Raw genomic sequence first — 111,390 nt, forward strand, 5'->3', positions numbered from 1 at the left:
GTAGACATCGAGCTTGACTCCCTGAGCATTGGCCAACGTCGAGATGGCGTTCTTTTGCGGCGCGGCGAGCGCCGCGTTCAATACGTCGAGCTTCTTCTGGCCCGCGATCAGCAGATACAACTGGCCGACCTGCTTCAGCGCCGACATCGACAGGCTCACGCGCGGGTGCGGCGCGCTCGCCGGATGCACGGCGATGAAGCGGTCGGCGGTCGTGATCGCGATATCCCACTCGGGGGCGTCGGCGAAGATCGAGGCCGTGTGGCCGTCCTCGCCCATGCCCAGCACAGCGGCGTCCGGCAGGCGGCGCTGCGCGTCGCCGTTCAGATCGGCGACGTGCTCTTCCAGCGACTGCGCCGTGTCGACGAGCGGCCAGAAGTACGCCGCGCTCGCCGCGTCCTGCAGGAGCGTCTCGCGCACGAGGCGCGCGTTGCTCGCGGTGTCGGATTCGGGCACCCAGCGGTCATCGACGAGCGTCACGTCGATGTGCGCCCAGTCGAGCGCGTGCGTGGCAAGCGTCTGCAAAAAGGGACGCGGGCTCGTGCCGCCGGACACGGCGAGCGTCGCGTGGGGGGCTTGAGCGCCGCCGGACGCGGCGCCGCGAGCCGCCAGCGACGCCTGTAGCGCGTCGCCCACGGCTTTCGCCAGCGCGTCCGACTGGGCGCGCGGGTCGTCGAAAGTGTGAAGCTCGATCACTGCTCCTCCATCCTGCTTTGTTTTGATTTGATCAGCCCGCCGCTTTGATGCGGGGCGGCGGGTGTCTTCCCCAACTCTTCTGCGCTCTATTGTCGTCTTGTTTTGTAAGCTTCACCGTCTGCCAAAAAGCGCCGCGCCGGGCTCAGTTCTCTTCTTCCAGCCAGCACGTTCCGTGCTGCGCCAGCATCGCACTCGATGCCGCCGGTCCCCACGTGCCCGCCGCGTAAGGCTTCGGCGGCTTGGCGGAGACGGCCCATTCGTTCAGGATCGGTTCGACCCAGCGCCACGCCGCTTCCTGCTCGTCGCGCCGCACGAAGAGCGCAAGGCGCCCGCGAATCACGTCGAGCAACAGGCGCTGGTACGCCTCCATCTGCCCTTCGCGGAAAAACTGGTCGAACGCGAGGTCGAGGTGCACGCTCGCGAGATTCATCCCTTCGCCCGGCTGCTTCGCGAGGCAATAAAGGCGGATGGTTTCGTTCGGCTGCAAGCGGATAACGAGGCGGTTCGCCCCGGCGCGCAAGGCGTTCGCGCCAAGCGCCGAGTGCGGCACCGGGCGGAAATTCACGACGATCTCCGCGACCCGGTCCGCCAGCCGCTTGCCCGTGCGCAGGAAGAACGGCACGCCGGCCCAGCGCCAGTTTTCGATCTCGACCTTCAGCGCGACGAAGGTTTCCGTCCTGCTCTCGGTGCGCACGCCGGGTTCGGTCGCGTAGGCAGGCACCGACTGGCCCTTGATCACGCCCGCGTGATACTGGCCGCGCACGGCGACCTTGCTGATGTCGCGTTCGTCGATGGGCTTGAGCGCGCGCAGCACGCGCAGCTTCTCGTCGCGGACGGAATCGGAATCCATCGAATGCGGCGGCTCCATCGTCACGATCGAGAGCAATTGCAGCAGGTGGTTCTGCACCATGTCGCGCAACGCGCCGGTGTTGTCGTAGAAATCGCCGCGCGCTTCTACCCCCAGTTCTTCCGCGATCGTGATCTGGATGCTCTCCACCCATTCGCGGCGCCAGAGCGGCTCGAACAGCGCATTGCCGAAGCGCAGTGCGAGCAGGTTCTGCACCGGCTCCTTGCCGAGATAGTGGTCGATCCGGTAGATCTGCTCTTCCTGGAAGATCTCGCCGACCGCGTCGTTGATCGCATTCGACGATTCCAGGTCGTAGCCGAGCGGCTTTTCCAGCACGATGCGCGCGTTCTGGTTCAGCCCGACTTCGGCGAGCGCGCGGCAGATCGGCACGAAAAGCGACGGCCCGGTCGCGAGATAGAAGACGCGCGTGCCGTCGTGCTGGGCAACCGCGTCACGCAGGATGCGGAAATCCTCCGGCCGGCCGAGGTCGATATGCACGTATTCGACGCGCGCGAGAAAGCTTGTCCACGCCGTTTCGTCCACGACACCGTTCTTCGCGACGTGTGGCTTCACGTGCTCCTCGACCCAGCCGAGATACGCCTCGCGCGTCTCGACGCCGCGCGCCACCGCGACGATCTTGCCCGCCGCCGCAAGCATGCCCGCACGGTGCGCTTCGAAGAGCGCCGGCAGGATCTTGCGCATCGAGAGATCGCCGGTTCCGCCGAACAGCACGAAGATGAAATTCGAGTCGGTTTGCATGTGTCTCCGTCGTCCTCAGGAGGACCGTAGTCCGATAAAAATATTTTTGACACTGAATTGTAGTTTAACTACAATCCAAATCAAGAGGTAATGTCATCCCGGAATAAAAAGCTTATGTCAATAAGAATATGAGCGTTTTCCCGAGGTTTTGGCGTTTTTTTGCATGTTAACGGACCTCCGGCGCCGGCGCCTTTTGCGCCGGTGATCGGGCGCCAGTTTTCAGCAGCCTCGTGCCTTCGCGCCGTACGAACGCCGTGCAAGCGGCAATCGGCGGGCAAAGGCTCAAGCAAAATCAAAAGAGGAGACAACCGTTGCGATTCGAAACACTCATCTCTTGAGAGCCGTACGGCCGCCTATCGGTCTGCCGGCCTTGGCGCGCGAGTCCCAGAGGTTCTCTGCCGACCCGCCGCACTCTCCCCGCCGACACGCCGAGCCCCGGCCACCCCGTTTTTTTCGTTTTACCCGTGTTTCCAGCCACCGCTTCCTGCTGCATCAGGGGCCAATCGTTTTTTGTTCAGGTGTTTCGGAGGAGATAAACAATGAAAGTCCGTAAGCTCATGGGCGCGCTTTGCGCCGCTGGTCTCATGTGTGGCGCGTCGGCGTCGGTGCAGGCGGCCGAAGCCGTGTCGGTGTTGCACTGGTGGACGTCCGGCGGTGAATCGAAGGCGATTGGCGTGCTCAAGGACGACATGACCAAGCAGGGCTACACGTGGAAGGACTTCGCCGTCGCCGGTGGCGCCGGTGCCGCTGCGATGACCGCGCTGAAGACCCAGGTGATTTCCGGCAACGCGCCGACGGCTGCGCAAATCAAGGGTCCGCTGATCCAGGAATGGGCGGAGCAAGGCGTGCTCGTGCCGATCGATTCGGTCGCCGGCGACTGGAAGAAGAACCTGCCGCCTGAAATCGACAAGATCATGCACGCCGACGGCCACTACGTCGCCGCGCCCTTCTCGGTGCACCGCGTGAACTGGCTGTACATCAACAAGGCCGCCCTCGACAAGGCCGGCGGCAAGGTGCCGACCACCTGGCCCGAATTCTTCGAAGTCGCCGACAAGATGAAGGCCGCGGGCCTGGTCGCGGTCGCGGCCGGCGGCCAGCCGTGGCAGGACCTGACGCTGTGGGAAGACGTCGTGCTGTCGCAAGGCGCGGATTTCTACAAGAAGGCGATCGTCGATCTGGACCAGAAGACGCTGACCTCCGACCAGATGGTCAAGGTGTTCGATACGGTCCGCAAGGTCCAGTCGTATTTCGATAACGGCCGCACCGGCCGCGACTGGAACCTCGCCACGGCGATGGTCATCAACGGCAAGGCCGGCATGCAGTTCATGGGCGACTGGGCGAAGGGCGAATTCGCCGGCGCAAACAAGAAGGCGGGCACCGACTACGTCTGCGCGGCCGTGCCGGGCACGGAGAAGTCGTTCACGTTCAACGTCGACTCGTTCGTGTTCTTCCAGCAGAAGGGCCAGAAGACCGCCACGCCGGGTCAGCTCGCGCTCGCGAAGACCATCATGTCGCCGGAATTCCAGGAGCAGTTCAGCCTGAACAAGGGTTCAGTGCCGGCACGCCTGGGCGTCAAGATGGACAAGTTCGACGACTGCGCGAAAAAAGCGTATTCCGACGAACAGACGTCGCTCAAGTCGGGCGGCTATGTGCCCTCGCTCGCGCACGGCATGGCTCAGGGCGACGCGACCGCTGGCGCGATCACGGACGTCGTGACGAAGTTCATGAACTCGTCGCAGGATTCGAAGAGCGCGGTTCAGGCTCTGGCGAACGCCGCCAAGACGAAGTAATGACGTAGAGCAAGCGGGCGCCGTGCGGTTTGCACCGATGGCGTCCGCTTCGAAAGAAGCACCAAAATCGTCGCATCATGTGCTGGCGTGACACTGGGTAGCGCCGCTCTCTCGCGCTCCCGGCGGCTCGCCGGCACGTTTTCCAGGAGTCGAGTTGTGGCTGCCTCCCTCAGCGGTACCGCGGACAAGAATCCGCAAAACCCGCCCCGCCGCGCATCTCCCGCGGCGGCGCTTGCCGATAAATGGATTCCGAAGCTGGTGCTCGCACCGAGCGTGCTGATTGCGCTGATCTTCGTCTACGGCTTCATCCTGATCACCGGCTATTTGTCGCTCACGAATTCGCGACTGATGCCGCGCTATGAATTCTCCGGCCTCGACCGCTACCGGCAGCTCTTCGCCAACGACGTCTGGTGGACCTCTGCCGCGAATCTCGGCTGGTTCGGCATTCCGTTCATCGCGATCTGCGTCGCGCTCGGGCTATTCCTCGCGATCCTGCTCGACCAGAAGATCCGCAACGAAGGCGCCCTGCGCGCGCTCTTTCTGTATCCGATGGCGCTGTCGTTCATCGTGACGGGCACCGCGTGGCAGTGGATTCTCAATCCGGGCCTCGGCCTCGAAAAAGTGTTCCACGACTGGGGCTGGACGAGCTTCTCGTTCGACTGGCTCGGCAATCCGGACAAAGCCATCTTCTGCGTCGTGATCGCGGCCGTGTGGCAATCGACCGGTTTCGTCATGGCGCTCTTCCTCGCGGGCCTGCGCGGCGTGGACGCGGAAATCTTCAAGGCGGCGCAGATGGACGGCGCGGGCCTGCCGACCATCTACCGCAAGATCGTGATTCCGAGCATGCGGCCGGTGTTCTTCTCCGTGCTGCTGATTCTGTGCCACATCACGATCAAGACCTTCGACCTCGTCGTCGCGCTGACGGCGGGCGGTCCGGGCACGTCGTCCTCGCTGCCGGCGATGTTCATGTACACGTTTTCGTTCAATCGCGGGCAACTGGGCGTCGGCGCTGCGTCGTCGATGATGATGCTCGCGACGGTCGTCGCGGTGCTCGTGCCGCTCATGTATCTCGAATCGAGGAGCACCCGCAATGCAGCCTAAGATGACGATAAGCCGCGCCGTCATTTACGCGGCGCTGATCCTGTTCGCGCTCTACTTCCTGTTCCCGATCTACGTGATGGTGTCGACGTCGTTCAAGGACCTCGACCAGTTGCGCACCGGCAACCTGCTCACGCCGCCCACGCACTGGACGTTCGCGCCGTGGGTGAAGGCGTGGCAGGAAGCGTGCACGGGCGTGCGCTGCGACGGCATGAAGCCGTTCTTCCTGAACTCCGTGATGATGGTGATCCCGGCCGTGCTGCTCTCGTCGATCATCGGCGCGTTCAACGGCTACGTGCTCACGCACTGGCGCTTTCCGGGCGCCGACGCGCTCTTCACGATGCTGCTCGTCGGCTGCTTCATCCCGTTCCAGGCGATTCTCCTGCCGATGGCGCGCCTGCAGGGCATTCTCGGGCTGTCGAACACGATCGGCGGGCTCGTGCTCGTGCACGTGGTCTACGGCATCGCGTTCACGACGATGTTCTTCCGCAATTTCTACGTGAGCATTCCGGCGGAACTCGTGAAGGCGGCGCGTATCGACGGTGCGGGCTTCTTCACGATCTTCACGAAGATTTTGCTGCCGGTTTCGCTGCCGATCTTCATGGTCTGCCTGATCTGGCAATTCACGCAGATCTGGAACGACTTCCTGTTCGGGATCGTGTTCTCCGGCGTCGATTCGATGCCGATCACCGTCGCCCTGAACAACCTCGTGAACACGTCGACGGGCGTGAAGGAATACAACGTCGACATGGCGGGCGCGATCATCGCGGCGCTGCCGACGCTCGTCGTCTACATGGTCGCCGGCCGCTTCTTCGTGCGCGGCCTGACGGCGGGCGCGGTGAAGGGCTGAATTTTTTGGGCGGGCGGCGCCTGTCAAGGCGCGCCCGCTGGCTAAGACAATCGAGCAGCAAGAGACAAAGAGGATTCACAATGGCAAGCCTTTCCATCCGTGACGTGTACAAGACCTACCCGAACGGGGTGCCGGTTTTGAAGGGCGTCAACATCGACATCGACGACGGCCAGTTCCTGATTCTCGTCGGCGGCTCGGGCTGCGGAAAATCGACGCTCCTGAACATGATCGCCGGCCTCGAGACCGTGACCAAGGGCGACATCATGATCGGCGGCCAGACGGTCAACAACCTCTCGCCGAAGGACCGCGACATCGCGATGGTGTTCCAGTCGTACGCGCTCTACCCGTCGATGAGCGTGCGCGACAACATCTCGTTTGGCCTCAACATCCGCAAGGTGCCGAAGGACGAGCAGAAGAAGATCGTCGATCGCGTGTCGGACACGCTGCAGATCCAGCATCTGCTCGACCGCAAGCCGGGGCAGCTCTCCGGCGGCCAGCGCCAGCGCGTCGCGATGGGCCGCGCGCTCGCCCGCGATCCCGTGATGTTCCTGTTCGACGAACCGCTTTCGAACCTCGACGCGAAGCTGCGTATCGAAATGCGTTCGGAGATCAAGCTGCTGCATCAGCGCCTTGGAACTACGATCGTCTACGTGACGCACGATCAGATCGAAGCGATGACGCTCGGCGACCGCATCGCCGTGATGAAGGACGGCGTCGTGCAGCAGTTCGGCGCGCCGCAGGAAATCTACGACTCGCCGGCGAACCTGTTCGTCGCGGGCTTCATCGGCGCGCCGCCGATGAACTTCGTCAGCGGCAAGCTGGTGGAAGCGGGCTCGGGCATCGGGCTGGAGCTTGATACGGGCGTCGCGCGCCAGGTGCTGACGCTGCCGTTCGATGCGCCGAAGCTGCGCAACAAGACCGGCGAGGAAGTGATTCTCGGCCTGCGCCCCGAGCGCATCACCGATGCGCGCAGCGCGCACGACGTCACGAACGCGAGCCTGCAGCCGGTGGATGTGAAAGTCGACGTGATCGAGCCGACCGGCCCCGATACGCTCGTGTTCGCGCAGGTGAACGGCAAGCGGATCGTGAGCCGCGTGCACCCGGCGGCGAACCCGCAGCCGCTTACCAATATGACGCTGTTGTTCGATGTGTCGAAGGCTGTGTTGTTCGATCCGAAGACGGAGGAACGGCTGGCTTGAGTCTTTCCTCATCGCTTGCGACGAAGCCGCGCTTTCATGCGCGGCTTTTTTCATGGCGCGACGCTTTGCCCGCCCGCCCGACGAGCGATGCGCCCATGGCGGGCATAATCGAAGTCTTGCCGCACCCCGCGCGCGACTCTTCACAGGCTTTCCATCGCATGAGTTTTCTCTCCTCGCATCCCGAACTCGCCTTCCCCCCTGCGAGCGACGGCGATCCGTTCATCGCCCTCGAAGCGCTCGATGACGCGCAGGTCGACGCCTGGGTCGGCGCGCAGAACCAGCGCACGATGAACGCGTTCGGCCACACGCCCGACGCCGATGCGCTGACAGCGCGGCTCGCGAAGGCGTACACGTCGAAGGACCGCATCGTCACCTGCTCGCGCTACGGCGACTGGGGCTACAACACCTGGCAGGACGACGAGCATCCGCTCGGCATCACGCGCCGCACCCCGTGGAGCGCGTGGCTCGCGGGCAAGCCGGAGTGGCAAACCGTCCTCGACGTCGATGCGCTCGATCTCAACAACGTCGAAGGCGACGACACCCGCTGGGCGCTTCACGGCTTCGACATGCTCTATCCCACCTGGGACCGCGCGCTCGTGAGCCTGTCGCCGGGCGGCTCGGACGCGTGCATCGTGCGCGAGTTCGATGTCGAAGCGCGCGCGTTCGTCGCGAATGGTTTCGAGTTGCCCGATGTCGGCAAGCACGGCATTTCGTGGATCGATCGCGACACGGTGTATGTCGGCTGGGACGATAGCGCGCATACGAAGAAACCTGCGCTTACCACTTCCGGGTTTCCGCGCGAGGCACGCCGCTGGTCGCGCGGCACGCCGCTCGCTCAAGCGCCCGTCGTGTTCGAGGGCAAGCGGCGCGACGTGTCGGCGGGTGCGGACTACGATCCGCTGGAGAAGCTTCACTTCGCGTCGCGCGCGGTGACGTTCTACGAGACGATGCAATTCTGGCTCGACGAAACGACGGGCGAGTGGCGGCAGTACGACGTGCCGCTGCACGTCGAGATCGAGCACTGGAACGGCTGGTTCTTCGTCACGCCGCGCGAGGACTGGACCGTTGCAGGCACGCGTTACGCGAGCGGGTCGCTGCTCGTGATGCGGCGCGACGCGTTTCTCGACGGCGCGCGCGATTTCACCGTGCTTTTCGAGCCGTCGGGGCGGCGCGTGCTCGCGGACATCGACTTCACGAAGCAGTGGCTGATCGTCTCGCAAATGGACGACGGCGAACCGCGCATTGCGCTGTGGCGCCCGCCTGCGCAAGTCGACGAGTTGTGGCACATGCGTGATTTCGCTCTGCCGACGGCGAGCCAGTCGTATCTCGATTCGATCGATTCGGAGCGCGACGATACGGTGCTGATTCACGTCGAGCATTTTTTGACGCCGCCGTCGCTGTATTTCGCGGATTTGTCTTTGAATGAGCCGTGGCAACTGCTCGCGCAGCTTCCCGCCCAGTTCGACGCGACGGGGCTTTCCGCCGTGCGCCGTCACGCGCGCGCGCCCGATGGCGTCGAGATCCCGTACTGGCTGATCGGCCGCGAGGCGAATCTCGCGGGAAGCGCCGCGCCGTGCCTGCTGTACGGCTACGGCGGCTTCGAAGTCGCGCTCGATCCGCACTACGACGCGACGACCGGCATGGCATGGCTCGAATCCGGCGGCCTGTTCGCGATCGCGAACATCCGCGGCGGCGGCGAATTCGGGCCGCACTGGCATCAGGCGGCGCAGCGCGAGAAGCGACAGGTATCGTTCGACGATTTCCTGGCAGTCGCGCAATCGCTGATCGATTCCGACGTGACGACGCCGAAGCAGCTCGCCATCCGTGGCGGCAGCAACGGCGGCTTGTTGACCGGCGCGTGCATGATCCAGCGGCCCGAGTTGTTCGGCGCGGTGTTGTCGGAGGTGCCGCTGCTCGATATGGCGCGCTTTCACCTGCTGCTACAGGGCGCATCGTGGATCGACGAATATGGCGACCCCGACGATGCCGACGACCTGCGTTTTCTGATGACCTATTCGCCGTATCAGAAGGTGCGGGCGGACGCGGTGTATCCGCCGGCGCTATTCACGTCGTCGACGACCGATGACCGCGTGCATCCCGGCCACGCGCGCAAGATGGCCGCGCGGATGCAGGCGCAGGGGCATGACAGAACCTGGTATCTGGAGAACCGCGACGGCGGTCACGGCGCGGGCGTGGAGCCGGAGGCAGTTGCACGCGTCGAGGCGACGGCGTTTACATTCTTGAAGGCGATGGTGGGGTGAATGCGGGCCGCGCCCCGCCACGCGGGGCTTTGATGAGAAAAGTCTTATGCCCTGGGCGGGAAGCATCTCAAACTGACTCGCCTCCCGCCGCGCCGAACGCGCTTGAACTGCCTGGCGTCCGTCAAACCGCCCTGACCGGCGTCTCATGCCACCGCAACACCAGCGTGCGCCCGGCAAACGTCAGCAACCCGCAGACTCCGATCACGACACCCATCCCGCGCGGCGTGCCATCGTGGAAAAGCCCCACCGCAAGCGACGCCGCCGCCCCGAGCGCCAACTGCACCGCCCCGAAAAGCGCCGCCGCCGCGCCCGCGTTATGCGGATAGCGATGCATCAGATCCGTCGTGCAATTCGCCGACAGGAGTCCCACCACGCCGACCACGAAAAACAGGCACACGACGATCGACCACAACCCGCCCCACCCCGTCAGGCAAACGAGCGCAACCGAAAGCGCCGCGACGACGCTCACGAACGCGGCGCCCGAAATCATCCTGAGCGACCCCACCCGGCCGACAAGCCGCGTATTGAGCACATTCCCCGAAATGATCCCGACGATGTTCAGCCCGAACAGCAGCCCGTAGTGCTGCGGCTTCACGTGAAAATAGTCGATGTAGACGAACGGCGTTGCCGTGATGTACGCGAACATCGACGCGAACGCCATCCCACCGCACAGCATGTGGCCCCATGTGACGGGATCGGTCAGGAGCCGTCCGTAAGCGGCAAACGACGCCCCGAGCGCCGAACTCGCCCGTTTCTCGCGCGGCCAGGTTTCGGGCACGCGCAGGAACGCCGTCACCGCGCAGACGGCGCCGAACAGCGTCAGCGCCATGAACACCACGCGCCAGCCGCCGAGCAGCAGCAACTGCCCGCCGATCAGCGGCGCGAGCAACGGCCCGATCGACGTGACGATGGACAGCATCGAGAGAACGCGGGCGGCATCGGTGGCTTCGTGGGCGTCGCGGGCGATCGCGCGCGCGAGCACCGATGCCGCGCCCGCACCCAGCGCCTGCAGGAAGCGCACGAAGATGAGCGCATCGATCGACAATGCCGCCGCGCACGCGATGCTCGCCACCGTATACAACGCGATGCCGCCGAGCAACACCGGACGACGGCCGTAGGCATCGGAAAGCGGGCCGTACAGCAGCATGCCGACCGAGAAGCCGCACATGAAGCTCGTGAGCGTGCTTTGCGCCGCGGCGGCGCTCGTGCCGAACGCGGCGGCGAGCGCCGGCAGGCTCGGCAGATACATGTCGATCGAGAGCGGCCCGCACGCGGCGAGCGCGCCGAGCAAAAGGATCAGGCGGGCATCGGGACGGCGCCGCGTGGTTTGGGTCATGGGAATCGGCGGGAGGCGGTGGGAATGGAGAGGCGACGGTCATTGTACGCGAGGGCTCCCGGTCATCCGGCCCCTGATCCGGTAAGCTGTTTCGATCCTCAGAGTCACAAAATCCACCCGAATGACCGCCTTTCTTCTCATCTGGAGCCCGAAAAAGTGGCCGTGGCCCGAGTTGCCGGACATCGCGCGCCGGGTCGCCGCGGGCGAAGCCGTCACCGATGCGTGGGGTTGCGGCACCTCGCGCAGCCTCCTGCCCGGCGACCGCGTGTTCGTGCATCGCGTGGCGCAGGCGCCGAAGGGCGTGTTCGCGTCCGGCTACGTGACGCGCGCGCCATACGAAGTGCCCGACGCCACTAGAAAACGCGGCTTCCGGCTGTGCATCGACTTCGTATACGACTGGCTCGTCGATGCGCACGAGGGCGTCGTCGTGACGCGCGACGAATTGCGCGCGCACCCGTTTTCCGTGCAGACGTGGGATGCGCAAAGCTCCGGCACGGTCATCAAGCCGATGGCCGAAGGCGCGCTCGAAAAGCTCTGGACGGCGCGCACCGGCAGGCGCTCGCGGCCGCCGCCATCAGCCGTCACGTCCCCGCCCGTTTCAGGCGACTCCGGTACAATTTCATCTTGATTTGTGCTGTTGCACCGCGCGTCGATCGGACGATTCTCACAGGCGCGCGGTCCTCGGCATCCACTTCCAGCGCAGGCCCCATTCCATGTCCAAGAATCAAGCTCTCTTCGATCGCGCCCAGCAGACCATCCCGGGCGGCGTGAATTCGCCGGTGCGGGCGTTCCGCTCGGTCGGCGGCACGCCGCGCTTCATCGAGCGCGCGCAGGGCCCGTATTTCTGGGACGCCGACGGCAAGCGCTACATCGACTACATCGGCTCCTGGGGCCCGATGATCCTCGGCCACGTCCATCCCGAAGTGCTCGACGCCGTGCAGCGCGTGCTCGGCAACGGCTTTTCGTTCGGCGCGCCGACCGAGGCTGAAATCGAGATCGCCGAGGAAATCTGCAAGCTGGTGCCGTCGATCGAACAGGTGCGCATGGTGTCGAGCGGCACCGAAGCGACGATGAGCGCGCTGCGTCTCGCGCGCGGTTTCACGGGCCGCAGCCGCATCGTCAAATTCGAAGGTTGCTACCACGGCCACGCCGACAGCCTGCTCGTCAAGGCGGGCTCGGGGCTGCTGACGTTCGGCAATCCGACCTCGGCCGGCGTGCCCGCCGACATCGCGAAGCACACCACCGTCCTCGAATACAACAACGTCGAGCAGTTGAACGAGGCGTTCGCGGCGTTCGGCGGCGAAATCGCGTCGGTGATCGTGGAGCCGGTCGCGGGCAACATGAACCTCGTGCGCGCAACTCCCGAGTTCCTGCAGGCGTTGCGCGATCGCTGCAGCGACTACGGCGCGGTGCTGATTTTCGACGAAGTGATGTGCGGATTCCGCGTGGCGCTCGGCGGCGCGCAGGCGCTCTACGGAGTGAAGCCGGACCTGACGTGCCTCGGCAAGGTGATCGGCGGCGGCATGCCGGCAGCCGCGTTCGGCGGACGGCGCGACATCATGGCGCATCTCGCGCCGACTGGCGGCGTCTATCAGGCGGGCACGCTCTCGGGCAATCCGATCGCGGTCGCCGCCGGCCTGAAGACGCTGCAACTGATCCAGAAGCCGGGCTTCCACGACCAGCTCGCGAAGCAGACGAAGCGCCTCACCGACGGCCTCACCGCCGCCGCGCGCGAGGCGAAGGTGCCGTTCGTCGCCGATGCGCTCGGCGGCATGTTCGGCCTCTATTTCGCCGACAAGATCCCCGCGAGCTTCGCCGAAGTCACGCAAGGCGACACGAAACGCTTCAACGCGTTCTTCCACGCGATGCTCGACGCGGGCGTGTACTTCGCGCCGTCGGCGTACGAGGCGGGTTTCGTCTCGATCACCCACGACGATGCCGTGATCGACGCGACGCTCGACGCCGCGCGTGGCGTTTTCGCGCAACTCGCGGCGTAAGCGCGAGCCGCCCGCACGATGTTCTCCCAGACTGATTTCACCTACATGGAACGCGCGCTGGCGCTCGCCGCGCGCGGCATGTACACGACGACGCCGAATCCGCGCGTCGGCTGCGTGCTGGTCAAGAACGGCGAGGTGATCGGCACGGGGTTCACGCAGCCGGCCGGCCACGATCACGCCGAAGTCCGCGCGCTGAAGGACGCCCGCGCGCGCGGCAAGGACCCGCGCGGCGCGACCGCCTACGTCACGCTCGAGCCTTGCAGCCACTTCGGCCGCACGCCGCCGTGCGCGTCCGCGCTGATCGACGCGCGCGTCGAGAAAGTGATCGCGGCGATGGAAGATCCAAATCCGTCCGTCTCGGGACGCGGCCTCGCGATGCTGCGCGACGCCGGCATCGACGTGCGCTGCGGCCTGCTCGCGAACGAGGCGTATGAGATGAACATCGGATTCGTCTCACGCATGACGCGTCACCGGCCGTGGGTGCGCATGAAAGTCGCGGCGACGCTCGACGGGCGCACCGGCCTGCCGACGGGCGAAAGCCAGTGGATCACGGGCGCGGATGCGCGGGCCGACGGCCACGCATGGCGCGCCCGCGCGTGCGCGATCCTGACGGGCATCGGAACGGTGCGCGAAGACGATCCGCAACTGACCGTGCGCGCTGTCGATACGCCGCGCCAGCCGCAACGCATCCTGATCGACAGCCGGCTCGACGTGCCGCTCACCGCGAAGATCCTCGACGGCGCGCCGCCGTGGGTGTTTTGCGGCAAGGACGTCGAGCCGTCGCGCGCGGCGGCGCTGCGCGAACGCGGTGCCGATCTCATCGAGCTCGCGAACGAGCACGGCAAGGTCGACCTGCCCGCGATGCTCGGCGTGCTCGCCGATCGCGGCATCAACGAGTTGCATGTCGAGGCGGGGCACAAGCTGAACGGGTCGCTGCTGCGCGAGGGCTGCGTCGACGAGCTGCTCGTCTATCTCGCGCCGAGCCTGCTCGGCAACGCGCCCGGCATGTTCGACTTCGCGCCGCCCACGACGCTCGATCCCAGGCCGCATCTCAAATTTCACCGCATCGATCGTCTCGGCGACGATCTGCGCATCCTGGCGCGCTTCGTCGAAACGCACGGCGCGGCGAGCCCGGATATCAATTAGACAATCAGAAGAGGAAGCGCGATGTTTACCGGAATTGTCGCGGCGGTCGGCCGCATCGAAAAAGTGACGCCGCTCGGGGCGGACGAAGCGGGCGTGCGCCTGACGGTGGCGGCGGGCGGCCTCGATCTCGCCGACGTCGAGCTCGGCGACAGCATCTCGATCCAGGGCGCGTGCATGACGGTGATCGAAAAGTCGGCGGATTCCTTCGACGTCGACGTATCTCGCGAAAGCCTGAACAAGACGGCTGGCTTGGGCGCGGTGGGCGAGGTCAATCTCGAAAAAGCGCTGCGCGCGCATGACCGGCTGGGCGGGCATCTGGTGTCAGGACACGTCGACGGATTGGGCGAAGTGACACGCTTCGAGCGCGTCGGTGAATCGCACGAATTGCGGATTCTCGCTTCACGCGATATCGGCAAGTATCTGGCTTACAAGGGATCGGTGACGGTCAACGGCGTGAGCCTCACGGTCAACACGGTGAACGATCGCCCCGACGGTTGCGAATTCTCGATCAACCTGATCCCGCACACGGTCGAAGTGACAACGCTCAAGGCGCTCGCGGCAGGCACGAAGGTCAATCTGGAGATCGACCTGATCGCGCGCTATGTCGAGCGGATTCTGAGCGTGTCGGGGACTGGGAATGACGGCAACGCTTGAGGACGTCAACGGCCGCTCAGCCAGAGGTGCTCGAAGTCCTCGGAAGTCTGCTTGAAATGGCGGATCGATAGGAGCGAGACGACGTCGGCGGTTTGCACATAAAGGATGATGTAGTCCTTGAGCATGTACTCGCGCACGACGCCGTCTTCCAGTGCTCGCCCGGCCAGCAGTTCGCATCTCACAAGAGCGTCGAACGTGTCGGGTTTCGCGTCGAGGAATGGCCGCCCCATCGACGGGAAACGCTCGAGCCGCGCGATCGCGACCGTTTCGATCTCTTCGTGCAGGCGATCGTAGCCAGCACGAAACTGGACCTCGTCCCAGTACGCTTCGATAGCCGACAACTTGGCCCTGAAGTTCGCCGTGAGGTGCACGCTTACTGCTCTTCCGATTTTTTCCGAGCCTCCGCGCGACGCTGCCGGATGTCCGCCATCGCAGTCCTCGCGTCCTCCACGCGGCCTGCCTTGATATCCGCCAGGCCCGCTTCGACGTCGGCCAGCAATTCCAGATGGATACGCGCTCGCTCCATTCGATAGTACCTGTCGAGCTTGTCGATGCCGATCATCGCGACGTAGCTTTCGCCGTTTTTCGTGATGATCTTCTCGGCGCCCGCACTCACTTCGTCGGCAAGTTCCGAGAGGTTCGCGCGCGCCTGCGAGAGCGGGATGATGTCTTTTGCTGTGAAAGCCATGGCTGGCTCCGCGATCTGAATAGTACATAGCATTGTACAGAATTCGCGCTGTAGAGTTGAAGAGCCGCCAGTATGACGATTGCCCTTCACTCCCGCCACTCGTCCGAATGGCATACGTCTCAGAAAAGCGGCTTGTCTATGGGCGGTGGCGTAAAATACGGCCTTTCCCGTTCCGGACGTCATCATGTCGCTTGCTTCCACCCTCGAGATCATCGCTGAACTCAAAGCCGGCCGAATGGTGATTCTCGTCGACGAAGAAGACCGCGAGAACGAGGGCGACCTCGTCATCGCCGCCGAATTCGTCACACCCGAGGCGATCAACTTCATGGCGCGCTACGGCCGCGGCCTGATCTGCCTCACGCTCACGCAGGAACGCTGCCGCCAGTTGAACCTCCCGCCGATGACTCACCGCAACGGCACGCAGTACGGCACGGCGTTCACGGTCAGCATCGAGGCGGCCGAAGGCGTCACGACCGGCATCTCCGCCAGCGACCGCGCCCGCACGATCGCGGCGGCCGTCGCGCACGACGCGCGTGCCGAGCACATCGTCCAGCCGGGCCACGTGTTCCCGATCCAGGCGCAGCCGGGCGGCGTGCTCGTGCGCGCGGGCCACACGGAAGCCGGTTGCGACTTCACCGCGCTCGCGGGCCTGACGCCCGCCGCCGTGATCTGCGAAATCATCAAGGACGACGGCGAGATGGCGCGCCTGCCCGACCTGATCGAATTCGGCCAGCAGCACGGCCTTAAGATCGGCACGATCGCCGATCTGATCCACTACCGCAGCCGCACGGAATCGATCGTCGAGCGGGTAGCCGAGCGCACGATGCAGACCGCGCACGGCGCATTCCGCGCGGTGCTGTATCGCGACCAGCCGAGCGGCTCGCCGCATATCGCGCTGGTGCGCGGCACGCCGTCGCCCGATCTGGAGACGCCGGTGCGCGTACACGAGCCGCTCTCCGTGCTCGATCTGCTGGAAATCGACTCGTCCACGCACTCCTGGACGCTCGACGCCGCGATGAAGGAAATCGCGTCGCGCGATCTGGGCGCGATCGTGCTGCTGAATTGCCACGACTCGAAGGAACATCTGGTCGACGTGTTCCAGGCCTTCGACCGGAAAGACAAGGCCGATCAGCTGAAGCGTCGTCCGGTCGACTTCAAGACCTACGGCATCGGCGCGCAAATCCTGCGCGAACTGGGCGTCGGCAAGATGCAGGTGCTGTCGAATCCGCGCAAGCTTGGCAGCATGTCCGGCTACGGCCTCGAAGTGACGGGTTTCATCCCGATGCCGGGCTGCCCCGCCACGTCGCCCGATGCCGCCATCGCTCATCTGCGCTCGGTCTGAAACCCGCGCGCGATCACACAAACACCCAAAAAACGGACTCAAATCAATGGAAATCGGACAATATCAGCCGAACCTCGACGGTGACGGACTGCGCATCGGCATCGTGCAATCGCGCTTCAACGAACCGGTCTGCAACGGCCTCGCCGATGCGTGCATCGAAGAGCTCGAGCGCCTCGGCGTGATCGGCCAGGACGTGCTGCTCGTCACCGTGCCGGGCGCGCTGGAAATCCCGCTTGCGCTGCAAAAACTCGCGGAATCGGGCCAGTTCGACGCGCTGATCGCGCTCGGCGCCGTCGTGCGCGGCGAGACTTATCACTTCGAACTCGTGTCGAACGAGAGCGGCGCGGGCATTTCGCGTATCGCGCTCGACTTCGGCACGCCGGTCGCGAACGCCGTGCTCACGACCGAAAACGACGAGCAGGCCGTCGCCCGCATGACGGAAAAAGGCCGTGACGCGGCGCGCGTGGCGGTGGAAATGGCCAACCTGTCGGTGGCGCTGGAGCAACTCGGCGGCGACGACGAAGAAGACGAAGACGAGGACCGCGCATGAAGAGCGCTCGACGCCGCTCGCGTGAACTCGCGACGCAAGGGCTTTATCAGTGGCTGCTGTCGGGCGCGCCCGGCGGCGAGATCGACGCGCAACTGCGCAACGCACAAGGCTTCGACAAGGCCGATCACGGTCACCTCGACGCGATCCTGCACGGCGTGATCAAGGAAGCCGACGCGCTCTCCGCCGACCTGCAGCCGTGTCTCGACCGTCCGGTCGAGCAGTTGTCGCCGGTGGAGCGCGCGGTTTTGCTCGTCGCCGCGTTCGAATTCAAGCATCACGTCGATATTCCGTATCGCGTGGTCATCAACGAGGCGGTCGAACTGACGAAGACGTTCGGCGGCTCGGACGGCTACAAGTACGTGAACGGCGTGCTCGACAAGCTGGCCGTGCAACTGCGCCCGGCCGAAGCGCAAGGCCGCGGCCGCGGCTAATTTCAAGACGATCCTCCCCTCACTGGACCTGCAACGATGAACACCCTTGCCGAACCGCTCGTGCGGCTGGCCGCCCGCGTGGACGCCATCGAGCCGTTCTACGTGATGGAACTGATGAAGGAAGCGCAACTGCTGGAAAGCCTCGGGCGCGACATCATCCACATGGGTATCGGCGAGCCGGATTTCACCGCGCCGGAGCCGGTGATCCGCGCCGCGTCCGATGCGCTTGCGCGCGGCGTTACGCAGTACACCAACGCGCTCGGCATCGCGCCGCTGCGCGAGGCGATCGCGCGGCATTATCGGGATGCGTTCGGGCTCGATATCGATCCGGAGCGCGTCGTGGTGACGGCGGGGGCATCGGCGGCGTTGCTGCTCGCGTGCATGGCGCTCGTCGATCACGGTGACGAGGTCCTGATGCCCGATCCGTGCTATCCGTGCAACCGCCACTTCGTCTCAGCCGCCGACGGCAAGCCCGTCCTGATCCCGAGCGGCCCGGCCGAGCGGTTCCAGTTGACCGCCGAACGCGTGGATGCCCACTGGGGCGAGAAGACGCGCGGCGTGCTGCTCGCGTCGCCGTCGAATCCGACCGGCACGTCGATCGAACCGGCTGAACTGCGACGCATCGTCGAAACGGTGCGGGCGAAGGGCGGCTTTACGATCGTCGACGAGATTTATCAGGGCCTGAGCTACGACGCGAAGCCGGTCTCGGCGCTCTCCTACGGCGACGACGTCGTGACAGTGAACAGCTTTTCGAAGTACTTCAGCATGACCGGCTGGCGGCTCGGCTGGCTCGTCGTGCCGCCCGCGATGGTCGGCGCGATGGAAAAGCTGTCGCAGAACCTGTTCATTTGCCCTTCGGCGCTGGCGCAGCATGCCGCCCTCGCCTGCTTCGAGCCAGAAACGCTCGCGATCTACGAGGCGCGCCGGCTGGAACTCAAGCGGCGTCGCGATTTCATCGTGCCGGCGCTGCGTTCGCTCGGCTTCGGCGTGCCGGTCGTGCCGGACGGCGCGTTCTACGTCTACGCCGACACGCGCACGGTCGCCCACCCGGCTGCGGGCGACAGCGACGCGCTCACCCGCTCGATGCTGCACGACGCGGGCGTCGTGCTCGTGCCGGGCGCCGATTTCGGGTTTCATCAGCCGAAGGAGTACATCCGGCTGTCGTACGCGACGGCTTATTCGAAGCTGGAAGAAGCGGTCGATCGGCTCGCAAAACTTTTCCACCGCTGATTTTTCAGGCCCCAAATGCAAAAAAGGCACCCGCCGGTGCCTTTTTTTCATCTTTCAGAAAGTTCAAGCGCCCAATTCCGCCGACGCCACATGCTTCGGGGCGCTGTCGCTGACCGCGTCATTCTGATCCTGCGACGGAACGTCCGACTTCGGCGCCGTAATCGGCTTCGCGCCGTCGAGCGTCGCGTGGACGCGCTTGCCGCCATCCGACGACGCCGACGTTGCCGAGGCGAGCACCTGCTTCGGAGCCGGTTGCGCCGGCGCTTGCGGCGCGTTGATCGGCACGTTGCGGCCGCGCGCGACATCGCGCAGACGCGTACGCTCGGCCAGCACCTTCGCGCCGTAGCCGCCGTCGTCCTGCGTGCTCGACCCCACGTAATAGCGCAAACCGCCCGCCACCGAACCGCCGCGCGCGATGCAATCCTTCAGCACGAGCGCGCCAACCTTGATGTTCGCGAGCGGATCAAGCGCCGCGTGCGAGCCGCCGAAGTACTCGAATTTGTCCGAATGAACCTTCGACATCACCTGCATCAGCCCTTGCGCGCCGACGCCGCTTTCCGCATACGGATTGAAGCCCGATTCGATCGCCATCACCGAAAGCAGCAGGAGCGGATCGAGGCCGACTTCGCGGCCGGTGTCGAACGCCGCGCGCACGAGTTCGCTGACCGGGTCCTGCGCCACGCGATACCGCCGCGCAATGAACGTCGCCACGAGTTTCTGTTCGCGCGTCGAGATGAGCACGCGATCGTCGCGCGCATCGGCGACGACGCGCTGCGACGGAATCGCGTTCGCAAGCGCCGTGACGGTCGGCAGCGTGCGCGGGTCGAGTCCGTTCGGCGACACGGCGAGGCTGATGCCGCCCGTGAGCTGGCGCGTGCTGTCGTCATCGGTCGACGCGGCGCCGAGCGACGGCGGCGTGGCAGCAGCCAGGGCCGTTGCGCTGGACGTCGACTGCGCGGCCTTCGCCTGCGCGACTTCGAGCTCGAGCCGGCGGCCGGCCGCGAACGGCGGCAGCGGCTGGCCCGCGAGCAGACGCGCGGGACCGGCTTGCACGGCGGCCGAAACCATCGGCATGATCCGTGCTGCAAACGTACCGCGCCATGAAGGAAGCAGCCAGAGTACGAGCGCGGTCAACACGGCCGCGCAACCGACCAGACTGAAGAGATAGTGACTCATGCGCGTACCGCGACGCAGAGCGACGCGCAATCTCTGCGCGATGCGTGTGTCGGGACGCAACGACAACCAAGCGTTCATTGGTGCTCCCATGTTGCATTGGTTTTCAGCTGATTAATACCAATAGACCGGCATCGAAAAAGCAAAAACCAGACACCGCTCGCCTCTTGGCAAGCGTTGAGCGGCATCGGGAAAACGGCATGCGCCGTCTGGGAAGCCGGTCCGGAACTTTCCGTTTCCGGGAGCGTTCGGCACGAACCGCATGCCGGGGCGCTGGAGGCTTCCACGCGAAAAACCGGCGGAAAAGAGCGCCGGCAAGAAATTACGGCAACGCAACCGAACGGCCCATCCCCGGGTTTCGTCGGCTCATCGCAACCTCAAAGTTCTGAGGAAAAGTAAAAAGTTGCAAAGACAACTTATGATGTTGACCGATTCTAGGCGACGGTTTAATGATCCGTCAATGCTATAGACCGGTGTTTCAATTACTTACAGTTATAATGAACGGTGTTTAGGCGGTCGAACGCACCTGTTTGTGCGGTTTCCTATAAGAATGCACTGAATGTCTGTGATCGCACGGACATCGATACAGGTAAAATCGACAATCGTCTTGCGCGCCGCGCATCTCTTGAATTCGATGAAATATAAAGACCTGCGCGACTTCTCAGCCCGCCTTGAATCGCTCGGCGAATTGCGCCGCATCCGCCAGAGCGTCTCCCCCGCCCTCGAAATGACCGAACTCTCCGACCGCGTTTTGCGCTCGGGCGGCCCGGCGCTGCTTTTCGAAGCGCCAACCGGACACTCGATTCCCGTGCTCGCCAATTTGTTCGGCACGCCGCGACGCGTCGCGCTCGGCATGGGGATCGAAGCGGAGGCGAACGGATCGGACGATCCCAGCCTTCTGTCGGACACCGCTGCACTCGAATCGCTGCGCAACGTCGGACGGCTCTTATCGGCGCTGAAGGAACCCGAGCCGCCGAAGGGCCTGAAGGACGCCGGCAAGCTCCTGTCGCTCGCGAAGGCGGTCTGGGACATGGCGCCGAAAACGGTCAGTTCGCCGCCGTGCCAGGAAGTCGTATGGGAAGGCAGCGACGTCGATCTGGCGAAGCTGCCTGTCCAGACGTGCTGGCCGGGCGATGCCGGTCCGCTCGTCACCTGGGGGCTGACCGTCACGCGCGGGCCGAACAAGCCGCGCCAGAACCTCGGGATCTACCGGCAGCAGTTGATCGGCCGAAACAAGCTGATCATGCGATGGCTTGCGCATCGCGGCGGCGCGCTCGATTTTCGCGAGTTCGCGCTCGCCAATCCGGGCAAGCCGTATCCGGTCGCGGTCGTCCTCGGCGCCGATCCCGCGACGATTCTCGGCGCCGTCACACCGGTGCCGGACACGCTCTCCGAATACCAGTTCGCCGGGCTTCTGCGTGGCGCCAGGACCGAACTCGCGAAGTGCCTGACACCGGGCGTCGATACGTTGCAGGTGCCCGCGCGCGCAGAAATCGTCCTCGAAGGGTTCATCTACCCGCACGACGGCCAGCCGGAGCCGGCGCCCACTGGCGCGCCGCCGCGGCCGTCGAAGGGTGCGTCGGCGACCTACGAGCACGCGCTCGAAGGCCCGTACGGCGACCACACCGGCTACTACAACGAACAGGAGTGGTTTCCGGTATTCACCGTCGAGAAGATCACGATGCGCCGCGACGCGATCTACCACTCGACCTACACCGGCAAGCCGCCCGACGAACCCGCCGTGCTCGGCGTCGCGCTGAACGAAGTGTTCGTGCCGCTGTTGCAGAAGCAGTTCACCGAGATCACCGATTTCTACCTGCCGCCCGAAGGCTGCAGCTACCGCATGGCGATCGTCCAGATCAAGAAGAGCTATCCGGGCCACGCGAAGCGCGTGATGTTCGGCGTCTGGAGCTTCTTGCGGCAGTTCATGTATACGAAGTTCATTGTCGTGGTCGACGAGGACGTGAACATCCGCGACTGGAAGGAAGTCATCTGGGCGATCACGACGCGCATCGATCCGTCGCGCGATACGGTGCTCGTCGACAACACGCCGATCGACTATCTCGATTTTGCGTCGCCGGTGGCGGGGCTCGGCTCAAAGATGGGGCTCGATGCCACGAACAAGTGGCCCGGCGAGACGGATCGCGAATGGGGCCGCCCGATCGTGATGGACGACGCGGTGAAGCGGCGCGTCGATACGCTCTGGGACGAAATCGGACTGGGGAAGCGCAAATGAAGGCGGCGACGGTTTATCGCGGCGACGCGGTCGAAAACACGCATGCGGCGCACGTCGCAGTGGTCGATGGCGCGGGCCGTTTGCTGCATTCGTTCGGCGATCCATATCGCATGACGCTCGCGCGTTCGGCGGCAAAGCCCGCACAGGCGCTCGCCGTGCTCGAAACCGGCGCACTGGAGCGCTTCGGCTTCGACGACGCCGATCTCGCGCTCATGTGCGCGTCGCACAGCAGCGAGGCGCGCCACATCGAGCGGACGCGCGCGATGCTCGCGAAAGCGCGCGTCACCGAAGCCGACATGCGCTGCGGCGGCCATCCGCCGATATCGGATGCCGTCTGGAAGGACTGGATCAGGCGCGATTTCACGCCGACGCCCGCCTGCAGCAACTGCTCGGGCAAGCACGCGGGGATGCTCGCGGGCGCGCAGGCGATCGGCGCGGCGCTCGCCGACTACCACCTGCCGGAGCATCCGCTGCAGGTGCGCGTGAAGCACACGATGGCACAAGCGCTCGATCTCGCCGACGACGAAGTCCAATGGGCCATCGACGGCTGCAACCTGCCGACGCCTGCCTTCCCGCTCGATCGCCTCGCGCGGCTCTACATGAAGCTCGCCGCCGCCGAAGCGGAGACGCCGCTCGCGCGCATCTACCGCGCGATGACGACGTATCCCGAACTCGTCGCGGGCGAAGGACGATTCTGCACGCAACTGATGCAGGCGTTCGGCGGCGCGCTCGTCGGCAAGCTCGGCGCCGATGCGAGCTATGCGATCGGCGTGCGGCGGCCGGAAGGCGCGCTCGGCATCGCGGTGAAGGTCGAGGACGGCAACGTCACCGTGCTTTACGCGATCGTCGCGCAGGTGCTGGAACAGCTCGGCATTGGTACGTCCGCGCAGCGCGAGCGGCTTGCAGCGTTCCGCCATCCGCCGATGAAAAACACGATGGGCGTCGAAACCGGACGGCTCGACGTATCGCTGAAACTCGAACGCCACTAGTCACCAATAAGAAAGGAAGTACCCGCGATGCATTCGTGGTCGTTGTTGTCGGATGGATTTTTTCTGTCGCTTTCGCTGTGTCTCGATATTGGCATCGCCAACGTCGCGATCATTTCGCTCTCGCTCTCGCACGGCTTCAGGCCGGGTTTCGTGCTCGGCCTCGGAACGTGCGCCGGCGATTTGTTCTACGCGACGCTCGCGCTCGCCGGGATGTCGGCGCTGTTGCAGTTCAGCGCGGTGCGCTGGGTCGTGTGGATCGGCGGGGCGATCGTGCTGCTCTTTTTGACGTGGAAAATGGCGCGCGAGGCGCTTTATCCGGCGTCGGCGCCGCCTGTCGAAGGTGAAGCGGACTTCGCCATGCCGCGCCCGAGCCACGCGAAGAGCTTTTTGCGCGGCGCGCTGCTCGCCGTTTCATCGCCGAGCGGGATTTTGTGGTTTGCGGCCGTCGGCGGCGCGCTGATCGCGAAGGCCGGCGCGACGAGCCCGGCGAACGCTTCTGTTTTTCTTACAGGCTTTTTCATCGGCGGGCTCGGCTGGACGCTCCTCATCTGCCTCCTCGCGAGCCACGGCCGCAAGCGCGCGGGCACGACGCTCCTGCGCGCGTGCCACGTGATGTCGGCGATGCTATTCGCGTACTTCTCATACAGCGTGATCGTGGACGGCTATCGCGATTTGATCGTGCACGCCGTCACCTAAAGCCTCAGGCGAGAAACTGTGCGAGCCGCGCCAGATCGACGTTACCGCCGCTCACGATCACACCGACGCGTTTTCCTTCCACCGGCACGACCTTGTTCAGCACGGCCGCGGCCGCGAGACACCCGGTCGGCTCGACGACCATCTTCATCCGCTGCGCGAAGAACCGCATCGTCTCGATGAGTTGCGCATCGCTCACGGTGACGATCTGCTCGACATGCCGCTGGATGATCGGAAAATTGTATTCGCCGACGTGCGTCGACGCGGCGCCATCGGCGATCGTGCGCGGTACGTCGATATGCACGATCTCGCCGCGCGCGAGCGACTGCTGCGCGTCGTTGCCTGCTTCCGGCTCGACGCCGATCACCTTGCACGACGGACTCAGCGCCGCCGCCGCGAGCGCAGAGCCGCCGATCAGCCCGCCGCCGCCGAGACACACGAACAGGTAATCGAGCGGCCCCGTCTCTTCGATCAATTCCTTAGCCGACGTGCCCTGCCCCGCGATCACGTGCGGATGGTCGTACGGCGGGATCAGCGTCATGCCGCGCTCCTCGGCGAGCTTGCGGCCGAGTTCCTCGCGGTTCTGCGTGTAGCGGTCGTAGGTGATCACTTCGCCGCCGTAACCGCGCGTCGCTTCGATCTTCGCGGCGGGCGCGTCTTCCGGCATCACGATCGTCGCGCGGATGCCCGCGAGTTTCGCCGACAGCGCGATAGCCTGCGCATGATTGCCCGACGAGTACGTGATGACGCCGGCCGCGCGCTGGCGTGCGTCGAAATGCGAGAGCGCGTTGAAGGCGCCGCGGAATTTGAAGGCGCCCATGCGCTGGAAGTTCTCGCACTTGAAGAAGAGCGAGGCGCCGGCGCGTTCGTCGGCGGTGCGCGAAGTCAGGACGGGCGTGCGATGCGCGGCGCCAGCGATGCGCTCGGCGGCATCGGCGACGTCTGCGTAAGTCGGGGCGGGAAGCGTGGACATCGGAGGGAATGGGCGGACGTTGGGGAATCGTCATTGTCCCAGTTTCGTACCACAAATGAAAAGACGCCGTGCGGCGTCTGAAATGCGAAGCGGCGCAACTCGGTGTCGCGCCGCCTTAGAGGAAAAGCGCTGACGCCGCTCAGCGCCTGTAGCCGTGTCCGTAATAGCCGTGGCCGTGGCCGCCGCCGTAGTAACCGCGGCCGTAACCGCCGTAATACCCGCGATTCCAGTACGGGCGGCCCCAATAACCATTCACGACGACCGGCGGCGGGGCATAAACCACCGGCGGCGAATAAACGACGGGCGGCGGCGGCGCGACATACACGGGTGCGGGCGGCGCGGCATACACCGGATACGCCGGCACGCCGATGCCGATACCCACGGAAACATGCGCCTGTGCAACGCCTGCGGCCCCGACGCCGAGCGCTGCTGCAACCATCAACGGGACGATATTTTTCACTTTCTTTCTCCTCGCCGCGCGCTCAATCACCCGACTGAGCCTGTGCGGCTGTATGAAAGAAATTTAGCGAAAAAGCCGTGCCTCCGCAGTTTCTATTTGTACCAAATTGCAATTCGTATTACGTCGATGGAACATTGCAAAAATCGATGCCAGGCGCGGCGCCCGCGCCGGTGAACGGTCGTGCCAGGCGACGCAATCGGAGGGACTTACAGCGGTCGTCAGCCTTGAAAGCTGCGGTAATTTTTGATTACAAATGAATTGGAAAAGCCCCGCGGAACAGGCGTTCCGCGAGGCTTTTGGACGGCCGTTCGCCGATGTATCAACCCACTTTGACGTAAGCGAACTCCCGCGTCACGTTAGGCGGCACATAAGCACCGCCAATGACGACGCGCGGCGTCAGCCGTTTTTTCTGATCCCACCAGCGGCGCCGCTGGGCCTGACTCAGGAACCGCAAATGTTTTCGGTAAGAAAAAATGCTCATGGCGACCTCCGAACGTAGCGAATGACAACCACAAAGGAAAGACAGCGACCTGAAGAAAAGCACTTGAAAGACGCAATCCCAATGCACTGCAAAACCGGTTTCGTTGTTCTCATACTGCCGGCCGAAGCGCTGCGAGCCGCGTGGGCGAGCGATCCTCGGGTTGCGCGATACTTTCTGCTGACGCTCGGTTCCCGCCTGACCTATTCCTCATATCTGGAGCACAAAACATGCCATATTCAGCGACGCCGCGTCTCGGTTTCGTCGGCGCCGGACGGCTTGCACGCTGCGTCGCCCGTGCGTGGTCGCGCGCGGGCTACCCCGTTGCCGCCATCGCGAGCCGCTCGGCGGGTCCGGCGCGCGAACTCGTGGACCAACTGCCCGGCTGCATCGTCGCCGATGACCCGCAACAGGTCGCCGCGTGCTCCGATATCGTCTTTTTGACAGTTCCCGACGACGAAATCGGTGCGGCGGCGAACGCTCTGCAAATCGATCCTTCCGGGAGCGGCGCTCGCGCCGTCGTGCACTGCAGCGGCGCCACTCCCGTCGATGTTCTCGCGTCGGTGCGCGCCCAGGGCGGCGACATTGGCGGCTTCCATCCACTGTATCTTTTTGGCGGCATCGACGGCGATCTCACGCGCATCCAGGGCTGCTCGGTGACGATCGAAGCGCCGCCGCAGCTCGCTGAAACGCTTACGGGGCTTGCCCGTGCGCTCGGTTGCCACCCACTTTCGATCCCGCCCGGCAGCCGCATGCTGTACCACGCCGCTGCTCACTATGCTGCCAGTTTTGCGCTCTCAGCGCTTTCTGAGACCGTCTCACTTTGGCAACAGTTAGGGTTTTCCGAGGACGACGCCCTACGCGCCGTCCTGCCGATGCTCGCCGGCACGATTGAGACGGCGCGCGACAAGGGCTTGGCGGGCGCCCTCGCCGGGCCGGTGTCGCGGGGCGATGCGGGGATCGTCGAGAAGCAGTTGGCCCTACTCGACGGACTCGGCGGAGATCACGCGCTGCTCTACGCGCTGATGACCCGGCGCGCGGTGGAACTGGCGCGACGGCGTCCGGTGCCGCCGTCGACGGGTGCGCTCGCGGCGATCGAACGAGCGGTCGAAAACGTCGTCGCGCGGCAAGGTGACGTGCCGCGCCCGACGCCCGGTTCGGAGGCTGGCGAGTGACACTTTCAATCCGTCAGACAACGCGCACAAGCGGCGCTGAAGCCATGATATGGTGACGACCGGCGCCCCACCGTCGATCGACGGTGGGCGGGGAACGAAGCCGCCGCGCACCAGAAGCGCCTGCAGCCTTGCCCAGCAGTATCAGCCGCGACGCATGAGATCCAGCAAAGAGAACGAACAATGATCAAGGTCAGCTTCCTGTATCCGTATCGCGAGAACGGCCATTTCGACGTCGACTATTACTGCAACCGCCACATGCCGCTCGTGGCCGCGCGTCTGGGCGACGCCGTGAAAGGCTGGTCCGTCGACGCAGGTCTCGCAGGCGCCGCGCCCGGCTCGCCGCCGCCGCACGTGGCCGTCGGGCATCTGCTGTGCGATTCCGTCGAGGCGTTTCAAACGGCGGTCGTGCCCGCCGCGCGCGAGCTTCAGTCCGACCTCGCGAATTACTCGGATGGCCCCGCCCCGACGATCCAGATCAGTGAAGTACGCGCGGCCGTCTGAGCCGCTTCGCCATCCAGCCGTTTTCCCAATGACCCGTCGCGGCCCGCACGCCGCGCACGCATAAAAAAGGACCAAAGATGTTCGGCGATATCGCCCGTTTTCTGCTCAATACCCTGTTCACGCTGTTCGGCGCCGCGCTTTTGCTGCGCGCCTGGATGCAGGTCGTCCGCTTGCCGCCTTACAACCCCGTCTCCAATGCCGTGATGCAGGCGACCAACTGGATCGTCCTGCCGCTGCGCAAGATCCTGCCGGGCGGCAAGATCGACTGGGCGAGCATCGTCGCGGCGATCATCGCGGCGCTGGTGTACGTGGTGCTGATGGTCGTGCTCGCGGGCGTCGACCCGATGCTCATGGCGCCGACGCTCCTCCTCGTCGCCGTGCTCACCGTGGTGAAATGGGCGCTGAACCTGGTCATCTGGGTGACGATCCTGATGGCGCTCTTGTCGTGGCTCAATCCGCAGTCGCCCGCGATGCCGATCCTCTATCAGATCACCGCGCCCTTCCTCGATCCGCTGCGCCGCATCCTGCCACGCCTCGGCGGCATCGATCTCTCGCCGATTCTGCTCTTCGTCATCGTGCAGGTGCTGCTGATGGTGGTGACGCGGGTCGCGGTATCGATGACGCTGTTTGGTATCTGAGAGCCGTGCGCCGGGCTGCCGATTGCGTTTTTCGGCGGCCAGCGCTTACAATAGCCGGCTAACGCGGGCGTCGTATAATGGCTATTACCGTAGCTTCCCAAGCTACAGACGTGGGTTCGATTCCCATCGCCCGCTCCAGGCATCGAACAAAAAGCCGCCTCCTCAAAGGCGGCTTTTTGATTTTCAGCGGCGCGGTTTTGTCCGTCCGCCCGAGCATCGAATCACACACGCAGCGCCCACCGATGAACCACGATCCCCAAGACGAAGCCACCGACAACGCCGCCCAGACCGACATTTCCGACGACACCCCGCCCCGCCGCCGCATCCGCAGCTTCGTGACGCGCGCGGGCCGCGTATCGACCGGACAACGCCGCGCGCTCGACGAATTCGGTCCGCGCTTCGTGGTCGGCTATTCGGACGCGCAACCGGACTGGGGTGCGGTGTTCGGTCGCGAGAAGCCGCGCGTGCTGGAGATCGGCTTCGGAATGGGCGGGACGACGGCGGAAATCGCGGCCGCGCGTCCCGCCGACGACTTCATCGGCGTCGAAGTGCACGAGCCGGGCGTCGGTGCGCTGCTGAAGCTGATCGGCGAGCAGTCGCTAGGCAATATCCGCATCATCCAGCACGACGCCGTCGAGGTGATCGAGCACATGATCGCGCCCGAAAGCCTCGACGGCGTGCACATCTATTTCCCCGATCCGTGGCATAAGGCGCGACATCACAAGCGCCGGCTGATCCAGCCGAAGTTCGTCGCGCTGCTGGTGTCGCGGCTGAAGCCGGGCGGCTATATCCATCTGGCGACCGATTGGCAGAACTACGCCGAGCAGATGCTGGAAGTGCTGTCGGCGGAACCGGCGCTTGAAAATACCGCCGACGGCTACGCGCCCCGCCCCGACTACCGCCCCGTCACGAAATTCGAACGGCGGGGGATCAAGCTCGGGCACGGCGTGTGGGATCTGGTCTTCCGACGCGTTTAAAGCGCTCCGCAAAGCAAAACGCCACGGCATGCCGTGGCGTTTTTTTCTTTACGACAGCGCGGATCGGCTTATTCCGCCCAGCTCAACCCACCGCTATACCCAACGATCAGAATTAGCAGCCCGAACCCGATCCGATACCACGCAAACGCCGTGAAATCGTGCGTCGCGACGTAGCGCAGCAGCCAGCGGATGCAGATGAACGCGCTCACAAACGCGGAGACGAGACCGATTGCGAAGAGCCCGGCATCGTCGACAGAGAGCGTCTTGTAGACCTTCGCCAGTTCATAAAGGGTCGCGCCGAAGATGATCGGAATAGCGAGGAAGAACGAGAACTCGGTCGCGACGCGGCGCTCCAGCCCGAACAGCATCCCGCCGATGATCGTCGCCCCCGAGCGCGACGTTCCCGGGATCAGCGCGAAACATTGCGCAAGGCCGACTTTGAACGCGTCCATATAGGAGAGATCGTCGACGGAGGTCACCTTGGGCGCCGCGCTCCGGTCGCGATTGCGCGCTTCGGCCCACAAGATCACGATCCCCCCGACGATCAGCGCCACCGAAACCGGCACCGGCGAAAACAGCACCGATTTGATCGATTTCTCGAACATGAGGCCGAGAATGATGGCCGGAATCGTCGCGATGATGACGTTGAGCGTGAAGCGGCGCGCTTCGGGCCGCGTCGGCAGACCAGCGACAACGGCGCCGATCTTGCGGCGATATTCCCAGCAAATGGCGAGGATGGCGCCGAACTGGATCACGACGTCGAACGTTTTGGCTTGCGCGTTGCTGTAGTTGAGCAGGCTGCCCGCGACGATCAGATGTCCCGTGCTCGATACCGGCAGGAATTCCGTCAAGCCTTCCACGACGCCGAGAACCAGCGCCTTGCACATAAGAATCCAGTCCATCCGTCAGCCCTTTCGCTTTTTTTTCGCTGGTTTGGCGCAGCCGGCGCAGGTTTCACTCACTTTTCGAGAATCTGCACACGTATACCGTTTGTAAGGACCGTGATTGTACCGGGTTCATAATTCACCCCGGCGAATTGCAGTTGTTCGGGCTTGAACGTGTAGACCGGATAGCGGTCGAGCAACTGCGTCGCGAGGAGCGCGCCCGCCGCGTTGATCTGCTGGTTGTACTGGGCGGCGTCGCCTGTGACTTGCGAATCGTCGACGCTCGGCGACATCAGGATGACTGAATGGCTAGGCGCATCGTAGGCGAGCCGGCTCGACAGCGTGAACACGCCGTTCACCGGATTCGGCATGAAGGGCGTCGATAGCCGCGCCTGAAGGCGCACCGTCACGCGATTGCGATCGGGCGACAAACCGACAGTCGGATTGCTCAGGACGACGTCGAAAATTTGAGATGCGGTACGTTGCAGCGGGAACTTGCGCGCGACCGCTTCCTGCACCTGCTGCTGCGAGAAGTCGTAGTGATCGGGGATGAACGGAAAAATCGATGCTGCACCCGCCGGGGTGGCGAGCGCGAGCGCGGCGGCGCTCGCGAGGCCGGCGAGCAGGAACCGGCGCCGTTCGAGCGCGACGGTTTGAGTCATGCGAAATCCTCCAGTTTTATATCGCGCCGGATCGGCGTGCGGATGTTCGACCGCGTGCGATCAATCCGGTTGCGTTTCTATTTCGAGACGGGCGAGCCAGGTGAGGGCGTAGTCGCGCCCGTCACCGCACATTTGAGATGAAGGTTGCAGGCCGGAGCAGCAAGCAGGCCGGCGCGGATCGCCGAAGATCATACAGCGCAGATCGTCGCCCAACTGGATGCACGCGACGCCCGCAGGCTTGCCGTCCGGCATGCCCGGAATCGCGCTCGAAATCGACGGCGCGATACAGCACGCGCCGCAGCCTTCGCGGCACGCATGAGAGTTCGATGACACAGCCCGCGACATAGCGATCCAGAACAAGCGGTTAATTCAGCATTCTCCCATGGCGTGCCGCTGCGGCGTTATCACGCAACGAGCGCGAGACGCGCGCCGCTACACTCGGCTGATCCGTCAAAGGCCCCGCCATGCTCACCGCCGACACCCTCTTTCGCCCCGATCTCCTCGACAAATACAGCGCGCACGGACCGCGCTACACGTCGTACCCGACCGCCCTTCAGTTCACCGAGCCGTTCGATGCCGGGCACTACCGGCGCGCGGCATCGGCGGGATCGGGTGACTTGTCGCTCTACTTCCACATCCCGTTCTGCGACACGGTCTGCTTCTACTGCGGCTGCAACAAGGTCGCGACGAAGAACCGCGCGCACGCTCGCCCGTATCTCGACCGGTTGAAACGCGAACTGTCGATGCAGGCCGCTCTTTTCGACACGACGCGCCCTGTCTCGCAATTGCACTGGGGCGGCGGCACGCCGACGTTCCTCTCGCACGACGAGATGGCGGAGCTGATGGCCGCGACGCGCGATCAATTCAATCTCCTTCCCGACGATCAGGCCGAAAACTCGATCGAAGTCGATCCGCGCGAGGCGTCCGCGCGCACGATCCGCTTGCTGCGCGACGCCGGCTTCAATCGGCTGAGCCTCGGCGTGCAGGATTTCGATCCGCGCGTCCAGCACGCGATCAACCGTATCCAGCCGCGCGAGATGACCGAAACCGTGCTCGACGCCGCGCGCGATTCGGGCTTCAAGTCGGTGAGCGTCGATTTGATCTACGGGCTGCCGCATCAGAGCGTCGAGAGCTTCAGCCGCACGCTCGATGCGATCGTCGAACTCGCGCCCGATCGTCTGTCGGTATTCGGCTATGCGCACATGCCGTCGATTTTCAAGATGCAGCGCCAGATGGATGAAGCCGCGCTGCCCTCGCCTGCCGTGCGTCTCGCCATACTCGAACGTGTAATCGAGACACTGACGAGGGCAGGCTACGTGTACATCGGCATGGATCACTTCGCGCTGCCCGGCGACGAACTTGCGTTCGCGCAGACGGCAGGCACGTTGCAGCGCAATTTCCAGGGCTACAGCACGCGCGCGGATTGCGACCTGATCGGCTTCGGGGCGTCGTCGATCGGCAAGGTCGGCGATGTCTACGCGCAGAACGCGCGCGATCTCGCCGGCTACGCGGCGGCGATCGAAAGCGGGCAACTCGCGATCACGCGCGGCGTGCGCCTCACCGCCGACGACCGCCTGCGGCGCGACGTCATCACGCGTCTGATGTGCGGCGCGGAATTGCGCTTCGACACGATCGAAAAGGCGCACGGCGTCGACTTCGTTGCGACTTTCGCCGATGAACTGGAGCGCCTGAAGCCGCTCGCCGACGACGGCCTCGTCGCGATCGGCGGTGACGCGATCCGCATTCTGCCCGCCGGACGCATGCTGGTGCGCAATGTCGCGATGATCTTCGACCGGTATCTCGGGCAGCAGAGCCCGCAGCGGTATTCGCGGACAATTTGAGGACCTGGGCCGACGCGCCATCGCCCTAGTACGCCGCGCACGGGCAAAGCTATTGATCTCGCGAAAGAACGCGCCTCTCGCACAGCGCGAGCACGCGGCAACCGCCGCTACCGCCACTACCTCCGCCACCAGCACCGCTGCCGCTGCTGCCGCCTCCGCCCCAAACAGTATTTATTACTTCAGTGGCATAGAATGACAGCCACCCGCGCCGACCGCTCCAATCTCGAGACCATGCCGACTCAATCGCCCCAGTTTGCCCCGCTTGCCCAGCTTGCCGCCGACCTCCGCGCGAACCGCACGACGAGCCGCGCCCTCGTCGAGCACGCGCTGGAACGCATCGAAGACGCTGCCGGCCAAGGTTCCACCGTATTCCTGCAAGTCGATGCCGCCGCCGCCCGCGCCGCCGCCGATGCCCACGACGCCCTGCGCCGCGCCGGCACCCTGCTCTCGCCGCTCGCGGGCATCCCGGTGTCGATCAAGGATCTCTTCGACATCGAAGGCCAGGTCACGCGCGCAGGCTCCCGCGTGCTGGACGACGCCCCGCCCGCGAAGGCCGACGCGCTCGCCGTCGCCCGGTTGCGCCGTGCGGGCGCGGTGATCGTCGGCCGCACGAACATGAGCGAGTTCGCGTTCTCCGGGCTCGGCCTGAACCCGCACTACGGCACGCCGCGCTCGCCGTACCACGCCGACGTGCCAGGCGACGAGCGGATTGCGGGCGGATCGTCGTCGGGGGCGGCGGCATCGGTCGCCGACGGCATGGCCGCCGTCGCGCTCGGCACCGACACAGGCGGCTCGATCCGCATTCCATCGGCCCTTTGCGGCCTCACCGGTTTCAAGCCGACCGCGAGCCGCATCCCGATGCAAGGCGGCCTGCCGCTCTCCACGTCGCTCGACTCGTTCGGGCCTATCGGATTGTCGGTGGCGTGCTGCGCGCTCGTCGACCGGATTCTCGCCGCGCGCGAGCCCGAGGTGCCCGCAACGCGCCCGCTCGACGGCGTCCGTCTCGGCGTGCTGACCAACTACGTGACCGACGGCGTCGACGAGACCGTCGCGAGCGCGGTCTCGACGGCGATCAAGCATCTGTCGGCGGCGGGCGCGCTCGTGGAAGACGTGCGCTTCGCCCCGCTCGACCGCCTGCCGGAGATCAACCGCTTCGGCTTCGCGCCGATCGAGGCGTACGCGTGGCACCGGCCGCTGCTCGCCGCCCACTCGGCCGGGTACGACCCGCGCGTGCTCGTGCGCATCATGAAGGGCCAGCCCGCGAGCGCCGCCGACTATATCGACTTGCTGCAGGCGCGCGCCGCGATGATCCAAGCCGCGCGCACGACGCTCTGGCAGCGCTTCGACGCAATCCTCTGCCCGACGGTGCCGGTCGTGCCGCCGCGCATCGCCGATCTCGAACACGACGACGACGCCTTCGGCCGCGCCAACGCGCTGATCCTGCGCAACCCGAGCGCGTTCAATTTCCTTGATAGCTGCGGCTTGTCGCTGCCCTGCCATCCGCGCGGCGGGGCGCCGGTGGGCCTGATGCTGTCCGGCGCGCCCCACGCGGACGATGCGCTGCTGTCGATCGGACGCGCCGTTGAAGCCGTCCTCGCCCCCACGCGCTGAATTTGTCAGGACGGGGTTCGCGCTAGAATCCCGTTGAACCGCGCGCAGTTTCAGGTGCTTTCTACTCGAATCGTTTGCAATACATGAACAACTCTCTACACCATTTCACGATGCATGAAGAAGACCGCGGCCTGCGTCGTGAACGGCGGCTCCTGCTTCTGCTCGCATTTGTGTGCCTCGCGCTCGTCGGCGGCGCGTTGTATCTGCAGTTCTATCGCGGCGAGGATCCTTGCCCGCTTTGCATCATTCAGCGTTATTTCTTCGTGCTGATCGCCGTGTTTGCGTTCCTCGGCGCCGGGCTCAGAAGCTGGCGAGGCGTGGCCGTGCTCGAGGCGATGGTCGTGCTGTCGGCGATTGGCGGGATCGTGACGGCGGTGCGGCACGTCTATGTGCAGGCGCGGCCGGGCTTCAGTTGCGGGTTCGATAGCTTGCAGCCGATAGTGGACGGCTTGCCGCCCGCGCGCTGGCTGCCGCAGGTGTTCAAAGTTGCGGGGCTTTGCGAGACGCCGTATCCGCCGATTTTGGGGCTTTCGCTGCCGCAGTGGTCGTTGATCGCGTTTGCGGTGGTGCTGCTGGCGGTCGGCGGGAGTTTGTGGAGCCGGCGTCGCGTTCGGGATTCCGGGATTTGATCCGCTCGCCGCGCGATAGAAAACAATCGAATGCGGTCGGGAAAAACCCCGGTGGGTGAAATCGGCCAACTTCGCTCACATAAAAACGAATCGCGCCCGCTAGCCGCTGGCGAAATCGCCCTCGCGCGATTGATTTTCGGCGATTCACTCGACTACGCCCATGTAAAAATCCACCGGCGCGGGTATCTATGGCTCGGCATGCAGCGCGCCGACGTCGCGATGGCGCCCAACGGCGAAATCTATTTCGGCCGAAAGTGCTTCAAAAACGACTTTTCGCGCGAAAACGCGTCGTCGCGGCACTGGTTCATCCATGAAATGACGCATGTCTGGCAGCATCAACTGGGCTATCCGGTGAAATGGCGGGGCGCGATTCGCATCGGCTTGAACTATCGATACATCCTCGAGCCGAACAGAAAACTGGGCAGTTTCAATATGGAAGCCCAAGGCGATTTACTGGCCGATTATTTCGCGCTGAGGTTTTTGCGTGAACCGCGCGTCATGGCACGGCCCGAATATCGCGACGACATCGCTCTCTACGAACAGGTGCTCCGTGATTTCCTCGAAAATCCGGCAAGCAAGGCCAATCTCCCGCGCAGGCGGCTATTTACCGTCTGATCGCAGCGATCAGCAGCGCCGCGCGGCAAGGCTCCCCGCGCGGCAAATCTTTCCCCTATCAGCGCATCCGCATAATCTTGATATGCGGGCCGCAATATTTTTGGGATATTGCGGTGTTACCTTCGGGTATGGATGGCGATCTACGTGCGCCGTGTCCGGCTTGCCTGCGCGCAGCCTGGCATGCGTAACGCGCGCCCGATCCGCAATGTCTCGGATTTTTTTATGACAACGCAAACCATCCGTTTTCTCCAGCACGGCGCCGTCTGCGAAATCGGCGATGCGCCCGCCACGCGCACTGTCCTCCAGCATTTGCGCGAGGCGCAGCAATGCACCGGCACGAAGGAAGGCTGCGCCGAGGGCGATTGCGGCGCGTGCACGGTCGTGATCGGCGAGCTCGATGTGCACGGCGCGGTGGTGCTGAAGGCCGTCAACGCGTGCATCCAGTTCCTGCCGACGCTCGACGGCCGCGCGCTCTTCACCGTCGAAGACCTGCGCGCCGCCGATGGCGCGCTGCATCCGGTGCAACAGGCGCTCGTCGATTGCCACGGCTCGCAGTGCGGCTTCTGCACGCCGGGCTTCGTGATGTCGCTGTGGGCGCTCTACGAGAACCAGCCCGCCGACGCCGGGCTGCCGACCCGCGACGAAATCAGCACCGCCCTCTCCGGCAATTTGTGCCGCTGCACGGGCTATCGTCCGATCGTCGATGCCGCGCAGAAGATGTTCGACTATCCGCGCGTGCCGTTCGATCGCGCGGCGCTCAAGGCGTCGCTCGAAGCGATCCGACGCGCCGGCACCTTCGAATACACCGCGCCCGACGCGCGCGGCGCCGCGTTCGGCTCGCCCACTCTCCACGCCCCGGCGACGCTCGCCGAATTCGCCCGCCTGCGCGCGGCGCATCCGAACGCGCGCATTCTGGCGGGCAGCACGGACGTCGGCTTGTGGGTCACGAAACAGTTCCGCGATCTCGGCGACATCCTCTACATCGGCAATGTCGCCGAGCTGAAGGCGATCTCGCGCGATGCGCAGAGCCTCACGATCGGCGCGGCGGCATCGCTCGAGGATGCGTACGCCGCGCTCGCCGCCGACTACCCCGAACTCGCCGAATTATGGACACGCTTCGCCTCGCTGCCGATCCGCAACGCCGGCACGCTCGGCGGCAACGTCGCGAACGGCTCGCCGATCGGCGATTCGATGCCCGCGCTGATCGCGCTCGACGCCCAGGTCGTGCTGCAAAAAGCCGATAAAACCCGCACGCTGCCGCTCGACGCGTTCTATCTCGGCTATCAGAAGACCGCGCTCGATGCCGGCGAATTCGTCGCGGCGATCCGCGTGCCGCGGCCGTCGACGGATATGCGTTTTCGCACTTACAAGATTGCGAAGCGCTACGACCAGGACATCTCGGCCGTCTGCGCAGCGTTCGCCGTGAAGCTCACCGGCACGCGCGTGACGGGCGCGCGCATCGCGTTCGGCGGCATGGCCGCGACCCCGAAGCGCGCCGCGCGGGCCGAAGCGGCGCTCGTCGGCGAAGAGTGGGCGGAATCGGCCGTGCGTAAAGCAATGACCGCGCTCGACGCCGATTTCCAGCCGCTCACGGACATGCGCGCGTCGAGCGCGTACCGCAGCAAAATCGCGCGCAACGTGCTGTGGCGCTTCTATCTCGAAACGCGCGGCGACGCCCCGCTCGCCCTCTTCGACGTCAGCGCGTTCGCGTTCGAGGCGCAAGCGAACGGCGCACTCAAGGAACTGCCATGAACAACGTCAGCGAACCGCTCGCCGCAGCCGCGGCGCTGGAGCCGCAGGCGATCGGCGTCGGCCTGCCGCACGAATCCGCGACGCTGCACGTAAGCGGCGAAGCGACCTACATCGACGACATCCCCGAGTTGCGCGGCACGCTTCACGCCGCGCTCGGGCTCTCGCGGCATGCGCACGCGCGCATCGTCGCGCTCGATCTCGACGCGGTGCGCGCGGCGCCGGGCGTGATCGCCGTGCTGACCGCCGCCGATATCCCCGGCGAGAACAACTGCGGCCCGGTGCTTCACGACGACCCGATTCTCGCCGACGGCCTCGTGCAGTATCTCGGCCAGCCGGTGTTCGCGGTGATCGCGGAGAGCCACGATCTCGCGCGGCGCGCGGCGGCGCTCGCAAAAAGCGAGGACGTGGTGCGTTACGACCTGCTCGAAGCCGTGCTCACGCCGCGCGAGGCGAAGGAGAAAAAGCAGTTCGTGCTGCCGCCGCTGCATCTGCGGCGCGGCGATCCCGATGCGAAGATCGCGGCGGCGAAGCACCGTATCGAAGGGGAATTCGAGGTCGGCGGGCAGGAGCAGTTCTATCTCGAAGGCCAGGTCGCCTATGCGATCCCGAAGGAACTCGACGGCATGTTCGTCCACAGCTCGACGCAGCATCCGAGCGAGATGCAGCACGTCGTCGCGCACATGCTCGGCTGGCCGACGCACAACGTGACCTGCGAATGCCGGCGCATGGGCGGCGGCTTCGGCGGGAAGGAATCGCAGTCGGCGGTGTTCGCGTGCGTCGCGGCGCTGGCGGCGCAGAAGCTGCACCGGCCGGTGAAGCTGCGCGCCGACCGCGACGACGACTTCATGATCACCGGCAAGCGTCACGACGCGGTCTACACGTACTCAGCCGGCTTCGACGACGACGGGCGGCTGCTGGGCGCACGCGTCGAGATCGCGTTGCGGGCGGGGTATTCGGCGGATCTGTCGGGCGCGGTCGCGACGCGCGCCGTCTGCCACTTCGACAACGCGTACTACCTGAACGACGTCGATATCCTCGCGATGGCGTGCAAGACGAACACGCAGTCGAACACGGCGTTTCGCGGCTTCGGCGGGCCGCAGGGCGCGCTCGTGATGGAAGTGCTGCTCGACGAGGTCGCACATCGGCTGAAGCTCGATCCGCTCGACGTTCGGCGCGCGAACTACTACGGCATAGGCGAGCGCGACACGACGCCGTATGGCCAGAAAGTCGCTGACAACGTGATCGCGCCGCTCACCGACGAGCTGATCGCATCGAGCGGTTATCACGCGCGGCGCGCCGAGGTCGCAGCGTTCAACGCGACTAGCCCGGTGCTCAGGCGCGGCATCGCGTTCACGCCGGTGAAATTCGGCATCTCGTTCAACGTGCCGTTTTTGAACCAGGCAGGCGCGCTCGTGCACGTCTACAAGGACGGCTCCGTGCTCGTGAATCACGGCGGCACGGAGATGGGCCAGGGCCTCAACACGAAGGTCGCGCAGGTCGTGGCGAACGCGCTGGGCGTCGCGCTCTCGCGCGTGCGCGTGACCGCGACCGATACGTCGAAAGTCGCGAACACATCGGCGACGGCGGCGTCGACGGGAAGCGATCTCAACGGCAAAGCCGCCGAAGCCGCCGCGCTCACGATCCGCGCGCGCCTCGCGGAGCTCGCGGCGACGCAGCTCGGCGGCGCGGCGGATGACGTGCGCTTTCACAACGGCGTCGTCGATTCGAACGGCGGCGAGATGCCGTTCAGCCAGCTCGTCGCGGCGGCGTATCTGGCGCGCGTGCAGTTGTGGTCAGACGGCTTTTACGCGACGCCTAAGGTCCACTGGGACGCGAAGACGCTGCAAGGACACCCGTTTTACTACTTCGCGTATTGCGCGGCGGTGTCGGAAGTGGTCGTCGATACGCTCACCGGCGAGTGGAAACTCGTGCGCACCGATCTGCTGTACGACGCCGGTCAGTCGATCAATCCGGCTATCGACATCGGACAGGTGGAAGGCGGCTTCATCCAGGGCATGGGGTGGCTGACGACCGAGGAACTCTGGTGGAATCGCGACGGGCGCCTGATGACGCACGCGCCTTCGACCTACAAGATTCCCGCGATCAACGATACGCCCGCCGCGTTCAACGTCGCGCTCTTTCGCAACGACAACGCCGAGCCGACCGTGTTCCGCTCGAAGGCGGTCGGCGAGCCGCCGCTTTTGCTGTCGTTTTCGGTGCTGCTCGCGATTCGCGCGGCGATCGCATCGGTTACGCCCGATGCCACCGATGCGCCACGACTGCGCGCGCCCGCGACGCCCGAAGCGATCCTCGACGCGCTCGACGCCTACACGCTGTCCCAGCACCAGCCAAGCTCGAACGATGTGGCTCAACCAGCGCCAGTAAACTAGCGCTTTCCCAATCACCAGTAAGGAGCGCAATCGATGCAAGCATGGCTGCACGACCTGCAACAACTGCTCGCGCACGGCGACGCGCTCGTGCTCGTGACGGTCGCGCGCGTCGAAGGTTCCGCACCGCGCGAGCCGGGCACGAAGATGATCGTCACGCGCGAGGACGCGCGCTATACGATCGGCGGCGGCCATCTCGAATGGAAGGCGATCGAGACCGCGCGGCAGGTGCTGAAGGACGGCATGCGCAGCCCACGCATGCGGCGGCTCGAACGATTCGCGCTCGGCCCGAGTCTCGGGCAATGCTGCGGCGGCGCGGTCGTGCTCGCGTTCGAACGGCTCGACGTCTCCGATCTCGGCTGGGTCACGTCGCTCGGCAAGCGCACGGCGCAAGGTCTCTCGACGGTGCGCAGCGTGTCCTTCAGCGCCGCGCCCGATGCCGTGATGATCTCGGACCCGGAGCCGGGCGTGCAAGGCTCGGACTGCCTGCTCTGGGACGGCGCCGGTTTCGACGACAGCGGCGCGCTGCTCACCGAAACCATCGCGCCGCACGAGTTCCCGGTCGTGCTGTTCGGCGCGGGGCACGTGGGCGCGGCGCTCGTGCGCGTGCTCGCCACGCTGCCATGCCACGTCACCTGGGTCGACGAGCGCGACGCCGCGTTTCCGCCGCCGCAATACCTGCCGCAAAACGTCACGATCGAGCCGAACGACGCGCCCGATTCCGCCGTCGATGCCGCGCCGCCGAACACGTATTTCATCGTGATGACGCACAACCACACCGTCGATCTCGTGCTCGCGGAGCGCATCCTGCAGCGCGGCGACTTCGCGTTCTTCGGCATGATCGGCTCGCATACGAAGCGCAAGCAGTTCGAACACCGGCTCGCCGCGCGCGGCATCGACCCGGCGCGCATCGCCCGCATGATCTGCCCGATCGGCGTCTATGGCATTGTCGATAAAGCGCCGGAAGTCATTGCCGTTGCAGCGGCAGCCCAACTGCTGCAGGCGGTCGAAGCGAATGCCCACGCGCCGTCGCAGCAGATGGCGTGAATCACAACTTAGCCCTATACATAAAACCAAGCATGAACCCCACACTCGCTGACAAAATCGCCCGGGCGCCCAAGGCCGAGCTGCACATTCATATCGAAGGCTCGCTCGAACCCGAGCTGATCTTCCAGCTCGCGCAACGCAACGGCGTGAAGCTCGCGTACGAGTCGATCGACGCGCTGCGCGCCGCCTACGCGTTCACCGACCTGCAATCGTTCCTCGACATCTACTACGCGGGCGCGAGCGTGCTCCTGCACGAAGCGGACTTCTACGACATGACGATGGCGTACGTCGAACGCGCGCTCGCCGATCACGTCACGCATACGGAAATCTTCTTCGATCCGCAGACGCACACCGAACGCGGCGTGCCGATCGAAACGGTGGTCGCGGGCATCGAGCGCGCATTGGCCGATGGGGAAAAGCTCGGCCTGACGAGCAAGATGATTCTCTGCTTCCTGCGCCATCTCTCCGAGGAAGACGCGCTCGCCACGTTCGACGCCGCGTTGCCGCTCTTCGACCAGTACAAGCATCGGCTGATCGGCGTGGGGCTGGATTCGTCGGAGCAAGGACATCCGCCTTCGAAGTTCCAGAACGTGTTCGCCAAGGCGCGCGCCAAGGGCCTGAAACTCGTCGCGCACGCGGGCGAGGAAGGTCCGCCCGCGTATGTCTATGAAGCGCTCGACCTGCTCAAAGTGGATCGCGTCGATCACGGCGTGCGCAGCATCGAAGACCCGGCGCTCGTCGCGCGTCTCGCGGATGCGCGCATCGCGCTGACCGTGTGTCCGCTGTCGAACCTGAAGCTCTGCGTCTTCGACGACATGGCAAAGCACACGCTCAAGGACCTGCTCGACAAGGGCGTCGCGGTGATGGTCAATTCCGACGACCCCGCGTACTTCGGGGGCTACGTGAACGCCAACTACTTCGCGATCGTCGATGCGCTCAAGCTCTCGGACGACGAGGTCTACACGCTCCTGAAGAACAGCCTCGAAGCGTCGTTCGTGACGCCAGCCGAGCGCGACGCGATGGTCGCGAAGCTCGACGCGTACTGGCACGCAGCCGCATAAAGCACGTAGGCAAGTCAAGAAATGAAGATGGAAACCACAGCACCGATCGAACGCGACACCACGACACTCGAACGCTACTTCGGCATCCGCGCGGCCGGCTCGCGGGTGGAGACGGAAGTCGTCGCGGGCATCACGACGTTCCTCACGGCGATGTACATCATCGTCGTCAATCCGGGCATTCTTTCGCAAGCGGGCGTTCCCTTCCCCGCCGCGCTCACGGCGACCGTCATCGTCAGCTTCCTCGGCAGTTGCGCGATGGGCCTCTATGCGCGCAACCCCGTGCTCGTCGCGCCCGGCATGGGCATGAACGCGCTGTTCGCGTTCGTGATGGTCCACGGCGGCAAGATGCCGTGGCAGACCGCGCTCGGCTGCGTGTTCTGGTCCGGCGTGATCTTCGCGCTGCTCGCGGCGTTCAACGCGCGCAAGCTCGTCGTCGATGCGATCCCGGCGAATCTGCGGCACGCGGTGTCGTGCGGCATCGGCTTGTTCATCAGCCTGATCGGGCTCGTGAACGCGAAGTTCGTCGTCGGCGATCCGGTCACCATCGTGCATTCGGCGTCGCTCAATCCGGTCGTGGTGACTTTCCTGATCGGGCTGGCCTTGACCACCGTGCTCGTCGCGCGCCGCGTGACGGGCGCGCTGATGCTCGGCATCGTTTTCACGACGATCATCGCGATCCCCATCGGCCGCTTCTGGGGCGACGGCACCGCGTACTGGCCCGCCGCGGTCGCGACCAAGACGCTCGTCAACTGGAACGGCCTGTTCTCGGCGCCGGACTTCTCGGGCATCGGCCAGCTCGATCTGATCGGCTCGCTGAAGGTGATCTACTGGCCGTTCATCTTCGTAATGCTCTTCACGTCGTTCTTCGATGCGCTCTCCACCTTCATGGCGATTTCCGAAGCCGGCAAGCTCTACGACAAGGATGGCAACCCGCGCAACATCCGCCAGTCGATGATCGTCGATGCATTCTCGGCGTTGGTATCGGCGCCGCTCGGGACGAGCCCGGCGAACGCGTATATCGAATCGGCGGCGGGCATTTCGGCGGGTGGGCGCACGGGGCTCGTCGCGGTGGTCGCGGGGCTGTGCTTCCTGCCGTTCCTGTTCCTCTCGCCGCTGCTCTCGCTCGTGCCGGCAATCGCGACCGCGCCCGCGCTCGTGCTGGTCGGCGTGTTCATGATGGAATCGATCACGCAGATCGAATGGCATCGTTTCGACGAAGCGATCCCCGCCTTCCTCGCGATGATCCTGATCCCGCTGACCTACTCGATCACCGACGGCATCGCGTACGGTTTTCTCGCGTTCGTCGTGATCAAGGCCTTCACCGGCCAGGTCAAGGCGATCAAGCCGGCGATGTGGGTGGTCGCCGCCCTTTCCCTGCTGTTGCTGACCCAGCTTTGAACAATGACTACAGTTTCCGGAGACGTTGCACCATGACTCAAACCGCCTACCGCGCCCAGCTTCTCACTTTCCGCGACGACCCTGCGCACGCGTCCGACGGCGCGATCTTCGAGGAAGACGGCCTGCTGATCGTCGAGGACGGCCGCGTCGTTGCGGCGGGCGCCTACACGGCGTTGCGCTCGCGCCTCGCGCCGGATGCGATCGTCAAAACCATGCGCGACAAGCTCATCGTGCCGGGCTTCATCGACTCGCACATTCACTACCCGCAAACGGACATGATCGCGTCGCCGGCGCCGGGTCTCTTGCCGTGGCTCAACACGTACACGTTCCCGACCGAGCGCGCGTTCAGCGACCCGGCGCACGCACGCGAGACCGCGAGCTTCTTCCTCGACGAACTGCTCGCCTGCGGCACGACGACCGCGCTCGTGTACTGCACGGTGCACAAGGAATCCGCCGACGCGTTCTTCGGCGAGAGCGAGTCGCGCAATTTGCGGATGGTCGCGGGCAAGGTGCTGATGGACCGCAATTGCCCGGATTTCCTGCAGGACACAGCGCAGTCCGGCTACGACGACAGCGCCGAGCTGATCGCGCGCTGGCACAACCGCGGCCGTCAGCAGTACGCGCTGACGCCGCGTTTTGCGCCGACCTCGACGGAAGCGCAGCTCGAAGCCTGCGGCGTGCTCGCGCGTGCGCACGAGGACGTGTTCATCCAGACGCACGTCGCGGAGAACACCGACGAGATCAGATGGGTCGAGAGCCTGTTCCCGGGCCATCGCAGCTATCTCGACATCTACGATCACTACAGCTTGCTGCGCCGTCGCGCGGTGTATGGCCACTGCATCCATCTCGACGATACCGACCGCCAGCGCATGGCGGAGACGGGCGCGGTGGCGTCGCACTGTCCGACGTCGAACCTGTTCCTCGGCAGCGGCCTCTTCGACTTCGAAAAGGCGGGCGCGGCAAACATGCCGGTGGCGCTGGCGACGGACGTCGGCGGCGGCACGTCGTTCTCGATGCTGCAGACGATGAACGAAGCGCACAAGATCGCGCGTCTCACGGGCCATCATCTGACGGCGACGCGCATGTTCTGGCTCTCGACGACGGGCGCCGCGAAAGTGCTCGATCTCGACGACAAGGTCGGCACGCTCGCGCCGGGAAGCGAAGCCGATTTTGCGGTGCTCGATCCGGCCGGCACGCCGTTACTCGCGCGGCGCACGTCGCGGGCGGAATCGCTTGAGGAACTGCTGTTCGCGTTCGCCCTGCTCGGCGACGATCGCGCCGTGTTCGAGACTTATGCGGCGGGTAATTGCGTGCATCGGCGGGATGTGCGGAAGGCGGCGGCGCTGGAGTTGGCGGCCTGACGTGTAGCGGCATGCAGGCAAACGCCCTGAGCAATCAGGGCGTTTTTATTCATACGTACGCTCTTTTCAGCACGCTTCGCAGCTTGCAGCTACAGTCTGATTTTCACACTGCATCGAACGATGAAGCATCCCGTTCACATCGCGTGGGCGCTGGCCCTCCTTCCCGCGCTTTCCCAAGCCTATGCGCTCGACGACCAGCTCGACTGCAAATCGACCGGGCACGCGTTCGTCGCGCCGCTCCTGCAACAGAACCTGATCGAAGCCAAGCCGATGCGCGTCGAGCCGAACTCGGTCAACGCATTTCGTCCGGCGAAGGACAGCCATCTGACAGCGTTCGGCTTCAGCGTGTATGCGGTCGTCGCTTATCAAAAGGACGATCCGATTTTCCGTAAGGGAACCGGTGAGCCGATTGCGGACTCGGCGTACGGCGCGGTCGTGATCGGACGCGATAGCGCCGTCGAACCGAAAGTGCGCGCGACGGGCAGCGACGCGACCGTGCATCACGTCGCGCCCTTTATTACCGCTATCTTTTGTAAGCAGGATTAGCGATGTGCGCCTGCAACCGCACGCGCACGTCCTCGGGCGTGATAGACGGACGCGGCAAGTCGCCGGGTGTGCCCGTCCTGATCGACAGCCGCGCGAAGCGCACGCCATCGACATCTTTCGCGTCCAAAAGACGATCGATCACGCCGATATCATCGCCATCGAGCGCAAGCGCGTAGCCGCACGCCGACGCGATCGCCGCAAAATCGACGCCGCGCGAGACCGTCGCCTGGCCGCCGGTCGATTCGTGCGCGCCGTTGTCGAGCAGCAGGTGCACGAGATTCGCAGGACCATACGCGCCGAGCGTCGCGAAGACACCCATGCGCATGAGCGCGGCGCCGTCGCCGTCGAGCGCGACCACGCGCAGGTCCGGGCGCGACAGCGCGAGACCGAGCGCCATCGGCGTGACGCAGCCCATCGAGCCGACGAGATACAACTGGTTCTCGCGATCGTCGGCGGCGTAAAGTTCGCGGCCGCAAAAGCCCGTCGATGCGAGAACAACCGTCGATTCTTTCGGCGTCAGCGCGATCACGCGATCCAACGCTTCCCTGCGCGTGACGCGCTCGCCTTCGAAGCGCTCAGCCGGCGCACGAGCCGCACGCTCATGGACGCCGCTCAACCCCGTCTTCTTCAGAGCGTATGGCGCGACGCTGCCCTTCTGCATCACGAGCGCGTACGGCCGGCCCGTGCTATCCATATGCGCGGTCGCGCGATCGAGCGCGGGACCGATCGCATCGGCTTCGGTGGGAAACAGCTCCCACGGAATCTCCATCGTGTCGAGCATCGCGGGCGTGACGGGTCCCATCAGCGCGTGCTGCGGTTCGTCGGCGACGCCCGGCTGCCCGCGCCACGTCACGATCAGAAGCTGCGGCAAACGAAACGTCCACGTGAGTGAGGTCAGCGGACTCACGGCATTGCCGAGGCCCGAGTTCTGCATCATCGCGATGCCGCGCCGGCCGTTCCGCGCGCCGAGCGTGACGCCCGCGATCAGCGCGACGGCATCGCCTTCGTTCGCCGCCGACACGTAATGGAGCGACTCGTCCTGCAGCACGTAGTTGATGAACGGCGTGAGGTAGGAGCACGGCACGCCGGCGTACCAGTCGAAACCGCGCTCGCGCGCGGCCTCGACGAACTGGGCGGCCTCAATCACGCGCGCCCTCCGCCGATCCGAACGGCGTCTGCTCGTGCGCGAAGTCGGCGGCGCGGCGGAAGTCGTCGAGATCGTTGACGCCGCGCCAGTGGCCGTGCACGTACTGCACGTCGATGCGCTCGCCCGCTTCCACCAGCGCGTTGAGAAGCGCGGCCATGTCGAGCTTCGCGAAGTCGTCGCGTTGCTGGAGCCGTGCAAGCGTGGCGAGCAGGCGCTCGCGCGCGTCGCCGCGCACGTTGAGCAGGCCCATCCAGCGGCCCTGCGGCGTGTCGGCCCTGCGAGTTTCCGACGCTGCGCTCACAACACCTTCGAGCCACACTTTCTGCCCGAAGAGCGCGCGATCGTCGGCCGTGGAGCAATAGGCGAAATCGGTTGCGGCGACGCCTGCTTGCGGCGCCTGCGACGAATCCACGACGACGCAGAAGTCGCTATCCGATTCCACGAGATCGCGCAGGATGTAGCTGCGGAAAAGCAGATCGCCGTAGGAAATCACGGTATCGCCCGGGAACGACTTCGCCGCGCACGCGAGCGACGCCAGTTCGCCCGTCGCCTCGTGCTTTTCGTTGACGACGAGCCGGATGCCCGACGTATCGATCGCGTCCGCCCGATAGCCCCCGACGACCGTGATGTCGTTGATGCCTTCCTTCTTGAACGCCTCGACCAGATGCCGCAACAGCGGCTTGCCCGCGACCGGCAGCATGACCTTCGGACGATCGGCGGTGACGGCTTCGAGCCCCGCGCCACGGCTCGCCGCGAGCACGACCGCGCTCCTCGCCGAATTCGACGCCGACAGATACACGCTCTCGGCCGCCGAATATTCGTCGGCGTCCTGCAGGCGGAAAATCTCGTTCACCGCCGCGATCCGGTCTTCCACGTTCACGAGCGTCTCGCTTTCGTGGATTTCCTTCGCGATCGCCTGCATCGCGGAAGTCGCGCCGCGGATCAGGTGATTGGCCCAGATCACCGTGCTGATGCCCGCCTGGCGGAAGACGTCGGTCGGCGTGCTGTAGTACTTCGTCGGCACGATGACGAGCGGCCCGCGCCCGGCCCACTCGCGCGCGAAGGTCAGGATCTCGTCGGGCTTCGAGAGCTTGCTGTGGATCAGGATCGCGTCGGCGCCGGCCTGCCGGTACGCTTCCGCGCGGCGCAGCGCCTCCTCCATGCCCCAGCCGGCGATCAGCGCCTCGACGCGCGCGACGATCGAAAAATTCGGATCGCTCTGCGAGTCCTTGCCGGCCTTGATCTTGCCGCAGAATTCGTCGATGTCGGCGAGCGGCTGCGCCTCGCCGTTGATGAAGCTGTTGGTCTTCGGAAACTGCTTGTCCTCGATACACACGCCCGCAATACCGCGCTGCTCCAGCTTCCGCACGAGCCGCCGCACGTTGTTGAAGTTGCCGTAGCCGGTGTCGCCGTCGAGCAGGATCGGCAGGTCGCTCGCGTCGGCCATGAATTCGAGCATGTCGACGACCTGCGTCCAGCTCGCTTCGTTGTTGTCGCGCACGCCGAACTGCGCGGAAATCGCGAGGCCCGAGCCCCAGATCGCCTTGAAGCCCGCTTCCTTCACGATGCGCGCCGACAAGCCGTTGTGCGCTTCCATCATGAATTCGAGACGGTTGCTTTGCAGCATCTCGCGCAGGCGCATCGTGCGCGAAAATCCGGCGGGGAGGTGTCCTGGTGCGTTCATCGCAGTGCTCCGGCAAGCTGGTTCAATTGCGGCAGCACTTCGTCGGCTGCGCGCGTTACGTCGTTTTGAAAGTCGATCTCGATCCACGGTGCGCCGGTCACGTCGGCGATGTCGAATACGTGGCTGCGTTCCTGAAGGAGGTCGCGCACCGCTTCTTCGTGCGGCAAGTTCGCGCGGCCCGTCGCGACGTAATTCGCGACGATCTCCGCGAGGCGCTTTGCCGCGTGCTCGTCGAAGCGGAAAAAGCCCACCGATTCACCGATCGTGTCGAATTTCAGGCCCGCCGCCACTTGCTTCCTCAGTTCGACCGGCACGCCGTTGTCGATGCACAGCTTCACGGGCTCGTCGCCGGCTTCGAAATCGCGGTCGATCAACAGGCGGTTCACGTGCGCGTGGGCGTTCGCCACGAGCGGTTCGAGGATGCGTTCGTCGTAGAGCACGTCGGCGTCCATCAGCAGCACGTCGCCGCCGCGCGTGAGCGCTTCGGCCGCGGTGTGCACGGACAGCACGCTGCCGAGCGAAAACTCGCTGTTCACGACGACCTCGGTCGCCGGCTTCCAGTCGATCGACGCGAGTTCCGCCTCGACCTGCTCGTGCTTGAACCCGAGCACGAACACGATTTCATCGACACCGACGGTTTTGAGCAATTGCAGATGGCGTTCGAGCAGCGAGGCATCGCCGAAGCGCAACAGACACTTCGGCTTTTGCTGCCCTTCCGGCTGGACGAGGCGCAAGCCCATCCCGGCCGCAAGAATTATTGCGCGCATTCTTATCCCTTCGAGGATGAATCAGTCGATCTCCGGCACGCGCGCGAGACGGCGGCGCTGCCAGCCCTTTTCAACGAAATGCAGATAGACGATGCCCGGCAGCCCGAGCAGGAGTTCGCGCGCCCGCTTGGCGAGCGACAGCGCGAGCGCGACTTCCGGCGGCAGGCCGACGAGCCGCGCGAGCAGCAGATAGCCGCCCTCCTGCACGCCGAGCGAGCCGGGAATCGCGAAGGCCGCACCGCGGATCGCCTGGCCGAGGCTTTCGAGGATCAGCGCATCGGTCCAGTCAACCGGATGGCCGAGCAGACGCAGCACGAGCCAAACTTCGCCCGTGCCGACGAACCAGCCGACGAGGCTCAACAGAAAGCTCGCCGCGACCTTGCCGCGCTCGCGATACATCTCGTGGACAGCGGCATCGACGGCTTCGGCACGCGTCACCAGCGACGACCAGTCGCGCTTCGCCGAAAAGCGCGCGGCAACCGACGACGCGAACCGCATCGCGCGGCCGAACAGCCCGCGCCGCTGCGCGAGATAGAAGCCGAGCGTCATCGCGCCGATCAGCGCGATCACGACCAGCACGGCATTGCGCACGCCCGTGCCCGAGCCGCCGCCGAGCAGCGCCACGCCGGCGAGCGCGAAGATCAGTTGCGCGAGGGTCTGCATCGTCGTGCTGACGGTGATGACGGCGGCGGCATCGCGTGCGCGCATGCCGCGCTGCGCGAGATAGCGGACCATCATCATCGGGCCGCCGATCTGGCCGGCGGGCATCAAACTATTGACCGACTCGCCCATCCAGCGCGCGAGCAGCGCGTCGCGCAGCGAGACGTCGCGATCGCGCGGCGAAAAGAGCACGCTGATGGCGCCGGCATCGAGCACGACCGGCAACAGATGGAACGCCGCGACGGCAAGGAGGCCCCAGCCGGCGGTCGCGAGCGTCGACGCCACCGAGCCGAAGCCTTGCCAGCCGATCAGCGCGATGAAGAGCACCACGCCGATCGAAAGCAGAATGGTTCCGGCGCGGCTCATGCGCTTCCGTTCTTGCCGGCTTTGCGCCGAAAGACCTGCCCGAAGCCGAAATACGCGATCGAATCCTTCATGTTCGAAATGAAGCGTTGCCACGGCCGCATATTCGGATTCGTCACGTATTCGAACGTGAGCGAGACGCGCATCTCGTTCGCGCCGAGCGGCGTGATGCGATGACGCAGCTTGTCGCCGTCGAAAAAGACGAGCGCGCCCGGCGGATACTGCACCGAGCCCGGTTCGTCGGGCACGGCGTCATTGCGCGTGTGGAGTTCGTAGTCGAGGCGGCAGGACGAATCGTCGATCACGCCGAGCAGCAGCGTGTAGCGGCGGCCTTCGTAATAAGACGTGTCGTAGTGCCAGCCGATGTGGTCGCCGGGACGCGTGTAAAAATAGAGCGCGTAGGCGTGGGGATCGTCGGCGGGGGAAAGCTGCAGTTTGTCGCCGCTGATCGCTTCGAGCCAGCCGATCAGCGCGGGCGAGCGATACAGGTCGGCGACGAACGGCGCGAGCTTGTCGATCGCGTGGCGGCTCACGCTGCCGCCCGCCTTGTGCCCCGGCAGATAGTTGCGGTTCACGGCGGGCGTGACGGCGTGGACCGCATCGATCAGGCGCTCGGTGTACTCACGCGGCAGGAAGTCTTCGAGATACAGGAAGCTGCCCTGTCTATCGAAGGACTGGTGAAGTTGCGCGGTTTTCAGCTCGCGCAGACGGGCGTTGAGCGTCGCGTCGATGTCGCGCGTGGAAGGCGCTTCGATACGCGTATCGGCGACGCGCGCGGTGGTTTCGTTCAACGTTTCCGTCGACGGATTGGCGGCCTGGTTCATCGTACTGTCTGGAGATCCTTGCCGGCAGCCTCGCGCGACACCCGCAGATGATCGATCGCGACCCACGCGGCGAACAGCGGCGCGCCGACCGATGCCGCGATCAAAAACGGTGTCATGCCGTTAAGCAGCGTGACGAGCGGCAGGAGATACAGGACGTCCTCGGTTTCGAAACCCGCCATCGACGCCTGCTTCGTTCCGTCCTTCCCGACCATCGACTCGATGCGCATGCGCAGATAAAAGATCAGCGCAACCGCCACGCCCGCGATGCCGCCGAGCACTTCGGCCGGCACGATCATCGACGGATGATGAACGCCTACGTAAAACCCGATGCCCAGAAACAGCAGAACAGTCACGAGCGCATCGCAAGCGAGGTCGTATAAATGACCGATCTTGCTCGACTGTCCGCTGATGCGGGCGAGCTCGCCGTCGGTGTGATCGACGAAATTGGACAGTGCGATCAGCAACGCACCGGCCGTACACAGCCAGTATTGCCCGAGCGACAAATAGTAAGCGCCCGCGAGGCCGATCAACAGGCGCAGCGAGGTGAGATGGTTCGGCGTGACAGGCGTCCCGACGAGCGGAGTGACAAGGCGGCGGGCGAGCCGCGCGTCCCATGTGGCGGGCGCCGGGACGTCGCGGGGCGGGATCGGACTTGATTTTGTCATGACCGCGAATATATCCCGATTCCGGCGGGCGTGCATATTACCGATATGGCCGGTGCATGCGCGCCGATCCGCCGTCTGACGGACATTTGGGCCGGATTACCGCAGCCGCGAGTCCACGAGAATCCGGGTGAATCGGAATAATTTACGCGAGACTGCTTATTCCACGGCCTTCGGCGGCGGCGCCCCACTCCCGGACGGAGCGACTCGCTCGTTCGCGCCCACTGCAGCCGACGTCTCATTTAAACCGCCGCCGCCCGGATCGAGCGGAATCTTGACGGTGCGCACCGTGCCGTTGCCGAGCGGGAAATCCGCGAGCGCGCTGCGCACGAGATACGGCATCGCGCGAATCAGCGACGCTTCGCCGCCCGAATTCATCGCCGTCACCTTATAGACTTCGCGGCCCGTGCTGCGCTCGGTCATGCGGAGCTGCAGCGCGTGGACATAGACCGGGTAGGTCTGGTCGACATAGCCCGTCGGCCCCCACGGACCGAACGGCCCGCCCCACGGTCCGCCCCAGTACGGCCGGCCCCAATACGGCCCGTACATCGGCCACGGATCGTAATAGACCGGCTGGCGCACGGTCATCACGTCGCCGCGAATCGAATACGCAAGTTCCACGCGATAGCGCGCGCTCGCCTCGGGAACCTGCTTGAACGCCTGCCGCGCCAGCTCGTTTGCAACGAGCGCTTCATACGTCGTCTGCTCGATGCTGTTCTGCTGCTCCGGCGTGCGCGCGAACGCGTAGGTGCGCGTGGCGTCGCTGCCCTGCCAGTCGGAAAACGCCGTCACCTGCGTCTGCACGTAGGTCGTGCAGCCCGCGAGCCACAGCACGCTCAACCCCAGCACGGCGCGAACCGCGCTGGCCCAACGATCGAACCTCATGGTCATCCTCATTTCGTGGCCTGCTACTTCTTAGTTATAGAAACTGTCGGCGCCTCGCGCTCGACCGTTCGCGCCCGGCAGTGTGCCGAAGGTAATGACCGGCGCCGGATATCCAAAGTTCTTCCGTTGGCTATCCGGCCGATCCCGCCGCCCGACCCATGATCGTCCGAGCCTTTGTACAATGGTCCGACACCAGGCCGCCAAAAGGCGCCGCCATTCAACTCTATAGAAGCCGCCATGTCCACATCGACTGCACCCGCGACTCCCGCCATGATCCGCCGCGCAGACTACGCACCGCCCGCTTTCCTGATCGATTCCGTGGCGCTCGAATTCGACCTCGTGCCCGAGCGTACAGTCGTGAAGAGCACGCTGGCCGTGCGCCTCAATCCCGCCGCCGATGCCACGCCGGACCTCGTCCTGATGGGCGAGCAACTGGAGTTCGTCCGCGCATGGGTCGACGGGCGGCCGCATGAGGACGTCCACGTCACTGAAAACGAGTTATCAGTGCGCAATATTCCTGAGCGCTTCGAACTGGTGATCGAAAACGTCTGCAATCCGGCGGCGAACACTACGCTGTCGGGACTGTATGTATCGAGCGGCAACTTTTTTACGCAATGCGAGGCGGAAGGCTTTCGCCGCATCACCTATTTCCTCGACCGGCCGGACGTCATGGCCACCTACACCGTCACGCTGCGCGCAGACAAGGCGGCGTATCCGGTGCTGCTCTCGAACGGCAATCTGATCGAGGAAGGCGAACTGCCGGACGGCCGCCATTTCGCGAAATGGGAAGACCCGTTCAAGAAGCCGAGCTATCTGTTCGCGCTGGTCGCGGGCAAGCTGGTGGCGCTCGAGGAGCGCATCACGAGCGGTTCGGGCAAGGAAAAGCTGTTGCAGGTGTGGGTCGAGCCGCACGATCTCGACAAAACGCGCCACGCGATGGATTCGCTCATCAATTCGATCCGCTGGGACGAAAAGCGCTTCGGGCTCGAACTGGATCTGGACCGCTTCATGATCGTCGCGGTGAGCGACTTCAACATGGGCGCGATGGAAAACAAGGGCCTCAACATCTTCAACACGAAGTACGTGCTGGCGAACCCCGAAACCGCGACGGACGTGGACTTCGGCAATATCGAGGCGGTCGTGGGACACGAGTATTTCCACAACTGGACCGGCAACCGCGTGACCTGCCGCGACTGGTTCCAGTTGAGCCTGAAGGAAGGCTTGACTGTGTTCCGCGACCAGGAATTCTCCGCCGACATGGCCGCTGGCGACTCGCCCGGCGCTGCGAGCGACGCGGCGCGGGCGACGCGGCGCATCGAGGACGTGCGCGTGCTGCGCCAGATGCAGTTCGCCGAAGACGCCGGCCCGATGGCGCATCCGGTGCGCCCGGAGAGTTACGTCGAGATCAACAACTTCTACACGATGACCGTTTATGAGAAGGGTTCGGAAGTCGTGCGGATGTATCAGACGCTTTTCGGACGCGAGGGCTTCCGGCGCGGCATGGACCTGTATTTCGAGCGCCACGACGGCCAGGCGGTCACCTGCGACGATTTCCGCCACGCGATGGCCGACGCCAACGGCCGCGATCTCGCGCAGTACGAGCGCTGGTACAGCCAGGCGGGGACGCCGCGCGTCGGCGTGCGCACGTCCTACGACGCCGCCGCGAAACGCTATGCCGTGACGCTTACGCAGGGCTATGGCGAGGCGTCGGAAGCGGCGCGTGATACGCAGAAAGGACCGCTGCTGATTCCGGTCGCGATCGGGCTGATCGGCGCGGACGGCGCCGATCAGCCGTTGCGACTCGAAGGCGAGAAGGAGCCGGGTGGCACGACGCGCGTGCTCGAACTCACCGAGCGCGAACAAACTTTCACATTCGTCGATGTCGCGGTGAAGCCGCTGCCGTCGCTGCTGCGCAATTTCTCGGCGCCTGTGATCATCGAATACGACTACACGAACGAGCAATTGTCGTTTCTGCTCGCGAACGACAGCGATCCGTTCAACCGCTGGGAAGCCGGCCAGCGGCTCGCCACGCGCGAGTTGCTGGCGCTCGCGGCCCGCGCGGCTAAGGGCGAGACGCTGACGCTCGACGATCAGGTCGTCGCCGCGTTCGAGCAGGTTCTCGACGATCCGGCGCTCACGCCCGCGTTCCGCGAACTGGCGCTGATGCTGCCGTCCGAGAGCTATCTCGCCGAGCAGATGGCCGTCTCCGATCCGGCCGCGGTCCATGCGGCGCGCGTTTTTGTCAGCCGCCGGCTCGCGACGGCCCTGCGCGACAAGTGGCTCGCCATCTACGAAGCGAACCGCACGCTGGGTGAGTATCGTCCGACGCCGGAAGACGCCGGCAAGCGCGGCCTGAAGAATCTCGCCCTCGCCTACCTGAGTCAGCTCGACGATCCCGCCGATGCCGTGCGCCTCGCGCGCGCCCAGTACGACACCGCGGACAACATGACGGATCGCTCGGCCGCGCTCTCCGCGTTGCTGATGGCGGGCGCGGCGTCGAACGGCGATCCGGCCGTCGCCGACACCCCGCTCGCCGATTTCTACAGCCGCTTCGAAAATGAAGCGCTCGTGATCGACAAGTGGTTCGCGCTACAGGCGACGCAGCGCGGCGGCCCCAACCGCAATGTGATCGAGATCGTTCGCAAGCTGATGCAGCATCCGGCGTTCACGCTGAAAAACCCGAATCGCGCGCGCTCGCTGATTTTCAGCTTCACGAGCGGCAATCCCGCGCAATTCCACGCCGCGGACGGCTCCGGCTACGCGTTCTGGGCCGAGCAGGTCATCGCGCTCGATGCGCTTAATCCGCAAGTCGCGGCGCGTCTCGCGCGCGGCCTTGAATTGTGGCGCCGCTTTACGCCCGTGCTGCGCGACAAGATGCACGCCGCGCTGACAGAGGTGGCATCGAAGGTGAAGTCGCGCGACGTGCGCGAGATCGTCGAGAAGGCGCTCGGCTGATGGGCGCACTGCGGTCTTTATCTGCCAACCGGCGCTTCGGCGCCGGTTTTTTTTCGCCCTCACGTTGGCCGATCGGCCGACTTACCGAGTTGTCGCGCGCAAGCGAAAGTGGATGCACGGCGCGACTCTAACGCCCCGTAACTATCACTTAACGTTTAACGCACAGTGTTATATGATACCCACAATCAAGTCGTTCGCGGACAAGACCACCGAGGCGCTCTTCGAAGGCCTCTATGTGCGTTCGCTGCCGCCTCACATTCAGCCGGGGGTGCACCGCAAGCTGCTGATGATCGACGCAGCCGCTTCCGTGCAGGATTTGATGGCGCCGCCGGGCAATCGCCTCGAAGTGCTGAATGGCTCACGCAGCGGGCAGTGGAGCATCCGTTTGAACCAGCAGTGGCGCATTTGCTTCTACTTCATCGGCGACGAAGTGTTCGGTGTCGAGATCGTGGACTATCACTGAAGATTTGAGCGGGAGAAACAAATGATTGAACGCCGCACCGCTCCGGGCAATCGCGATTTCCCGGAAATCGCCACAGGCGAAGCAATGGCGCCCGTTCATCCAGGCGCGATCCTGCGCGAGGAATTCCTCAACCCGCTCGAGATCACGCCGCACGCGCTTTCGCTTGCTCTGCGCGTGCCGGCCCCGCGCATCAACGACGTCGTGCGGGAAAAGCGCGCCATATCGCCGGAAACCGCGCTGCGGCTCGCGCGCTATTTCGGCACGACGGCCACGTTCTGGATGAATCTGCAGGCGAATTACGACTTGCGCCTGGCAACCGCGGCGTCTGGCGAGCAGATCGAGCGAGAGATCGAGCCTTTGCCGCCCGAGCGCCGCGCGCTTTTTGCGTTGGCGGAATCGCCGCGCGTTTGAGCGGAATCGCGCGGTGCTGTTTCCCGCCGAAACGCGCCGACATCGGCGCGTATTGTCGAGCGGGTAGAATCGGGGGATTCGTCAAACGCTCTCGGAGCCAAGCATGTCCATTTCCCGCCGCACCACGCTGACCAAGTATTTGATCGAGCAGCAGCGCGAACACCAGAACCTTCCCGCCGACCTGCGCCTTCTGATCGAAGTCGTCGCGCGGGCCTGCAAGCAGATCGGCTTTCAGGTGAGCAAAGGCGCGCTCGGCGATGCGCTCGGCAGCGCCGGCAGCGAAAACGTACAGGGCGAGGTCCAGAAGAAGCTCGACATCCTGTCGAACGAAATCCTGCTCGAAGCCAACGAATGGGGCGGCAACCTGGCCGCGATGGCATCGGAGGAAATGGAAAAAATCTTCCCGATTCCCAACCGCTACCCGAAGGGCAACTATCTGCTGACGTTCGACCCGCTCGACGGCTCGTCGAACATCGACGTCAACGTGTCGATCGGCACGATCTTCTCGGTTCTGCGCTGCCCGGACGGCGTCGAGCCGACCGAACAGGCGTTCCTGCAACCGGGTTCCGCGCAGGTCGCGGCAGGCTATGCGGTGTACGGTCCGCAAACCGTGCTCGTGCTGACGACCGGCAACGGCGTGAACTGCTTCACGCTCGATCGCGAACTGGGTTCGTGGGTTCTCACGCAGAGCGACATGAAGGTCCCGACCGAGACCCGCGAATACGCGATCAACGCTTCAAACTCGCGCCACTGGTACGCGCCGGTACAGGAGTACGTGAACGAGCTGAACCAAGGCAAGGACGGCCCGCGCAAGGAAGACTTCAACATGCGCTGGATCGCATCGATGGTCGCCGACGTGCACCGTATCCTGACTCGCGGCGGCATCTTCATGTATCCCGCCGACAAGCGCACGCCAGATCGGCCGGGCAAGCTGCGCCTCATGTACGAGGCGAACCCGATGGCGTTTATCGTCGAACAGGCGGGCGGCGCTGCGACGAATGGTGAGCAACGCATTCTCGATGTCGTGCCGCAAAGCCTTCACGAACGCATTCCGGTGTTCCTCGGTTCGAAGGATGAAGTCGACCGCGTGACCCGCTACCATCTCGAAAAGAAAGTTTAATCTGGGGTATTGCCAAAGTCAGAAAAGAGTCTCTATAATCTCGTTTCTCTGATGCCGGAATAGCTCAGACGGTAGAGCAGCGCATTCGTAATGCGAAGGTCGGGGGTTCGATTCCTCTTTCCGGCACCATCAAGATTCAGGCAGTATTAAACCCGCTTCATCTCAGTGATGACGCGGGTTTTTCGTTTTTGCGCGTGTGTTTCGGCCTACTCAATCGTTAAGATTTCGCTCGCATTCGGGGAACGCGCGATGCCTCACGACTGCAATCACTGCGATCACGAAGCCGCATTGCGTCGCGGGAAATATCGACGGCTTCTCTGGGTCGCCCTCGCGCTGAACGTCGCAATGTTCGCAATCGAAGTCGCAGCGAGCCTGAAGAGCAACTCTGTCTCCCTCCTCGCCGATTCGATCGACTTCCTCGGCGATTCCGCCAACTACGGCTTAAGCCTCTTCGTTCTGGGAATGAGCGTCACCGTCCGCGCCAAAGCGTCGCTTGCCAAAGCGCTTTCGATGCCGGTGTTCGGTTTCGGCGTGCTGAGCGCCGCGGCTTGGCATGCAGCCACGGACGCGCATCCGGAAGCGTCGACGATGGGTGTCGTCGGGGCGCTCGCGCTCGTCGTCAACTGCGCGGTTGCGCTCATGCTGTTCGCGCATCGCGAGGGTGACAGCAACATGCGCAGCGTCTGGCTCTGCACGCGCAACGATGCGCTCGGCAACATCGCGGTCCTGCTCGCTGCGTTGGGCGTCTTCGGTACGGGCGCGGCGTGGCCCGATCTGGCGGTCGCGGGGATCATGGCTACGCTGGCAGTGACGTCCGCGTTTCACGTGTTCCGCCAGGCGCGCGGCGAGATTCGCGCGAGTCACGACGCCTGCGGAAGCGCTCCCTACGAATAGTGTCGCTTTCGAGCCACACCCCTCGCCCGTCGATATCACCGCGCCGGTGAAAGAAAAAAGCCTGCAGGCTGTCGGCCTTGCAGGCTTTGTCATCTGTGGGCCCGCGTCCGGCTGGGCGCTGCCGTACGAAAGCCCGATTAATCGTCCGAGTGAAACCCAATCGGCGCAAATACTGCTGATCGCTGCGGTAATCGGGAATTACTGCCAAATGTGCGTTCCCACACAACTAACTAATTATTCCTCTTCAGGCGTTATTACGTCAACGATGGTTTCCCGCTATCGTTATATGTATGGAGTGAACGTTAAAGTGATATTGCAATGCGTCATTCGAAAGTCCACGCGACGGGCTTCTGCGGGCGATGGCCGGGCATGACGAGGAGAAATAATTGCCGGTTGGTCGTGAAAATCGGGTAACTCGACACGATAAATTTAAGTGACTATTTAACGAACGGTCATGCCCGTTTCGGATCACATACTGAATTATTCGGAAAGTCTCAAGTAAAGCTGAAACGCTCCGATAAAGCATCAAGATGTTTCCGCAGCACACTCGACAAAAGGCGGCGGGCCTGAGTCGAGTCTTTCAGAGAACTACCGCAACTTGCATGGGACCAGAGTAAGCCGCATGGGATCAGAGTAAGCGCTAAAGCGCTAACACTGATCAACAACGCCAGCTCTGGTCGACACAGGAGAGAAATGATGGACGCCAAGCCGACGAAAGTTCCAACGCCCGACATGGTTCGCAGTCCGGATCCGGAGCCGGTCGGGGTCGAGTTCCTGGCCGCCGAGCTGCCCGCACATGTTCGCGCGTTCTTCGACGAACAGCGCAACATGCGCGACGCGAAGTAAACGCCGGCCGACGGGATCGACCGGGATTGTCGTGCACTCGACGCATCGCGCGGATGACGCGCGCGCGGACGTCGCGACCAAGTCATGGCTCACGCCAGGCGTTCTCACGCTCGTGGCCCGCGAGCACCCGCCTGGCGATCGATCGCAGGCTCCGCTGAACCAGTGAGTTATGCTGGGGTTTTCGTCCGCCCAGCGCTCCGCATGCGTCCATCGTTTTTCACATTCCTCTCTCGTGGGCGTCGCGCCTGCGTTCTTGCTACCCTCTCCGCCTCGCTTTTAGCATCGACGCCCGTCGCGCATGCTGACGGCGACGACGCACCGCTCACCAGTCTCGTCGCGTTGACGTCGCAGCGCCTCGCGCTTGCCGAGCCGGTCGCGCGCTGGAAGTGGGCGCATCACGAACCAATCACCGATGAACCGCGCGAAGCCGCGTTACTCGCGAGCGTCGAGAAAAAGGCGGAGGCCGCCGGCGTCGATCCGGCGTTCGCGCGGCGCTTTTTTCGCGATCAGATCGAGGCCAGCAAGGAGGTGCAGAACGCGCTCTTTGCAAACTGGCGCGCTGCCAGGCCGCCGGAAGGATCGCCGCCCGACCTCACCGCCGATACGCGTCCGAAGCTCGATCGATTGACGCAGTCGCTGATTGCGGCGCTCGCGCGCGTCGAACCGTCGCGTCACGCTGACGACTGCCCGCTGCGGCTCGCCGACAGCGTCGCGCGCTGGAAACATCTCACGCGCTACGACGCGGCCATGAACGCGCCGCTCTCGCGCGCGCTGTCGCATGTGTGCGCGGCGGGCGGCGTCGGCGCGGTCGGCTAAAGGGCCTGATTCAAACGACAGCGGCCATCACATCGAGCGGCACGAACGCGAGTCCGCGCGCAAGCCGTTCGCCAAGAATCCGATACGTCGACAATTCGAACTCCGCGCTCGGCACCTGCGTGCGCAACGCCGCGGCTTCGGCGCGCGTCGCGGCCGTGCCGAAGTACTGCCACTCGTCGACGACATGCCACGCATGCAAACCCGTCGCCGGATCGCGCTCCTCGATCGCGATCGCGCCCGCATAGGGCCACGCGGCGCCGCGCGCATCGTCGCGGCGCGCGCGAATCACGCGATTGTGCGGCGGACGCAGCCGCGCGACCCGCTGCGCCTCGGCGAGCAACGCGCCGATCTCGCCGCCCGTCGCCGTCCACTCGACGCGCCGCACGAGCGCCGCCAGCCGCAAATCCTTCGCCGAACGCTTGCCGCCCGTCAGATGCGAGCGCACCCGCTGACGCAGCCGCACGCTTCGGCCGACGAACAGCGGCGCATCGTCCTCGCCGTAGAACACATAGATGCCGCAGCCGGCCGGAATCCGCTCGATCGTGTCCTCGTCGATATCGCCTGCGAGGCGAAAACGCCGCGTCACCCGGTCCATGTGCGCACGCAAATCGTCCGACGGATGCGCCTGATGCAGATGTTGCCAAAACTGCCAGAGCAGATCAGCGTCAGCGAGCGCCCGGTGACGCGCGGACGGCACGAGCGCATGCCGCTCTACGAGCGCGTCGAGCCCGTGCCGCGTCTGCGCCGGATAAATCGCGCGCGACAGTTGCACGGTGCACAGCACGTCGGGCTGAAACTTGAGCCCGAGCCGCTTGAACTCGCCGCGCAGAAAGCCGTGGTCAAAATGCGCGTTGTGCGCGATGAAAAGGCGCCCGTGCATGCGCTCGAAGAGGCTCGCCGCGAGTTCGTCGAACGTGGGGGCGTCGCGAACCATTGAATCGGTGATGCCGGTCAGGTTCTGGATGAACGACGGAATCGGCTTCTGCGGATTGACAAGCGAACTCCACTGCGTCACGCCGGAGGGACCCGCCTCGACAATACCGATTTCAGTGATGCGATCGATACCGAGCGAGCCGCCGGTGGTTTCGAGATCGACGAAAACCACCGGATCGGCGGGAAATGCGTTGCTGGGAAACGGTGGAGGCGTGTGCATCGTGAGGGTAAAAGCGGTGGGGACGCGCGAGTTTGTACGCGTGGATATCACACCATTTTATCTCACGCGGATGAGGCAGGGGACCGGCGCATTCGCTGCGCATGAAGCGCCGATTCGGACTAAAAAAGCGCCCGGCATTTACCCGAATAGTCGGCGCGCTTTTTATAAGCGTTAGGTAATTAAAAATCCCGATTGGATTATCAGCGAACCGTAAGCATCGCCATTCTCGCTTACCCTTAAAACAAAAAACCCCTTGCGACTGCAAGGGGTTTTAATGACGCCAAGCGACCAGAATCAGAGCGCGCGAATGTTCGCTGCCTGCTTGCCCTTCGGACCGGCCTTCGTCTCGAAGGACACGCGCTGGTTTTCCTTCAGCGACTTGAAGCCGTCGGCACGGATCTCGGAGAAGTGCGCGAACAGGTCTTCACCGCCGGAGTCGGACGTGATGAAGCCAAAGCCTTTAGCATCGTTGAACCATTTGACGATACCCGTTTCCATATACCTGATTCCCTCGAAAGTTTTTGATAAAAGCAGGGCGAACCCTATAAACACCGTGTGCGAGCTATTTAAACCACGGAATCGCTTTTATATAAGGAGGCGGAGATAGCGTCAAGAAAATTTTAAATCGCAGCCGCCGATTTAAACAAAGAGCGTCGAACAATACCGCATCAGCGCTATAACTAAGCGCATGAAACATATCCGCTTTCCTTCCCGAAATAATCGGAAGAACTTCTTACCTCAAATGTAACCAAACTTATCCAATCGTAAGTGTTTACGCGTCTTGTTCGATTTCGTCGTGTTCCGCAATATGGGAGCCGCAATTTGCAGACGATATGGAGGGCCCGTTGTGATGACCGAAATCAAGCGCGCAGTTGAATGGCTCAAGTCGTGGGTGTCGGTGCCGGAGACTGCAGCCGCTTCAGACGCGACTTCTTCGCTCGACTTCGATCCCGCGTGGCACGGCGATCACTGGCAAAACCTGCTTTCCTCGCCGATGGATGCCCGGCACTACGTCATGGAGGACTGGCAAGTCCCGCTTCAACACGAGTTCGCCGCCGAGCCCGTCGACGAAACGGCCGAGAAGAAAGCAGCCTGAGCCCTCGGATAGCAGGCGAAAAAAAAAGCGCGACTGGGAAGTCGCGCTGACAAAGTTTGGAGATCTTTTCCGTCAACGAAAAAGTCTGCTTTGGAAAGCAGAGACGCCAGTATAGCGGCGGTCCGGGAAAAAATTACTCGTACTTTTCGCAATCTTTTATTGCACGAGTCTCAATAATCCAACATTGGGATTTTTCCTGTTGCGCGCGCCTTTTTGATATGTAGTGAATGCGCAACGCCGCACGGTTGACACCGCCTCACCAACCCGTTTGATTCCCTCCGAAGCCTTATCCAGCAAGGCTTCCAGTCATCATTTCCATCATTGCCGATCAAAGAATAGGTTATTGCTGAAATCGGAATGCCAGCGCTGTAACACCGTCTTTACACTTCCTGTGGTCCGGAAACAAATGTGTTCGACGTTGAACATATTGCTCGCCTGACAGCGCCTCTCGCAGCGCGTCGGAGGGAAGGTTTCCTTCAAGCCTGGGTTCACAGACCCATTCTGCTCTCGGAGTTACAAAGATGAAAAAGACTCTCATGGTCGCCGCCCTCACGGGCGTATTTGCTACCGCCGCTCAAGCACAAAGCAGCGTCACGCTGTATGGCCTGATCGATGCGGGCATCACGTATACCAACAACCAGCAAGGCCACAGCAACTTCAAGGCGACGAGCGGTTCGGTCAACGGCAGCCGCTGGGGCTTGCGCGGCGCTGAAGATCTCGGCGGCGGCCTGAAGGCAATCTTCACGTTGGAAAACGGCTTCAACATCATGAACGGCCAGAACGGCCAAGGCGGTCGTGAATTCGGCCGTCAGGCATTCGTCGGTCTGTCGAGCGAGCAGTACGGCGCCGTGACCCTCGGCCGTCAGTACGATTCCGTCGTCGATTACCTCGGCCCGCTGGCACTGACCGGCACGCAATACGGCGGCACGCAGTTCGCCCACCCGTTCGACAACGACAACCTCGACAACTCGTTCCGCGTGAACAACTCGGTCAAGTACACGAGCGCGAACTACGCGGGCTTCAAGTTCGGCGGCATGTACGGCTTCTCGAACCAGGCCGACGGCTTCTCGAACAACCGCGCTTACAGCGTCGGCGCATCGTATAACTACGGTCCGTTGAATGTCGCTGCGGCGTACATGCAACTGAACAACGGCGACGCAACGGTCTCGGGCAACGCGCTCGGCGCAGTGAGCGGCGACAACCCGCTGGCAGCCGGCCGTCAACGCACGTTCGGCGGCGGTCTGAGCTACGCGTTCGGCCCGGCGGTGGTTGGTTTCGTGTTCACACAAACGATGCTCGACGACGCGCTCGGCGTCACGGCAGCGGGCACGGGCGGCAGCGCGATTCCGTTCAGCGACGGTCACGCACGCTTCTCGAACTACGAAATCAATGGCCGTTACAACCTGACGCCGGCTCTGAGCCTGGCAGGCGCGTACACGTACACCGACAGCCGCATCGATGGCGTGAAGCCGAAGTTCCACCAAGTGAGCGTGCAAACGGCCTACGCGCTGTCGAAGCGTACGGACGTGTATCTGCAAGGCGAATACCAGCACGTTTCGGACACGGAAGGCACAGGCCTCGGCGCGACGATCACGGGTGTTGGCGTGTCGTCGACGGAAAATCAGGTTTCGGCAACGATCGGTGTGCGTCACCGCTTCTAAGCTGGACTGGCAGTACCGATGTGAAAAAGGCGCCGTTCGGCGCCTTTTTTTTGCTCTCAAGGCTTACGCCGAACGCGGATACCGCACGTCGACGATATCGATTTGCTGAATTCCCACTGGCGTGTGCAGCGCGACGGTATCGCCGATCTTCGCCTTCAGGAGCGCCCGCGCGATCGGCGAGATCCAGCTCACATAGCCCTGATCAAGATCGACCTCGTCCACTCCCACGACCCGCACGGTATGCACTTCGCCGTCGTCGCCGGCGTAATCGACGGTCGCGCCGAAGAACACCTGATCGACATTCTCCTGCTTGCTGCTATCGACGACTTCCGCCAGATCGAGCCGCTTCGTGAGAAAACGAATGCGCCGATCAATTTCGCGCAGACGCCGCTTCCCGTAAATGTAGTCCCCGTTCTCCGAGCGATCCCCGTTCGATGCCGCCCACGACAGCAGCCTCACGATCTCGGGCCGCTCGACATCGAGCAGATGCAGCAATTCGTCACGCAGCCGCAGATGCCCTGCCGGCGTGATGTAGTTCTTGGTGCCGGCAGGCATGTCCGGCTGCGCGATGTCTAGATCGTCGTCGCTCTCTTCCGATTCTTTGACAAATGCTTTATTCATGGTGCCAACCGCTCGAAAAAACCCGTGGAAATGCGAAAACGCCTATGTACAAGGTAACACGAAGGCGGACGAAAACGCTGAAAACCGCCTGCCAGCCCTTCCTTTTTCAGATAGCTTTGTCTATAATCTCGCTTCTGCGTGCGGCTGTAGCTCAGTTGGATAGAGTACTTGGCTACGAACCAAGGGGTCGTGGGTTCGAATCCTGCCAGCCGCACCATCTTTTCAAGCGTCTTTTCTTCGAGAAGGATGCTTAATCAGCAAAATGCGTTTAACCATAAGCGCAGTTCAGTAATAAGTCAGTACCGGTTTTGCGTGCGGCTGTAGCTCAGTTGGATAGAGTACTTGGCTACGAACCAAGGGGTCGTGGGTTCGAATCCTGCCAGCCGCACCATCTTTTCAAGCGTCTTTTCTTCGAGAAGGATGCTTAATCAGCAAAATGCGTTTAACCATAAGCGCAGTTCAGTAATAAGTCAGTACCGGTTTTGCGTGCGGCTGTAGCTCAGTTGGATAGAGTACTTGGCTACGAACCAAGGGGTCGTGGGTTCGAATCCTGCCAGCCGCGCCACCTTTTGAAGGGCCTTCCATTCGGAAGGCCCTTTTTGTTTGTGCGCGGCGTTCATCATTGCCGCGGCGCCGATCCGATATCGCCAATCCGACCATCCGGCGCCGGCACATCCTCCACCGATGCTACCGCGCTCGGCTCGCCGATCGCCTCGGCCCGATCGCCGAGCAGCGTCTGCGGACGTCGCAGATATTCGTCGTCGACAGTATCGCCGAATGCATGGCGCACGAACGCGCGCAGCAACGCGATCCGTAGCGACGCGCCGCGCCCTTCCACCGACTGCCCGTCCTTGCCGAACGTCGCGACGCAGACCACCTCGCCGCGTCCGTGATCGCTCATTTCGAGCCGGCAAGCGCGCTCCAGAACGACCGACGCCGCTTCCCACGAAGTCGATGGCAAGAAGCGCCCGTCCCACGGCTTGCCGCGATCGTTGCCGCGGATGGAGAGCGTCTCGCCGCTGTCGGTGAAGTGGATTTCGCGGATGAATTCGTGCAAGCCGCGCGCGACCCAGTAGTCGAGTGCGGTGCCTGCGAGATCGGATGTTTGCATTGTCGTGCCTGGTTGTACGTCGAATTGAACGAGTACGGGCACGCAGGTTACGTTCCAGCGCCGGCGCGCCAAAAAACATCGAAACGCGACGTCAGTAGTCGGCGCGCTCGCGATCGATACGTATGCCGCCGTCCTGGTTGCGATGATGCGGCTCGTCGCTCGGACGCTCGCGCGAAATGCGCATCACGTCCGGATTGGTCCGCACGCGCCGCATCACGTTCGCGAGGTGCACGCGGTCGCTCACCTGAATCACGAAGCGCAACAGCGTGGCTTCCTGCGACGGATCTTCGTCCATCGCGATGTGGACTATGTTCGCATCGGCCGACGTGATGTCCGCGGCGACGCGCGCGAACACGCCCTTCCTGTTCTTCACGAGCACCTTGACGGCGACGTCGAAGAGACGCCCCGGCTGCGGCGCCCACGCGACGTCGATCCAGCGCCCCGGATCGCGCCGATGGATACGCTGCGCGACACGGCAGTCGGTAGTGTGGATCGCCATGCCGAGGCCGATGCCGATGTAGCCCATGATGTCGTCGCCGGGGATCGGGCGGCAGCACGCCGACAACTGAACCGACATGCCTTCCGTGCCCGTGATGACGACGGGCGGCGCCGTGTTCGTCGTGAAGCTTTCGCGCGGGGAATCGTCGTCGTCGCGGCCGTTCATCAACACTTCGATGCGCTTCGCCATCACCGCCGCGACACGCCGGCCGAGGCCGATATCCGCGAAAATTTCCTGGCGCGACTTGTTGCCGGTCCACTGCACGAGCTTTTCCCACGCTTCCGGCGTGACCTCGGCGAGTGACAGGCCATAGGCCTTGAGACTCTGATCGACGAGCCGCTCGCCCAGCTGCACCGACTCGTTCAGGCGCATCGTCTTCAGATAATGCCGAATGGCCGAGCGCGCCTTGCCTGTACGCACGAAGCCGAGCCATGCGGGATTCGGCTTCGAATACGGCGCGGTGATCACCTCGACGATGTCGCCGCTCTTCAGCTCGGTGCGCAGCGGCAGCAATTCGTTGTTGATCTTCACGGCGACGCACTGGTTGCCGAGGTCGCTGTGGATCGAATACGCGAAGTCGAGCGCCGTGGAGCCGCGCGGCAGCGGCATGATTTTCGACTTCGGCGTGAAGACGTAGACGGCGTCCGGGAACAGGTCGATCTTGACGTGTTCGAGGAATTCGCTGGAATCGCCCGCTTCGCTCTGGATGTCGAGCAGCGACTTGAGCCACTGATGCGCGCGCTTTTGCACGTCGTTGAGATCCGCGCCGCCGTTCTTGTAGAGCCAGTGCGCGGCGACGCCCGCCTCGGCGATCTCGTGCATCTTGCGCGTGCGGATCTGGAACTCGATAGGCGCGCCGAACGGGCCGACGAGCGTAGTGTGCAACGACTGATAGCCGTTCACCTTCGGAATCGCGATGTAATCCTTGAACTTGCCGGGCACCGGCTTGTAGAGCGCATGCAGCGCGCCGATGCACGTATAGCACTCGAGCGCGCTCTCGACCACCACGCGGAACCCATACACATCGAGCACCTGCGAGAACGACAACTGCTTGTCGCGCATCTTCTTGTAGATGCTGTAGATGGTCTTTTCGCGGCCCGTGACCTCGGCGCAGATCTTCGCATCCGCGATCGTGCGCTGGACCGATTCGAGAATCTTCCCGACCACTTCCCGCCGATTCCCGCGCGCCGCCTTCACGGCTTTTTCGAGCGTGGCGTAGCGATTTGGATTGAAGTTCGCGAAGCTCAGGTCCTGCAACTCGCGATACGTGTTGTTCAGGCCAAGCCGGTGCGCGATGGGCGCGTAAATATCGATGGTTTCGCGCGCCACCCGCCGCCGCTTCTCCGACGGCACCGCGCCGAGCGTGCGCATGTTGTGCAGCCGGTCGGCGAGCTTGACGAGGATCACGCGCACATCGCGCGCCATCGCGAGCAGCATCTTGCGGAAGTTTTCCGCCTGCGCTTCCTCGCGATTGCGGAACTCCATCTTGTCCAGCTTCGACAAACCGTCGACCAGTTCCGCGACCTTCGCGCCGAACCGCTCCGCGATTTCGGTCTTGGTCACGCCCTGGTCTTCGATCACGTCGTGCAGAAGCGCCGCCATGATCGATTGCGCGTCGAGCTTCCAGCCCGCGCAGATTTCCGCGACCGCGACCGGATGCGTGATGTACGGCTCACCGCTCTGGCGATACTGGCCGAGATGCGCTTCGTCGCTGAAATGGAAAGCCGCCTTCACTTCCTTGATCTCTTCCGGCGTGAGATAGGAGGCAAGCTCGTTCGTCAGCTTCGAGATCGAAACGACGTCGTGGCGGCGTGGCTTTTCGGGAGTGGCGGTCGGCCCGAACAGATGGCGAAACGACTGTTCGAGGACTGCGTCGATGTACTTTCGGGCGGGAAGCGATTGATTCGAATCCTGATCCGGCTCGTTGGCGGAATCAGAATTCGAATCGTGGTCGGCGTCGGAATCCACGTCGATGGAGACGGGCACTGGTGTGTGACTCATGTTCGCCTCCGTGGTGGGTGACGTAGCCGACGTCGATGGTTGAGTTGCGACCGACGCTGAAACGGTGCGCGTTAGACCGGCACCTTCTTCAGCATCTCCACGCCGACCTGGCCGGCTGCGATTTCGCGCAGTGCAACGACCGTCGGCTTGTCACGGCTTTCGATCTTCGGCGTGTGGCCTTGTGCGAGCTGACGCGCGCGATAAGTGGCCGCGAGCGCGAGCTCGAAGCGATTCGGGATCATTTTCAGACAGTCTTCGACGGTGATGCGAGCCATGTTTGTTTCCTTGGAATATGTTCTTTATTCTACCTTATGTGACCAGAAGGCCCTGATCACGAAGCATGCGGCGTGTGAATCCCCAACTCTACGAAAAGCTGCGTGTGGCGGGCGTATTGCGAACCGAAGCGCAGGCGCGTCGCCTTGACGAGACACTGCAGTTCGGCAAGCGCCCGCTCGAAGTTTTCGTTGATGACCACGTACTCTGCTTCCGGCGCATGCGACATCTCGCTGCCGGCCGCGAGAAGGCGCCGCACGATCACGTTCTGCGGGTCCTGGCCGCGCTTTTTCAGACGGTCTTCGAGCGCATCGAGCGAGGGCGGCAAAATGAAAATCTCGACCGCGTTCCGGAACTGCTTCTTGACCTGCTGCGCGCCCTGCCAGTCGATTTCGAGCAGCACGTCGTGGCCGCTCTTCATCTGCTCCTCGATCCACACGCGCGAGGTCGCATAGTAGTTGCCGTGCACTTCCGCGCTTTCGAGGAATTCGCCCTTCGCGTGCCGCTCCATGAATTCGTCGACGGAGACGAAGTGGTACTGCACGCCGTTCTGGTCCTTCGGACGCGGCTCGCGCGTCGTGTACGACACCGACAGCCGGATCGCCTGGTCCTGCGCGAGCAGCGCGTTGACGAGCGTCGACTTGCCCGCGCCCGACGGCGCGACGACCATGAACAGGTTGCCCGGATAGATGCCGGTGTAGGTGCTGAGATGCGAGGTGCGCGTCGTGGTGGTCATTGAAGCGTTACTCCAGGTTCTGTACTTGCTCGCGCATCTGCTCGATGAGGAGCTTCAACGTCATCGATGAATCCGCGAGTTCCTTCGCCGCCGCCTTCGAGCCGAGCGTGTTCGCCTCGCGATTGAGCTCCTGCATCATGAAGTCGAGCCGCTTGCCGACCTTGCCGCCCTTTTGCAGCACGTGGCGCGTCTCGGTCAGGTGCGCGGTGAGCCGCTGCAGTTCTTCCGCGATATCGATGCGGATGCCGTAGATCGTCACTTCCTGGCGGATGCGTTCCGCGATTTCCTCACGCGGAAGACTCGTCGCCGTGCCCTCCGGCGCCGCGATGCCGAGCGCGTCCTGCAGGCGTTCGACGATCTTCTGCTGATGCTTCGCGATCAGTTCCGGCACGAGCGGCGTCACGCGCGCGACGATCGCTTCCATCTCCGTGACGTTGTTGATCAGCACCGCCGCGAGCGCCGCGCCTTCGCGCGCGCGCACGTCGATGAGATCGGCGATCGCCTGCTTGCCGCACGCGAGCACCGCTTCGCGCAGCGCTTCCGGCGACACGCCGCCTTCCGCCAGCACGCCCGGCCAGCGCAGGATTTCGCCGGTGCGCATGCGTTCGGCGTCGGGGAAGATTTCCAGCACCGAGCGTTCGAGCGCCGCGAGTTGCGAAAGCGTGTCGCGATTCAGCGCGCCCGCGCTCGCCGCCTGCTCCGCACGATTCAGGTTGATACGGATATCGACCTTGCCGCGCGAGAGCTTCGTCATCAGCATTTCGCGCAATTGCGGCTCGCAGGCGCGCACGTCTTCGGGCATGCGGAAGTTCAGGTCGAGAAAGCGCGAATTCACCGTGCGCAATTCCACCGATACTCCGACGCCCGAGCCATTGGCGCCCGCGCCACCGGCTGCGACTTCGCGCGTCGCGCTCGCATAGCCTGTCATGCTGTAGATCATCGTACGTCTCGCGATAGTGCCTTCAGAACGAAGGCCGGTTTGCTACGAGCGCCCGGCTCGAGGTTGGTGCTGTCAGGGCACGCGAGGGTGGCCGGGCGGGGAAGCGAACATTATCCCATTTTTACCGTCATCGCCCGCCAAACGGCCCTGCGTACTGGCGCGCTCGCGGGCGTCGCCGGACGTGCATCTCGAATAACGATAAAATCACGGGTTAAGCGTTGCTTCCTTTTCCCTTCCTTTTTGTCCGCCATCATCCATGACCGACTCCGTCCTGCTCGACCCCGCCTCCTTCGTCCGCCCGAGCGGCCGTCGCGCGAACCAGTTGCGCGACGTGCGCATCACGCGCCATTACACGAAGCACGCGGAAGGCTCGGTGCTCGTCGAATTTGGCGACACCAAAGTGATCTGCACGGCGAGCATCGCGGAGCGCGTGCCCGAGTTCCTGCGCGGGCGCGACCAGGGCTGGCTCACGGCGGAATACGGCATGCTGCCGCGCGCGACGCACACGCGCAGCGACCGCGAAGCCGCGCGCGGCAAGCAGACCGGCCGCACGCAGGAAATCCAGCGGCTGATCGGCCGGGCGCTGCGCTCGGTGTTCGACCTGAACAAGCTGGGCGCGCGCACGCTGCACATCGATTGCGACGTGATCCAGGCCGACGGCGGCACGCGCACCGCGAGCATCACCGGCGCGTTCGTCGCGGCGCACGATGCCGTCTCGAAGCTGATCGCGGCGGGCAAGATCACGGAATCGCCGATCAACGAGTTCGTCGCGGCGATTTCAGTCGGCGTGTACGAAGGCGAGCCGGTACTCGATCTCGACTACGACGAAGACTCGCAATGCGACACCGACATGAACGTCGTGATGACGGGCGCGGGCGGTTTCGTCGAGGTGCAGGGAACGGCCGAGGGCGTGCCGTTTTCGCGCGCCGAAATGAATACGCTGATGGATCTCGCGCAAAGCGGCATCGAAGCGTTGATTGCGAAGCAGAAAGCCGCGCTGGAGCAAAAAGGTGTCTGAAGTGAATGGATTGAAGCGCGTCGTGCTTGCGTCGAACAACGCGGGCAAGCTGCGCGAATTCGCGTCGCTGTTGAGCGCTGCGGGGATCGAACTGATCGCGCAGGGCACGCTTAGTGTTCCGGAAGCGGAAGAACCGCACGTGACGTTCGTCGAAAACGCGCTCGCGAAGGCGCGGCACGCGTCGAAACTGACGGGCCTGCCCGCGCTCGCCGACGATTCCGGCCTTTGCGTGCACGCATTGCGCGGCGCGCCGGGCGTGTATTCGGCGCGCTTCGCGCAACTCGCTGGCGGCGAAAAGAGCGATGCGGCGAACAACGCGCGCCTTATCACCGAGCTGCGCGACACGCCGGACCGCCGCGCGTACTATTTCTGCGTGCTCGTGCTCGTGCGTCACGCCGACGACCCCGAACCGCTGATCGCCGAAGGCCGCTGGCATGGCGAAGTCATCGACGAAGCGCGCGGCGCGAACGGCTTCGGCTACGATCCGCACTTCTTCCTGCCGTCGCTGAACGCGACCGCCGCCGAGCTCGATCCCGCGCGCAAGAACGCAAGCAGCCATCGCGCGATCGCGCTTCGCGAACTGCTCGCGCGCCTGAAGGAACTGGCGTGAGCACCGGTCCGCAGGCCATCAATGTCGTGAAGGCGTTCACGTCGCCGGGAAGCATCCGGTTGACGTCGCTCCCGCCGCTCTCGCTCTACGTCCACTTTCCGTGGTGCGTGCGCAAGTGCCCCTATTGCGATTTCAACTCGCACGAGTGGAAAGGCGAGTCGTTTCCCGAAGACCGCTATCTCGACGCCTTGCGCGCCGATCTCGAAAGCGCGCTGCCGCTCGTCTGGGGAAGGCAGGTGCACACGATTTTCATCGGCGGGGGCACGCCGAGTCTGCTGTCGGCGAAGGGGCTCGACCGCCTGCTGTCGGACGCCCGCGCCCTCCTCCCGCTCGACGCCGACGCTGAAATCACGCTCGAAGCCAACCCTGGCACGTTCGAAGCCGCAAAGTTCGCGCAGTTTCGCGCGAGCGGCGTGAACCGGCTGTCGGTGGGCATCCAGAGCTTCAACGCGGAGCATCTGAAGGCGCTCGGGCGCATCCACGATTCGACGCAGGCGCATAAAGCCGTCGAAATCGCCGCGCGTCATTTCGACAACTTCAATCTCGACCTGATGTTCGCGCTGCCGCAGCAGTCGCTCGACGAATGCCGCCGCGATATCGAGACGGCGATCGGCTTCGCGCCGCCGCATCTGTCGCTGTATCACCTGACGCTGGAGCCGAATACGCTCTTCGCGAAATTCCCGCCGCAAGTCCCCGACGACGACGCCTCCGCCGACATGCAGGAGTGGATTCACGAGCGCACGCGCGAGGCGGGTTACGAGCGCTACGAAGTGTCGGCGTATGCGAAGCCGCATCGGCAGAGCCGGCACAACCTGAACTACTGGCGCTTCGGCGACTATCTCGGCATCGGCGCAGGCGCGCATACGAAGCTGTCTTTTCCGCAGAAAATCGTGCGGCAGGCGCGCTACAAGCATCCCGCGACGTACATGGACGAAGCGCTCGGCGGCAATCCGATCCAGGAAGAGCGCGAAGTCGGGCCGCGCGACCTGCCGTTCGAATTCATGCTGAACACGCTGCGGCTGGTCGAGGGCTTTCCGGTGCATGCGTTCGTCGAGCGCACGGGCCTCGCGATGTCGACGATCGAGCCCGCGCTCGTCGAAGCCGAACGGCGCGGCCTCATCACGCGCAATTTCGAGCGCATCGCGCCTACGGAGTTAGGCCAGCGCTTCCTGAACGACCTCCAGGAACTCTTCCTGAAGGACCCCGTCAATTGAGCGCCCCGAGCACGCTGCCTGGCTCGGTCATGCGTCATCGTCCGTTCGCGCTCTTCTGGAGCGCGCGGGTGATGTCGTCGGTCGCGTTCCAGATGATGTCTGTCGCCATCGGCTGGCAGATTTATTCGATCACGCACAGCGCGTTTGCGCTCGGGCTCGTCGGCCTCGCGCAGTTCCTGCCGATGTTCGTGCTGACGCTCGTCGTCGGCCATGTCGCCGATCGCTACGACCGGCGCACGATTGCGTTCGTCTGTCAGATGATCGAGGGCGTCGCGGCGCTCGTGCTCTGCGTCGGCGCGTGGCACGGGTGGCAGAGCGCGGGCCTCATCTATGCGATCGCGATGATCACGGGCGCGGCGCGCGCGTTCGAATCGCCGTCGATGGCGGCGCTCCTGCCGAACCTGATTCCGCGCACGCAGTTGCAGCACGCGACCGCGTGGTCGACGTCCGCGAACCAGACCGCGCAGATCCTCGGGCCGGCGTTGGGCGGCTTGCTGTACGGGATCGGCGCGTTGAGCGTGTATGGCGTGGTGGCGTGCGCGTTTCTCGCGGCGGGCGTGCTGGTGGCATCGATTCGCATCGATGAAGCCGTGCGGATGCGCGCGCCGCTGTCGTTCGAGGCGCTGTTTTCGGGTATCGCGTTCATTCGACGCAAGCCGGTGATTCTGGGCGCGTTGTCGCTCGATCTCTTCGCGGTGCTGCTCGGCGGCGCGACCGCGCTCTTGCCGGTGTTCGCGCACGACATCCTGCACACCGGGCCGTGGGGGCTCGGCGTGCTGCGCGCGGCGCCGGCGGCCGGGGCGCTCGCCGGATCGATCTGGCTCGCGCACTTTCCGCTGCGCCAGCGTGCGGGGACGGCGCTGTTCGCGGGGGTGATCGCTTTCGGGCTTGCGACGATCGTGTTCGGATTGTCGACAAATATCTATTTGTCGATGGTATCGCTCGCTGCGCTGGGGGCGTCGGATGTGATCAGTGTCGTCGTGCGGATGTCGCTCGTGCAATTGCAGACGCCCGACGAAATGCGCGGACGCGTCGGCGCGATCAACTCGCTCTTTATCGGAACGTCGAATCAGTTGGGGGAGTTCGAATCGGGGATGACGGCGGGGCTGTTCGGCGCGGTGCCAGCGGTGCTGATCGGCGGATTGGGGACGATCGCGGTCGCTATGCTGTGGATACGGCTCTTTCCTGCGCTCCGCGCGACGCGCTCGCTGGAAGGCTGAGGCGTCCGCTGAGCGGAAAAGTTGCGCTACAATACGCGCCTTCTGGAGGTGTGGCCGAGCGGTTTAAGGCACCGGTCTTGAAAACCGGCGAAGGAGTGATCCTTCCGTGAGTTCGAATCTCACCGCCTCCGCCAGAATTTCTTATCGGCGGGGTTCCACCTGCCGTCGAATCTCCCTCTTCCTTCTCCAGCTTCCGACGTAACGTCTCCAGAAGCGCGTGTCCTCCACGTTTGAACCGCGTCAAATCGGCGTCGGTGAGTTCACGCACTTCGCCGTCTTCATTTGTCAGGCGCTGGCTGGTTGTCATACGCTTCTGGATTACGAGTAACGATCCTGTCGTATATAGAAAACCTGCCCCTCTGATAACCGTCCACGACAAAAAATCACCCCCCACGCGAACGCCCGCGCCACTTCCAACTCAAACGCGTTCGCCCACAAGAACACAAGGAGCCCCGCCAATGAGAATCGCTGCCGCCATCGCTTTCGGGATATTCACGATGAGCGCCCTTTCCGCGAATGCGGACGAGTCCTCGGGCAGCCAATGGCGCTTCACCGAGACCACGCTCTTCGAACTGATCCAGAACGGCTACTCGATAGTCGCCGTCACGCGCGACGCGGCGCGCGCCGGGTCATCGTCGGCGGAAGATACGTTCTTCCTGCAAAAGACCAACAGCGTCTATAAATGCTTCGAGAACCACGCCGTCGATGCCAGCGCGAAACGGCCCTCGGCGCCCGTCGAATGCTACGAGTTGACCAAGCCTAGCGTGACGACGAAGTGAAAACATCCCGCGCGCATTGACCGCCGCACGGGATGTCACCAAGCCCAAGTAAAACCATCAGTTGTCGTCAGATCGCACCGGTGGCCGCTCATGCGGCGCGGGCTCGGCCTTGTCGGCATCCGGTTTCGACGGAGCGTCCTGTGGCGAAGCCGACGGCACCGGTCTGTCAGTAGGCGCTGGCTTCACCGGCTCGGCGTTGGTAGAAGCAGTAGACATCGCGTTCTCCCGATGACGGGGCACATTCCCCAACATCAAGTTAGCACCAAACGCGTCAACCTACATCCGGCTCCCCTTCGCCGTCCTTCTTCCCCGGATTGTCATTAGGCCCTTGCTTGCGCGCATCGTCGTCGCGCTCCGGCAGCTTGCTCTTTTCGTTGTCGCTGTGTTCGGCGGGCTGTGCGTCGCTCGCCTGGTTCGTATCGCTCATCGCTGTCTCCTCCTGTGTTGGGATGATGAAAGCGCCAGCAATGCGCGGTCCCGCTCGCACGCATGGTGCCCCGCGACGCTTTTGACTAACATGAAGTCATAACAGCCAGCAGCACACCGGGGGCCGCCATGACCGCATCCATGCAAGAGCACGCGCAGCGCCTGAGCGCCGCGCTGATCGCAATCGCCCTCGCGGCCTGCACGATCACGCCGCCGCCGAAGTCCGTCGAAAGCCGTCCGCCCGCGGCCGTCAGCAGCGCGACGCTCGATCAGTACAAAACACGCGTCGCGCAGCGTATCTTCGAGCGCAATCCGTCGCTCGTCCTGAAGGGCACGCCGCAAGCAATGCTGCGTTCGTTCGTCGTGGTGTCGTTCACCGTCGATCGCGGCGGGCGCGTGGTCGAATCGTCCGTTTACCGCACCAACGGCGACGACGAAGCCGAAGCCACCGCGCTCGCCTCGCTGCGCCGTGCGTCGCCGTTGCCGGAACCGCCCGCGCGCCTTCTGAACGGCAGCGGCCGGCTCGAACTCTTCGAAGGCTGGATGTTCAACGACAACGGCAAGTTCCAGTTGCAGACGTCACACTCGCCGCAAGCGACCACCATCGATTAGCCGTCTGGCCGGTTGCCCCGCGCGACGCACGATCGTTATAATTTTCGCCACGCCCAGCCGGCCCCGTCCGGCACGGCGCAACGCTTGCCCGTCGACCCGCGCGAGGAAGCGTTCCGCACGCAGCGCCGCACATCACGACATGCCGCGGCGCCCGCCGATCCTCTGAGAGACGCCCATTCCAGCAACAAAGACAACGGAGACTCCATGTCCTCAGCATCGCTTTCCGCCGACGCGCCCAATAACGGAAAAAACAGCGCCTCGCGCGTGATCTTCGCGAGCTTCATCGGCACCGCCATCGAGTTCTACGATTTCTACGTGTACGCCACCGCGGCGGCGCTCGTCATCGGGCCGGTGTTCTTCCCGCACGGCTCGCCGGCAGCGCAGGCGCTCTCGGCATTCGTCACGTTCGGCATCGCGTTCATCGCGCGGCCGATCGGCTCGTTCATCTTCGGGCACTTCGGCGACCGCATCGGCCGCAAGTCGACGCTCGTCGCGTCGCTGCTCGTGATGGGCGTCTCGACGACGCTCATCGGCTTCGTCCCCGGCTACGATTCGATCGGCAGCGCCGCTCCCGTGCTGCTGTGCATCTTGCGCTTCGGGCAAGGCATCGGTCTCGGCGGTGAATGGGGCGGCGCAGCGCTCCTCGCGACGGAATACGCGCCGCCCGGCAAGCGCGGCTGGTTCGGCATGTTCCCGCAACTCGGGCCGTCGATCGGTTTCCTGGCGTCGAACGGCCTGTTCTTCGGCCTCGCGCTCTCGCTCTCCGACGACCAGTTCCGCAGTTGGGGCTGGCGCGTGCCGTTCCTCGTGAGCGCGGTGCTCGTCGCGCTAGGGCTCTACGTGCGCCTGAAAATCGCGGAGACGCCGGCGTTTCGCGCGGCCATCGAGCGGCACGAGCGCGTGCGCGTGCCCATCGCGACGCTCCTCGGCCAATACCTCGCGCCGACCCTCCTCGGCGCGCTGGCGATGGTCGTCTGCTACACGCTCTTTTACATTTCGACAGTATTTTCGCTCTCGTACGGCGTGTCGACGCTGCATTTCTCGCGCGAGAAATTCCTCGGCCTCTTGTGCTTCGCGGTGATCTTCATGGCGATCGCGACGCCGATCTCCGCGCGCGCCAGCGACCGCTTCGGGCGCCGGCCCGTTCTGATCGTCGGCTGCATCGCGGCGATCCTGTCCGGCTTCACGATGGCGCCGCTGCTCGGTAGCGGCAACACCTACGCCGTCGCGCTCTTCCTGACGCTCGAACTGTTCGTGATGGGCGTGACCTTCGCCCCGATGGGCGCGCTCCTGCCCGAACTCTTCCCGACGAGCGTGCGCTACACCGGCGCCGGCGTCGCATACAACCTCGGGGGGATTCTGGGGGCGTCGGTGGCGCCGTACATCGCGCAACTGCTCGCGAATCGCGGCGGGCTCGCGTGGGTGGGCGGCTATGTGTCGGTGGCGGCGGCGGTCAGTCTCGTCGGCGTGCTGTGCATGCGCGAGACGCGCGATATCAGGTTGAGTTGACGCGTTTTACCGCTCGCGACGGTTCGTTGCGTGCGCGGGCACCGGCTGGCCCTTGACGGCCGGCACGCGCCGCACATTCTTCCAGTCGCGCCAGACGTGCGCGAGCAGCAGCAAGCTGCCGATGGCGAGCGCATCGGCGGCGAGTCCCGCGAGCCACGCGAAGTGGCCCGTTGGAAGCACGCGCAACGCGGTATCGAGCACGATCGATACCGCCGTCCCCGCGATGAAACACACGAGCCCTTGCGTGCCGATCGTCACGACACCCGGCAGGCCGCGCGCGAGCGCGCCGATCCATCCGGCGTGCACGGCCCGCGCGAACACCCAGGCCACGGCGCCGAAACTCACGATGCGCAGCGTCGCGAGGTTCTGCTTCATGTAACCGGGCGGCGGCGCGATTTCGATGAAGAGCTTCGCGAACGCGAACCCCAGCACGACGCCGACCGCGATGCGCGTCAGCCAGCGCGCGGTAGCGCTCGCGTGAAACTCGGCGCTGATCGGCTGGGTGCGCGCGAGAACGCCGCTCATGAACATCAACTGCCACGCGAACGGATTGAACGACCAGCCTTCGTCGTAGGCGGAAGGCAAAAGCGGCCCGAGTTGCGATGCGAAGAGCCAGATGAAAAGGCTGCCGAGCAGCACGAGCACTGGCTTTTTCGCAGCGAGCGGCACGACGAGCGGCACAGAGAGCGCGAAGAACGCGTACATCGGCAGCACCGCCGACAGATACGGCTGGTGACGCAGGGTCGCAATGCCGGCGATAAGCGGCAGCGGGCCGTCTAGGAAGGCGGGCCATTCGGTGAAATCGACGAGCGGTGTATCCAGGCGCAGCAGCATCAACGTCGCGCCCGCGAGGAGCATCAGCGCGGCGGTGAAGAGGTACGCGCGGTAGATTTCCAGGCTGCGTTTGAAAAAGCGCAAGCGCGCCGCGAACGAACCACGCCGCGCTGCCATCGCCGTATAAGCCGCCGCCGATGCATAACCGCCGAGGAACACGAATACTTCGGCGGAATCGCAGAACGCGTATTTATGCAGCGTGAAGTTTGAAAGGACGCTTCCCGATATGTGATCGACAGCAATAATGAGCAGGACAATTCCTCGAAAGAAATCGACTTCGAGTGAGCGCCCGGTCAATGTCGTCATCGGTGAAAGCTCCGCGTCCGATACTCGTGCGCTTCAAGAAGAGCGTCGAGCGTATTCGGGTTTGTACGAAGCTACGGGAAAAGATTCCCCAATTCAAGATTTATTTGATCGCTCAGCCACTGTCCACCTTGTATATGGCGTGAAAATGGCTTTTTTGTCGGATTTGCTTCTGGCACAGTGCGGAATACACTCAGGTTAATCAGCAGGATAATCGGGGAGTCACCCAAATGCCGATTCACTTTCAAAGCTCGCATCTGGTCGCGGTCGTAGCCATGGCGCTTCTCACGGCACTGCTGCTCGCCGTCCGCTTTCGACCGAAGAGCTGGCGCGGCGTTCTTGTCGAAGCGCTGGTTGCCAATGTCGGCGCATTCGCTGCGGTTATCGCTTTCGAAATTCTGACAGCGTGAATTAATCCACCCAACACTTCGATTCGCTTCGCTTTCACACACGAAGAAAATTCCGGAAATGCGCGACACATTATCTTTGTTAGGAATTTAATACCGCTGCCACCATCCCCAATGGAAGCGTTCTAACGAAGCGTTGCGCTTGTTTCTTCTGACAGACCGATTATGCGGATCGACCTGCAAGCACCTCGATATAATCGACGCTTTGCCGGAAATCTGCATGCTTCGCGTCCTGCGTTCCATTCCGATCCTCACCGCGCGCCGCGCACGAAGCCTCTGGCGCCGCTACGGCATCTTCTGGCTGGGCGCAATCGTGGTCGGCCTCGTTGCTGTGTTTTACGCGCGGCTCATCGACTGGGGCTACGGCGTCTTCCAGACCGCGCAACATGAGCACGCGTGGCTGCCGCTCCTCGTCACGCCGGCCGTCGCCGCGGTGTCTGTCTGGCTCACGCGGACTTTCTTTCGCGGCGCCGAGGGCAGCGGCATCCCGCAGGTGATCGCGGTGCTCGACGGCCCCACGTCCGCCTCCGGCGCGCGTCTCCTCACGCTGCGCATTCTCGCGGGCAAGATCGCCGTGTCGTTCCTCGCGATCCTCGGCGGCTTCACGATCGGCCGCGAAGGCCCGACCGTGCAGATCGGCGCCGCGCTCATGTTCAACCTGCGCCGCCTCTATCCGCGCTCGAACGCACTCATCGAACGGCAACTCGTGCTCGCGGGCGCGGCGGCGGGGTTGTCGGCGGCGTTCAATACGCCGCTCGCCGGCATCGTGTTCGCGATCGAGGAACTCACACGCAGCTTCGAAGTGCGCACGAGCGGCGTGCTGATCACGGGCATTATCCTCGCGGGGATCGTCGCGCTCGGGCTGAACGGCAACTACACGTACTTCGGCACGATCGACATCGGCCAGCACTTTCCCGACATGCTTGCGCTTGCCGTCGTCCTGACGGCGGTCGTGACCGGCATCGCCGGCGGCGTGTTCTGCTGGCTGCTGCTCAACACGTCGAAATGGATTCCCGCGCCGCTCAGGGCGCTCCACGCATCGCGGCCGGTCGCGTTCGCCGCGCTGTGCGGACTGGTGATCGCGGTGGTCGGCGTCGTGTCGGGCGGGACGACGTTCGGCAGCGGTTACGCGGAAGCGCGCGGCCTGCTGGAGGGCCACGAGCAGCTTTCGCTTTTCTATCCGCTGCTGAAAATGATCTCGATGATCGGCTCGTATCTGCCGGGCATTCCGGGCGGGATTTTCGCGCCGTCACTGTCGATCGGCGCGGGCTTCGGCAACGTGCTGCACATGGTCTTCGGCCACATGCAGCTTTCGATGCTGATCGCGCTCGCGATGGTCGGCTATCTCGCGGCAGTCACGCAGTCACCGATCACGGCGTTCGTCATCGTGATGGAGATGATCAACGGCCACGCGCTCGTGATCTCCCTGATGGCGACCGCGCTGATCGCGAGCCGCGTGTCGCGCTTTTTCGCGCCGCCGCTATATGAGGCGCTGTCCGAGCGCTATAAGGGGCACAAGCCCGCGCCTTCGCCGGAGACGCCGGAAGTCGAAGAGAAAGACAAAGCGCCCCGGAAATAAATCGGACGATTCCACTTCGACTCACGCAAACGTTCCCGCAGAAAAACAAAAAGCCAGGATCACCCGATCCTGGCTTTTCATTCCCCGACACGCGCCATTCAAAGCACGTGCGCAGCTTTCGCGTTTTTACGCCTGCGGAATTTCGATCTTCACTTCCAGCACTTCGAGGTCGTCCTGACGCTCGAGACTCACGCGGATGTCATCGTTGGAAATCTTCACGTACTTGGAAATCACGGCAACGAGTTCCCGTTGCAACGCCGGCAGATAATCGGCGGCAGCTTTGCCGCCCGCGCGTTCGTGCGCAATGATCAACTGCAAGCGTTCCTTCGCAACCGAAGCGGACTTCTTTTTCTCGCCCAGCAAAAACGAAAGAATCGACATTGCGTCCCCTTACTTGGTGCCGAAGATGCGTTGCAGCAGACCTGGCTTCTGATAGTCGGTGAAACGCAGCGCTTTTTCCTCGCCAAGGAATCGCGACACGATGTCCTTGTACGATTCGGCGACGTCAGTACCATCGAGGTGCACGGCGGGCAGACCCTGGTTCGACGCATGCAGCACGGCTTCCGATTCCGGAACCACGCCGATGAGTTCGATCCGGAGGATTTCCTGAATATCGCTGAGCGAGAGCATTTCGCCTTCGCTCACACGCTTCGGGTTGTACCGCGTGATCAGCAGATGTTCCTTGATAGGCTCTTTGCCCTCGATCGCGCGCTTCGTCTTCGACGACAGAATGCCGAGAATGCGGTCCGAATCCCGCACCGACGACACTTCCGGATTCGTCACGATCAACGCTTCGTCGGCAAAGTGCATCGCGAGCAGCGCGCCCGATTCGATGCCAGCTGGCGAATCGCACACGATGTACTCGAAGTCCATCGCGATCAGATCGTTGATCACCTTTTCCACGCCTTCCATCGTCAGCGCGTCCTTGTCACGGGTTTGGGACGCCGGCAGGATGAAAAGGTTCTCGCATTTCTTGTCCTTGATGAGCGCCTGGTTCAGGTTCGCTTCACCCTGGATCACGTTGATCAAGTCGTACACCACGCGGCGTTCGCAGCCCATGATGAGGTCGAGGTTGCGCAGACCGACGTCGAAGTCGATCACGGCCGTCTTGTGGCCGCGCAATGCGAGCGCCGTTGCGAAGCTCGCGCTGGTGGTCGTCTTGCCGACGCCGCCCTTCCCCGAAGTCACCACAATGATTTTTGCCATACAAAGTACCTTGTGTTCGTCAATTAAGTCCGGCTGCCGTTGCCCGGGTGCGCGCCGTTCGGTCAGGCGCCACGCACTAGGTGAGCCGCAGCGGTTCGAGCATCAGTTTTTCTTCGTCGAGCCAGATCTGCACCGACTTGCCGAGGATATCGGCAGGCAACGGGTTCTCGGTCGTCCGGTAGATTCCCGCGATCGAGATCAGTTCCGGCTCGAGACAGGTGCAGAAAATTCGCGCGTCATGGTTGCCGTGCACGCCCGCGAGCGCGCGCCCGCGCAACGGCGCATAAATATGAATGTTGCCTTCCGCGATCAACTCCGCGCCGTAGGACACGAGCCCGAGCACGATCAGATCGCCCTTCGCATACACCTGCTGGCCGGAGCGCAACGGCCGGTCGATGATGGTCGCGGGCATCGGGAGCGCCGGCGGCGGCGTCTTCGCGACGGCGGCTTCGATCACGGCCGCGGCTTCGGTGTTCGCGCTCGCGGCGCCTTCAGACGGCTTCGGTGCACCGCGCCGGTCGCGTGCTTCGAGCAGCGGCAATCCGCCCGACGACGCCCATTGCGTAGCCCACGTCTGCGCGGGCGACGCGACGACGCCGATCGGCCGCATGCGCACGCTCGCGAGCAACTGCGCGAGTTCGTCGAGCGACACGCGATCGGTGGCGGACGTCTCGGCGAGACGGCGCACGTCGATTGCGACGACGTCGTTGGCGAAAAACTCGGGAGTCGCTTCGAAGCGCCGCGTGAGTTCGGTGCGCAGCGCGTCAAGGTCGGTGGTCTTGACGACGAAAAGAAGCGTGTCGACGGAGCCGCTGCGCAGTTCGAAAAAGGGCGTTTTGTTGAGCGACATAGGAACAGCCAAAAATTTTGCGTATTTTACAGGCGCGCGCGCGCTCGGCCATCTTTTTTAAGACCGGTTTGCGTGCGACGTGTGCGTGATGAAGGACCGCGAGGACCACCGCGCGAAGAACGACATCGGCGCGGCGAAAAGCGAGGACAGGTAGGACGATTCACGCCGTGCCCGGCGTATCTTGCTCTTCCGTGTGAACGTGGCGCACGAGCAGCGTTTCCCAAACTTCGGCGTGCAAGGGCATTGCGCGGCGATCGCCCGTCGGACCGAAACCGAGGCGCTCGTAGAAGCGCATCGCGGTACGGTTTTCATCGGCGATCCATGCATACACTTCCGACGATCCTTGCGCCGCGAGCCACTCCGTCGCCGCATTCACGAGCAGCTCGCCGCCACGCAGATGCCGCACGGCGGGCGCAACCCACAACGCGTGAACGAAAGCACGGCCGCGCGCGGCTTCGTCGACGAATGCGCCGACGAGACCCGCCGGATGGCCTTCGGTGTAGAGCAGAAACGTGGCAGTGGTCGCGGAGTTCGCGTGGTGGTTGGCGGTATCGCCGAAACTGGATTCGGCGACGAGCAGCGCATCCTCGAGCGTTTCGTCGAAGGCGTACGGCGCCTCGCGCAGGGACGCCGTGCGGAGCTCGCGGAGGACGGCCCCCTGATGCGCGGCGATGCGGCGAACGGTCAGTGAAGGACTCATGCGGGCGATTATCTCTCTGGCTCTTGCTGGCTATCTCTTTATAGCTTCAACCGAACGGGCGATTGAGTCAATTTTTTCTTGCAATCAGCCGCTTGCGGCTCGCGAGGGCTTTTTCACGGCGCAGCATACGCGCCGGCGCCGTCTGGCCACGGCGTGAGCAACTCGAAGCCGTCCTCGGTGACGGCGACCATGTGCTCCCATTGCGCCGAGAGCGAGCGGTCCTTCGTGGTGACGGTCCAGCCGTCGCGCGATTGCTGGGTGGCCGCGCGCCCCGCGTTCACCATCGGCTCGATCGTGAAGACGAGACCCGGCTTCAGTCGCAGGCCCGCGCCGCGCTGGCCGTAGTGCAGCACTTGCGGGTCCTCGTGATACACGCGGCCGATGCCGTGGCCGCAATACTCGCGCACGATCGAAAATCCCTCGCGATGCGCGACCGTCTGAATCGCCTGGCCGACGTCGCCGAGTGTCGCGCCCGGCCGCACTTCGCGAATACCCGCGACCATCGCTTCATAGGTGGTATCGCAGAGGCGCTGCGCTTCTTCGTTCGGCTTCCCGGCGTAATACATGCGGCTTGTGTCGCCGAAGTAGCCGTCCTTGATGATCGCGACGTCGATGTTGATGATGTCGCCGTCCTTCAGTTCCTTCGGCCCAGGAATGCCGTGGCATACGACGTGATTCACCGACGTGCAGACCGTCTTCGGGAACCCCATGTAGCCGACGTTCGCCGGGATGGCTTTCAGTTCATCGACGATGAAGCGGTTGCAGATCGAATCGAGTTCGTCGGTGGTGACGCCCGGGCGGACATGCTCGCCGATCATCGCGAGGACCTCGGCAGCCATGCGGCCTGAGATGCGCAGTTTTTCGATGTCGGCGGGCGTCTTGAGAGTAATGGCCATTGAGTGGAGCGGATGAAGTCGGGACGCGGTCGCGCTCTTGGGAGCGGCGGCGTGGTGAGCGGATTTGTCGGCGATGATAGCATCGCCGGGCGCAGGGTCCGGACGGGGCGCGGTGCAGGCGGCCTTGTTTTGTGCCGGCGTTTACGGTTTATTGGGGCTCTTTTCCTTGGTCGAAGGTCTATGTCTCTACGTCGATTTGCCGTTGTCGCTGTTGTTGTTCTTTCCGCTTGCAGCACGGCCAGTGGCCCGGAGTTGCGCGCCTCGAAACCCGTGATTCACGTTTCGTCGGCGCGGACCGCGTCGGATATTTCCAGTTGCCTCGAACGCATGCTGCCCTCCGTGCAGACGATCCGCGATAGCGGTTCCACGGAACTCGTTGTCGGGCCGAATGCGTGGCTTGTCACGCTGACGCCGTCGGGGTATGGGTCGATCGTGAAGGTGCAGAAGTCGGCCGGCGAGTACAGCGGATTGCCGGAGCCGGAACTGCGTTTCGATATCGCGCGATGTACGACTTGAGGTGATTGGGCCGCGCATAAGCAAAAACCCCGCAGATCTTTCGATCTGCGGGGTTTTTAAATTCTGGCGGAAAGGGTGAGATTCGAACTCACGGTACCCCTAAAGGTACACTGGATTTCGAGTCCAGCGCATTCGACCACTCTGCCACCTTTCCGTTAAACCAAACCGTTTCCGGCCTTCGCTAGCGGGTCGTTGCTTAGCGAAGTTCAAGATTATAGCGAAGCTGTTTTGGCTTTCCAAGCCCCTTTTCGCATCTTTCCCGAAAAATTTACCCGGCCTTCGAGGTTTCGAGACGCTCCACGCCGCCCATGTACGGACGCAGCACCGCCGGCACCGTGACCGATCCATCCGCGTTCTGGAAGTTCTCCAGCACGGCGACGAGCGTGCGCCCGACCGCCAGCCCCGAACCGTTCAGCGTATGCACGAACTCGGGCTTGCCCTGCGCATTGCGAAAGCGCGCCTGCATCCGGCGCGCCTGGAACGCCTCGGTGTTCGAGCAGCTCGAAATCTCGCGGTACGTGTTCTGCGCCGGCAGCCACACTTCGAGGTCGAACGTCTTCGATGCCGAAAAGCCCATGTCGCCCGTACACAGCGTAATCACGCGATACGGCAGCTCCAGCTTCTGCAGGATCGCTTCCGCGTGGCCAACCATCTCGTCGAGCGTCTCGTACGACTTCTCCGGCGACACGATCTGCACCATCTCCACCTTGTCGAACTGATGCTGGCGGATCAGCCCGCGCGTGTCGCGGCCATACGATCCCGCCTCCGACCGGAAGCAGGGCGAATGCGCCGTCAGCTTCACCGGCAGCGCGTTCGCATCGAGGATGCTGTCGCGCACCGTGTTCGTCAGCGAAATCTCGGAGGTCGAGATCAAATACTGCGTGACCGTGTTTTGCTCGCCGCCCTTCTCGACGCGGAACATGTCGTCGGCGAATTTGGGCAGTTGGCCCGTGCCGTACAGAATCTCCGGATTTACGATGTACGGCGTGTACGTCTCGGTGTAGCCATGCTGTTCCGTGTGCGTGTCGATCATGAACTGCGCGAGCGCGCGATGCAGCCGCGCGATCTGTCCGCGCAAGAGCGTGAAGCGCGCGCCCGAGAGCTTCGCGCCCGTCTCGAAATCGAGCCCGAGCGGCGCACCGACATCGACGTGATCCTTCACTTCGAAGTCGAACGTGCGCGGCGCGCCCCAGCGACGCACTTCGACGTTCTGCGTTTCGTCGTCGCCGACGGGCACGCTCTCGTGCGGCAAATTCGGCACGCCGAGCATCATGTCCTGCAGACGCTTCTGGATGTCGTCGAGCTGGCCCGCGGACGTCTTCATCGTGTCCCCGATCCCGCCGACTTCCGCCATCAGTGCCGCCGTGTCCTCGCCGCGCCCCTTCATCGCGCCGATCTGCTTCGACAGGCTGTTGCGGCGCGCCTGGAGTTCTTCGGTGCGCGTCTGGATCTCGCGGCGCTCGGCTTCGAGCGACGCGAACGCGGCGACGTCGAGGGTGTAGCCGCGGGCGGCGAGACGCTTCGCGACGCCGTCCAGGTCTTTGCGCAGGAGTTGGATGTCGAGCATGGCGGGGGTTGCTTTTCGAGTAATCGGAATCGGCGATTTTAGCGCACGGGCGCGGCGCACCAACGCAATTGGTCAGGCATTTCCGCGAAATTGGCGATCCGGATTGACGAAACGGCACGTCGGTCCGGTGGCGTCGGGTTCGGTCGCGCTGGCAAAAAGACTCGCCACGGTTCGATGCCACTTCGACGCTGCGGCGACCGCACAGCACGCCGAATCTTGACGAGGGTTGAAAAGGCCCCTACTTCTTGTTCTCCCGCCGCCACTGCGCATCGAGGTCAGCCAACCGCGCCATCTTGTCCCCGATCTTGCCCTCCAGCCCGCGCGGCGTCGGCTCGTACCAGTGCGGATCGCGCATGCCGTCCGGCAGATACGTCTCACCGGCCGCGTACGCGTCGGGCTCGTCGTGCGCGTAGCGGTACTCGTGGCCGTAGCCGAGTTCCTTCATCAGCTTGGTCGGCGCGTTGCGCAGATGCACCGGCACCCCGCGCGACTGGTCCTTCCCGACGAACCGCCGCGCCTCGTTATACGCCTTGTAACCCGCATTCGACTTAGGCGCGACAGCCAGATAAATCAACGCCTGCGCGAGCGCCAGTTCGCCCTCGGGCGTGCCGAGCCGCTCGTAGGTTTCGGCGGCATCGAGGGCGATGCGCCCTGCGCGCGGATCGGCGAGGCCGATGTCCTCCCACGCCATGCGCACGATACGCCGCGCGAGATAGCGTGGGTCCGCGCCGCCGTCGAGCATGCGGCAGAACCAGTAGAGCGTCGCGTCGGGATTGCTGCCGCGCACCGACTTGTGCAGCGCGCTGATCTGGTCGTAGAACGCGTCGCCGCCCTTGTCGAAGCGGCGCAGGTTCTCGGCGAGCGCGCTGCCGAGGAGCGCGCCGTCGATCTCCGTCGTCTTCTTCTGCGCCGCCGCCCGCGCGACGATTTCCAGGTTATTCAAGAGCTTGCGGCCGTCGCCGTCGGCGGAACCGATCAGCGCGTCGCGGGCTTCGTCGGTGAACGTGAGGCCGCCGAGCTCCTGCTGCGCGCGATCGAGCAATTCCTTCAGTTCGTCGGCATCGAGGCTTTTCAGCACGTATACCGCCGCCCGCGACAGCAGCGCGCTATTCACCTCGAACGACGGATTCTCGGTCGTCGCGCCGACGAACACGAACAGCCCCGACTCGACGTGCGGCAAGAACGCATCCTGCTGGCTCTTGTTGAAGCGGTGCACCTCGTCGACGAACACGAGCGTCTGGTGCCCGTTCGCGCGATGGATCTGCGCGGTTTCGACGGCCTCGCGAATATCCTTCACGCCCGAGAGCACCGCCGAAAGCGAGATGAACTGGGCGTCGAAGGCGTCGGCCATGAGGCGCGCGAGCGTCGTCTTGCCGACGCCCGGCGGGCCCCAGAGGATCATCGAATGCGGCTCGCCCGATTCGAATGCGACGCGCAGCGGCTTGCTCGGCCCGAGCAGGTGCTTCTGGCCGATCACATCGTCGATGGTGCGGGGACGCAGGCGCTCGGCGAGCGGAACGGTGCCACGGTTTTCTTCGAACATGTGGTTTTGTGACGCAGGTTGGGCAAAGGCGGCGATAATCTTTCGCTTTTCTGAGACAGGCTCGGCTGACCGGTCAGGACGGGTCATTATGACAGCCGATGCGCACGCACGAAGCGCGCCGCGCCGGACACACAAAGATAGGGACGAAACCCATGGGACAAGAGAAGGGACATTTCGACGAATCCGCTGCATCGGCCTACGCTCCGCTCACGCCCGTGCCGCTTGCGCGCCGCGCCTTCGTCACGACCGATGCCTTCGCGCTCTGGTTCTCGCTCGGCATCGGCTTGCTGGTCGCGCAGGCGGGCGCGCTGCTCGTGCCGGGACTCTCGCTGCCGCACGCGCTGACGGCGATCGCGATCGGCACGGCGATCGGCGTCGTGCTGCTCGCGCTCGCGGGCGTGATCGGCACGGATACGGGGCTCGCGGCGATGTCGTCGCTGCGGCCGACGCTCGGCGTGCGCGGCGCGTCGGTGCCGGCGGTGCTGAACGCGGTGCAACTCGTCGGCTGGGGCTCGTTCGAGATCATCGTGATGCGCGATTCCGCCGATGCGCTCGCCAAACAGTCGTTCAATCTCTCGATGCCGCTCATCTGGACGCTCGTGTTCGGCGTCCTCGCGACGCTGCTCGCCGTGACCGGGCCGCTCTCCTTCGTGCGGCGGTTTTTGCGCACGTGGGGCATCTGGCTGCTGCTCGGCGGCGCGGGGTGGCTCACGTGGAACCTGCTCGCGAAGCACGATCTCGCCGCGCTGATGAACCGCCCCGGCACGGGCGAGATGGCGTTCGGCGCGGGCATCGACCTGGTGGTCGCGATGCCGCTCTCGTGGCTGCCGCTGATCGCCGATTACACGCGTTTCGGCCGCAGCGCGGGCGGCACGTTTCGCGGCACGCTTCTCGGCTACGGCATCGCGAATCTGTGGTTTTATGCGCTCGGCGCGATCTACGGGCTCGCGGCGGGCGGCGGCGATACCTTGCTGACCGTCGCGTTCGCGCAGGCGGGCGGCGGGATAGCGCTCCTGCTAATCCTGATCGACGAAATCGACAACGCCTTTGCCGATATCCACTCGGCCGCCGTATCGACGGGCACGTTCTGGGCGCGGGCAACCGTGCCGGTGCTGTCGGCGGCGTTCGGCGCGTTGTGCACGCTGGTCGCGCTGGTCGTCGAGATGGGGAAATATCAGAACTTTCTGCTTCTGATCGGCTCGGTGTTCGCGCCGCTCTTCGGCGTCGTGCTGGCGGATCATTTCATCGTGCGCAAACGGCGTATCGATGTCGGCGCCATCGGCGATGTCACCGGCCGTTATGGCTTTTCGGGAGGCTGGCACGTGAGCGCGTTCGTCGCGTGGGCGGTCGGCATCGCGGCGTATCACGCGATCAACCAGTGGCTGCCGAACCTCGGCGCGACGCTGCCGGCGCTGGCGATCGGCGCGCTGGTCTATCTCGGATTGATCTCGGCGCGTGGGCGCGCCTATGCGTGAGCCATGAATGCGAGGGCCGCTGCGCAGCGGCCCCCTGCATTTCGGCCAGAACTAACGGCCGCCCGAATTACTTCGCCGCGCGATACTCCACGCCCGGCAACACGCACAGCAGTTCGAACGCGAGATTGGCGGCGAGGAGCGCCGTCGTGCCGAACGGGTCGTAGGGCGGCGCGACTTCCACCAGATCCGCGCCGACGATGTTCAGCCCGCGCGCCCCGCGGATGATCTCCAGCGCCTGCGGCACGGTCAGACCGGCGATCTCCGGCGTGCCCGTGCCGGGTGCGAACGCCGGATCGATGCCGTCGATGTCGAACGTGATGTACACCGGCCCGTCGCCCATCTGCTCGCGCACTTCCGCCATCAAGGGCGCGAGCGACTTGTTCCAGCATTCCTCCGTCTGCACGACGCGAAAACCCTGCTCGCGGCACCAGTCGAAATCGCCGGCTTCGTAGCCCGTGCCGCGCAGGCCGATCTGCACGACGCGCTTGCAATCCAGCAGGCCCTCTTCCACCGCGCGTCGAAACGGCGTGCCGTGCGCGATCTTCTCGCCGAACATGGTGTCGTTGACGTCGGCGTGGGCATCGATGTGGATCAGCCCGACCTTGCCGTGCTTTTTCGCGATGGCGCGCAGGATCGGCAGCGCGATCGTGTGGTCGCCGCCGAGCGTCAGCGGCTTGCAGCCGTGCGCAAGAATCTCGTCGTACGCGCGCTCGATGCGGTCGATCGAATCCAGCAGGTTGTACGGATTGATCGCGACGTCGCCAATATCGGCGACGCGCAGCGAATCGAACGGCGCGGCGCGCGTCGCCATGTTGTACGGGCGCAGCAGCACCGATTCGCTGCGCACCTGACGCGGCCCGAAGCGCGCGCCCGTGCGGTTCGACGTGCCGAGATCGAACGGCACGCCGACGAAACACGCATCCAGCCCCGCCGCCGACTGGACGTGCGGCAGGCGCATCATCGTCGTGATGCCGCCGCAGCGCGGCATCTGGTTGCCGGAGAGCGGCTGCGGGCGTTCGCTGCGGTGATCGGGCGCGGTGAAATGGGAATCGAAGTGCTCGGCAGGGGCAAAAAGCGAAGATGTATTCATGGCGTTCGATGGTTTCCGGTGAGAGGTGCTATCGGATGATCCTTAATTAATAGGCGTTCCGGCGGCAAGTTAAAATGGCGCAGAAATTAACTTCACATCGATATTCATCGATGTAAGGACGCCCGCCGATGTTCACGCACCTCTCCGATCTCGATTTGCGGCTGATCCGCGTCTTCCTCGCGATTGTCGATGCGGGCGGCATTTCATCCGCGCAGGCGACGCTCAACGTCGGCCAGTCGACGATCAGCACGCAACTCGCGACGCTAGAAACGCGCCTCGGTTATCGCCTGTGCGAGCGTGGTCGCAGCGGTTTCGCGCTGACCTCGCGCGGCGAACAGTTCGTGGAAGCATGCCGGACGCTGCTCGCCGCCGTCGATACCTTCGACATGACCGCGCGCAACGTCGGCAAGAAACTGGTCGGCACGCTCGCGATGGGGATCATCGGCCACACGCCGGTGAGCGCGAGCGCGCGGATCAGCGAGGCGATCGCGCGGTTTCGTGAACGCGATGAATCGGTGCGGTTTTCGGTGCTGGTGCGCTCGCCGGGGGAACTGGAGGAATTGCTGCTGGCGGGGCGGATTCAGGTCGCGATCGGCTACTTCTGGCATCGCGTGCCGTCGCTGGAATACACGCAGATCTACGCCGAAGACCAGTTCGCCTATTGCGCGCGGCGCCATCCGCTCTTCACTGAGGCCGGTGCCATCGACCCCGAACGCGCCGCCGATTTCGAATGGGCGTGGCGCAGCTACCCGCTACCCGAAGCCGATGCGGTCGCGCCGACCAACATCAACGCCGTCGCGGACAATATGGAAGCCGTTGCGATGCTCGTGCTGTCGGGGCACCATCTGGGCTACCTGCCGGAGCACTTCGCCGCGCCGTACGTGAGGGAGGGACTGCTCGCGCCGCTGAACGCGGAGAAGATGCGCTACCGCGTCGCGTTCGAGATGGTCACGCGCGCGCGGCACTTAAGGACGGACATCGTGGAGGCGTTCATCGAGGATATGAACGCCGCCCACGCTGTTCAGATCAGCCGTTGATCACGTCCGCGCCCTTCGGCACGGTGAACTTGAAGGTATCGGCCTTGACCGGCGGATTCTTCTGGATGTTGGAAAACGTGAGCAGCGTCACGTTGCCGAAGACGTCGTGCAGTTCCATCGCCTGGAGATTGCCGTCCTTGAAGCCAATGCCGACGCTCTCGAACTGCGTGTCCTTCGCTTTCGGCGTGAGTTCGAGCCAGTCGATGCCGCCCTTCACGCCCGCGTCACGCAACGTGAAGTTCTTGTCGAGATCGTTGCTGCCGAAAAGGATCGCCGCCGGACTCGCGCCCAGCGCGCCGCCGAGCGAACGGATCGTCACCTGGTTCAGGTCCTTGTCGTAGACGTAGAGCTTGTCGCCGTCCGCCTGGAGGACCTGCGAATACGGCTTTTCATACGACCAGATGAACTTGCCGGGCCGCGCGAACATGAACGTGCCGCTCGACGTGCCGCCGCCTCGGGGAGCCGCCGTCTGACTCGCGGCGCCCGCCTTGCCCGGCGCCTTCACTTCCTGCTGCACGAACGTGCCGCGCGCCGCGTGGACCTGCGAGACGAACGTCTTCAACTGCTCGGTGCCGCTCGCGAAGGCCTGCGACGCCAGCAACATCGACGCGCCGGCCAGCATTGCTCCGAGCATGCGTGTGAACCACTTTTGCTGCATATATTCGTTCTCCAAGGGTGAAGCTTATTCTGCGTCGCGCGCGGGCGTGAGGATTTCGCGATTGCCGTTGGACGACATCGCCGACACGAGCCCCGAGTTCTCCATCTGCTCAAGAAGCCGCGCGGCGCGGTTGTAACCGATCCGCAGATGCCGCTGCACGAGCGAAATCGACGCGCGCCGGTTCTTGATCACGACTTCCACAGCCTGATCGTATAGAGGGTCGGACTCGCCATCGGCGCCGCCAGTTCCCGCGGCGCCCGCTGAGCCTTCGTCTCCGTCGCCGGCGAGGCCGCCTTCGAGGATGCCCTCGATATAGTTCGGCTCGCCCTGCTCCTTCAATTTGTCGACCACGCGATGCACTTCCTCGTCCGACACGAACGCGCCGTGCACGCGCACCGGCAGGCCGGAGCCCGGCGGCAGGTAGAGCATGTCGCCCATGCCGAGCAGCGATTCCGCGCCCTGCTGATCGAGAATCGTGCGCGAATCGATCTTCGACGACACCTGGAACGCCATGCGCGTCGGCACGTTCGCCTTGATGAGGCCAGTGATCACGTCGACCGACGGCCGCTGCGTCGCGAGAATCAGGTGGATGCCGGCCGCGCGCGCCTTCTGGGCGATCCGCGCGATCAGCTCTTCCACCTTCTTGCCTACCACCATCATCAGGTCGGCGAGTTCGTCGATCACGACGACGATATTCGGCAGGCGCGTGAGCGGTTCCGGCTCGTCCGGCGTCAGGCTGAACGGATTCGGAATCTTCTCATCGCGCTTCGCGGCTTCGTCGATCTTGTTGTTGAAGCCGCCGAGATTGCGCACGCCCATCTTGCTCATCAGCTTGTAGCGGCGCTCCATTTCGGCGACGGCCCAGTTGAGCGCGTGGCCGGCCTGCCGCATGTCGGTGACAACCGGGCACAGCAGATGGGGAATGCCTTCGTAGACGCTCATTTCGAGCATCTTCGGATCGATCAGGATCATGCGGACCTGATCGGCGCTCGCCTTGTAGAGCAGCGACAGGATCATCGCGTTGATGCCCACCGACTTGCCCGACCCGGTCGTGCCCGCGACGAGCAAGTGCGGCATCTTCGCGAGATCGGCGCAGACGGGCTTCCCGCCGATGTCCTTGCCGAGGCCCATCGTGAGCGGCGAGGCGGCATCGGCGTAGACCTCGGAGCCGAGGATTTCCGAGAGCTTGACCGTCTGGCGGCGCTGGTTCGGCAATTCGAGCGCCATGAAGTTCTTGCCGGGAATCGTCTCCACGACGCGAATCGACACGAGCGAGAGCGAGCGCGCGAGATCCTTGGCGAGCCCGACGATCTGGCTGCCCTTCACGCCTGTCGCCGGCTCGATTTCGTAGCGCGTGACGACCGGCCCCGGATACGCCGCGACCACGCTCACCTCGACGCCGAAATCCTTCAGCTTCTTTTCGATCAGGCGCGACGTGTATTCGAGCGTATCCGCGGAAATGGTTTCCTTCACTTCGGGCGCGGCGTCCAGCAGCGCGAGCGGCGGCAGCGTGGAATCGCCCGGCAGGTCCTTGAAGAGCGGCACCTGCTTTTCGCGCTCGACGCGCTCGGATTTGGGCGGGCTCGCGAGCGGCGGGACGATCACGACCGGCTCGTGGTCCTCGATCTTCACGCGGCCGCGCACGACCTTGCCTTCGCGCGTCGATGCCGCTTCCTCGCCGAGCTTGCGGTCGCGCCCCGCTTCGCGGCGCAGGCGTGCGCCGGTGATCGCGGACATGATGCCGTCGCCGACTTTCTCGCACACCGAGAGCCACGAGAAGCGGAAGTAGAGCGACAAGCCGATCGCGAGCGCGATCAACATGAAGAGCGTGGCGCCGGTGAAGCCGAACGCATGCGACATGTGCCGCGCGATCGCCTCGCCGACGACCCCGCCCGGCGCGCGCGGCAACTGCACGTTGAGCGACCACATGCGCAGCGCCTCGATGCCGTCGCTCGCGGCGAGCACGAGCACGAACGCGAAGGCTTCCGCGAGCCAGGTGCGGTCCTTCGCGTCGGCTTCGACGGGCGCTTCGGTCTGTGTGATCCGCCGGTAGTTCGCGACGATGCGCCGCGCAAGCGGCACGATCAGCCAGTACGAGGACAGGCCGAACAGCAGCAGAACGATGTCGGAAGTCCAGGCGCCGACGCGGCCGGCCCAGTTGCCGATGTGATCGACGGTGGCAGCGTGCGTCCAGCTCGGATCGCGCCGGCTGTAGCTCACGAGCGCCATCAGAAGGAAAAGACCGAGCGCGACCTGGAGAATCCAGCGAATTTCGGTGAAAAGGCGCGACATGCGGTGCGGCAACGCCTGCGCGCTCGCAGAATAGGGTGCTTTTGCCATTGATCCGTGAGGCTTTTTTCACGGCCGCGCGTCAATAAGAACGGGCCGAATGTGTCGGTCGCCCATTGTAAACGCTGCACTGCGGGGAACGGACAAAAACGGCCGCTCGTTTCAACCTGTAACACCGGCCGAGGCTCGCAGGGGACGCTATAGGCATGATTGAAATTTTTACCGGTGCGCTTTTCGCAAGGCCTTTATAATCCCAACATTGCATCCAACTAGGATTCGTCCGGGTCAGTGGCCTCGTCGACTGATGCTCAAAAAGCGCGCAAGTTGCCTGTCATCGCCCGGCGCCGAAGTTGCGATTCGCCTTCGATAACACCATTAACAATGGAATTGCTCTCATGTCATCGCCCAAACACGCCAAAGTGCTGATTCTCGGTTCCGGTCCCGCTGGCTACTCCGCCGCGGTCTACGCGGCGCGCGCCAACCTGTCGCCGCTGCTCATCACCGGCCTGGCGCAGGGCGGCCAGTTGATGACCACCACCGACGTCGAGAACTGGCCCGGCGACCCGATGGGCGTGCAAGGCCCCGAACTCATGCAGCGCCTGCAGGAGCACGCCGAGCGCTTCAACACCGAGATCGTCTTCGACCATATCCATACGGCGAAGCTCAACGAGCGGCCGTTCCGCCTGATCGGCGACTCCGGTGAATACACCTGCGATTCGCTCATCATCGCGACGGGCGCGTCGGCGCAGTATCTCGGCGTGCCGTCGGAAGAGCTTTTCATGGGCAAGGGCGTGTCCGCCTGCGCCACCTGCGACGGCTTCTTCTACAAGAACGGCGACGTCGCCGTGATCGGCGGCGGGAATACGGCTGTCGAGGAAGCAATCTACCTCGCGGGCATCGCGAAGAAGGTAACGGTCGTGCATCGCCGCGACAAGTTTCGCGCCGAGCCGATCCTGATCGACCGCCTGCTCGCGAAGGAAAAGGAAGGCACCGTCGAGATCAAGTGGAACCACGTCCTCGACGAAGTCCAGGGCGACGCGACCGGCGTGACCTCGCTGCGCATCAAGAGCACGGAAACCGGTGCCACCACCGACGTGCCGCTGCAAGGCGTGTTCGTCGCGATCGGGCATAAGCCGAACACCGATCTCTTCGCCAACCAGCTCGAGATGAAGAACGGCTACATCATCACGAAGGGCGGCGCGAGCGGCGACGCCACCTCGACGAGCATCCCCGGCGTGTTCGCCGCCGGCGACGTGCAGGATCACGTCTACCGTCAGGCGATCACTAGCGCGGGCACGGGCTGTATGGCGGCGCTGGATGCGCAGCGCTATCTCGAAACCATCGACGAAACGCCGACACCGCATTCGATGAGCCACGAAAAGGACCGCTGAAAACGTGGATGGCACGGCGCGACGGTAAAATGATGTCGCTGCGCCGCCCGGAAAGCGGCGTCGGCAGCGTCACCAGGCCAGCGCCATTTCCATTCCGGATGGTTAAGAAAGGGCCGCTGGCCCTTTTTTCATTGCGACGCGTCTGGAATAGCTGAATTACCGCATGCCGACGTCCACCACCTAGCGCGATGCCCAAGAACCAGCCCCATCCGAACGAACCGAGGCATCCGCGCGATCCCGTGGCGCGGACCGCACGTGCCGTCCAGGCCGAGCCGCCGAAGCCCAGAGACATCGTCGAGGCCGTCAAGCGCGACGGCCTCGCGGGTCTCGGCGGCTTGCGCAGCGCGCTGAAGGCTGGCGCGGCAAAGCGCGAGATCGAGCGCGCGGCGGCGGAGCGGGCACAACGCGAAGCCGTCGCCGATGCCGACGTGTTCCGCCGCTCCATCGGCGAAATCGAGCCGCTCAAAACGCCGCCGCGCACGACCGTCACGCGCGTCCCGCCGCCGCCCTTGCCGCTGCAAACCCGGCGCGACGAAGAAGCCGTCCTCCAGGAAGCGCTCTCCGACGAATACGATCCCGAAAGCCTGCTCGACATCGACGAAACGCTCTCCTATTGCCGCACGGGCGTGAGCCAGGAAGTCGTGCGGAAACTGCGGCGCGGCGCCTGGATCGTGCAGGCGCAACTCGATTTGCACGGCATGCGCCGCGAGGAAGCGCGCGAGGCGCTGGCGGAATTCATCCGCGAATCGGTGAAGCGCGGGCTGCGGTGTCTGCGCGTGATCCACGGCAAGGGGCTCGGGTCGATTGGCAAGGAGCCGGTGCTGAAGGGCAAGGTTCGCGCGTGGCTCGTGCAGAAGGAAGAAGTGATCGCGTTCTGTCAGGCGCGGCCGCACGACGGCGGCGCAGGCGCCGTGCTCGTGCTCCTCCAGCCGGGCGGGACGCCGCGTCACCACGGGCATCCGCAGGATCAGGACACGGCCAGCAAAACCGGCTCGAAGGACCCGCGCAGTGCACCCTAGGCTCACGCTCGCGATCTCCATCATGGAGGCGCTCGCGCTTTTTTCGTACGCCATCTCGGGTCTGATCGAAGCACGAAAGCGCCGGCTCGACGCCGTCGGCGCGTTCATGGTCGCGCTCGCCACGGCGTTCGGCGGGGGCACCGTGCGCGACGTGCTGCTCTCGCGCCGGCCGTTCTACTGGGTCGAGCATCAGGATTACGTGCTCGTCATTTTCGCGATGGCGATCTTCGCGCCGATGCTGCTCAAAATGACGACCCGCCTCTTCGACGAGCGCCTGCTCCTGATCGCCGACGCGATCGGCCTCGGGCTTTTCAGCATCTCCGGCACCTCGATCGCCCTCGACGCGCAAATGCCCGCGTTCACCGCCGTCATGATGGGCGTGGTGACGGGCGTGTTCGGCGGCGTGATGCGCGACGTGCTGTGCAACGAGATTCCGCTGATTTTGCGCGACTCGCGGCCCTACGCGGTGTGCGCGTTCGCGGGCTGCTGGCTCTACCTGCTGCTGGACCGGATGGAATTCGACACGATCTACGCCGTGCTGCTGTCGACGGGGTTCATCCTCGTCGCGCGGCTCGTCACGTTCAAGTTCGACATCCGGCTGCCGCACTAGCGCCAGCGTTAGCGCCGACGCCAACGCCAACGCCAACGCCGTCAAGGCTCGGCGGACAGCGATTTGCTACAATCGGCGAGTTCCCAAATAGACCAACCCCCCGCGTTTCCACCGCAGACTGACCATGAATATCGAGCAAGCGCGTTTCAACATGATCGAGCAACAGATTCGTCCCTGGGATGTGCTGGACCAGGACGTCCTGAACCTGCTGACGATCGTCAAGCGTGAGAACTTCGTGCCCGCCGCGTATCGCAATATCGCGTTCGCCGACCTCGAAATTCCGCTGCCGGGCGGCGAGCGCATGCTGTCGCCGAGGGTCGAGGCGCGCGTGCTGCAGGAACTCGCGCTCACGAAACACGAGACCGTGCTCGAAATCGGCGCCGGCTCGGGTTACATGGCCGCGTTGCTCGCGGCGCGCGCCCGCAGCGTGACGACCGTCGAGATCGCGCCGGAACTCGCCACGTTCGCGGAGCAGAATCTCGCGGCGAACGGTGTGTCGAACGCGCACGTCGTCACCGGCGACGGCTCGCTCGGCTGGCCGGGCGGCGCACCTTACGACGTGATCTGCGTGTCGGGCGGCCTGCCGATCATGCCGCAGGAATTCCTCGAGCAACTGAAAATCGGCGGCCGGATCGCGGCGTTCGTCGGAGACGCGCCGGTCATGAAGGCGCAGATCATCACGCGCGTCGACGAAAAGCAGTTCCGCGTCTCCGATATTTTCGAGACGGTCGTCGCACCGCTGAAGAACGCCGTGCAGCCGCCGCGCTTCAAGTTCTGATCATGCAGAACCTGTCCGCATCCGACCTCGCCGCCTGGCTCGCCGACTCGTCGCGTCCCGCGCCCGTTTTGCTCGACGTGCGCGAGCCGTGGGAGATCGAGACCGCGAAAATGGCGAACATCGTCCCCATCCCGATGCGCGACATCCCCGCGCGCAGCGAGGAACTCGACGACGAAGCGCAGATCGTCTGCATCTGCCATCACGGTGCACGCAGTGCGCAGGTGGCGATGTTTCTGGAATCGCGTGGGTTCACGCAGATGTTCAATTTGTATGGCGGCATCGACGCGTGGTCGCGTCAGGTGGATCCGAGCGTTCCGACTTATTGAGTTTTCGAAGGCCACAAAAAAGCCGCATGCGTCGACGAAGACGCATGCGGCTTTTTTGCTTCCAGCCAGCGATCAAACCAGGTTCATCGCCAGCGCGCTCTCCCGATAGTGCTTGCTCGCCTTCTCGGTATCGCCGAGTTGCTCGTGCAGGCGCGCAAGCGCGCGGTGCGTGCGGATCTTGAGCGGTTCGTTATCCGCGAGCTTGAGTGCAGACTCCAGAAACGCCTGCGCCTTGCCCCACAACTGCTGATGCAAACACAAGCGCCCGAGCGTGAACAGCAGGTCGGCGTCCTCGGTGCGCTCTTTCTGCCATGCCTCCGCCCGCTGGATGAGCGGCAGCGCATCGCCGGACACGCAATCAGGATAACGGCGCAACAGCCGCGCGTCCCAATTGTGCGCGAGCGCGTCCTCGACGATCTTGCGCGCCTGATCCCGCCGGTCCAGCGCGATCAGCAGTTCGGCTGCGAGATCGGCGAGACGCGGCGACTGACGCTCCGCCGGCGACAGCGACTGCCACAACTCCAGCAACGCATCCGGATTGTGCCGACGATCACGCAACAGATTCTCCGCCGCGACCTGCCTCAACCGCACCGCGACGGCCGGATGCAGCGCCTCGCGCTTTTCCAGCGTCTTGACGAGCTTCAGCACCTCGCCCCAGTTCTTCAACTGCTGCTGCGCGCGCAACGCGATCTGCTGCGCGTGCAGACGCCGTCCGCCCTGCGCCTGCATCTCGGTCAGCGCGATGAGCGCGCCGTCCGCGTCGCGGCCGTCGGCGCGCATGTCGGCGGTGGCCATCAGGCGCGCGTCCTGCCATTCGGCGCCCGTGACCTGCCCGAGCCATTCGTCGCGGCGCGCGTACTCGTGCATCCGGTGCGCGGCATTCGCGCCGACGAGCCCGGCCGCGCCCTTGTTTTCATCGACGGAAAGCGCGTCGCGCGCCGCTTTCTCCGCTTTCGAGAAACGCCCGGCATACAGATGGCCGATCGCGTCGCGCAACGACGCATTCGCCTTCTTCACCTTGCTGCGCGCGCGATACGCGGCGACGCGCTGCGGCATCTTCCAGACCGTGCGGATCGCGCGGATCAACCCGTACAGCACGATGAACAGCACGACGAGCGCGACGACGAAGAGATTCAGCGACACGTCCACGCGATACGGCGGGACGACGAGCAGCACCTGCCCGCCGTCGAACCCGCCGACCGTAGCAACCACGACCGCGACCGCGAACAGCAGCGCCAGCCAGATGAGTCCACGAATCGTCATCATCCGCCTCGCTTGAACTGATGGACCGCCGCGAGGCTCGCGTTCAGGTTCGGCACGGCGACCGCGACCGACGCCTGATCGACCTGCTTGACGAGTTCGCGCACCGTCTGCACCTTCTTCGACGACGTATCGAAGTAGCGGCCGAGCGAGGCATCGGCGGCGCGCAGGTCGGACTTGAGCGTCGGCTCACTGCGCGACAGCAGCGACAGCCGCGCCGACAACAGCCGCAGCTTCACGTTTTCGCGCACGAAATAGCCTTGATCGGGCGAGGCGAGCATCGCGTCGGCGTTGTCGATGCGGCGCACCGACACGAGGCTCGACAACTGCTGCCCGATGCCGCTCGTGACCTGTTGCCACAGCACCTTCCAGCGCGGCTGGCCGGTGGCCGCCGCAATCGACGCGCTGTCCGCGGGCGCAGCCACACGGGCGGCGGCGCGCTCGATCGGCGCTTCGCCGGACAGCGGCAACTGGTCGATCTGGTCGATGGCGGTATCGAGCTTGATCGCGAGGCCGGTGAGATCGGTGGTAGGCGTGGACTTGAGCTTGTCGATGTCCTGCGCGACGGCTTTGCGGATCGCGACGACCTGCGGGCCGGTCGTCGCGGCGAGGCGCGTGTCGGCGCTTTGCAGCGCGTAGAGCGCGAGCTGGACGTTGCCCGTGAGCTGCAATTGCTGGCTCGCGCTCGACAGGATCTGCTCGACTTCGGCGAGCGTCCAGTCGTCGCGATTGCTCGCGAGATCCTGGTATTGCTGCTGCAACGCCTGACTGTGCGTCTCGGCGTCATTGAGCTTGCCCTGCAACTGGATGATCTGCGTGTGGAGCGCGCCGGTGGAACTCGCGGCCTGATCGGCTTTCGCGCGCAGGTCGGCGGCTTCCGCGTCGGCGGCCTGCAGGCGCTGCGTGACCTGCTGGTCCGCGCGATCGACCTTGCGGTTGAGCAGGAACGCCCCGCCGCCCGCCGCGACGGCGAGGATCACGATCACGAGCCATAACAGGACCGCGCTCGCGCCGCCGCGCTTCGGTTGCGCCTCGTAGGGCGTGAACGGCGTGTTCGGCGGCAAGGGCGGAGTCACGGTCGGCTGAGGTGAAGCTTTCTTGGAATCGTTCGAATCAGTCATGCGTGATTGAGCCGGTTGGTGGGCCGGCGCTGCGGCCGGTTTGGAATCCGTCGGCGCGGATTCCGCATGGGGTGTCGTCGTTGTGTCGGTTGTGCGTTGCGTCGCCCCGAGCGTCGTCTTGATTGCGTCGGCGATGCGCTCGTCGCCGGCGCCGGACACCGTAATCCTATCAAAACCCGCTTGCCGCGCGGCCTCGGCGATGCGCGGATGCGGCGTGACGAGCGGCGCGCGCTTCAGTTGCGCGGTTTCGTCGCGGCTCAGGTGCTCGCGTGTCAGCTCGTCGAGATTGCGCACGCCTTCGGAACTCGTCAGAAGCCACGCGTGAGACTGGTCCGGCGCGCTGGCGAGGAGCGCGTGGATGCGCTCCCATTTCTGCATGGACGGTTCCGGGACGATGCGCCGGTACGCCGCCACCTTCTCGACCATGGCGCCCGCTTCGGTCAGCCGCTCGGCGAGCCATTCGCGGCCGCCGTCGCCGCGCACAATCAACACGCGCTTACCTTCCAGGCCGTTCACGCCGAATTGCGCCTCGATCGCGGCGTAGAGCGCCTCGGAATCGAAGCGCGGCTCGGCGTGATCCGCCGCCGGGCTGACCACGCGATGCGGGGGCGCGGCCACGCCCTGCCGCGCGAGCGCCGCGACGCTGCCCGGCCCGACCACGCCGACGGGCACGTCCGCCGGCCACGCCGCGCCGAGCTTGCCGAACGCGTAATCGACCGCATTCGGCGACACGAACACGACGAGCGCGTATTTGTTCGGGCCGTACAGCTCGTCGAGGGCGGCGCGCAGCGGGGCGGCGTCGTCGACGGGAGCGATGTCGATCAGTGGGAATTCGAGGGTGTCGAAACCGGCTGCGTCGAGGAGCGCCAGCAAGCCAGCGGACTGGCCGATCGGCCGGGTGACGACGATGGTTACACGGCGCGCGCTCGACATCAGGCGGCTGGCGCGGCGGCAGGCGGCACGCGTGCACCGCTCGCCGTGGAAAGCGCGCGCACGATATCCATCGCGCCTTGCGCTTCGAGATCGGCGGAAACGCGGCGGCCGAGATCCAGCGCGCCTTCTACGTCGGGCGCCGTCGCCGTGCCTTCGGCCGTCAGCACGCGCTGGCCGTCGGGCGTCGCGACAGAGCCGCGCAGGCGCAGCGTGCCGTCGTGCCAGGTGGCGTACGCGGCGAGCGGCACTTCGCAGCTTCCGCCGAGCGCGCGCGAGACCATGCGCTCCGCTTCGACCGCCGCCGCCGTGTCAGCGTGATGCAGCGGCGCGAGCCACGCGGCGAGATCGGCGCGATCCGCGCGGATTTCGATGCCGAGCGCGCCCTGCCCCGCTGCGGGGAGGCTTTCTTCGGCGTCGAGCAGCGCCCGGATGCGCGCTTCCAGCCCGAGGCGCTTCAAACCGGCCGCAGCCAGAATGATCGCCGCGTAGTCGCCGCGATCCAGCTTGGCAAGACGCGTATCGAGATTGCCGCGCAACGGCCGCACGTCGAGATGCGGGAAATGCATGCGCAGCATCGCTTCACGCCGCAGGCTCGACGTCCCGACGATGCTCCCATGAGGCAACTCCGCCAGCGATCCGAACTGCGACGACACGAACGCATCGCGCGGATCTTCACGTTCGAGGATCGTGCTGAGCGCGAAGCCTTCGGGCAATTCCATCGGAACGTCTTTCAGCGAGTGGACGGCGAGATCCGCACGGCCGTCCGCGAGCGCGGCTTCCAGTTCCTTTACAAACAAGCCCTTGCCGCCGACTTTCGACAGCGTGCGATCGAGAATCTGATCGCCGCGCGTCGTCATTCCGAGGATTTTTACGTCGCAAGATGGATATAATTTGTGCAGCGCACACCGCACGTGCTCGGCTTGCCACATTGCTAGCCGGCTTTCCCTCGAAGCGATGACAAGGCTCGTGGGGGGTGTCGTGGAATGCGTCTCGGAATTCATTGATGCTCGATCGAATGACGGGATGGATAACAAACAATGGTAGCACGCACACCAGGGTCCATTTACAGACGGACAACCCGCGAAAGCCTTGTGTGAGGCCTCGGAGCGGGTGTCGTGGAAGGAGACGAGGGGCCGCAAGAGCCCCCGGGAAGCAAGTGCCCACTTTCTCCTTGCACGCTGAACAGACGACGGCGAAAGCGCCCACGTCACTCCCTCTGTATATGGGCCTTGGCTTCCAAGAGGAACCCATCGTGACGTCTTCCGGATCGGCGCGCCGCGCGCGCCGCAATGCTGCTTTGCCCGCCACATCGCCCGACGCTTCAGGTCAGGCACCTTCATCGTCCCCTGTCATCACGCGTGCCGCGACCGTTTCCAAGGCGTCGAAAACGGCGTCCGCGGTCAAGGCCAAGCCGGTCAAAGCCAAACCGAACGGCGTCGACACACCTTCCCCGGAAACAGCGAAGCGCGGGCCCAGCCGCGCCCGCGAGGACAAGGACCGCCCGCTTTTCGAAGACATCCGCTTCCTCGGCCGCCTCCTCGGCGAAGTGCTGCGCGAGCAGGAAGGCGACGCCGTGTACGACGTCGTCGAGGCGATTCGTCAGACGGCCGTCAAATTCCGCCGCGAGGACGATCGCGAGGCATCGCAGACGCTCGAAAAGCGCCTGCGCCAGTTGACGCCCGAACAAACCGTGAGCGTCGTGCGCGCATTCAGCTATTTTTCGCATCTCGCGAACATCGCCGAGGATCGGCATCACAACCGCCGCCGCCGCATCCACGCGCTCGCCGGTTCCGCGCCGCAAGCCGGCACGATCGCCTACGCCATCGAGCAAATGAAGTCGAAGGGGAAGGACGCGCAAACGAAGTCGCTCTTGCAGAAATTCTTCGACGACGCGCTGATCGTCCCCGTCCTCACCGCGCATCCGACGGAAGTCCAGCGCAAGAGCATTCTCGACGCGCAGCACGACATCGCGCGCCTGCTCGCCGAGCGCGACCAGGAGCTGACGGCCCGCGAGCGCGCGCACAACGAATCGCTGCTGCGCGCACGCGTGACGTCCCTCTGGCAGACGCGCATGCTGCGCGACTCGCGCCTGACCGTTTCCGATGAAATCGAGAACGCGCTCTCCTACTACCGCGCGACCTTCCTCGCCGAAATTCCCGCGCTCTACGCCGACATCGAAAACGCGCTCGCCGAGCACGGCGTGCCCGCGCGCCTGTCGCCGTTCCTGCAGATGGGAAGCTGGATCGGCGGCGATCGCGACGGCAATCCGAACGTCACCGGCCCGACGCTCGAAACCGCCATCACGCGGCAGGCGACGGTCATCTTCGAACACTATCTGGAGCAGGTGCACAAGCTCGGCGCGGAATTGTCGGTGTCGAACCTGCTCGCCGGATCGAGCGATGCACTGAAGGCGCTCGCCGATGCGTCGCCCGACCAGTCGCCGCATCGCACCGACGAGCCGTACCGGCGCGCGCTGATCGGCATGTATACGCGCCTCGCGGCGAGCGCCCGCGTGCGGCTCGGCGAAGGCGTCGTGTCGGTGCGCAGCGCCGGGCGCGGCGCGGCGCCGGTCCGCGCGACGCCGTACGCCGATGCCGCCGAGTTCGCGCGCGATCTGCACGTGCTGATTGATTCGCTCGGACAGCATCACGGCGCGTCGCTCGCGACGCAGTGCCTCGCGCCGCTCGCGCGTGCGGCCGAAGTGTTCGGCTTCCATCTGGCGAGCATCGACCTGCGGCAAAGCTCGGACATCCACGAGGCGGTGATCGCGGAATTGTTCGCGCGCGCGGGCGTCGAGGCGGATTACGCCGCGCTTTCCGAAGAGGACAAACGCGTTCTCCTGCTCAAGGAGCTGGCCCAGCCGCGGCCGCTGCGTCTGCCCTACGCGGAATACTCCGATCTCGCGAAAAGCGAACTCGGCGTGCTGGAAATGGCGCGCGTGACGCGTGAGAAGTTCGGCGAGCGCGCCGTGCGCAACTACATCATTTCGCACACGGAAACCGTCAGCGACTTGCTCGAAGTGATGCTGCTGCAGAAGGAAACCGGCGTGCTCCAAGGCCGTCTCGGCAACGACGACGATCCCGCGCGCGACGGCTTGATGGTGATTCCGCTTTTCGAGACGATCGCCGACTTGCGCAACGCGCCCGTCATCATGGGCGAATTGTTCGCGCTGCCGGGCGTCGATGCGCTCGTCGAGAATCAGGGCGGCGAACAGGAGGTGATGCTCGGCTATTCGGACAGCAACAAGGACGGCGGCTTTCTCACGTCGAACTGGGAACTGTATCGCGCGGAACTGGCGCTGGTGGCGCTCTTCAAGGAGCGCGGCACGACGTTGCGCCTGTTCCACGGACGAGGCGGCACGGTAGGACGCGGCGGCGGCCCGACCTATCAGGCGATTTTGTCGCAACCGCCGGGCACCGTCGACGGCCAGATTCGCCTGACCGAGCAGGGCGAAGTGATCGCGAGCAAGTTCGGCAATCCGGAGATCGGCCGGCGAAACCTGGAGACGGTCGTCGCGGCGACGCTCGAAGCATCGCTCTTGCCGCACGAGAACGCGCCGGCGCAACTGCCGCTCTTCGAATCTACGATGCAGACGCTGTCGGACGCCGCGATGGCCTCGTATCGCGCGCTCGTCTACGAGACGCCGGGCTTCACCGACTACTTTTTCTCTTCGACGCCGATCGCGGAAATCGCGGAGCTGAACATCGGCAGCCGGCCAGCTTCGCGCAAGCTGCAAGACCCGAAGCAGCGCAAGATCGAGGATTTGCGGGCGATTCCCTGGGGCTTTTCCTGGGGCCAATGCCGCTTGCTGCTGACCGGTTGGTACGGATTCGGCAGCGCGGTGTCGAATTATCTGGATAGCGCGGAAACCGACGCCGAGCGCGCAAAACGCCTCGCCACGCTGAAAAAGATGCTCAAGACGTGGCCGTTCTTCGCGAACCTGCTGTCGAACATGGATATGGTGCTCGCGAAGACGGATCTCGCGGTGGCGTCGCGGTATGCGCAGCTCGTTGCGGATAAAAAGCTGCGCAAGCACGTGTTCGAGCGGATCGTTGGCGAATGGGAGCGCACGTCAAACGTGCTCGCGGAAATCACGGGCAAGGCCGAACGTCTCTCCGACAACCCGCTGCTCGCGCGGTCGATCAAGAACCGCTTCCCGTATCTCGATCCGCTGAATCACTTGCAGGTCGAGTTATTGAAGCGCCACCGTGCGGGCGACCAGAACGTGCGCCTGCGCCGGGGGATTCACCTCACGATCAACGGCATTGCGGCGGGGTTGCGCAATACCGGTTGAGGTCGTCCAGCCGTCGCTTTCCGATGCCGCCCGAATCGAAACCGGGCGGCTTTTTTTTGACGCCAAGAAAAATTGCTTTGCATCGCTATATATGTGTATCTCCTGCGGCGAATTCAGATTCATAGAATGAATGGGTCGATCGCAAACAGGCATCGCCGGTTTGCCTGATACGACCCAATCGATTTCAAACTGAATCATTCAACCAAGGATTTTCATACATGTATGCATCGAACACCCAGACCAGCTTCTCCGTTTCGAACTTCTCCAGCACCGAACGCAACGGGAACGGCCGCTCGGGCGGCGATAGCCGTAACGGCCGCGGCTCCAACCGTTCGAACATCGACCGCAAGCGGGCGGAGATGATGAAGCATTTCATGCAGGCGATGAACGCCTTCGCCAGCGGCTTCTCCGGCACCGCGCATGCGGGGACGGGCGCGAACGGATCGAAGGGTTCGAATGCCGCGAACGGTTCGAGCGGACATTGCGGGACGGCGGCCTCGCAAGCTGGAGGCCAAGGCTCCGCACATGGCCAGGCAGGCGGCACGGGATCGAGCAATGCTCACGGCAAGGGCGATTGTCATTCGCAGAACAACGGCGACCGCGACACGTCGGGCAAGGGCGATAACAACTCGCAGAACAACAGCGGCCGTGGCGCAACGGGCAAGGACGACTGCCACTCGCAGAACAACGGCGGCCGCGGCACGTCGGGCAAGGACGACTGCCACTCGCAGAACAACGGCGGCAACGGCACGTCGGGCAAGGACGACTGCCACTCGCCCGCCCGCGGAACACACGGCAAGGACGATAACCACTGCCATAACAACAACAACGGCAAGGACGACTCGCCCTGCGACTGGACTGCGAGCGAAGTCACGAACAACCAGACGTCCGTCGATCTCGGCGACTACAAGCTCGACTTCAACAAGGGCGATTCGTCGATGATCCTCACCAACAAGACGACCGGCGACGCCACGCAGGTCTGGGGCGATCCGCACATCGACTTCCACAACGCGGGAGCATCGTCGAAGCAGAACGACGCCACGTTCAAGGGCCCGCTCACCTTCCAGCTTCCCGACGACACGAAGATCACGCTCGGCACGGAAGCGGTCGCGAACAACCCGGGCATCACGGTGACGAACAAGGTCACGATCACGCAAGGCAAGAACTCGATCGTGGTGGACAACCTGAACCAGTACAAGGGCGGCGCCCTGCAGGTGACGAAGGGCCGCGACGGCCGCGCGCTCGATGCAGCCGCACCGGACGGCTATACGCTCGTCCAGCAGAAAGACGGCAAGGGCTGGGTGGATGGCAGCACGGGCCGCGCGCCGACCCAAGTCGACTTCGATCGGCTCGGCGTGTAAAACGTGATCGGCCCGAAGTAACCGGTTGAACGGTGCAAGGGCTTCTGGCGCTGAACGCCAGAAGCCCTTGCCATGAAGCGGAACAATGCCGAAGTGTCTTGTCAGGCACTTCGGCGTTCTCCTGCAAGCAATTGCGGTGAAGGCGATGTCAGTCGTCATCCAGAATCCGGCGCCTGAGGACGTCCGCGCGTTTGCCGCCGTCCTCGTGCAGGAAGCGGGCGCGCTCCCAGCGATGCAACGCCTGCGCCGCATGCCCATGCGCTTGGTCGAGCGCACGCGCGGCTTCTTCGATGGCATGACGCAGCGACGGCGCCTCCCCGCGATGCGCGCGCAGCGTCGCGAGCCAGCCTTCGCTCGCGGGCGCCTCGCGCCGGCAAGCCTCGACGATCGCCCCCTCTGCGACGAAGTGGCGTGCAAGCGCGGCACGCGCCGACTGCACGCCGAGCGCGGCATGCTCGACCACCATGCGCGCCTCGCTGACGGCGTGCCGCTCGCGTGCGAGCCGCACGTCGCGCACGAGCGTGAGCTGCGTCCAGAGGCGCAAAGCGTCGGTGTCCTGCGTCATGCCATGCCCTCCTGACAGAGCGCGAGCAACTGGCCGAGCGTTTCGCCGCCGCTCGAATGCTGGCTCGCCGGCTGACGCAGGAACGCTTCGATGGCCGCATGCATGGCGATGGCGCGATCCGTCTCCGCGTTTTGCCCATGCCGGTATTCGCCGATCTGCAACAGCAGTTCCACCTCGCGATACTTGGCGAGCCAGCCGCGCACGCGATCCGCACTTACCCGGTGCGCGGCGCTCGTCACACGCGTCATCACGCGGCTCTTGCTGCGCAGCACGTCGATGGCCGGATAGTGCCCGGCCGCGCCCAGCTTGCCCGACAACTGGATATGGCCGTCGAGGAGCGAACGCGCCTCTTCCGCGACCGGATCGGCCAGGTCGTCCTCGTCGGCGAGGATGGTGTAGAACGCCGTCACGCCGCCTTCGCGCGTGAGCCCCGCCGTTTCGATCAGACGCGGCATCTGCGCGAAGACGCTCGGCGGAAAGCCGCGGCGCGCCGGTGGCTCGCCGACGGCCAGCCCCACCTCGCGCAGGGCGCGCGCATAGCGCGTGAGCGAATCGAACAGCAGCACGACGTTGAGCCCTTGCGCGCGCAGTCCGCTCGCGAGGTCGCACGCGAGCTCCGCCGCCTTGATGCGCTCGGCGGCGGGCCGCTCGGAGGTCGCCGCGACGACGATCGTCGAGGCCCGCTTGTCCGCGAGATGATCGTGGATGAACTCGGCCACTTCGCGCCCCCGCTCGCCGATCAGCGCGACGACGATCGCATCCGCGTTCGCGCCATTCGCGATCATGCCCATGATCGTGCTCTTGCCGCCGCCCGCCGGCGCGAAGATGCCCACGCGCTGCCCGGCTCCGCAAGTGAGGAGGCCATCGATGGCGCGCACGCCCGTGACGAACGGCCGGCCGATCACCGGTCGGGCGAGCGGGTTGATGCTGGCGGCCGAAGCGCGTTCGACGGGCCTTGGAGGCGGTCCGCCATCGAGCGGCCGGCCGAACCCGTCGACGACCCGGCCGAGCAGGTCGGGCGCGAAGAATCCTTCGCGCCCGCTGCCGCAGGACTCGACCTGCGTGATGTGCGAGAGGCCCGTCACGCCGCCGAACGGCATCACGAGCGCGCCGTTCTCGACGATTCCCACCACTTCGCCCGACTGCTGTTCCTGCGTGCCGGGATGCACGAAGCGCACCCGTTCGCCGATGCTGAGCGACACGCCGACCACGCGCACGAGCACGCCGCGCGCCTCGACGATCTTGCCGCGCATCACGGGCGCGGCGGCAGAAAAGACATGGACTGGAACGGCGGTCATGCGGGCACCTCGGAAGGAGTGATGGTCAGGGTATTGCGTACGCGCAAGCCGCCGGCGAGCAATTCCTCGACGGCCAGCACCTCGGCGTTCAGGCCGAACGAGCGGAGCATCGCGGCCAGGTGCGGACGCAGCGCCGCCGTGGTCGCGAGTACGCGGAGTCCGGCGCGCAGCGGATCGAACGTGTCCTGGACGCGGCTCATCTCGTCGCCGGGAAGAACCCACTGCGGCTCGCCGTCGGAGCCGCTGCGGATGTGCGCTTCGAGTTCGGCCTCCCAGAGGGGATCAAGCACGGCAGTATCGACGGTCTGCGAGGCCGGATCGCCGACGCTGCGAGCGATCTGCCGGCCGAGCGCGATGCGCGCGTCGCGCACCATCCGATCGAGCGAGCGCTCGGGCGCCGGCACGCGCAGGATCGCTTCGAGAATCGCGCGCAGGTTGCGGATCGGCACGCGCTGCTGCAAGAGCTGCCGGAGCACGCCGCTCAGTTGCACCACCGTGAGCGCCTGGTCGACCTGCATCACGAGCTCGCGGAACACGATCGCCAGCTGGTCGAGCAGAAAGCGCGTTTCCTGCGTGCCCATGAAGTCGGCGGCGCGCTGGTCGCAGACTTGCGCGAGGTGCGCGCAGAGCGCTTCGTCGACGGTCGACTTGCGGATCTGCTCGCGTTCGATGCCCGCCGCCGTCGCAGCCGATACCCACACCGCCTTCTGCGCGTGCGGGTGATAGCCCTCCACCCCTTTGATGTCCAGCCACTCCGCCGGGCCGCTCAGGAGCACCTGCTTCGGGACCAGTACGCCGCCGCCGACCGGAATGTCCTCGATGTCGATCACATAGCGGTCCGCCGGCAGCGCCGGATCGCGTAGCAGCGCAAGTCCGGGGAACGGCACGCCCACGTTCGTGGTCAGGTCGCGGCGCACGCGCCCGAGCTGCCGGTTGAGCGCCTCGGGCCGCAACGCCTCGAACGCGGACTCGCCGAGCCGCAGGCGCAGCGTCGCGCGTCATTTCGGGCATCAGCGCGCGCTGCGAATTGACCGCGGCCGCCGCGTTCTGCATCAGCGTGATGGCGAGCAGGAGCAGCACGCCGCCCGCGATCAGGAACTGCAGGTGCGGAAAATTCGGCACGAGCGCGAGCGTAAGGCAGGAGATGCCGGCCATCGCCATCGCCTTCGGATGGCGCGCGAGTTGCCGGTAGATGTCGCCGCCGAGGTGCGACGCTTCCTTGTCCGTCGCAGCCACCCGGGTGACGAGCAGGCCCGCCGCGATCGATACGATCAGCGAGGGAATCTGCGAGACGAGGCCGTCGCCGACGGTGAGGATGGTGTAGCTGTGCAGCGCGTCGCCGAACGACATGCCGCGCTGCGCGACGCCCACCGCGAGACCGCCGACGATATTGACGAGCGCCACGATGAGGCCCGCGATCGCATCGCCCTTGACGAACTTCATGGCGCCGTCGAGCGAGCCGTAGAAATAGGTCTCGCGTTCGAGTTCGGCGCGCAGCCGGCTCGCGTCCGACGGCGCGATCACGCCGCTCCTGACGTCGGCGTCGATGCTCATCTGGCGGCCGGGAATGCCGTCGAGCGTGAAGCGCGCGGCCACTTCCGCGACGCGGTCCGCGCCCTTCGCCACGACGATGAACTGGATTGCCGACAGCACGATGAACACCACGAGCCCCACCGCCACGTTGCCGCCCACGACCATTTCGCCGAAGGCGCTGATGATCGCGCCGGCATGCGCGTGCAGCAGGATCATCTTGGTCGACGCGATGGCGAGCGCGAGACGCAAGAGCGTGGAGAGCAGGAGCAGCGAAGGAAAGCTCGCCAGCTCGACCGGCTTCGCGACATAGAGCGTCGTGCTGAGCATGAGCAGGCTCGCGCAGAAGCTCACGCAAATGAAGAGGTCGAGGACGAAGGACGGGATCGGCACGATGAGCAGTGCAAGCACGCTCAGTATTCCGACGCCGACGGCGAGGTCCGCGTGACGCGCAAAAAAAGCCGACAGATCGTGCCGGCCCAGTATCGAACGATTCAACATGTTATTGGCTCAACTCCTGGTGCAGCGCTCGCCGCCGGCTTTCACATGGCCGTCGCCTTCGTCGTCGCGATGCTCGCGCTTGACTTCCTGCTTGTCCATGCGAAGCCTGCGCAGCCAGAGGAAGCGCTGGATGAAATAGTCGGCGCATGAAAGCGCCAGTTGCGAAAGCGCCATCAGCGCGATGAGATGGGCATTCGTATCCGTGATGTAAATGAGCTGTGCCGGGAGCGCCAGCGCGTAGCCCGGCGCCAGTTGCCGCAGGTACCGCGTGAGCACGTGCACGAGGATCACGCCGAGAATCCCGCACTGCACGGAGGAGAGCGCGAGATCGACGAGCGACTTCGCGCCGAACAGGTTCTTCAGTCCGTTGGCGGGATTGAGGTGATCGAAGCGCGGCGTGATCTTCTTGAACGACAGCGCACCGCGCGTCTGCGCGAGCTCGGGCAGCACCACGGCGAGCGCGCCGAGCCCGAGCGTGCCGAGCGCCACCGGCACGAACTGGCCGCCGACGCCGGCGAG

Annotated in this window: 107 protein-coding genes, 7 tRNA genes and 1 pseudogene (3 of these 115 only partly in view); 65 read left to right on the plus strand and 50 right to left on the minus strand. The window is 64.5% G+C overall.

The window, feature by feature from the left end:
• A protein-coding gene (locus AWB67_RS04870) for a bifunctional transcriptional regulator/glucokinase (RefSeq protein ID WP_087655117.1) crosses the window boundary here: on the minus strand, window positions 1–8 show its start. The gene continues 1,918 nt to the left of window position 1, outside the view; only the first 8 of its 1,926 coding nucleotides appear in the window; the start codon lies at window positions 6–8; the stop codon falls past the left edge of the window.
• Window positions 1–693, minus strand: the 5' portion of a protein-coding gene (gene pgl, locus AWB67_RS04875) for a 6-phosphogluconolactonase (RefSeq protein ID WP_087655118.1). 12 nt of this gene lie to the left of the window's left edge; the window shows 693 of its 705 coding nt (coding positions 1–693); the start codon lies at window positions 691–693; the stop codon falls past the left edge of the window. Before pgl ends, AWB67_RS04870 begins: the two co-directional genes overlap by 20 nt.
• A 142-nt stretch (window positions 694–835) precedes the next feature.
• Window positions 836–2,299, minus strand: a complete 1,464-nt coding sequence (gene zwf, locus AWB67_RS04880; RefSeq protein WP_087655119.1) for a glucose-6-phosphate dehydrogenase — start codon at window positions 2,297–2,299, stop codon at window positions 836–838.
• Window positions 2,300–2,838: 539 nt separating this feature from the next.
• On the opposite strand from zwf, the gene AWB67_RS04885 reads away from it, so the two are divergent.
• The 5 genes from AWB67_RS04885 to AWB67_RS04905 all read left to right on the plus strand — a co-directional run bounded on the left by AWB67_RS04885 (window position 2,839) and on the right by AWB67_RS04905 (window position 9,497).
• The gene (locus AWB67_RS04885) at window positions 2,839–4,089 is read left to right on the plus strand and encodes an ABC transporter substrate-binding protein (RefSeq protein WP_087655120.1); all 1,251 of its coding nucleotides are present in this window, start codon (window positions 2,839–2,841) and stop codon (window positions 4,087–4,089) included.
• A 156-nt stretch (window positions 4,090–4,245) separates the two neighbouring features.
• On the plus strand, window positions 4,246–5,190 hold the full coding sequence (locus tag AWB67_RS04890) for a carbohydrate ABC transporter permease (RefSeq protein WP_087655121.1): 945 nt from the start codon (window positions 4,246–4,248) through the stop codon (window positions 5,188–5,190).
• A complete protein-coding gene (locus AWB67_RS04895) occupies window positions 5,180–6,037 on the plus strand; it encodes a carbohydrate ABC transporter permease (protein ID WP_200822172.1) in 858 nt (285 codons plus the stop codon). The genes AWB67_RS04890 and AWB67_RS04895 overlap by 11 nt, the downstream gene beginning before the upstream one ends.
• An 80-nt stretch (window positions 6,038–6,117) precedes the next feature.
• Window positions 6,118–7,236 carry an ABC transporter ATP-binding protein gene (locus AWB67_RS04900; protein ID WP_087655123.1) on the plus strand — a complete coding sequence of 373 codons (1,119 nt, stop codon included), beginning with the start codon at window positions 6,118–6,120 and terminating at the stop codon, window positions 7,234–7,236.
• Between the two features lie 158 nt (window positions 7,237–7,394).
• Window positions 7,395–9,497: a prolyl oligopeptidase family serine peptidase gene (locus AWB67_RS04905; RefSeq protein WP_087655304.1), complete on the plus strand. Its 2,103-nt coding sequence runs from the start codon at window positions 7,395–7,397 to the stop codon at window positions 9,495–9,497.
• A 121-nt stretch (window positions 9,498–9,618) separates the two neighbouring features.
• On the opposite strand, the gene AWB67_RS04910 is transcribed toward AWB67_RS04905, so the two are convergent.
• Window positions 9,619–10,833 (minus strand): Bcr/CflA family multidrug efflux MFS transporter, encoded by a 1,215-nt coding sequence (locus tag AWB67_RS04910; protein WP_087655124.1) that lies wholly within the window; start codon window positions 10,831–10,833, stop codon window positions 9,619–9,621.
• Between the two features lie 121 nt (window positions 10,834–10,954).
• Between AWB67_RS04910 and AWB67_RS04915 the strand changes: the two genes are divergently transcribed.
• From AWB67_RS04915 to AWB67_RS04930, 4 genes are all read left to right on the plus strand, one after another.
• Window positions 10,955–11,461: a hypothetical protein gene (locus tag AWB67_RS04915; protein ID WP_087655125.1), complete on the plus strand. Its 507-nt coding sequence runs from the start codon at window positions 10,955–10,957 to the stop codon at window positions 11,459–11,461.
• A gap of 85 nt (window positions 11,462–11,546) precedes the next feature.
• Window positions 11,547–12,830, plus strand: a complete 1,284-nt coding sequence (hemL, locus tag AWB67_RS04920; RefSeq protein WP_087655126.1) for a glutamate-1-semialdehyde 2,1-aminomutase — start codon at window positions 11,547–11,549, stop codon at window positions 12,828–12,830.
• 18 nt (window positions 12,831–12,848) lie between these two features.
• Complete coding sequence (gene ribD, locus AWB67_RS04925; protein ID WP_087655127.1) at window positions 12,849–13,976, plus strand: bifunctional diaminohydroxyphosphoribosylaminopyrimidine deaminase/5-amino-6-(5-phosphoribosylamino)uracil reductase RibD; 1,128 nt, start codon at window positions 12,849–12,851, stop codon at window positions 13,974–13,976.
• A gap of 21 nt (window positions 13,977–13,997) precedes the next feature.
• Window positions 13,998–14,630 (plus strand): riboflavin synthase, encoded by a 633-nt coding sequence (locus AWB67_RS04930; protein ID WP_087655128.1) that lies wholly within the window; start codon window positions 13,998–14,000, stop codon window positions 14,628–14,630.
• 5 nt (window positions 14,631–14,635) lie between these two features.
• Here AWB67_RS04930 and AWB67_RS04935 read toward each other — a convergent pair whose 3' ends face one another.
• Together AWB67_RS04935 and AWB67_RS04940 are read right to left on the minus strand one after the other, a co-directional pair.
• Window positions 14,636–15,001: a hypothetical protein gene (locus AWB67_RS04935; protein WP_087655129.1), complete on the minus strand. Its 366-nt coding sequence runs from the start codon at window positions 14,999–15,001 to the stop codon at window positions 14,636–14,638.
• 2 nt (window positions 15,002–15,003) lie between these two features.
• Window positions 15,004–15,318: a type II toxin-antitoxin system Phd/YefM family antitoxin gene (locus AWB67_RS04940; protein WP_087655130.1), complete on the minus strand. Its 315-nt coding sequence runs from the start codon at window positions 15,316–15,318 to the stop codon at window positions 15,004–15,006.
• Between the two features lie 184 nt (window positions 15,319–15,502).
• On the opposite strand from AWB67_RS04940, the gene ribBA reads away from it, so the two are divergent.
• Genes ribBA through AWB67_RS04960 form a run of 4 tightly spaced genes read left to right on the plus strand, consistent with a single transcriptional unit; the run spans window position 15,503 to window position 18,871 of the window.
• Window positions 15,503–16,660 (plus strand): bifunctional 3,4-dihydroxy-2-butanone-4-phosphate synthase/GTP cyclohydrolase II, encoded by a 1,158-nt coding sequence (gene ribBA / locus AWB67_RS04945; RefSeq protein WP_087655131.1) that lies wholly within the window; start codon window positions 15,503–15,505, stop codon window positions 16,658–16,660.
• Window positions 16,661–16,706: 46 nt separating this feature from the next.
• The gene (gene ribH, locus AWB67_RS04950; protein WP_087655132.1) at window positions 16,707–17,210 is read left to right on the plus strand and encodes a 6,7-dimethyl-8-ribityllumazine synthase; all 504 of its coding nucleotides are present in this window, start codon (window positions 16,707–16,709) and stop codon (window positions 17,208–17,210) included.
• Window positions 17,207–17,641, plus strand: coding sequence for a transcription antitermination factor NusB (nusB, locus tag AWB67_RS04955; protein ID WP_087655133.1), 435 nt, complete (start codon window positions 17,207–17,209; stop codon window positions 17,639–17,641). The genes ribH and nusB overlap by 4 nt, the downstream gene beginning before the upstream one ends.
• A 36-nt stretch (window positions 17,642–17,677) precedes the next feature.
• A complete protein-coding gene (locus AWB67_RS04960; RefSeq protein ID WP_087655134.1) occupies window positions 17,678–18,871 on the plus strand; it encodes a pyridoxal phosphate-dependent aminotransferase in 1,194 nt (397 codons plus the stop codon).
• Between the two features lie 63 nt (window positions 18,872–18,934).
• Here the strand turns inward: AWB67_RS04960 and AWB67_RS04965 are convergent, their stop codons facing one another.
• On the minus strand, window positions 18,935–20,125 hold the full coding sequence (locus AWB67_RS04965) for a transglycosylase SLT domain-containing protein (RefSeq protein WP_087655135.1): 1,191 nt from the start codon (window positions 20,123–20,125) through the stop codon (window positions 18,935–18,937).
• Between the two features lie 553 nt (window positions 20,126–20,678).
• Between AWB67_RS04965 and AWB67_RS04970 the strand changes: the two genes are divergently transcribed.
• From AWB67_RS04970 to AWB67_RS04980, 3 genes are read left to right on the plus strand one after another with little or no spacing between them, the layout of a single operon-like run.
• Window positions 20,679–22,280: a UbiD family decarboxylase gene (locus AWB67_RS04970; RefSeq protein ID WP_087655305.1), complete on the plus strand. Its 1,602-nt coding sequence runs from the start codon at window positions 20,679–20,681 to the stop codon at window positions 22,278–22,280.
• Window positions 22,277–23,269 (plus strand): asparaginase, encoded by a 993-nt coding sequence (locus tag AWB67_RS04975; protein ID WP_087655136.1) that lies wholly within the window; start codon window positions 22,277–22,279, stop codon window positions 23,267–23,269. Before AWB67_RS04970 ends, AWB67_RS04975 begins: the two co-directional genes overlap by 4 nt.
• A 27-nt stretch (window positions 23,270–23,296) precedes the next feature.
• Window positions 23,297–23,965, plus strand: coding sequence for a LysE family translocator (locus tag AWB67_RS04980; RefSeq protein WP_087655137.1), 669 nt, complete (start codon window positions 23,297–23,299; stop codon window positions 23,963–23,965).
• 4 nt (window positions 23,966–23,969) lie between these two features.
• Here the strand turns inward: AWB67_RS04980 and AWB67_RS04985 are convergent, their stop codons facing one another.
• The 3 genes from AWB67_RS04985 to AWB67_RS41360 all read right to left on the minus strand — a co-directional run bounded on the left by AWB67_RS04985 (window position 23,970) and on the right by AWB67_RS41360 (window position 25,876).
• Window positions 23,970–24,935: a threo-3-hydroxy-L-aspartate ammonia-lyase gene (locus AWB67_RS04985; RefSeq protein ID WP_087655138.1), complete on the minus strand. Its 966-nt coding sequence runs from the start codon at window positions 24,933–24,935 to the stop codon at window positions 23,970–23,972.
• Window positions 24,936–25,074: 139 nt separating this feature from the next.
• Entirely contained in the window at window positions 25,075–25,395 is a 321-nt protein-coding gene (locus tag AWB67_RS04990) for a hypothetical protein (RefSeq protein ID WP_087655139.1), read from the minus strand.
• Between the two features lie 319 nt (window positions 25,396–25,714).
• Entirely contained in the window at window positions 25,715–25,876 is a 162-nt protein-coding gene (locus tag AWB67_RS41360; protein ID WP_016344705.1) for a hypothetical protein, read from the minus strand.
• 227 nt (window positions 25,877–26,103) lie between these two features.
• On the opposite strand from AWB67_RS41360, the gene AWB67_RS04995 reads away from it, so the two are divergent.
• The 5 genes from AWB67_RS04995 (at window position 26,104) to trmB (ending at window position 29,164) form a co-directional block, all read left to right on the plus strand.
• On the plus strand, window positions 26,104–27,048 hold the full coding sequence (locus tag AWB67_RS04995; RefSeq protein ID WP_087655140.1) for a Rossmann-like and DUF2520 domain-containing protein: 945 nt from the start codon (window positions 26,104–26,106) through the stop codon (window positions 27,046–27,048).
• A 180-nt stretch (window positions 27,049–27,228) separates the two neighbouring features.
• Window positions 27,229–27,549, plus strand: coding sequence for an EthD family reductase (locus AWB67_RS05000; protein WP_087655141.1), 321 nt, complete (start codon window positions 27,229–27,231; stop codon window positions 27,547–27,549).
• 77 nt (window positions 27,550–27,626) lie between these two features.
• Complete coding sequence (locus tag AWB67_RS05005) at window positions 27,627–28,187, plus strand: YggT family protein (RefSeq protein ID WP_087655142.1); 561 nt, start codon at window positions 27,627–27,629, stop codon at window positions 28,185–28,187.
• A gap of 63 nt (window positions 28,188–28,250) precedes the next feature.
• Window positions 28,251–28,325: transfer RNA gene (locus AWB67_RS05010), tRNA-Gly, on the plus strand.
• 104 nt (window positions 28,326–28,429) lie between these two features.
• A complete protein-coding gene (gene trmB / locus AWB67_RS05015) occupies window positions 28,430–29,164 on the plus strand; it encodes a tRNA (guanosine(46)-N7)-methyltransferase TrmB (protein ID WP_087655306.1) in 735 nt (244 codons plus the stop codon).
• 68 nt (window positions 29,165–29,232) lie between these two features.
• Here the strand turns inward: trmB and AWB67_RS05020 are convergent, their stop codons facing one another.
• Genes AWB67_RS05020 through AWB67_RS05030 form a run of 3 tightly spaced genes read right to left on the minus strand, consistent with a single transcriptional unit; the run spans window position 29,233 to window position 31,055 of the window.
• Window positions 29,233–30,066 carry an undecaprenyl-diphosphate phosphatase gene (locus AWB67_RS05020; protein WP_087655143.1) on the minus strand — a complete coding sequence of 278 codons (834 nt, stop codon included), beginning with the start codon at window positions 30,064–30,066 and terminating at the stop codon, window positions 29,233–29,235.
• Between the two features lie 56 nt (window positions 30,067–30,122).
• Window positions 30,123–30,710, minus strand: coding sequence for a DUF1439 domain-containing protein (locus tag AWB67_RS05025; protein WP_087655144.1), 588 nt, complete (start codon window positions 30,708–30,710; stop codon window positions 30,123–30,125).
• Between the two features lie 60 nt (window positions 30,711–30,770).
• The gene (locus AWB67_RS05030; RefSeq protein ID WP_087655145.1) at window positions 30,771–31,055 is read right to left on the minus strand and encodes a YkgJ family cysteine cluster protein; all 285 of its coding nucleotides are present in this window, start codon (window positions 31,053–31,055) and stop codon (window positions 30,771–30,773) included.
• A gap of 119 nt (window positions 31,056–31,174) precedes the next feature.
• On the opposite strand from AWB67_RS05030, the gene hemN reads away from it, so the two are divergent.
• The 11 genes from hemN (at window position 31,175) to AWB67_RS05085 (ending at window position 44,958) form a co-directional block, all read left to right on the plus strand.
• Window positions 31,175–32,551, plus strand: coding sequence for an oxygen-independent coproporphyrinogen III oxidase (hemN, locus tag AWB67_RS05035; RefSeq protein ID WP_087655146.1), 1,377 nt, complete (start codon window positions 31,175–31,177; stop codon window positions 32,549–32,551).
• Between the two features lie 231 nt (window positions 32,552–32,782).
• Complete coding sequence (locus AWB67_RS05040; protein ID WP_087655147.1) at window positions 32,783–34,162, plus strand: amidase; 1,380 nt, start codon at window positions 32,783–32,785, stop codon at window positions 34,160–34,162.
• 110 nt (window positions 34,163–34,272) lie between these two features.
• Window positions 34,273–34,791: a disulfide bond formation protein B gene (locus tag AWB67_RS05045; RefSeq protein ID WP_087655307.1), complete on the plus strand. Its 519-nt coding sequence runs from the start codon at window positions 34,273–34,275 to the stop codon at window positions 34,789–34,791.
• Window positions 34,792–34,842: 51 nt separating this feature from the next.
• Window positions 34,843–35,406: a Rhs element Vgr protein gene (locus AWB67_RS05050; RefSeq protein ID WP_235025042.1), complete on the plus strand. Its 564-nt coding sequence runs from the start codon at window positions 34,843–34,845 to the stop codon at window positions 35,404–35,406.
• 222 nt (window positions 35,407–35,628) lie between these two features.
• Window positions 35,629–37,158 (plus strand): xanthine dehydrogenase small subunit, encoded by a 1,530-nt coding sequence (gene xdhA / locus AWB67_RS05055; protein WP_200822174.1) that lies wholly within the window; start codon window positions 35,629–35,631, stop codon window positions 37,156–37,158.
• Complete coding sequence (gene xdhB / locus AWB67_RS05060) at window positions 37,155–39,548, plus strand: xanthine dehydrogenase molybdopterin binding subunit (RefSeq protein WP_087655149.1); 2,394 nt, start codon at window positions 37,155–37,157, stop codon at window positions 39,546–39,548. The genes xdhA and xdhB overlap by 4 nt, the downstream gene beginning before the upstream one ends.
• Window positions 39,549–39,581: 33 nt before the next feature.
• The gene (gene xdhC / locus AWB67_RS05065; protein WP_087655150.1) at window positions 39,582–40,592 is read left to right on the plus strand and encodes a xanthine dehydrogenase accessory protein XdhC; all 1,011 of its coding nucleotides are present in this window, start codon (window positions 39,582–39,584) and stop codon (window positions 40,590–40,592) included.
• A gap of 32 nt (window positions 40,593–40,624) precedes the next feature.
• Window positions 40,625–41,653, plus strand: coding sequence for an adenosine deaminase (locus tag AWB67_RS05070; RefSeq protein ID WP_087655151.1), 1,029 nt, complete (start codon window positions 40,625–40,627; stop codon window positions 41,651–41,653).
• Window positions 41,654–41,680: 27 nt separating this feature from the next.
• The gene (locus AWB67_RS05075) at window positions 41,681–43,051 is read left to right on the plus strand and encodes an NCS2 family permease (RefSeq protein WP_087655309.1); all 1,371 of its coding nucleotides are present in this window, start codon (window positions 41,681–41,683) and stop codon (window positions 43,049–43,051) included.
• 32 nt (window positions 43,052–43,083) lie between these two features.
• Window positions 43,084–44,412, plus strand: coding sequence for a guanine deaminase (gene guaD, locus AWB67_RS05080; protein ID WP_087655152.1), 1,329 nt, complete (start codon window positions 43,084–43,086; stop codon window positions 44,410–44,412).
• Between the two features lie 120 nt (window positions 44,413–44,532).
• Window positions 44,533–44,958: a hypothetical protein gene (locus tag AWB67_RS05085; protein WP_087655153.1), complete on the plus strand. Its 426-nt coding sequence runs from the start codon at window positions 44,533–44,535 to the stop codon at window positions 44,956–44,958.
• Here AWB67_RS05085 and aepY read toward each other — a convergent pair.
• The 7 genes from aepY to AWB67_RS05120 form a co-directional block, all read right to left on the minus strand.
• Window positions 44,936–46,105 (minus strand): phosphonopyruvate decarboxylase, encoded by a 1,170-nt coding sequence (gene aepY / locus AWB67_RS05090; protein WP_087655154.1) that lies wholly within the window; start codon window positions 46,103–46,105, stop codon window positions 44,936–44,938. The two genes, AWB67_RS05085 and aepY, sit on opposite strands and share 23 nt — an antisense overlap.
• Window positions 46,098–47,789 carry a phosphoenolpyruvate mutase gene (aepX, locus tag AWB67_RS05095; protein ID WP_087655155.1) on the minus strand — a complete coding sequence of 564 codons (1,692 nt, stop codon included), beginning with the start codon at window positions 47,787–47,789 and terminating at the stop codon, window positions 46,098–46,100. The genes aepY and aepX overlap by 8 nt, the downstream gene beginning before the upstream one ends.
• On the minus strand, window positions 47,786–48,556 hold the full coding sequence (locus AWB67_RS05100; RefSeq protein WP_087655156.1) for a phosphocholine cytidylyltransferase family protein: 771 nt from the start codon (window positions 48,554–48,556) through the stop codon (window positions 47,786–47,788). Before AWB67_RS05100 ends, aepX begins: the two co-directional genes overlap by 4 nt.
• Before the next feature lie 21 nt (window positions 48,557–48,577).
• A complete protein-coding gene (locus AWB67_RS05105) occupies window positions 48,578–49,582 on the minus strand; it encodes a flippase-like domain-containing protein (protein WP_087655157.1) in 1,005 nt (334 codons plus the stop codon).
• Window positions 49,579–50,403: a HalD/BesD family halogenase gene (locus AWB67_RS05110; RefSeq protein ID WP_235025043.1), complete on the minus strand. Its 825-nt coding sequence runs from the start codon at window positions 50,401–50,403 to the stop codon at window positions 49,579–49,581. The genes AWB67_RS05105 and AWB67_RS05110 overlap by 4 nt, the downstream gene beginning before the upstream one ends.
• On the minus strand, window positions 50,400–51,068 hold the full coding sequence (locus AWB67_RS05115) for a CDP-alcohol phosphatidyltransferase family protein (protein ID WP_087655158.1): 669 nt from the start codon (window positions 51,066–51,068) through the stop codon (window positions 50,400–50,402). The genes AWB67_RS05110 and AWB67_RS05115 overlap by 4 nt, the downstream gene beginning before the upstream one ends.
• Before the next feature lie 156 nt (window positions 51,069–51,224).
• Window positions 51,225–51,950 (minus strand): DUF4136 domain-containing protein, encoded by a 726-nt coding sequence (locus AWB67_RS05120; protein WP_087655311.1) that lies wholly within the window; start codon window positions 51,948–51,950, stop codon window positions 51,225–51,227.
• Between the two features lie 237 nt (window positions 51,951–52,187).
• Here AWB67_RS05120 and pepN point away from each other — a divergent pair, with 237 nt between their 5' ends.
• The 8 genes from pepN (at window position 52,188) to AWB67_RS05155 (ending at window position 59,455) form a co-directional block, all read left to right on the plus strand.
• Window positions 52,188–54,905: an aminopeptidase N gene (pepN, locus tag AWB67_RS05125; protein WP_087655159.1), complete on the plus strand. Its 2,718-nt coding sequence runs from the start codon at window positions 52,188–52,190 to the stop codon at window positions 54,903–54,905.
• 172 nt (window positions 54,906–55,077) lie between these two features.
• The gene (locus AWB67_RS05130; protein WP_087655160.1) at window positions 55,078–55,368 is read left to right on the plus strand and encodes a type II toxin-antitoxin system RelE/ParE family toxin; all 291 of its coding nucleotides are present in this window, start codon (window positions 55,078–55,080) and stop codon (window positions 55,366–55,368) included.
• A gap of 21 nt (window positions 55,369–55,389) precedes the next feature.
• Window positions 55,390–55,779, plus strand: coding sequence for a HigA family addiction module antitoxin (locus AWB67_RS05135; protein WP_087655161.1), 390 nt, complete (start codon window positions 55,390–55,392; stop codon window positions 55,777–55,779).
• A 103-nt stretch (window positions 55,780–55,882) separates the two neighbouring features.
• Window positions 55,883–56,899 (plus strand): class 1 fructose-bisphosphatase, encoded by a 1,017-nt coding sequence (locus AWB67_RS05140; RefSeq protein ID WP_087655162.1) that lies wholly within the window; start codon window positions 55,883–55,885, stop codon window positions 56,897–56,899.
• Between the two features lie 53 nt (window positions 56,900–56,952).
• A tRNA-Thr gene (locus tag AWB67_RS05145) sits at window positions 56,953–57,028 on the plus strand.
• A 120-nt stretch (window positions 57,029–57,148) separates the two neighbouring features.
• Complete coding sequence (locus tag AWB67_RS05150) at window positions 57,149–57,793, plus strand: cation efflux transmembrane domain-containing protein (RefSeq protein WP_087655312.1); 645 nt, start codon at window positions 57,149–57,151, stop codon at window positions 57,791–57,793.
• 693 nt (window positions 57,794–58,486) lie between these two features.
• Window positions 58,487–58,639: a hypothetical protein gene (locus AWB67_RS40740; RefSeq protein ID WP_159964788.1), complete on the plus strand. Its 153-nt coding sequence runs from the start codon at window positions 58,487–58,489 to the stop codon at window positions 58,637–58,639.
• Window positions 58,640–58,840: 201 nt separating this feature from the next.
• Window positions 58,841–59,455: a chorismate mutase gene (locus tag AWB67_RS05155; RefSeq protein WP_087655163.1), complete on the plus strand. Its 615-nt coding sequence runs from the start codon at window positions 58,841–58,843 to the stop codon at window positions 59,453–59,455.
• Window positions 59,456–59,465: 10 nt separating this feature from the next.
• Here AWB67_RS05155 and AWB67_RS05160 read toward each other — a convergent pair whose 3' ends face one another.
• Complete coding sequence (locus AWB67_RS05160; RefSeq protein ID WP_087655164.1) at window positions 59,466–60,608, minus strand: exonuclease domain-containing protein; 1,143 nt, start codon at window positions 60,606–60,608, stop codon at window positions 59,466–59,468.
• 294 nt (window positions 60,609–60,902) lie between these two features.
• Window positions 60,903–61,106 (minus strand): cold-shock protein, encoded by a 204-nt coding sequence (locus tag AWB67_RS05165; protein ID WP_087655165.1) that lies wholly within the window; start codon window positions 61,104–61,106, stop codon window positions 60,903–60,905.
• Window positions 61,107–61,458: 352 nt separating this feature from the next.
• On the opposite strand from AWB67_RS05165, the gene AWB67_RS05170 reads away from it, so the two are divergent.
• Together AWB67_RS05170 and AWB67_RS05175 are read left to right on the plus strand one after the other, a co-directional pair.
• Window positions 61,459–61,704: a hypothetical protein gene (locus AWB67_RS05170; RefSeq protein ID WP_125477554.1), complete on the plus strand. Its 246-nt coding sequence runs from the start codon at window positions 61,459–61,461 to the stop codon at window positions 61,702–61,704.
• A gap of 521 nt (window positions 61,705–62,225) precedes the next feature.
• Window positions 62,226–63,365 (plus strand): porin, encoded by a 1,140-nt coding sequence (locus AWB67_RS05175; RefSeq protein ID WP_087655166.1) that lies wholly within the window; start codon window positions 62,226–62,228, stop codon window positions 63,363–63,365.
• 63 nt (window positions 63,366–63,428) lie between these two features.
• On the opposite strand, the gene greB is transcribed toward AWB67_RS05175, so the two are convergent.
• Complete coding sequence (gene greB / locus AWB67_RS05180) at window positions 63,429–63,986, minus strand: transcription elongation factor GreB (RefSeq protein WP_087655167.1); 558 nt, start codon at window positions 63,984–63,986, stop codon at window positions 63,429–63,431.
• A 140-nt stretch (window positions 63,987–64,126) separates the two neighbouring features.
• Here greB and AWB67_RS05185 point away from each other — a divergent pair.
• The 3 genes from AWB67_RS05185 to AWB67_RS05195 all read left to right on the plus strand — a co-directional run bounded on the left by AWB67_RS05185 (window position 64,127) and on the right by AWB67_RS05195 (window position 64,551).
• Window positions 64,127–64,203, plus strand: a tRNA-Arg gene (locus AWB67_RS05185).
• A 97-nt stretch (window positions 64,204–64,300) separates the two neighbouring features.
• Window positions 64,301–64,377, plus strand: a tRNA-Arg gene (locus AWB67_RS05190).
• A gap of 97 nt (window positions 64,378–64,474) precedes the next feature.
• Window positions 64,475–64,551: transfer RNA gene (locus tag AWB67_RS05195), tRNA-Arg, on the plus strand.
• Window positions 64,552–64,605: 54 nt separating this feature from the next.
• Here AWB67_RS05195 and AWB67_RS05200 read toward each other — a convergent pair.
• From AWB67_RS05200 to AWB67_RS05220, 5 genes are all read right to left on the minus strand, one after another.
• Window positions 64,606–65,097, minus strand: a complete 492-nt coding sequence (locus tag AWB67_RS05200) for a phage protein NinX family protein (protein ID WP_087655168.1) — start codon at window positions 65,095–65,097, stop codon at window positions 64,606–64,608.
• Window positions 65,098–65,188: 91 nt separating this feature from the next.
• Window positions 65,189–67,597 (minus strand): RelA/SpoT family protein, encoded by a 2,409-nt coding sequence (locus AWB67_RS05205; protein WP_087655169.1) that lies wholly within the window; start codon window positions 67,595–67,597, stop codon window positions 65,189–65,191.
• Between the two features lie 71 nt (window positions 67,598–67,668).
• Window positions 67,669–67,872 (minus strand): DNA-directed RNA polymerase subunit omega, encoded by a 204-nt coding sequence (rpoZ, locus tag AWB67_RS05210; RefSeq protein ID WP_031359151.1) that lies wholly within the window; start codon window positions 67,870–67,872, stop codon window positions 67,669–67,671.
• A gap of 56 nt (window positions 67,873–67,928) precedes the next feature.
• Window positions 67,929–68,606, minus strand: coding sequence for a guanylate kinase (gene gmk, locus AWB67_RS05215; protein ID WP_087655170.1), 678 nt, complete (start codon window positions 68,604–68,606; stop codon window positions 67,929–67,931).
• Between the two features lie 7 nt (window positions 68,607–68,613).
• Window positions 68,614–69,546 (minus strand): YicC/YloC family endoribonuclease, encoded by a 933-nt coding sequence (locus AWB67_RS05220; RefSeq protein WP_087655171.1) that lies wholly within the window; start codon window positions 69,544–69,546, stop codon window positions 68,614–68,616.
• A 256-nt stretch (window positions 69,547–69,802) separates the two neighbouring features.
• Here AWB67_RS05220 and rph point away from each other — a divergent pair, with 256 nt between their 5' ends.
• From rph to AWB67_RS05250, 6 genes are all read left to right on the plus strand, one after another.
• The gene (gene rph / locus AWB67_RS05225; RefSeq protein ID WP_087655172.1) at window positions 69,803–70,564 is read left to right on the plus strand and encodes a ribonuclease PH; all 762 of its coding nucleotides are present in this window, start codon (window positions 69,803–69,805) and stop codon (window positions 70,562–70,564) included.
• Window positions 70,557–71,174 carry an RdgB/HAM1 family non-canonical purine NTP pyrophosphatase gene (gene rdgB / locus AWB67_RS05230; RefSeq protein ID WP_087655173.1) on the plus strand — a complete coding sequence of 206 codons (618 nt, stop codon included), beginning with the start codon at window positions 70,557–70,559 and terminating at the stop codon, window positions 71,172–71,174. The genes rph and rdgB overlap by 8 nt, the downstream gene beginning before the upstream one ends.
• A complete protein-coding gene (gene hemW / locus AWB67_RS05235) occupies window positions 71,171–72,388 on the plus strand; it encodes a radical SAM family heme chaperone HemW (protein WP_087655174.1) in 1,218 nt (405 codons plus the stop codon). Before rdgB ends, hemW begins: the two co-directional genes overlap by 4 nt.
• A gap of 29 nt (window positions 72,389–72,417) precedes the next feature.
• A complete protein-coding gene (locus tag AWB67_RS05240) occupies window positions 72,418–73,608 on the plus strand; it encodes an MFS transporter (protein ID WP_200822178.1) in 1,191 nt (396 codons plus the stop codon).
• A gap of 44 nt (window positions 73,609–73,652) precedes the next feature.
• A tRNA-Ser gene (locus AWB67_RS05245) sits at window positions 73,653–73,742 on the plus strand.
• A 324-nt stretch (window positions 73,743–74,066) separates the two neighbouring features.
• Complete coding sequence (locus AWB67_RS05250) at window positions 74,067–74,387, plus strand: hypothetical protein (RefSeq protein WP_087655176.1); 321 nt, start codon at window positions 74,067–74,069, stop codon at window positions 74,385–74,387.
• A 57-nt stretch (window positions 74,388–74,444) separates the two neighbouring features.
• On the opposite strand, the gene AWB67_RS40745 is transcribed toward AWB67_RS05250, so the two are convergent.
• Both AWB67_RS40745 and AWB67_RS41365 read right to left on the minus strand, forming a co-directional pair.
• Complete coding sequence (locus AWB67_RS40745; RefSeq protein WP_159964790.1) at window positions 74,445–74,603, minus strand: hypothetical protein; 159 nt, start codon at window positions 74,601–74,603, stop codon at window positions 74,445–74,447.
• A 55-nt stretch (window positions 74,604–74,658) separates the two neighbouring features.
• Window positions 74,659–74,814 carry a hypothetical protein gene (locus AWB67_RS41365; protein ID WP_181505493.1) on the minus strand — a complete coding sequence of 52 codons (156 nt, stop codon included), beginning with the start codon at window positions 74,812–74,814 and terminating at the stop codon, window positions 74,659–74,661.
• A 128-nt stretch (window positions 74,815–74,942) separates the two neighbouring features.
• On the opposite strand from AWB67_RS41365, the gene AWB67_RS05255 reads away from it, so the two are divergent.
• Window positions 74,943–75,425, plus strand: coding sequence for a TonB family protein (locus AWB67_RS05255; protein WP_087655177.1), 483 nt, complete (start codon window positions 74,943–74,945; stop codon window positions 75,423–75,425).
• 204 nt (window positions 75,426–75,629) lie between these two features.
• Window positions 75,630–76,934 carry an MFS transporter gene (locus AWB67_RS05260; protein WP_087655178.1) on the plus strand — a complete coding sequence of 435 codons (1,305 nt, stop codon included), beginning with the start codon at window positions 75,630–75,632 and terminating at the stop codon, window positions 76,932–76,934.
• Between the two features lie 6 nt (window positions 76,935–76,940).
• Here the strand turns inward: AWB67_RS05260 and AWB67_RS05265 are convergent, their stop codons facing one another.
• Window positions 76,941–78,074, minus strand: coding sequence for an OpgC domain-containing protein (locus tag AWB67_RS05265; RefSeq protein ID WP_087655179.1), 1,134 nt, complete (start codon window positions 78,072–78,074; stop codon window positions 76,941–76,943).
• Window positions 78,075–78,301: 227 nt separating this feature from the next.
• Here AWB67_RS05265 and AWB67_RS41735 point away from each other — a divergent pair, with 227 nt between their 5' ends.
• Both AWB67_RS41735 and AWB67_RS05275 read left to right on the plus strand, forming a co-directional pair.
• Window positions 78,302–78,481 (plus strand): hypothetical protein, encoded by a 180-nt coding sequence (locus tag AWB67_RS41735; RefSeq protein WP_087655180.1) that lies wholly within the window; start codon window positions 78,302–78,304, stop codon window positions 78,479–78,481.
• A 217-nt stretch (window positions 78,482–78,698) separates the two neighbouring features.
• On the plus strand, window positions 78,699–80,057 hold the full coding sequence (locus AWB67_RS05275; RefSeq protein WP_087655181.1) for a chloride channel protein: 1,359 nt from the start codon (window positions 78,699–78,701) through the stop codon (window positions 80,055–80,057).
• Between the two features lie 126 nt (window positions 80,058–80,183).
• Here AWB67_RS05275 and minE read toward each other — a convergent pair whose 3' ends face one another.
• From minE to map, 5 genes are all read right to left on the minus strand, one after another.
• Window positions 80,184–80,438, minus strand: coding sequence for a cell division topological specificity factor MinE (gene minE / locus AWB67_RS05280; protein WP_035926261.1), 255 nt, complete (start codon window positions 80,436–80,438; stop codon window positions 80,184–80,186).
• A 9-nt stretch (window positions 80,439–80,447) separates the two neighbouring features.
• Window positions 80,448–81,263 (minus strand): septum site-determining protein MinD, encoded by an 816-nt coding sequence (minD, locus tag AWB67_RS05285; RefSeq protein ID WP_087655182.1) that lies wholly within the window; start codon window positions 81,261–81,263, stop codon window positions 80,448–80,450.
• Between the two features lie 76 nt (window positions 81,264–81,339).
• Window positions 81,340–82,113 carry a septum site-determining protein MinC gene (gene minC / locus AWB67_RS05290; RefSeq protein ID WP_087655183.1) on the minus strand — a complete coding sequence of 258 codons (774 nt, stop codon included), beginning with the start codon at window positions 82,111–82,113 and terminating at the stop codon, window positions 81,340–81,342.
• Window positions 82,114–82,273: 160 nt separating this feature from the next.
• Entirely contained in the window at window positions 82,274–82,813 is a 540-nt protein-coding gene (locus AWB67_RS05295; protein ID WP_087655184.1) for a GNAT family N-acetyltransferase, read from the minus strand.
• Window positions 82,814–82,926: 113 nt separating this feature from the next.
• A complete protein-coding gene (map, locus tag AWB67_RS05300; RefSeq protein ID WP_087655185.1) occupies window positions 82,927–83,709 on the minus strand; it encodes a type I methionyl aminopeptidase in 783 nt (260 codons plus the stop codon).
• Window positions 83,710–83,979: 270 nt separating this feature from the next.
• Here map and AWB67_RS05305 point away from each other — a divergent pair, with 270 nt between their 5' ends.
• The gene (locus AWB67_RS05305; protein WP_235025044.1) at window positions 83,980–84,225 is read left to right on the plus strand and encodes a sugar ABC transporter ATPase; all 246 of its coding nucleotides are present in this window, start codon (window positions 83,980–83,982) and stop codon (window positions 84,223–84,225) included.
• A 64-nt stretch (window positions 84,226–84,289) separates the two neighbouring features.
• Here AWB67_RS05305 and AWB67_RS05310 read toward each other — a convergent pair.
• From AWB67_RS05310 to AWB67_RS05320, 3 genes are all read right to left on the minus strand, one after another.
• Window positions 84,290–84,379: transfer RNA gene (locus tag AWB67_RS05310), tRNA-Ser, on the minus strand.
• 114 nt (window positions 84,380–84,493) lie between these two features.
• The gene (gene serS, locus AWB67_RS05315) at window positions 84,494–85,792 is read right to left on the minus strand and encodes a serine--tRNA ligase (protein WP_087655187.1); all 1,299 of its coding nucleotides are present in this window, start codon (window positions 85,790–85,792) and stop codon (window positions 84,494–84,496) included.
• A gap of 238 nt (window positions 85,793–86,030) precedes the next feature.
• The gene (locus tag AWB67_RS05320) at window positions 86,031–87,335 is read right to left on the minus strand and encodes a replication-associated recombination protein A (protein WP_087655188.1); all 1,305 of its coding nucleotides are present in this window, start codon (window positions 87,333–87,335) and stop codon (window positions 86,031–86,033) included.
• Between the two features lie 152 nt (window positions 87,336–87,487).
• Here AWB67_RS05320 and cytX point away from each other — a divergent pair, with 152 nt between their 5' ends.
• Window positions 87,488–88,810 carry a putative hydroxymethylpyrimidine transporter CytX gene (gene cytX / locus AWB67_RS05325; RefSeq protein WP_087655189.1) on the plus strand — a complete coding sequence of 441 codons (1,323 nt, stop codon included), beginning with the start codon at window positions 87,488–87,490 and terminating at the stop codon, window positions 88,808–88,810.
• Between the two features lie 67 nt (window positions 88,811–88,877).
• Here the strand turns inward: cytX and speB are convergent, their stop codons facing one another.
• Window positions 88,878–89,900 (minus strand): agmatinase, encoded by a 1,023-nt coding sequence (gene speB / locus AWB67_RS05330; RefSeq protein ID WP_087655190.1) that lies wholly within the window; start codon window positions 89,898–89,900, stop codon window positions 88,878–88,880.
• A gap of 128 nt (window positions 89,901–90,028) precedes the next feature.
• Here speB and AWB67_RS05335 point away from each other — a divergent pair, with 128 nt between their 5' ends.
• Complete coding sequence (locus tag AWB67_RS05335; protein WP_087655191.1) at window positions 90,029–90,937, plus strand: LysR family transcriptional regulator; 909 nt, start codon at window positions 90,029–90,031, stop codon at window positions 90,935–90,937.
• Here the strand turns inward: AWB67_RS05335 and lolA are convergent.
• Both lolA and AWB67_RS05345 read right to left on the minus strand, forming a co-directional pair.
• Window positions 90,927–91,595 (minus strand): outer membrane lipoprotein chaperone LolA, encoded by a 669-nt coding sequence (lolA, locus tag AWB67_RS05340; RefSeq protein WP_087655192.1) that lies wholly within the window; start codon window positions 91,593–91,595, stop codon window positions 90,927–90,929. The genes AWB67_RS05335 and lolA overlap by 11 nt on opposite strands.
• A gap of 24 nt (window positions 91,596–91,619) precedes the next feature.
• Window positions 91,620–93,935, minus strand: coding sequence for a DNA translocase FtsK (locus tag AWB67_RS05345; RefSeq protein WP_087655193.1), 2,316 nt, complete (start codon window positions 93,933–93,935; stop codon window positions 91,620–91,622).
• A gap of 344 nt (window positions 93,936–94,279) precedes the next feature.
• Between AWB67_RS05345 and trxB the strand changes: the two genes are divergently transcribed.
• The 5 genes from trxB (at window position 94,280) to AWB67_RS05370 (ending at window position 98,008) form a co-directional block, all read left to right on the plus strand.
• Window positions 94,280–95,275, plus strand: a complete 996-nt coding sequence (gene trxB / locus AWB67_RS05350; RefSeq protein WP_087655194.1) for a thioredoxin-disulfide reductase — start codon at window positions 94,280–94,282, stop codon at window positions 95,273–95,275.
• A gap of 188 nt (window positions 95,276–95,463) precedes the next feature.
• On the plus strand, window positions 95,464–96,294 hold the full coding sequence (locus AWB67_RS05355) for a Smr/MutS family protein (protein WP_087655195.1): 831 nt from the start codon (window positions 95,464–95,466) through the stop codon (window positions 96,292–96,294).
• A complete protein-coding gene (locus tag AWB67_RS05360) occupies window positions 96,284–96,904 on the plus strand; it encodes a trimeric intracellular cation channel family protein (protein WP_087655196.1) in 621 nt (206 codons plus the stop codon). The genes AWB67_RS05355 and AWB67_RS05360 overlap by 11 nt, the downstream gene beginning before the upstream one ends.
• 124 nt (window positions 96,905–97,028) lie before the next feature.
• Complete coding sequence (locus AWB67_RS05365; protein WP_087655197.1) at window positions 97,029–97,682, plus strand: protein-L-isoaspartate O-methyltransferase family protein; 654 nt, start codon at window positions 97,029–97,031, stop codon at window positions 97,680–97,682.
• Window positions 97,683–97,684: 2 nt separating this feature from the next.
• Window positions 97,685–98,008 (plus strand): rhodanese-like domain-containing protein, encoded by a 324-nt coding sequence (locus tag AWB67_RS05370; RefSeq protein ID WP_087655198.1) that lies wholly within the window; start codon window positions 97,685–97,687, stop codon window positions 98,006–98,008.
• Between the two features lie 72 nt (window positions 98,009–98,080).
• On the opposite strand, the gene AWB67_RS05375 is transcribed toward AWB67_RS05370, so the two are convergent.
• Genes AWB67_RS05375 through hemC form a run of 3 tightly spaced genes read right to left on the minus strand, consistent with a single transcriptional unit; the run spans window position 98,081 to window position 102,323 of the window.
• Window positions 98,081–99,271, minus strand: coding sequence for a heme biosynthesis protein HemY (locus AWB67_RS05375; RefSeq protein ID WP_200822179.1), 1,191 nt, complete (start codon window positions 99,269–99,271; stop codon window positions 98,081–98,083).
• Window positions 99,271–101,322, minus strand: a complete 2,052-nt coding sequence (gene hemDX, locus AWB67_RS05380; protein ID WP_087655200.1) for a fused uroporphyrinogen-III synthase HemD/membrane protein HemX — start codon at window positions 101,320–101,322, stop codon at window positions 99,271–99,273. Before hemDX ends, AWB67_RS05375 begins: the two co-directional genes overlap by 1 nt.
• Window positions 101,322–102,323: a hydroxymethylbilane synthase gene (hemC, locus tag AWB67_RS05385; RefSeq protein ID WP_087655201.1), complete on the minus strand. Its 1,002-nt coding sequence runs from the start codon at window positions 102,321–102,323 to the stop codon at window positions 101,322–101,324. Before hemC ends, hemDX begins: the two co-directional genes overlap by 1 nt.
• Window positions 102,324–102,574: 251 nt before the next feature.
• Between hemC and ppc the strand changes: the two genes are divergently transcribed.
• Together ppc and AWB67_RS05395 are read left to right on the plus strand one after the other, a co-directional pair.
• Entirely contained in the window at window positions 102,575–105,616 is a 3,042-nt protein-coding gene (gene ppc / locus AWB67_RS05390; protein WP_087655314.1) for a phosphoenolpyruvate carboxylase, read from the plus strand.
• A 218-nt stretch (window positions 105,617–105,834) separates the two neighbouring features.
• On the plus strand, window positions 105,835–106,977 hold the full coding sequence (locus AWB67_RS05395; protein ID WP_087655202.1) for a DUF1521 domain-containing protein: 1,143 nt from the start codon (window positions 105,835–105,837) through the stop codon (window positions 106,975–106,977).
• Between the two features lie 148 nt (window positions 106,978–107,125).
• Here the strand turns inward: AWB67_RS05395 and AWB67_RS05400 are convergent, their stop codons facing one another.
• The 5 genes and pseudogenes from AWB67_RS05400 to AWB67_RS05415 all read right to left on the minus strand — a co-directional run.
• Entirely contained in the window at window positions 107,126–107,542 is a 417-nt protein-coding gene (locus AWB67_RS05400; protein ID WP_087655203.1) for a hypothetical protein, read from the minus strand.
• Complete coding sequence (locus AWB67_RS05405) at window positions 107,539–108,840, minus strand: FliI/YscN family ATPase (RefSeq protein ID WP_087655204.1); 1,302 nt, start codon at window positions 108,838–108,840, stop codon at window positions 107,539–107,541. Before AWB67_RS05405 ends, AWB67_RS05400 begins: the two co-directional genes overlap by 4 nt.
• On the minus strand, window positions 108,837–109,793 hold the full coding sequence (locus tag AWB67_RS42970; RefSeq protein ID WP_268807962.1) for an FHIPEP family type III secretion protein: 957 nt from the start codon (window positions 109,791–109,793) through the stop codon (window positions 108,837–108,839). Before AWB67_RS42970 ends, AWB67_RS05405 begins: the two co-directional genes overlap by 4 nt.
• A 124-nt stretch (window positions 109,794–109,917) precedes the next feature.
• Window positions 109,918–110,871 (minus strand): annotated as a pseudogene (locus AWB67_RS42975) (FHIPEP family type III secretion protein); the annotation flags it as partial.
• A gap of 9 nt (window positions 110,872–110,880) precedes the next feature.
• A protein-coding gene (locus AWB67_RS05415; protein ID WP_087655205.1) for an EscU/YscU/HrcU family type III secretion system export apparatus switch protein crosses the window boundary here: on the minus strand, window positions 110,881–111,390 show its 3' portion. 225 nt of this gene lie beyond the right edge of the window; only the last 510 of its 735 coding nucleotides appear in the window; its start codon lies beyond the right edge, outside the window — the gene reads right to left on this strand; the stop codon is at window positions 110,881–110,883.

This window comes from Caballeronia terrestris, assembly GCF_001544515.1.
Taxonomy (GTDB): domain Bacteria; phylum Pseudomonadota; class Gammaproteobacteria; order Burkholderiales; family Burkholderiaceae; genus Caballeronia; species Caballeronia terrestris.

What these genes read in the sequence shown, in the direction of transcription:
- AWB67_RS04930 (WP_087655128.1), top strand. Translation starts at nt 13,998, where the DNA reads ATGTTTACCGGAATTGTCGCGGCGGTCGGCCGCATCGAAAAAGTGACG.
- aepX (WP_087655155.1), bottom strand. Translation starts at nt 47,789, where the DNA reads ATGAACGCACCAGGACACCTCCCCGCCGGATTTTCGCGCACGATGCGC.
- AWB67_RS05175 (WP_087655166.1), top strand. Translation starts at nt 62,226, where the DNA reads ATGAAAAAGACTCTCATGGTCGCCGCCCTCACGGGCGTATTTGCTACC.
- AWB67_RS05085 (WP_087655153.1), top strand. Translation starts at nt 44,533, where the DNA reads ATGAAGCATCCCGTTCACATCGCGTGGGCGCTGGCCCTCCTTCCCGCG.
- AWB67_RS05155 (WP_087655163.1), top strand. Translation starts at nt 58,841, where the DNA reads ATGCGTCCATCGTTTTTCACATTCCTCTCTCGTGGGCGTCGCGCCTGC.
- AWB67_RS05115 (WP_087655158.1), bottom strand. Translation starts at nt 51,068, where the DNA reads ATGACAAAATCAAGTCCGATCCCGCCCCGCGACGTCCCGGCGCCCGCC.
- minC (WP_087655183.1), bottom strand. Translation starts at nt 82,113, where the DNA reads ATGTCGCTCAACAAAACGCCCTTTTTCGAACTGCGCAGCGGCTCCGTC.
- AWB67_RS04940 (WP_087655130.1), bottom strand. Translation starts at nt 15,318, where the DNA reads ATGGCTTTCACAGCAAAAGACATCATCCCGCTCTCGCAGGCGCGCGCG.
- AWB67_RS05395 (WP_087655202.1), top strand. Translation starts at nt 105,835, where the DNA reads ATGTATGCATCGAACACCCAGACCAGCTTCTCCGTTTCGAACTTCTCC.
- AWB67_RS04910 (WP_087655124.1), bottom strand. Translation starts at nt 10,833, where the DNA reads ATGACCCAAACCACGCGGCGCCGTCCCGATGCCCGCCTGATCCTTTTG.
- AWB67_RS05260 (WP_087655178.1), top strand. Translation starts at nt 75,630, where the DNA reads ATGTCCTCAGCATCGCTTTCCGCCGACGCGCCCAATAACGGAAAAAAC.
- AWB67_RS05205 (WP_087655169.1), bottom strand. Translation starts at nt 67,597, where the DNA reads ATGAGTCACACACCAGTGCCCGTCTCCATCGACGTGGATTCCGACGCC.
- AWB67_RS04895 (WP_200822172.1), top strand. Translation starts at nt 5,180, where the DNA reads ATGCAGCCTAAGATGACGATAAGCCGCGCCGTCATTTACGCGGCGCTG.
- AWB67_RS04965 (WP_087655135.1), bottom strand. Translation starts at nt 20,125, where the DNA reads ATGAACGCTTGGTTGTCGTTGCGTCCCGACACACGCATCGCGCAGAGA.
- trmB (WP_087655306.1), top strand. Translation starts at nt 28,430, where the DNA reads ATGAACCACGATCCCCAAGACGAAGCCACCGACAACGCCGCCCAGACC.
- AWB67_RS41735 (WP_087655180.1), top strand. Translation starts at nt 78,302, where the DNA reads ATGCCGATTCACTTTCAAAGCTCGCATCTGGTCGCGGTCGTAGCCATG.
- gmk (WP_087655170.1), bottom strand. Translation starts at nt 68,606, where the DNA reads ATGACCACCACGACGCGCACCTCGCATCTCAGCACCTACACCGGCATC.
- AWB67_RS05335 (WP_087655191.1), top strand. Translation starts at nt 90,029, where the DNA reads ATGTTCACGCACCTCTCCGATCTCGATTTGCGGCTGATCCGCGTCTTC.
- AWB67_RS05005 (WP_087655142.1), top strand. Translation starts at nt 27,627, where the DNA reads ATGTTCGGCGATATCGCCCGTTTTCTGCTCAATACCCTGTTCACGCTG.
- AWB67_RS05265 (WP_087655179.1), bottom strand. Translation starts at nt 78,074, where the DNA reads ATGACGACATTGACCGGGCGCTCACTCGAAGTCGATTTCTTTCGAGGA.
- AWB67_RS05160 (WP_087655164.1), bottom strand. Translation starts at nt 60,608, where the DNA reads ATGCACACGCCTCCACCGTTTCCCAGCAACGCATTTCCCGCCGATCCG.
- minE (WP_035926261.1), bottom strand. Translation starts at nt 80,438, where the DNA reads ATGTCGATTCTTTCGTTTTTGCTGGGCGAGAAAAAGAAGTCCGCTTCG.
- hemL (WP_087655126.1), top strand. Translation starts at nt 11,547, where the DNA reads ATGTCCAAGAATCAAGCTCTCTTCGATCGCGCCCAGCAGACCATCCCG.
- AWB67_RS05100 (WP_087655156.1), bottom strand. Translation starts at nt 48,556, where the DNA reads ATGCGCGCAATAATTCTTGCGGCCGGGATGGGCTTGCGCCTCGTCCAG.
- AWB67_RS05365 (WP_087655197.1), top strand. Translation starts at nt 97,029, where the DNA reads ATGAATATCGAGCAAGCGCGTTTCAACATGATCGAGCAACAGATTCGT.
- AWB67_RS05045 (WP_087655307.1), top strand. Translation starts at nt 34,273, where the DNA reads ATGCATGAAGAAGACCGCGGCCTGCGTCGTGAACGGCGGCTCCTGCTT.
- rpoZ (WP_031359151.1), bottom strand. Translation starts at nt 67,872, where the DNA reads ATGGCTCGCATCACCGTCGAAGACTGTCTGAAAATGATCCCGAATCGC.
- AWB67_RS05255 (WP_087655177.1), top strand. Translation starts at nt 74,943, where the DNA reads ATGACCGCATCCATGCAAGAGCACGCGCAGCGCCTGAGCGCCGCGCTG.
- hemDX (WP_087655200.1), bottom strand. Translation starts at nt 101,322, where the DNA reads ATGTCGAGCGCGCGCCGTGTAACCATCGTCGTCACCCGGCCGATCGGC.
- AWB67_RS05130 (WP_087655160.1), top strand. Translation starts at nt 55,078, where the DNA reads ATGATACCCACAATCAAGTCGTTCGCGGACAAGACCACCGAGGCGCTC.
- AWB67_RS05170 (WP_125477554.1), top strand. Translation starts at nt 61,459, where the DNA reads ATGACCGAAATCAAGCGCGCAGTTGAATGGCTCAAGTCGTGGGTGTCG.
- AWB67_RS05070 (WP_087655151.1), top strand. Translation starts at nt 40,625, where the DNA reads ATGAACCCCACACTCGCTGACAAAATCGCCCGGGCGCCCAAGGCCGAG.
- AWB67_RS05240 (WP_200822178.1), top strand. Translation starts at nt 72,418, where the DNA reads ATGCGTCATCGTCCGTTCGCGCTCTTCTGGAGCGCGCGGGTGATGTCG.
- AWB67_RS04975 (WP_087655136.1), top strand. Translation starts at nt 22,277, where the DNA reads ATGAAGGCGGCGACGGTTTATCGCGGCGACGCGGTCGAAAACACGCAT.
- ribBA (WP_087655131.1), top strand. Translation starts at nt 15,503, where the DNA reads ATGTCGCTTGCTTCCACCCTCGAGATCATCGCTGAACTCAAAGCCGGC.
- AWB67_RS41365 (WP_181505493.1), bottom strand. Translation starts at nt 74,814, where the DNA reads ATGAGCGATACGAACCAGGCGAGCGACGCACAGCCCGCCGAACACAGC.
- AWB67_RS05120 (WP_087655311.1), bottom strand. Translation starts at nt 51,950, where the DNA reads ATGAGGTTCGATCGTTGGGCCAGCGCGGTTCGCGCCGTGCTGGGGTTG.
- AWB67_RS05275 (WP_087655181.1), top strand. Translation starts at nt 78,699, where the DNA reads ATGCTTCGCGTCCTGCGTTCCATTCCGATCCTCACCGCGCGCCGCGCA.
- trxB (WP_087655194.1), top strand. Translation starts at nt 94,280, where the DNA reads ATGTCATCGCCCAAACACGCCAAAGTGCTGATTCTCGGTTCCGGTCCC.
- AWB67_RS05405 (WP_087655204.1), bottom strand. Translation starts at nt 108,840, where the DNA reads ATGACCGCCGTTCCAGTCCATGTCTTTTCTGCCGCCGCGCCCGTGATG.
- AWB67_RS05040 (WP_087655147.1), top strand. Translation starts at nt 32,783, where the DNA reads ATGCCGACTCAATCGCCCCAGTTTGCCCCGCTTGCCCAGCTTGCCGCC.
- hemN (WP_087655146.1), top strand. Translation starts at nt 31,175, where the DNA reads ATGCTCACCGCCGACACCCTCTTTCGCCCCGATCTCCTCGACAAATAC.
- AWB67_RS05345 (WP_087655193.1), bottom strand. Translation starts at nt 93,935, where the DNA reads ATGGCAAAAGCACCCTATTCTGCGAGCGCGCAGGCGTTGCCGCACCGC.
- AWB67_RS04960 (WP_087655134.1), top strand. Translation starts at nt 17,678, where the DNA reads ATGAACACCCTTGCCGAACCGCTCGTGCGGCTGGCCGCCCGCGTGGAC.
- AWB67_RS05200 (WP_087655168.1), bottom strand. Translation starts at nt 65,097, where the DNA reads ATGCAAACATCCGATCTCGCAGGCACCGCACTCGACTACTGGGTCGCG.
- AWB67_RS05025 (WP_087655144.1), bottom strand. Translation starts at nt 30,710, where the DNA reads ATGACTCAAACCGTCGCGCTCGAACGGCGCCGGTTCCTGCTCGCCGGC.
- AWB67_RS40740 (WP_159964788.1), top strand. Translation starts at nt 58,487, where the DNA reads ATGATGGACGCCAAGCCGACGAAAGTTCCAACGCCCGACATGGTTCGC.
- AWB67_RS05105 (WP_087655157.1), bottom strand. Translation starts at nt 49,582, where the DNA reads ATGAGCCGCGCCGGAACCATTCTGCTTTCGATCGGCGTGGTGCTCTTC.
- AWB67_RS05075 (WP_087655309.1), top strand. Translation starts at nt 41,681, where the DNA reads ATGGAAACCACAGCACCGATCGAACGCGACACCACGACACTCGAACGC.
- AWB67_RS05140 (WP_087655162.1), top strand. Translation starts at nt 55,883, where the DNA reads ATGTCCATTTCCCGCCGCACCACGCTGACCAAGTATTTGATCGAGCAG.
- serS (WP_087655187.1), bottom strand. Translation starts at nt 85,792, where the DNA reads ATGCTCGACATCCAACTCCTGCGCAAAGACCTGGACGGCGTCGCGAAG.
- cytX (WP_087655189.1), top strand. Translation starts at nt 87,488, where the DNA reads ATGGGACAAGAGAAGGGACATTTCGACGAATCCGCTGCATCGGCCTAC.
- lolA (WP_087655192.1), bottom strand. Translation starts at nt 91,595, where the DNA reads ATGCAGCAAAAGTGGTTCACACGCATGCTCGGAGCAATGCTGGCCGGC.
- guaD (WP_087655152.1), top strand. Translation starts at nt 43,084, where the DNA reads ATGACTCAAACCGCCTACCGCGCCCAGCTTCTCACTTTCCGCGACGAC.
- pepN (WP_087655159.1), top strand. Translation starts at nt 52,188, where the DNA reads ATGTCCACATCGACTGCACCCGCGACTCCCGCCATGATCCGCCGCGCA.
- AWB67_RS04995 (WP_087655140.1), top strand. Translation starts at nt 26,104, where the DNA reads ATGCCATATTCAGCGACGCCGCGTCTCGGTTTCGTCGGCGCCGGACGG.
- AWB67_RS05020 (WP_087655143.1), bottom strand. Translation starts at nt 30,066, where the DNA reads ATGGACTGGATTCTTATGTGCAAGGCGCTGGTTCTCGGCGTCGTGGAA.
- greB (WP_087655167.1), bottom strand. Translation starts at nt 63,986, where the DNA reads ATGAATAAAGCATTTGTCAAAGAATCGGAAGAGAGCGACGACGATCTA.
- xdhA (WP_200822174.1), top strand. Translation starts at nt 35,629, where the DNA reads ATGACAACGCAAACCATCCGTTTTCTCCAGCACGGCGCCGTCTGCGAA.
- AWB67_RS05165 (WP_087655165.1), bottom strand. Translation starts at nt 61,106, where the DNA reads ATGGAAACGGGTATCGTCAAATGGTTCAACGATGCTAAAGGCTTTGGC.
- AWB67_RS05150 (WP_087655312.1), top strand. Translation starts at nt 57,149, where the DNA reads ATGCCTCACGACTGCAATCACTGCGATCACGAAGCCGCATTGCGTCGC.
- AWB67_RS05110 (WP_235025043.1), bottom strand. Translation starts at nt 50,403, where the DNA reads ATGAACCAGGCCGCCAATCCGTCGACGGAAACGTTGAACGAAACCACC.
- AWB67_RS41360 (WP_016344705.1), bottom strand. Translation starts at nt 25,876, where the DNA reads ATGAGCATTTTTTCTTACCGAAAACATTTGCGGTTCCTGAGTCAGGCC.
- map (WP_087655185.1), bottom strand. Translation starts at nt 83,709, where the DNA reads ATGGCCATTACTCTCAAGACGCCCGCCGACATCGAAAAACTGCGCATC.
- AWB67_RS04970 (WP_087655305.1), top strand. Translation starts at nt 20,679, where the DNA reads ATGAAATATAAAGACCTGCGCGACTTCTCAGCCCGCCTTGAATCGCTC.
- zwf (WP_087655119.1), bottom strand. Translation starts at nt 2,299, where the DNA reads ATGCAAACCGACTCGAATTTCATCTTCGTGCTGTTCGGCGGAACCGGC.
- nusB (WP_087655133.1), top strand. Translation starts at nt 17,207, where the DNA reads ATGAAGAGCGCTCGACGCCGCTCGCGTGAACTCGCGACGCAAGGGCTT.
- AWB67_RS05400 (WP_087655203.1), bottom strand. Translation starts at nt 107,542, where the DNA reads ATGACGCAGGACACCGACGCTTTGCGCCTCTGGACGCAGCTCACGCTC.
- AWB67_RS05030 (WP_087655145.1), bottom strand. Translation starts at nt 31,055, where the DNA reads ATGTCGCGGGCTGTGTCATCGAACTCTCATGCGTGCCGCGAAGGCTGC.
- AWB67_RS04915 (WP_087655125.1), top strand. Translation starts at nt 10,955, where the DNA reads ATGACCGCCTTTCTTCTCATCTGGAGCCCGAAAAAGTGGCCGTGGCCC.
- AWB67_RS05220 (WP_087655171.1), bottom strand. Translation starts at nt 69,546, where the DNA reads ATGATCTACAGCATGACAGGCTATGCGAGCGCGACGCGCGAAGTCGCA.
- AWB67_RS04885 (WP_087655120.1), top strand. Translation starts at nt 2,839, where the DNA reads ATGAAAGTCCGTAAGCTCATGGGCGCGCTTTGCGCCGCTGGTCTCATG.
- xdhB (WP_087655149.1), top strand. Translation starts at nt 37,155, where the DNA reads ATGAACAACGTCAGCGAACCGCTCGCCGCAGCCGCGGCGCTGGAGCCG.
- AWB67_RS05375 (WP_200822179.1), bottom strand. Translation starts at nt 99,271, where the DNA reads ATGACGATTCGTGGACTCATCTGGCTGGCGCTGCTGTTCGCGGTCGCG.
- rph (WP_087655172.1), top strand. Translation starts at nt 69,803, where the DNA reads ATGACCGACTCCGTCCTGCTCGACCCCGCCTCCTTCGTCCGCCCGAGC.
- speB (WP_087655190.1), bottom strand. Translation starts at nt 89,900, where the DNA reads ATGAATACATCTTCGCTTTTTGCCCCTGCCGAGCACTTCGATTCCCAT.
- ribH (WP_087655132.1), top strand. Translation starts at nt 16,707, where the DNA reads ATGGAAATCGGACAATATCAGCCGAACCTCGACGGTGACGGACTGCGC.
- AWB67_RS04985 (WP_087655138.1), bottom strand. Translation starts at nt 24,935, where the DNA reads ATGTCCACGCTTCCCGCCCCGACTTACGCAGACGTCGCCGATGCCGCC.
- AWB67_RS05295 (WP_087655184.1), bottom strand. Translation starts at nt 82,813, where the DNA reads ATGAGTCCTTCACTGACCGTTCGCCGCATCGCCGCGCATCAGGGGGCC.
- AWB67_RS05370 (WP_087655198.1), top strand. Translation starts at nt 97,685, where the DNA reads ATGCAGAACCTGTCCGCATCCGACCTCGCCGCCTGGCTCGCCGACTCG.
- hemC (WP_087655201.1), bottom strand. Translation starts at nt 102,323, where the DNA reads ATGAATTCCGAGACGCATTCCACGACACCCCCCACGAGCCTTGTCATC.
- xdhC (WP_087655150.1), top strand. Translation starts at nt 39,582, where the DNA reads ATGCAAGCATGGCTGCACGACCTGCAACAACTGCTCGCGCACGGCGAC.
- AWB67_RS04900 (WP_087655123.1), top strand. Translation starts at nt 6,118, where the DNA reads ATGGCAAGCCTTTCCATCCGTGACGTGTACAAGACCTACCCGAACGGG.
- AWB67_RS05320 (WP_087655188.1), bottom strand. Translation starts at nt 87,335, where the DNA reads ATGTTCGAAGAAAACCGTGGCACCGTTCCGCTCGCCGAGCGCCTGCGT.
- minD (WP_087655182.1), bottom strand. Translation starts at nt 81,263, where the DNA reads ATGGCAAAAATCATTGTGGTGACTTCGGGGAAGGGCGGCGTCGGCAAG.
- AWB67_RS40745 (WP_159964790.1), bottom strand. Translation starts at nt 74,603, where the DNA reads ATGTCTACTGCTTCTACCAACGCCGAGCCGGTGAAGCCAGCGCCTACT.
- AWB67_RS05000 (WP_087655141.1), top strand. Translation starts at nt 27,229, where the DNA reads ATGATCAAGGTCAGCTTCCTGTATCCGTATCGCGAGAACGGCCATTTC.
- AWB67_RS05250 (WP_087655176.1), top strand. Translation starts at nt 74,067, where the DNA reads ATGAGAATCGCTGCCGCCATCGCTTTCGGGATATTCACGATGAGCGCC.
- AWB67_RS05355 (WP_087655195.1), top strand. Translation starts at nt 95,464, where the DNA reads ATGCCCAAGAACCAGCCCCATCCGAACGAACCGAGGCATCCGCGCGAT.
- AWB67_RS04905 (WP_087655304.1), top strand. Translation starts at nt 7,395, where the DNA reads ATGAGTTTTCTCTCCTCGCATCCCGAACTCGCCTTCCCCCCTGCGAGC.
- AWB67_RS04980 (WP_087655137.1), top strand. Translation starts at nt 23,297, where the DNA reads ATGCATTCGTGGTCGTTGTTGTCGGATGGATTTTTTCTGTCGCTTTCG.
- AWB67_RS05135 (WP_087655161.1), top strand. Translation starts at nt 55,390, where the DNA reads ATGATTGAACGCCGCACCGCTCCGGGCAATCGCGATTTCCCGGAAATC.
- ribD (WP_087655127.1), top strand. Translation starts at nt 12,849, where the DNA reads ATGTTCTCCCAGACTGATTTCACCTACATGGAACGCGCGCTGGCGCTC.